Origin of the sequence: Brenneria sp. g21c3 (genome assembly GCF_040240345.1) — a bacterium.
Lineage (GTDB): Bacteria > Pseudomonadota > Gammaproteobacteria > Enterobacterales > Enterobacteriaceae > Brenneria.
This window is the reverse complement of record NZ_JBEIAB010000007.1, coordinates 115,344-229,047: the sequence shown is the minus strand read 5'-3', so window position 1 is coordinate 229,047 and position 113,704 is coordinate 115,344. Positions and strand designations below refer to the sequence as shown.

Annotated in this window: 98 protein-coding genes and 1 pseudogene (1 of these 99 running past the window's edge); 46 read left to right on the top strand and 53 right to left on the bottom strand. The window is 56.1% G+C overall.

Annotated elements, in window-relative coordinates; translation table 11 throughout:
• Nucleotides 1-220 precede the first annotated feature (220 nt).
• Nucleotides 221-490, top strand: coding sequence for a hypothetical protein (locus ABRZ28_RS13445; RefSeq protein WP_319606622.1), 270 nt, complete (start codon nt 221-223; stop codon nt 488-490).
• A 178-nt stretch (nt 491-668) separates the two neighbouring features.
• Here the strand turns inward: ABRZ28_RS13445 and ABRZ28_RS24305 are convergent, their stop codons facing one another.
• Nucleotides 669-869 (bottom strand): SymE family type I addiction module toxin, encoded by a 201-nt coding sequence (locus ABRZ28_RS24305; protein ID WP_442878694.1) that lies wholly within the window; start codon nt 867-869, stop codon nt 669-671.
• Nucleotides 870-996: 127 nt separating this feature from the next.
• Here ABRZ28_RS24305 and ABRZ28_RS24300 point away from each other — a divergent pair.
• From ABRZ28_RS24300 to ABRZ28_RS13425, 3 genes and pseudogenes are all read left to right on the top strand, one after another.
• Nucleotides 997-1,093, top strand: a pseudogene (locus ABRZ28_RS24300) (RHS repeat-associated core domain-containing protein); the annotation flags it as partial.
• 229 nt (nt 1,094-1,322) lie between these two features.
• Nucleotides 1,323-1,772 carry a competence protein ComJ gene (gene comJ / locus ABRZ28_RS13430; RefSeq protein ID WP_330520507.1) on the top strand — a complete coding sequence of 150 codons (450 nt, stop codon included), beginning with the start codon at nt 1,323-1,325 and terminating at the stop codon, nt 1,770-1,772.
• A 216-nt stretch (nt 1,773-1,988) separates the two neighbouring features.
• The gene (locus ABRZ28_RS13425; RefSeq protein WP_319606627.1) at nt 1,989-2,249 is read left to right on the top strand and encodes a hypothetical protein; all 261 of its coding nucleotides are present in this window, start codon (nt 1,989-1,991) and stop codon (nt 2,247-2,249) included.
• Nucleotides 2,250-2,305: 56 nt separating this feature from the next.
• Here ABRZ28_RS13425 and ABRZ28_RS13420 read toward each other — a convergent pair whose 3' ends face one another.
• Nucleotides 2,306-2,461: a SymE family type I addiction module toxin gene (locus ABRZ28_RS13420; protein ID WP_330520506.1), complete on the bottom strand. Its 156-nt coding sequence runs from the start codon at nt 2,459-2,461 to the stop codon at nt 2,306-2,308.
• Nucleotides 2,462-3,578: 1,117 nt separating this feature from the next.
• On the opposite strand from ABRZ28_RS13420, the gene ABRZ28_RS13415 reads away from it, so the two are divergent.
• Nucleotides 3,579-3,965: an immunity protein Tsi6 family protein gene (locus ABRZ28_RS13415; RefSeq protein WP_319604955.1), complete on the top strand. Its 387-nt coding sequence runs from the start codon at nt 3,579-3,581 to the stop codon at nt 3,963-3,965.
• A gap of 152 nt (nt 3,966-4,117) precedes the next feature.
• A complete protein-coding gene (gene tri1, locus ABRZ28_RS13410; protein WP_330520505.1) occupies nt 4,118-5,218 on the top strand; it encodes an ADP-ribosylarginine hydrolase Tri1 in 1,101 nt (366 codons plus the stop codon).
• Between the two features lie 125 nt (nt 5,219-5,343).
• Here tri1 and ABRZ28_RS13405 read toward each other — a convergent pair whose 3' ends face one another.
• Entirely contained in the window at nt 5,344-5,655 is a 312-nt protein-coding gene (locus ABRZ28_RS13405; protein WP_330520504.1) for a hypothetical protein, read from the bottom strand.
• A gap of 476 nt (nt 5,656-6,131) precedes the next feature.
• On the opposite strand from ABRZ28_RS13405, the gene ABRZ28_RS13400 reads away from it, so the two are divergent.
• The 7 genes from ABRZ28_RS13400 (at nt 6,132) to ABRZ28_RS13370 (ending at nt 13,049) form a co-directional block, all read left to right on the top strand.
• Complete coding sequence (locus ABRZ28_RS13400) at nt 6,132-6,794, top strand: DUF3313 domain-containing protein (RefSeq protein WP_330520503.1); 663 nt, start codon at nt 6,132-6,134, stop codon at nt 6,792-6,794.
• A gap of 258 nt (nt 6,795-7,052) precedes the next feature.
• Entirely contained in the window at nt 7,053-7,685 is a 633-nt protein-coding gene (locus tag ABRZ28_RS13395; protein ID WP_330520502.1) for a paraquat-inducible protein A, read from the top strand.
• Nucleotides 7,678-8,301, top strand: coding sequence for a paraquat-inducible protein A (locus ABRZ28_RS13390; protein WP_330520501.1), 624 nt, complete (start codon nt 7,678-7,680; stop codon nt 8,299-8,301). Before ABRZ28_RS13395 ends, ABRZ28_RS13390 begins: the two co-directional genes overlap by 8 nt.
• Nucleotides 8,298-9,965, top strand: a complete 1,668-nt coding sequence (locus ABRZ28_RS13385) for a PqiB family protein (protein WP_330520500.1) — start codon at nt 8,298-8,300, stop codon at nt 9,963-9,965. Before ABRZ28_RS13390 ends, ABRZ28_RS13385 begins: the two co-directional genes overlap by 4 nt.
• On the top strand, nt 9,962-10,570 hold the full coding sequence (locus ABRZ28_RS13380) for a PqiC family protein (RefSeq protein ID WP_330520499.1): 609 nt from the start codon (nt 9,962-9,964) through the stop codon (nt 10,568-10,570). The genes ABRZ28_RS13385 and ABRZ28_RS13380 overlap by 4 nt, the downstream gene beginning before the upstream one ends.
• Before the next feature lie 449 nt (nt 10,571-11,019).
• Entirely contained in the window at nt 11,020-11,253 is a 234-nt protein-coding gene (locus ABRZ28_RS13375) for a hypothetical protein (RefSeq protein WP_319604790.1), read from the top strand.
• Nucleotides 11,254-11,264: 11 nt separating this feature from the next.
• Nucleotides 11,265-13,049, top strand: coding sequence for a gamma-glutamyltransferase family protein (locus ABRZ28_RS13370; protein WP_330520498.1), 1,785 nt, complete (start codon nt 11,265-11,267; stop codon nt 13,047-13,049).
• Between the two features lie 235 nt (nt 13,050-13,284).
• Here the strand turns inward: ABRZ28_RS13370 and ABRZ28_RS13365 are convergent, their stop codons facing one another.
• A complete protein-coding gene (locus ABRZ28_RS13365; protein WP_330520497.1) occupies nt 13,285-13,851 on the bottom strand; it encodes an RBBP9/YdeN family alpha/beta hydrolase in 567 nt (188 codons plus the stop codon).
• A 221-nt stretch (nt 13,852-14,072) separates the two neighbouring features.
• Between ABRZ28_RS13365 and ABRZ28_RS13360 the strand changes: the two genes are divergently transcribed.
• Nucleotides 14,073-14,285 carry a hypothetical protein gene (locus tag ABRZ28_RS13360; protein ID WP_319604793.1) on the top strand — a complete coding sequence of 71 codons (213 nt, stop codon included), beginning with the start codon at nt 14,073-14,075 and terminating at the stop codon, nt 14,283-14,285.
• A 236-nt stretch (nt 14,286-14,521) separates the two neighbouring features.
• On the opposite strand, the gene ABRZ28_RS13355 is transcribed toward ABRZ28_RS13360, so the two are convergent.
• From ABRZ28_RS13355 to ABRZ28_RS13335, 5 genes are all read right to left on the bottom strand, one after another.
• The gene (locus ABRZ28_RS13355; protein ID WP_330520496.1) at nt 14,522-15,049 is read right to left on the bottom strand and encodes an L-2-amino-thiazoline-4-carboxylic acid hydrolase; all 528 of its coding nucleotides are present in this window, start codon (nt 15,047-15,049) and stop codon (nt 14,522-14,524) included.
• Nucleotides 15,050-15,277: 228 nt separating this feature from the next.
• The gene (locus ABRZ28_RS13350; protein WP_319604795.1) at nt 15,278-16,159 is read right to left on the bottom strand and encodes a transporter substrate-binding domain-containing protein; all 882 of its coding nucleotides are present in this window, start codon (nt 16,157-16,159) and stop codon (nt 15,278-15,280) included.
• 63 nt (nt 16,160-16,222) lie between these two features.
• Nucleotides 16,223-16,915, bottom strand: a complete 693-nt coding sequence (locus tag ABRZ28_RS13345) for an amino acid ABC transporter permease (RefSeq protein WP_330520494.1) — start codon at nt 16,913-16,915, stop codon at nt 16,223-16,225.
• Nucleotides 16,916-16,927: 12 nt separating this feature from the next.
• Nucleotides 16,928-17,623, bottom strand: coding sequence for an ABC transporter permease subunit (locus tag ABRZ28_RS13340; protein ID WP_319604797.1), 696 nt, complete (start codon nt 17,621-17,623; stop codon nt 16,928-16,930).
• A 35-nt stretch (nt 17,624-17,658) separates the two neighbouring features.
• Nucleotides 17,659-18,399 (bottom strand): amino acid ABC transporter ATP-binding protein, encoded by a 741-nt coding sequence (locus tag ABRZ28_RS13335; protein WP_330520493.1) that lies wholly within the window; start codon nt 18,397-18,399, stop codon nt 17,659-17,661.
• A gap of 289 nt (nt 18,400-18,688) precedes the next feature.
• Here ABRZ28_RS13335 and ABRZ28_RS13330 point away from each other — a divergent pair, with 289 nt between their 5' ends.
• From ABRZ28_RS13330 to ABRZ28_RS13320, 3 genes are all read left to right on the top strand, one after another.
• The gene (locus ABRZ28_RS13330) at nt 18,689-19,690 is read left to right on the top strand and encodes a uroporphyrinogen decarboxylase/cobalamine-independent methonine synthase family protein (protein WP_330520491.1); all 1,002 of its coding nucleotides are present in this window, start codon (nt 18,689-18,691) and stop codon (nt 19,688-19,690) included.
• Between the two features lie 329 nt (nt 19,691-20,019).
• Nucleotides 20,020-20,334, top strand: coding sequence for a hypothetical protein (locus tag ABRZ28_RS13325; protein ID WP_319604800.1), 315 nt, complete (start codon nt 20,020-20,022; stop codon nt 20,332-20,334).
• A gap of 4 nt (nt 20,335-20,338) precedes the next feature.
• Nucleotides 20,339-21,496 carry a M20 aminoacylase family protein gene (locus ABRZ28_RS13320; RefSeq protein ID WP_319604801.1) on the top strand — a complete coding sequence of 386 codons (1,158 nt, stop codon included), beginning with the start codon at nt 20,339-20,341 and terminating at the stop codon, nt 21,494-21,496.
• A 158-nt stretch (nt 21,497-21,654) separates the two neighbouring features.
• Here ABRZ28_RS13320 and argC read toward each other — a convergent pair whose 3' ends face one another.
• The 6 genes from argC to ABRZ28_RS13290 form a co-directional block, all read right to left on the bottom strand.
• A complete protein-coding gene (gene argC, locus ABRZ28_RS13315; protein ID WP_319604802.1) occupies nt 21,655-22,593 on the bottom strand; it encodes an N-acetyl-gamma-glutamyl-phosphate reductase in 939 nt (312 codons plus the stop codon).
• 144 nt (nt 22,594-22,737) lie between these two features.
• A complete protein-coding gene (locus ABRZ28_RS13310; protein WP_319604803.1) occupies nt 22,738-23,082 on the bottom strand; it encodes an ArsR/SmtB family transcription factor in 345 nt (114 codons plus the stop codon).
• A gap of 88 nt (nt 23,083-23,170) precedes the next feature.
• Nucleotides 23,171-24,250 carry a hypothetical protein gene (locus ABRZ28_RS13305; protein WP_319604804.1) on the bottom strand — a complete coding sequence of 360 codons (1,080 nt, stop codon included), beginning with the start codon at nt 24,248-24,250 and terminating at the stop codon, nt 23,171-23,173.
• 101 nt (nt 24,251-24,351) lie between these two features.
• A complete protein-coding gene (cutC, locus tag ABRZ28_RS13300) occupies nt 24,352-25,101 on the bottom strand; it encodes a copper homeostasis protein CutC (protein ID WP_319604805.1) in 750 nt (249 codons plus the stop codon).
• Nucleotides 25,102-25,230: 129 nt separating this feature from the next.
• The gene (locus ABRZ28_RS13295; protein WP_330520515.1) at nt 25,231-25,917 is read right to left on the bottom strand and encodes a response regulator; all 687 of its coding nucleotides are present in this window, start codon (nt 25,915-25,917) and stop codon (nt 25,231-25,233) included.
• A complete protein-coding gene (locus ABRZ28_RS13290) occupies nt 25,907-27,541 on the bottom strand; it encodes an ATP-binding protein (RefSeq protein ID WP_330520490.1) in 1,635 nt (544 codons plus the stop codon). The genes ABRZ28_RS13295 and ABRZ28_RS13290 overlap by 11 nt, the downstream gene beginning before the upstream one ends.
• A 359-nt stretch (nt 27,542-27,900) precedes the next feature.
• Between ABRZ28_RS13290 and ABRZ28_RS13285 the strand changes: the two genes are divergently transcribed.
• The 9 genes from ABRZ28_RS13285 to ABRZ28_RS13245 are packed head-to-tail and all read left to right on the top strand — an operon-like array spanning nt 27,901 to nt 36,017.
• Nucleotides 27,901-29,286: a 2-hydroxycarboxylate transporter family protein gene (locus ABRZ28_RS13285; protein WP_330520489.1), complete on the top strand. Its 1,386-nt coding sequence runs from the start codon at nt 27,901-27,903 to the stop codon at nt 29,284-29,286.
• Between the two features lie 37 nt (nt 29,287-29,323).
• Nucleotides 29,324-30,193: a fumarylacetoacetate hydrolase family protein gene (locus tag ABRZ28_RS13280; protein WP_330520488.1), complete on the top strand. Its 870-nt coding sequence runs from the start codon at nt 29,324-29,326 to the stop codon at nt 30,191-30,193.
• 57 nt (nt 30,194-30,250) lie between these two features.
• The gene (gene citC, locus ABRZ28_RS13275) at nt 30,251-31,297 is read left to right on the top strand and encodes a [citrate (pro-3S)-lyase] ligase (protein WP_319604809.1); all 1,047 of its coding nucleotides are present in this window, start codon (nt 30,251-30,253) and stop codon (nt 31,295-31,297) included.
• Nucleotides 31,298-31,338: 41 nt separating this feature from the next.
• On the top strand, nt 31,339-31,629 hold the full coding sequence (gene citD, locus ABRZ28_RS13270; protein WP_319604810.1) for a citrate lyase acyl carrier protein: 291 nt from the start codon (nt 31,339-31,341) through the stop codon (nt 31,627-31,629).
• Nucleotides 31,626-32,507 (top strand): citrate (pro-3S)-lyase subunit beta, encoded by an 882-nt coding sequence (citE, locus tag ABRZ28_RS13265; protein ID WP_319604811.1) that lies wholly within the window; start codon nt 31,626-31,628, stop codon nt 32,505-32,507. Before citD ends, citE begins: the two co-directional genes overlap by 4 nt.
• A 26-nt stretch (nt 32,508-32,533) precedes the next feature.
• Nucleotides 32,534-34,060: a citrate lyase subunit alpha gene (citF, locus tag ABRZ28_RS13260; protein ID WP_319604812.1), complete on the top strand. Its 1,527-nt coding sequence runs from the start codon at nt 32,534-32,536 to the stop codon at nt 34,058-34,060.
• Nucleotides 34,060-34,599, top strand: coding sequence for a citrate lyase holo-[acyl-carrier protein] synthase (citX, locus tag ABRZ28_RS13255; protein WP_330520487.1), 540 nt, complete (start codon nt 34,060-34,062; stop codon nt 34,597-34,599). The genes citF and citX overlap by 1 nt, the downstream gene beginning before the upstream one ends.
• On the top strand, nt 34,577-35,443 hold the full coding sequence (citG, locus tag ABRZ28_RS13250) for a triphosphoribosyl-dephospho-CoA synthase CitG (protein ID WP_330520486.1): 867 nt from the start codon (nt 34,577-34,579) through the stop codon (nt 35,441-35,443). Before citX ends, citG begins: the two co-directional genes overlap by 23 nt.
• 7 nt (nt 35,444-35,450) lie before the next feature.
• Nucleotides 35,451-36,017: an RBBP9/YdeN family alpha/beta hydrolase gene (locus ABRZ28_RS13245; protein ID WP_319604815.1), complete on the top strand. Its 567-nt coding sequence runs from the start codon at nt 35,451-35,453 to the stop codon at nt 36,015-36,017.
• Nucleotides 36,018-36,078: 61 nt separating this feature from the next.
• Here the strand turns inward: ABRZ28_RS13245 and ABRZ28_RS13240 are convergent, their stop codons facing one another.
• Genes ABRZ28_RS13240 through ABRZ28_RS13205 form a run of 8 tightly spaced genes read right to left on the bottom strand, consistent with a single transcriptional unit; the run spans nt 36,079 to nt 43,493 of the window.
• Nucleotides 36,079-37,791 carry an AMP-binding protein gene (locus tag ABRZ28_RS13240; RefSeq protein ID WP_330520485.1) on the bottom strand — a complete coding sequence of 571 codons (1,713 nt, stop codon included), beginning with the start codon at nt 37,789-37,791 and terminating at the stop codon, nt 36,079-36,081.
• Nucleotides 37,772-39,061: an MSMEG_0569 family flavin-dependent oxidoreductase gene (locus ABRZ28_RS13235; protein ID WP_330520483.1), complete on the bottom strand. Its 1,290-nt coding sequence runs from the start codon at nt 39,059-39,061 to the stop codon at nt 37,772-37,774. The genes ABRZ28_RS13240 and ABRZ28_RS13235 overlap by 20 nt, the downstream gene beginning before the upstream one ends.
• Before the next feature lie 17 nt (nt 39,062-39,078).
• Nucleotides 39,079-39,369 (bottom strand): MSMEG_0570 family nitrogen starvation response protein, encoded by a 291-nt coding sequence (locus tag ABRZ28_RS13230; protein WP_330520482.1) that lies wholly within the window; start codon nt 39,367-39,369, stop codon nt 39,079-39,081.
• Between the two features lie 16 nt (nt 39,370-39,385).
• Entirely contained in the window at nt 39,386-40,348 is a 963-nt protein-coding gene (locus tag ABRZ28_RS13225) for a sll0787 family AIR synthase-like protein (protein WP_330520480.1), read from the bottom strand.
• A complete protein-coding gene (locus ABRZ28_RS13220) occupies nt 40,348-40,908 on the bottom strand; it encodes an MSMEG_0567/Sll0786 family nitrogen starvation N-acetyltransferase (protein ID WP_319604820.1) in 561 nt (186 codons plus the stop codon). The genes ABRZ28_RS13225 and ABRZ28_RS13220 overlap by 1 nt, the downstream gene beginning before the upstream one ends.
• Nucleotides 40,909-40,920: 12 nt before the next feature.
• Nucleotides 40,921-42,030: an MSMEG_0568 family radical SAM protein gene (locus tag ABRZ28_RS13215; protein ID WP_442878695.1), complete on the bottom strand. Its 1,110-nt coding sequence runs from the start codon at nt 42,028-42,030 to the stop codon at nt 40,921-40,923.
• Nucleotides 41,990-42,997 (bottom strand): Nit6803 family nitrilase, encoded by a 1,008-nt coding sequence (locus ABRZ28_RS13210; protein ID WP_330520477.1) that lies wholly within the window; start codon nt 42,995-42,997, stop codon nt 41,990-41,992. The genes ABRZ28_RS13215 and ABRZ28_RS13210 overlap by 41 nt, the downstream gene beginning before the upstream one ends.
• Nucleotides 42,998-43,010: 13 nt before the next feature.
• Nucleotides 43,011-43,493: an MSMEG_0572/Sll0783 family nitrogen starvation response protein gene (locus ABRZ28_RS13205; protein WP_048638200.1), complete on the bottom strand. Its 483-nt coding sequence runs from the start codon at nt 43,491-43,493 to the stop codon at nt 43,011-43,013.
• A 1,041-nt stretch (nt 43,494-44,534) separates the two neighbouring features.
• Here ABRZ28_RS13205 and ABRZ28_RS13200 point away from each other — a divergent pair.
• Nucleotides 44,535-44,702: a hypothetical protein gene (locus ABRZ28_RS13200; RefSeq protein ID WP_330520476.1), complete on the top strand. Its 168-nt coding sequence runs from the start codon at nt 44,535-44,537 to the stop codon at nt 44,700-44,702.
• Nucleotides 44,703-44,730: 28 nt separating this feature from the next.
• Nucleotides 44,731-46,209 carry an aminotransferase-like domain-containing protein gene (locus ABRZ28_RS13195; protein ID WP_330520475.1) on the top strand — a complete coding sequence of 493 codons (1,479 nt, stop codon included), beginning with the start codon at nt 44,731-44,733 and terminating at the stop codon, nt 46,207-46,209.
• Between the two features lie 163 nt (nt 46,210-46,372).
• Here the strand turns inward: ABRZ28_RS13195 and ABRZ28_RS13190 are convergent, their stop codons facing one another.
• Together ABRZ28_RS13190 and ABRZ28_RS13185 are read right to left on the bottom strand one after the other, a co-directional pair.
• Nucleotides 46,373-46,915: a PadR family transcriptional regulator gene (locus ABRZ28_RS13190; RefSeq protein WP_442878692.1), complete on the bottom strand. Its 543-nt coding sequence runs from the start codon at nt 46,913-46,915 to the stop codon at nt 46,373-46,375.
• 99 nt (nt 46,916-47,014) lie between these two features.
• Nucleotides 47,015-47,746: a siderophore-interacting protein gene (locus tag ABRZ28_RS13185; protein ID WP_330520513.1), complete on the bottom strand. Its 732-nt coding sequence runs from the start codon at nt 47,744-47,746 to the stop codon at nt 47,015-47,017.
• A 253-nt stretch (nt 47,747-47,999) separates the two neighbouring features.
• Between ABRZ28_RS13185 and ABRZ28_RS13180 the strand changes: the two genes are divergently transcribed.
• Both ABRZ28_RS13180 and ABRZ28_RS13175 read left to right on the top strand, forming a co-directional pair.
• The gene (locus ABRZ28_RS13180; protein WP_330520512.1) at nt 48,000-48,959 is read left to right on the top strand and encodes a D-2-hydroxyacid dehydrogenase family protein; all 960 of its coding nucleotides are present in this window, start codon (nt 48,000-48,002) and stop codon (nt 48,957-48,959) included.
• A 307-nt stretch (nt 48,960-49,266) separates the two neighbouring features.
• The gene (locus ABRZ28_RS13175) at nt 49,267-50,190 is read left to right on the top strand and encodes a LysR family transcriptional regulator (protein WP_330520474.1); all 924 of its coding nucleotides are present in this window, start codon (nt 49,267-49,269) and stop codon (nt 50,188-50,190) included.
• Here ABRZ28_RS13175 and ABRZ28_RS13170 read toward each other — a convergent pair.
• The 13 genes from ABRZ28_RS13170 to ABRZ28_RS13110 all read right to left on the bottom strand — a co-directional run bounded on the left by ABRZ28_RS13170 (nt 50,187) and on the right by ABRZ28_RS13110 (nt 75,179).
• Nucleotides 50,187-50,996 (bottom strand): ATP-binding cassette domain-containing protein, encoded by an 810-nt coding sequence (locus ABRZ28_RS13170; RefSeq protein WP_330520473.1) that lies wholly within the window; start codon nt 50,994-50,996, stop codon nt 50,187-50,189. The two genes, ABRZ28_RS13175 and ABRZ28_RS13170, sit on opposite strands and share 4 nt — an antisense overlap.
• A complete protein-coding gene (locus ABRZ28_RS13165; RefSeq protein WP_330520472.1) occupies nt 50,996-51,976 on the bottom strand; it encodes an ABC transporter ATP-binding protein in 981 nt (326 codons plus the stop codon). The genes ABRZ28_RS13170 and ABRZ28_RS13165 overlap by 1 nt, the downstream gene beginning before the upstream one ends.
• Entirely contained in the window at nt 51,973-52,866 is an 894-nt protein-coding gene (locus tag ABRZ28_RS13160) for an ABC transporter permease (protein ID WP_330520471.1), read from the bottom strand. Before ABRZ28_RS13160 ends, ABRZ28_RS13165 begins: the two co-directional genes overlap by 4 nt.
• Nucleotides 52,866-53,783 carry an ABC transporter permease gene (locus ABRZ28_RS13155; RefSeq protein WP_330520470.1) on the bottom strand — a complete coding sequence of 306 codons (918 nt, stop codon included), beginning with the start codon at nt 53,781-53,783 and terminating at the stop codon, nt 52,866-52,868. Before ABRZ28_RS13155 ends, ABRZ28_RS13160 begins: the two co-directional genes overlap by 1 nt.
• 60 nt (nt 53,784-53,843) lie before the next feature.
• Nucleotides 53,844-55,367: an ABC transporter substrate-binding protein gene (locus ABRZ28_RS13150; protein ID WP_330520469.1), complete on the bottom strand. Its 1,524-nt coding sequence runs from the start codon at nt 55,365-55,367 to the stop codon at nt 53,844-53,846.
• Nucleotides 55,368-55,400: 33 nt separating this feature from the next.
• Nucleotides 55,401-56,033 carry an RraA family protein gene (locus ABRZ28_RS13145; protein ID WP_330520468.1) on the bottom strand — a complete coding sequence of 211 codons (633 nt, stop codon included), beginning with the start codon at nt 56,031-56,033 and terminating at the stop codon, nt 55,401-55,403.
• A gap of 26 nt (nt 56,034-56,059) precedes the next feature.
• Nucleotides 56,060-57,547: an aldehyde dehydrogenase gene (locus tag ABRZ28_RS13140; RefSeq protein ID WP_330520467.1), complete on the bottom strand. Its 1,488-nt coding sequence runs from the start codon at nt 57,545-57,547 to the stop codon at nt 56,060-56,062.
• Entirely contained in the window at nt 57,544-59,256 is a 1,713-nt protein-coding gene (locus ABRZ28_RS13135; RefSeq protein WP_330520466.1) for a thiamine pyrophosphate-binding protein, read from the bottom strand. The genes ABRZ28_RS13140 and ABRZ28_RS13135 overlap by 4 nt, the downstream gene beginning before the upstream one ends.
• Nucleotides 59,257-59,830: 574 nt before the next feature.
• A complete protein-coding gene (locus ABRZ28_RS13130; protein ID WP_330520465.1) occupies nt 59,831-61,078 on the bottom strand; it encodes a Zn-dependent hydrolase in 1,248 nt (415 codons plus the stop codon).
• Nucleotides 61,079-61,385: 307 nt separating this feature from the next.
• Complete coding sequence (locus ABRZ28_RS13125) at nt 61,386-69,968, bottom strand: glycoside hydrolase family 94 protein (protein ID WP_330520464.1); 8,583 nt, start codon at nt 69,966-69,968, stop codon at nt 61,386-61,388.
• 226 nt (nt 69,969-70,194) lie between these two features.
• Complete coding sequence (gene lpxL, locus ABRZ28_RS13120) at nt 70,195-71,118, bottom strand: LpxL/LpxP family Kdo(2)-lipid IV(A) lauroyl/palmitoleoyl acyltransferase (protein WP_319604826.1); 924 nt, start codon at nt 71,116-71,118, stop codon at nt 70,195-70,197.
• A gap of 401 nt (nt 71,119-71,519) precedes the next feature.
• On the bottom strand, nt 71,520-72,524 hold the full coding sequence (gene iolG, locus ABRZ28_RS13115) for an inositol 2-dehydrogenase (RefSeq protein ID WP_319604827.1): 1,005 nt from the start codon (nt 72,522-72,524) through the stop codon (nt 71,520-71,522).
• 726 nt (nt 72,525-73,250) lie between these two features.
• Nucleotides 73,251-75,179, bottom strand: a complete 1,929-nt coding sequence (locus tag ABRZ28_RS13110) for a bifunctional 5-dehydro-2-deoxygluconokinase/5-dehydro-2-deoxyphosphogluconate aldolase (RefSeq protein ID WP_330520463.1) — start codon at nt 75,177-75,179, stop codon at nt 73,251-73,253.
• Nucleotides 75,180-75,764: 585 nt separating this feature from the next.
• Here ABRZ28_RS13110 and ABRZ28_RS13105 point away from each other — a divergent pair.
• Complete coding sequence (locus tag ABRZ28_RS13105) at nt 75,765-77,276, top strand: CoA-acylating methylmalonate-semialdehyde dehydrogenase (RefSeq protein ID WP_330520462.1); 1,512 nt, start codon at nt 75,765-75,767, stop codon at nt 77,274-77,276.
• Nucleotides 77,277-77,931: 655 nt separating this feature from the next.
• On the top strand, nt 77,932-78,753 hold the full coding sequence (gene iolB, locus ABRZ28_RS13100; RefSeq protein ID WP_330520460.1) for a 5-deoxy-glucuronate isomerase: 822 nt from the start codon (nt 77,932-77,934) through the stop codon (nt 78,751-78,753).
• 138 nt (nt 78,754-78,891) lie between these two features.
• Here iolB and ABRZ28_RS13095 read toward each other — a convergent pair whose 3' ends face one another.
• Entirely contained in the window at nt 78,892-79,755 is an 864-nt protein-coding gene (locus tag ABRZ28_RS13095) for a MurR/RpiR family transcriptional regulator (protein ID WP_319604831.1), read from the bottom strand.
• Between the two features lie 658 nt (nt 79,756-80,413).
• Between ABRZ28_RS13095 and iolD the strand changes: the two genes are divergently transcribed.
• The 4 genes from iolD (at nt 80,414) to ABRZ28_RS13075 (ending at nt 86,347) form a co-directional block, all read left to right on the top strand.
• On the top strand, nt 80,414-82,354 hold the full coding sequence (gene iolD, locus ABRZ28_RS13090; RefSeq protein WP_330520459.1) for a 3D-(3,5/4)-trihydroxycyclohexane-1,2-dione acylhydrolase (decyclizing): 1,941 nt from the start codon (nt 80,414-80,416) through the stop codon (nt 82,352-82,354).
• Between the two features lie 711 nt (nt 82,355-83,065).
• Complete coding sequence (gene iolE, locus ABRZ28_RS13085; protein ID WP_319604833.1) at nt 83,066-83,962, top strand: myo-inosose-2 dehydratase; 897 nt, start codon at nt 83,066-83,068, stop codon at nt 83,960-83,962.
• Nucleotides 83,963-84,332: 370 nt separating this feature from the next.
• The gene (locus tag ABRZ28_RS13080; RefSeq protein ID WP_319604834.1) at nt 84,333-85,730 is read left to right on the top strand and encodes a sugar porter family MFS transporter; all 1,398 of its coding nucleotides are present in this window, start codon (nt 84,333-84,335) and stop codon (nt 85,728-85,730) included.
• Nucleotides 85,731-85,909: 179 nt separating this feature from the next.
• Entirely contained in the window at nt 85,910-86,347 is a 438-nt protein-coding gene (locus ABRZ28_RS13075) for a PTS mannitol transporter subunit IIA (protein WP_319604835.1), read from the top strand.
• Nucleotides 86,348-86,550: 203 nt separating this feature from the next.
• On the opposite strand, the gene ABRZ28_RS13070 is transcribed toward ABRZ28_RS13075, so the two are convergent.
• Nucleotides 86,551-87,324, bottom strand: a complete 774-nt coding sequence (locus ABRZ28_RS13070; protein ID WP_330520457.1) for a hypothetical protein — start codon at nt 87,322-87,324, stop codon at nt 86,551-86,553.
• Between the two features lie 238 nt (nt 87,325-87,562).
• Between ABRZ28_RS13070 and yfiR the strand changes: the two genes are divergently transcribed.
• Together yfiR and dgcN are read left to right on the top strand one after the other, a co-directional pair.
• Nucleotides 87,563-88,111: a regulatory sequestration protein YfiR gene (gene yfiR, locus ABRZ28_RS13065; protein ID WP_319604837.1), complete on the top strand. Its 549-nt coding sequence runs from the start codon at nt 87,563-87,565 to the stop codon at nt 88,109-88,111.
• Nucleotides 88,104-89,333 (top strand): diguanylate cyclase DgcN/YfiN, encoded by a 1,230-nt coding sequence (dgcN, locus tag ABRZ28_RS13060; RefSeq protein ID WP_319604838.1) that lies wholly within the window; start codon nt 88,104-88,106, stop codon nt 89,331-89,333. Before yfiR ends, dgcN begins: the two co-directional genes overlap by 8 nt.
• A 112-nt stretch (nt 89,334-89,445) precedes the next feature.
• On the opposite strand, the gene ABRZ28_RS13055 is transcribed toward dgcN, so the two are convergent.
• The 8 genes from ABRZ28_RS13055 to ABRZ28_RS13020 form a co-directional block, all read right to left on the bottom strand.
• Nucleotides 89,446-90,654 (bottom strand): MFS transporter, encoded by a 1,209-nt coding sequence (locus ABRZ28_RS13055; RefSeq protein WP_319604839.1) that lies wholly within the window; start codon nt 90,652-90,654, stop codon nt 89,446-89,448.
• Nucleotides 90,651-91,043: a GlcG/HbpS family heme-binding protein gene (locus ABRZ28_RS13050; RefSeq protein WP_319604840.1), complete on the bottom strand. Its 393-nt coding sequence runs from the start codon at nt 91,041-91,043 to the stop codon at nt 90,651-90,653. The genes ABRZ28_RS13055 and ABRZ28_RS13050 overlap by 4 nt, the downstream gene beginning before the upstream one ends.
• A 109-nt stretch (nt 91,044-91,152) precedes the next feature.
• Complete coding sequence (locus tag ABRZ28_RS13045; RefSeq protein ID WP_319604841.1) at nt 91,153-91,848, bottom strand: IclR family transcriptional regulator; 696 nt, start codon at nt 91,846-91,848, stop codon at nt 91,153-91,155.
• A gap of 141 nt (nt 91,849-91,989) precedes the next feature.
• Complete coding sequence (locus tag ABRZ28_RS13040; RefSeq protein WP_330520456.1) at nt 91,990-92,661, bottom strand: methionine ABC transporter permease; 672 nt, start codon at nt 92,659-92,661, stop codon at nt 91,990-91,992.
• On the bottom strand, nt 92,646-93,437 hold the full coding sequence (locus tag ABRZ28_RS13035; protein ID WP_330520455.1) for a methionine ABC transporter ATP-binding protein: 792 nt from the start codon (nt 93,435-93,437) through the stop codon (nt 92,646-92,648). Before ABRZ28_RS13035 ends, ABRZ28_RS13040 begins: the two co-directional genes overlap by 16 nt.
• The gene (locus ABRZ28_RS13030; RefSeq protein WP_319604844.1) at nt 93,437-94,246 is read right to left on the bottom strand and encodes a MetQ/NlpA family ABC transporter substrate-binding protein; all 810 of its coding nucleotides are present in this window, start codon (nt 94,244-94,246) and stop codon (nt 93,437-93,439) included. Before ABRZ28_RS13030 ends, ABRZ28_RS13035 begins: the two co-directional genes overlap by 1 nt.
• 17 nt (nt 94,247-94,263) lie before the next feature.
• Complete coding sequence (locus tag ABRZ28_RS13025) at nt 94,264-95,295, bottom strand: isopenicillin N synthase family dioxygenase (RefSeq protein WP_319604845.1); 1,032 nt, start codon at nt 95,293-95,295, stop codon at nt 94,264-94,266.
• Nucleotides 95,296-95,596: 301 nt separating this feature from the next.
• Nucleotides 95,597-96,490: a helix-turn-helix transcriptional regulator gene (locus ABRZ28_RS13020; RefSeq protein WP_330520454.1), complete on the bottom strand. Its 894-nt coding sequence runs from the start codon at nt 96,488-96,490 to the stop codon at nt 95,597-95,599.
• Between the two features lie 234 nt (nt 96,491-96,724).
• Between ABRZ28_RS13020 and ABRZ28_RS13015 the strand changes: the two genes are divergently transcribed.
• The 7 genes from ABRZ28_RS13015 (at nt 96,725) to ABRZ28_RS12985 (ending at nt 106,598) form a co-directional block, all read left to right on the top strand.
• Complete coding sequence (locus ABRZ28_RS13015; protein WP_330520453.1) at nt 96,725-98,524, top strand: ABC transporter ATP-binding protein; 1,800 nt, start codon at nt 96,725-96,727, stop codon at nt 98,522-98,524.
• On the top strand, nt 98,525-100,282 hold the full coding sequence (locus ABRZ28_RS13010) for an ABC transporter ATP-binding protein (protein WP_330520452.1): 1,758 nt from the start codon (nt 98,525-98,527) through the stop codon (nt 100,280-100,282).
• Nucleotides 100,283-100,452: 170 nt separating this feature from the next.
• A complete protein-coding gene (locus tag ABRZ28_RS13005; protein WP_330520451.1) occupies nt 100,453-101,820 on the top strand; it encodes a pyridoxal-phosphate dependent enzyme in 1,368 nt (455 codons plus the stop codon).
• A gap of 44 nt (nt 101,821-101,864) precedes the next feature.
• Nucleotides 101,865-103,025 carry a trans-sulfuration enzyme family protein gene (locus tag ABRZ28_RS13000; RefSeq protein ID WP_319604850.1) on the top strand — a complete coding sequence of 387 codons (1,161 nt, stop codon included), beginning with the start codon at nt 101,865-101,867 and terminating at the stop codon, nt 103,023-103,025.
• Between the two features lie 165 nt (nt 103,026-103,190).
• Nucleotides 103,191-103,928 (top strand): MerR family transcriptional regulator, encoded by a 738-nt coding sequence (locus ABRZ28_RS12995; protein WP_319604851.1) that lies wholly within the window; start codon nt 103,191-103,193, stop codon nt 103,926-103,928.
• A gap of 133 nt (nt 103,929-104,061) precedes the next feature.
• Nucleotides 104,062-105,573, top strand: a complete 1,512-nt coding sequence (locus ABRZ28_RS12990) for an FGGY-family carbohydrate kinase (RefSeq protein ID WP_330520450.1) — start codon at nt 104,062-104,064, stop codon at nt 105,571-105,573.
• Nucleotides 105,570-106,598 carry a 2-hydroxyacid dehydrogenase gene (locus tag ABRZ28_RS12985; protein ID WP_330520449.1) on the top strand — a complete coding sequence of 343 codons (1,029 nt, stop codon included), beginning with the start codon at nt 105,570-105,572 and terminating at the stop codon, nt 106,596-106,598. Before ABRZ28_RS12990 ends, ABRZ28_RS12985 begins: the two co-directional genes overlap by 4 nt.
• A gap of 909 nt (nt 106,599-107,507) precedes the next feature.
• Here ABRZ28_RS12985 and ABRZ28_RS12980 read toward each other — a convergent pair.
• Genes ABRZ28_RS12980 through ABRZ28_RS12960 form a run of 5 tightly spaced genes read right to left on the bottom strand, consistent with a single transcriptional unit; the run spans nt 107,508 to nt 113,007 of the window.
• Complete coding sequence (locus ABRZ28_RS12980; RefSeq protein WP_330520447.1) at nt 107,508-108,449, bottom strand: carbohydrate kinase family protein; 942 nt, start codon at nt 108,447-108,449, stop codon at nt 107,508-107,510.
• A gap of 40 nt (nt 108,450-108,489) precedes the next feature.
• Complete coding sequence (locus ABRZ28_RS12975; protein ID WP_319604961.1) at nt 108,490-109,476, bottom strand: ABC transporter permease; 987 nt, start codon at nt 109,474-109,476, stop codon at nt 108,490-108,492.
• 11 nt (nt 109,477-109,487) lie between these two features.
• Nucleotides 109,488-110,480 carry an ABC transporter permease gene (locus tag ABRZ28_RS12970; RefSeq protein ID WP_330520446.1) on the bottom strand — a complete coding sequence of 331 codons (993 nt, stop codon included), beginning with the start codon at nt 110,478-110,480 and terminating at the stop codon, nt 109,488-109,490.
• Nucleotides 110,477-112,024 (bottom strand): sugar ABC transporter ATP-binding protein, encoded by a 1,548-nt coding sequence (locus ABRZ28_RS12965; RefSeq protein WP_319604856.1) that lies wholly within the window; start codon nt 112,022-112,024, stop codon nt 110,477-110,479. The genes ABRZ28_RS12970 and ABRZ28_RS12965 overlap by 4 nt, the downstream gene beginning before the upstream one ends.
• Before the next feature lie 2 nt (nt 112,025-112,026).
• Nucleotides 112,027-113,007 carry a sugar ABC transporter substrate-binding protein gene (locus ABRZ28_RS12960; protein ID WP_413556260.1) on the bottom strand — a complete coding sequence of 327 codons (981 nt, stop codon included), beginning with the start codon at nt 113,005-113,007 and terminating at the stop codon, nt 112,027-112,029.
• Nucleotides 113,008-113,260: 253 nt separating this feature from the next.
• On the opposite strand from ABRZ28_RS12960, the gene ABRZ28_RS12955 reads away from it, so the two are divergent.
• Nucleotides 113,261-113,704, top strand: partial view of a 1,2-dihydroxy-3-keto-5-methylthiopentene dioxygenase gene (locus ABRZ28_RS12955; RefSeq protein ID WP_319604857.1) — the 5' portion only. The gene runs 78 nt beyond the window's last position; the window shows 444 of its 522 coding nt (coding positions 1-444); it begins with the start codon at nt 113,261-113,263; its stop codon lies off the right edge, out of view.

Below are 113,704 nucleotides of genomic sequence, written 5' to 3'. Positions count from 1 at the left end.
TGCTGGCGAAACTCCGGGGTATATTGATTACGGGATGTCTTCTTCACAGATTTTGCTTGCGTCATGGTTCACCTTGTTAACGATTTTACTCGCTTAACAGCGTGTCCACCATTCGTGGGTAGGATCACAGAGCAGCTCCGCAATTTAAATATAGCTCACAATTTAGTGGTGGTGAAGAGCAAATTTTTGTCCTGCAGCCTTGGAAATATGGAACTTTATTATGATTTCTTCTTTTGAATTATTATTGAATGACGCACTTAAGAAAGTAGCCGACGCTATTAGTCGGCATGAACGCAATGAGAAAGCACCTCTTTCTATCCAGGCATTGGCTCAGGTAAAAAAAGAGCTGGAAGAAATGATTAGGGTGATGGATCCAAAGGTTTATATGCCAGGATATCCGCGTTTTATCACAGATTGGCCAGGTGAAGATGTACTGATAAAAGAATTAGTTCATGTTGCCGCTCTATACGAAAAAATAAGGAAAAACTAAAAAAGGCCGGAAGCGATCTAAACGATCCTTCCGGCTTTTTTATTATCGGTCAGCCACTGCTCATAATCCCCGTCAGCTCCAGCCCGCCGGGAAAGCGGTTGAGCCAGTCGGCGGCGGCGCGTTCATCGAACGGCTCCCGGCTCAGTCCTTCCAAACAGCGCCACAGTTCACGAATATCCTACACGGTGATGACGATGCAACCCGGCATGATGCGCAGCTTGAGTGATTGCCCGGTGGTAAATCCTGCCTCGCCGAGCCACTTGCCGCTGAGGGTAATGGCGGGCGTAGAGGTGTCTCCCTTGTTGGGCCGGTAGCCGACACGCTGATAGCGCTCGTGCTGAGAGATTTTAAAAACAGGGGTATCTGGCGTAAAATGCATGTCCACCCTAAGCGACGGAGTATGGATGGGCGGTAGCGTGAAAGATTTCTTAAAGTATGATGACAAGATAAAGGTAATTTACAGCCGTAACCGATAGTACGACCAATCAGACGGAGCGATTGCTTGACAAGATCCGATAGGGCTGGCGGGTGGGTTGAATCTTTATCAGTACGCGCCGAACGCGTTGACATGGATCGATCCACTGGGGCTTAGCAAATGTGGGACTTTCACTAAGAATCCTGACGATATTCATTTCATGCAGAGTTCAATTAAAAATCAAACCGGAGAACATACCGTTCTTGATAATGCTGTTGCATTAAGAAATGGAACTCTTAAACCCACTGATTTACCAGCAATAAAGATATGACAAGATTCAAATGGTAAACTATGGACATTAGACCATAGACGACTTGCCACATTTAAATTATCTGGGCTGAAAGAAATACCTGTTCAGTGGTATCCCATAGCCAAATTCAAGTTCGCTCTAGACCATTTGATGAGGCATCAAGTCAGTGGCGGAAAATAGATCTTGAACAAGGTGCGATTATTTATAAAGACTATGTGGTTTTTGACCCCTTACCAGAAGGTTCTTTTGGTGCAAATGTTCATTTAATTTTAACAAAAAAATTTGAAATGAATGAAAATACTCAGCGTTGTATAGTTGTTCCATTTTATATTATAAATAAAAATGATGTGGAGATTGCTTCTGCATCAGAGAAGTTTAAAATAGAGTTGAGTTTTGAAATCGATTTGTATTCTCTTTATTATGAGGTCTGTGAAGGGGATGAGATATTTTATAAGTTAACATTCATTCCTTCTGAAACGCCAATAAATCCAATGTATTTACTGGATGATCCTTGGGGTGGGGGAAAAAATAAACCTCTTGTGATAGGGCAAGTATAGTATAGATAGCCAGAAATATTCTTCCTTGACTCTTTCTGGCCTTTTCATTTCAGCAACATTAACACTTACCGCGCTGGTACCACCCTCTGTAAGGATAGATAACAGAGGGGGACTGAAATGACTTTGAAAAGCCCTATTCTGAGGATTATCTAAACAAGCTGTAGTATCTAACTTGCCTAAATCATGGGTTATCAGAACGATGAAGGTTCCTTGGTTATGAATTTTAATAGTTTACTCTTATCTCTTGAAAAGATAATTACTGAGTTAAATAAAAATGGAAAAACTCAGTCAGCATCATTTTTCATTTCACGTTATGAAGAAATAAAAATGAAAGGTAGCCATGTATCTAGAGAAGTAATAAAGGAACTATCGACTTGTAGAGCAATGTCGCAATATGCTAATTTTTCTATTAAAGAGGAAAAACTTCTAGATAATGTTGTGGATGATGCAATAGAATTAAAAAGTATTATTCCTTAAATAAAAAAAGCCGGAAGCGATCGCAACGATCCTTCCGGCTTTTTATTATCCGTCGCCTAAAGGTTAATCCCGGTCTCAATCACTATCCTGCCCTGTTCGACGGTAATGGTTATTGGCATGCCGGTGATAAACCCCGACTCTTCAAGCCAGCGCCCTTTAAGGTTAATGGCTGACGGCGGGTTGGGCCTGCCGTTTTGCGGAGCGTATCCCACCGTGTAGTACGTTCTGTTTTAGCTGCTAAGCATATTCAGATAGTTTCTTTCTCTGTCAGCATAGTTGAGCTTTGTTAAACAAACCGAAAATTCTGCGGCAAACAGGATTAAAACACTCTTTACACTGATGGTATGGTTAGCGGAAGAGACTATATAATTACTGACATCTTTACTGGAGAAAGGCTATGAGACTATGAATAGTGTAAACAAAATCTTAACGATCCCTTAGGATTTCACACTTTATAAAACAAGTGAAGGTAAGTTCATTTTAGCTCCTATTAATAACTTATTAATTATGGAACATATATTTTAAAAACATGAAGACTTGTGAGTAAGTAAATATTTATTTTTATCTGGATTTTTCATATTTATTTAAAAGGAAATGAGTATGTTAATCGCTGTTGTTTTTTATAAAAAAGTCAGACCATAATCATTCGATATCATTTTAGGGTAACTCTATGAATAATTTAAAATTATTATAAATTAGCAATTTTTACTACAGTCTCTATCTAGTTGAAATAAATTTTGCCATCTCGGTAGTTTTTTTAATTCATACATTGATACTTCTGAAGAATTCTGGTTACTTGATGAGGATATGAAAAATTACCCTACATGTGGCAGTTTGAGTTTGTTAGCAGAAAAAATAAGAAACAATCATGATATTTACAAGAATCGAATTGTTCCTAAAACATAAGTGCTCTAATTGCGACTAAAAACACAAACCCTCTCTACCATAAACCTGAAGAAAATATATACGTATAAATAAGTGATTTGTTATATAAGTTAAAATAATCATCAACTCACTCCGATTCGTCGAGTGTTTTCATCGACTGCGCACTATTTGGCGAAGGGAGCGACGGGCAAAAATGCTCCATGCAGCTGGGTGGTCTTATCGGCGGTACTGCTGATGGGAAAGGAGGGATGAAGTTTGATGCATAGCGGAGTTCGCGCTCCACAGTATCGATGCCAAAAGATCGGTTCGCCGTGCAAAATCTGTATATAAAGAAGTGAAGCCATGCCAGCATTGGAACATGGTTTGTGCCAAATAGATTATTCCAGACAGAAGATGACGGGATATAATGGCTTACAACACAAAGAGATATATGGAGACCATTGGATGAATGAACCAACTAAACTTGACTATATTGATAAAGCATTATCTTTGGCAAAGAAACGACATAATGAGATAAAAAGTAATACTACAGCAGTAGCGCTAGAGCCTATGTATAATTCAATAGTGCAACAACTTATTTTTTTGAGAAAAATCATTCTTGGGCATGAAAAAAATAAAGCAAAACTGTGGGAATTAACATTTGGGGCTTATGCTGCAAAAGAGTTTGAAAACTCTGATGAAATATTTTTTGAAAGGCTCGCAAATGCTTATTTCATAGCAGACCAAATTCGTAACGGCTTGAAAGTTAAACTGCCTCATGAAGTCAATAATAACTACGAAAAAACTGAGCGACGTTTGGCTATGTTATATCCTGATGATTACAATGTTTGATAGGTAAGATCATCGTGTAAATTATAGGCGAGTGATATTTCCTAGGAGGAAAGTATTGTGATAAAAATAGTTTCAAAAAAATGACGTATATTTCAGGAGAATGAATAAGTAGAATAAAATGGAAAGATTGATCTTCATTACGAGGAAAGACCATGATTGACCTAAGAGAAGATGAATTCAAATTGTCTTTGTATGCAAAGCGTTATGCCCAACTTGCTCCAAAGCCATCACGTCAATTACAGTGTCGAAAGGAGTATAATACAACCCACCCAGAATGGGTGCAGGAAGATACAAAAATCGACGTAGGGAAACCTGACTGGCTGAGAAACCAACCCCAAGTAGTACCAGACTCGATAGCTCTCGATAAGGCTAAGGGTGCATTAGTTGGTTTGGCTATTGGTGATGCAGTAGGCACAACATTGGAATTTTCTTCACGCGATCATGTTTATATTAACGATATGGTGGGTGGTGGTCCATTCCAATTAAAAGCCGGAGAATGGACTGATGATACATCAATGGCACTCTGCCTAGCTGAAACCTATCTTGATGCAGGATGGCTGGATCTTGATCTTTTCAGGAAAAAACTAGTTCGCTGGTACCATTATGGTGAAAATAGCTCTAACGGTCGTTGCTTTGGCATAGGTAATACCACGCGTTACGCTTTGGATGCATACCTGAAAAATGGTAGTCAGTGGTTTGGAAATACAGGAGGTGAAACCGCTGGCAATGCTGCTATAATTCGACACGCACCTGTTGCTATATTTAGAAGAAAATCATTTCTTCGGATATGGACTGAGTCTAAAAGTCAAAGTATCGCTACACATGGTTCTGCTGAATCTATTAATAGCTGTCAGTTCTTAGGACTCATTCTACATTTTCTCCTTAATGGGCATAGTAAAGAAGTTACCTTTTCTCCTCATGTTTTTTCTAGCACATTGCGCGTGCTTCTTATTAACGCTGGCGAATACAAAGAAAAAAATCGTGATCAGATCCGCTCTAGTGGATACGTGATCGATACCCTAGAAGCCGCTATGTGGTCAGTTTGGAACACCGATAATTTCCGTGATGCTATTCTTTTGGCTGCAAATTTGGGGGATGATGCGGACAGCGTGGCTGCAACGACAGGACAAATCGCAGGTGCATTGTATGGTTATTCAGGTATCCCTTCGGAATGGCTCGCAAAATTAGTACAGCAAGAGCGTATAGCGTCAATAGCGGAAAATCTGTTTAAGCGAGCGCCTGTAGATGACTAATTTTCTAGAAAAAAAGGAAATATTGGACTTTTCTCTATGGAAAATGATTTGTGGTGCGACATAAGCCAGCTATCAATCCGACAATCTTCCCACCCCCTTTTTTAAAGCAAATAACCCATTCCTGCTTAACCAGGAAATTCCGCGTTACGAGAAAGCGGCCGCAGCGGCCCTTCCTGATGGGAATAGCCGCTGCAACTCAAAAAGAAGACGGGGACCGTCAGAAAAGAAGTTAGTCCACTGATGGCCTTGGTCGCCACCAGCGGTTTATCGCGCGTCACCGGCGCACTGGCGTTACGCTGCGTCGCCAGAACCCTAGCGATAACTAGATATGACTGCCGATAGATAGACAACCGGTCAGCAAAAACATCAGACTTATGCTGCTGGACAACCAAAATAACTTTTTCATAAAAATCCTCCGGGAACCGCGCCGCAGACAAAGGGCGCGCCCCTCGCGTTTATCAGAACAGGGAAACACATCCGGTCAGCAACAGGACGGAGACTAAACCACCCAGTAAAATCATGCCTTTCATATAACCTCCACTGCATTAAAAAACTCACGTAAAAACCGTACGGTTTAGTTTTATTTCATTTATATTTCGCCGTCAAGCATCCTTTTCTATTCCCGATACCTGCGCGCATTATCTGCAACAGGCCGGGTTATGCCCCGCTCCGGGGCCGGCGAACCTACATGTGAAAACATAAATAAACATTTTCTTGACACTAAAACATCCTCGATGCAAAACTGAACCGTACTGTTTTGTTATCGATGTTATGCACGCTGCCGAATGGGGATAGTCGATGAGTTCACAGGAAAGCGCGATAGATGAATTCATATTCGGAGTGAGGCTGGCATGACTGCCGAAGCAGGCGGTGATTCCATATTTGCGATATTTTCTTTTACAGGATATTTCATATGTTCACATTATCTGCGTTATCTCGCCCAGCCGTGCTAACCTTTGCTTTCCTGCTAGCCGGTTGTGCCGGAAACCCTCCCGTGCGTTATGCCGCGATAGACTCTGCGTCACAGTTGCAGCCGAATACCGGCGAGACGTCCGATCGGATCCCTTACCGTTATGCCACGCAGGTTGACTGGAAAAAATACACCGGCATTATCATTGACCCCGTGACTATTTATCAGGGCGCGGATAATCAGTTTGGCGACCTCCCGCAAGAGGATCGGCAGGCTCTGGCAAGCTATATGCAAACCACGTTCAACGACGTGCTGCGAAACCGTTTTAACGTGGTTTCCGCCCCAGCGCCCGATACGCTTAGACTTAAGCTGACTCTGACCGGCGCTGACACCACCACGCCCGTCGCCGGTACGGTGACTAAATTCGATTTGGCCGGCGGTCCTTACAACATTGTGCAATCCATCCGCGGAAAGGAAGGCATGCTGAGCGGTTCGGTGAACTACGCGGTCGAAATTTATGACGCTCCGACCAACCGTTTGCTTAACGCCTATGTCGCCAAACAGTATCCAAACGCCATGAACGTTTCGGCAAGCATCGGCGCGCTGAGCGCGGCGAAAGTCGGCATTGAGAAGGCGGCGGAAGAGTTGGCCGAACAATTGAAATAAAAGACGTCCGAAGGATGCGAAACCACACCAGAGAACGTTAAGGGGCTATGTCCCCTGGGTTGATGACAACCTTCCCTACCCCGTGATTCCCGCCTACGACCGCGGGAATGACTGGGCGTAGCGGAGGATGACTATGGCGTATTATAGGCTTTGTCATTAGTCTGAGGGGCAATGACCCTGGATAACCACCGCGGCGGGAAACAGATAGATGCCAATACTGTTTCCCGCCGCTTATTAAGAGCCTGTCACGGCGGCATTATGAAAGTATATCCTCATCTGGTGATCTGTCCGTACTGCGACAGCCTGTACCGATACCGGACGCTCGGCGCCGGAGAAAGCGCGAGCTGCGAACGTTGCCATGCAGTATTGTATCGCGCCGCACGGCTCAACATCGAACGCATGCTGGCGATGACGCTGACCGCCCTGATCGCCTTTTTCATCGCTAATATTTGTCCGGTCATGACGGCCAGCTTTCATGCGGTACAAAATAGCGCCACGCTCTGGCAGGCCTCCTGGGCGCTTGCCCAGGGGAGTACGCTGCCGATGGCGATCGGCATGCTTTTCCTGCTGATTATTATTCCATTCCTGCAAATTACGCTCTTTGGCTGGCTGCTCATCTATGCGCGTCTGGGTCTGCGGGCGCCCGGCTTCACCGGCGCCATGAAGTGGCTTTTATGGCTGCGTCCCTGGAATATGATTGAAGTCGGCATGCTGGGCTTTCTGGTTTCAGCGATCAAGCTTTCCAGCTTTGTGCAGATTATCCCCGGCGCAGGATGCTGGGCGATGGCGGTGCTCATGCTGCTTATTACCCTGCTGAACCACCAGGATATCCGCGCCCTGTGGACGCTAATCCCCTGGGCCACCGATGATGAGACCGCTAGCCATGAATAGGCCGCGTTATGCCCGCCGGATCAAGCTGCGCGCATGCCCGCTATGCGGATTGGTCTGCGAAACAGCGCATGAGAATAATATGACGCCCCGCTGCCCGCGCTGTCACACGCGGCTGTATTACCGACGCCCCGTCGGAGTCCAGCGCGCCTGGGCGTTGCTGATTGCCGCCATGATTTTTTATATTCCTGCGAATGTGCTGCCGGTGATGTATACCCGCTTTTTCGGCCAGGGAAGCGACAGCACCATTATGTCCGGCGTAATCGACTTCTGGCGCAGCGGCTCATACGGTATCGCGCTGCTTATTTTTACCGCCAGCGTGCTGATCCCCTGTATGAAATTCCTGGCGCTGGGGTTGCTGCTGATCACCGCACAGCGGCAAAGCGCTTGGGCCATGGCCGAACGAACGTCGCTCTACCGATTGACTGAATTTATCGGCTACTGGTCCATGCTCGATGTGGTGGTGGTGGCCGCTGTTTCGGCGCTGGTGCGGTTTCAGGCGCTCAGTGAAGCGGAACCGCGCAGCGGCATCCTGTTTTTCGGTCTGGTGGTGGTATTAACCATGCTGTCCGCCATGAGCTATGACCCGCGACTTATCTGGCAAGGTGACGATAAATGACCCACGAACACCAACAATACAGCGAACCCGCCGTCGCCCGCCGGCGCTGGCGGTTATCTCCCATCTGGCTGGTTCCGGGCATTGCCTTGCTGATCGGCGTCGCCATGCTGATCAATAGCTGGCTCTCAGCAGGACCGGAGCTCACCCTTTCCTTCCAGACGGCCGCCGGTCTGGAGGCGGGAAAAACCGCCGTCAAATATAAGGATGTGACGGTGGGAATAGTGAAAGATATCACGCTGAACGCCGACAGCTCACGGGTCATGGCGCGCGTACAGCTCGACAAAAACGCCGCGGATCTGGCCCGTGCGGATACCCGTTTCTGGGTGGTGCGGCCGCGCGTCGGTATTGGGGGCGTAACGGGGATCGATACCCTGCTGTCAGGCGCCTATATTGGCGCCGACAAAGGAAACTCGCCGCAATCAAGCCGGGATTTCGTCGGCCTTGAATCGCCGCCGGCCATTATCAACGGCGCGGCGGGCTCCCGTTTCATCGTACAGACCGACGATTTAGGATCGCTGGATATCGGTTCGCCGGTTTATTACCGCCGCGTGCAGGTCGGCCGCATTGCGTCGTATCAGTTGGACGAAGAGGGAGAGCACGTCAATCTACAGGTTTTTATTGAAGCGCCTTACGATCGTTTCGTTACGGCGGATTCGCGTTTCTGGAACGTAAGCGGGCTGGACCTTTCCGTGGGCGCCAACGGATTCCGCCTGCGCACGCAGACGGTGGCGGCCATCATGGCCGGCGGCATCGCCTTCGCTACGCCGGAAGCGGATAAAGCGGATAAACAGGTCGTTGCAACCCCGACGCCGCCCGCCAAAGCGTATGTATTGGCGAAAGATCAGGAGTCCGCCATGGCGCCGTCGGACGGCCCGGCCATTAGCTTTACTTTACGCTTTGAACGCTCGCTGCATGGTTTGTCGGTCGGCGCGCCGGTGGAGTTCTCCAGTATAAAAATCGGTAGGGTGACCGCGGTCGATCTCGATTACAGCGCGACAGGCTATCGTTTCCCGTCGGTCGTCGGTATCGAAGTCTACCCCAGCCGGCTCGGCAACGTACTGAATAAACTGCCCAAGCCCAAAGGGGAACTTGAGCGGGAAACCGCCGTATTTCTCCGCGATCTGGTGGCGCATGGTCTAAGAGCGCAGGTGTCGCCCAGTAACTTCCTGACCGGACAGCTCTATATTTCACTCGATTTTGTACCCAATGCCGCTAAAGTCCCGTTTGATATTCACGCCCAGCCGCTGGTTCTGCCGACGGTCAACGGCGGGTTTGACCGCTTACAGGAACAGATGGCGAGCATCATCAGCAAGGTCGATAAAATGCCGCTGGAGTCTATCGGACAAAATCTTAACGCTACGCTGGCCGGGCTGGATAAAACCCTGACCCAATTCAATGGGAAAACCTTGCCCGAAACAAACCAGTTAATCCGGCAAATGCGGCTGACGACCCGCAGCGCGCAGGATCTGCTGGCCGAGGATTCACCGCTGGCGATCGGTTTTTCCCAGACCTTGCAGGACGCTTCACGCACGCTGCGCGCCCTGCGTAATCTGGCCGACCAGCTTGACCGTCATCCTGAATCGCTGCTGCGGGGCCGCCCGACGGATCCCTCCCTGCGCAAGGCGGAGCAGATTAATTCATCCTTTAAAGGCGCGGAAAAATGATCTTAATATCGCGACTGTGCTTATTTACCCTGCTGGCCGCGCTGGCGGGCTGTTCCTCGCCGACGGTGCGTTACCACACGCTGGTCGCGCCGCCGACAGCGGCGCAAAACGCCGCGCCGCCGGCTTCTTTTGTGATTGAGGTTTTACCCGTCGGCGTGCCGGCGCAAATCGATCTGCCCCAGTTGGTGGTGCGTCAGGGAGAAAGCGACGCGCTGATTCTGGATAACGAACGCTGGCTGAGTCCGCTGGGCGATGAGTTCCGTTCAGCGCTGTCCGCCGGCCTGGCGGAGCGTCTGGGTACGCAGGATGTCGCCGGTCTGAACCGAACCGACGAAAAACCGGTGGTCAGAATACGGCTCCAGGTACGGCGGTTCGATATTTGGCCCGGTCGGTTCGTCAGACTGGAGTCGGACTGGAGTCTGAGCGCCCGAAATGGCGAAAACCGCACACAACTGGTCTGTCACAGCCGGTTAACGGAACGGGCCGAACAGGGAGATACGGCAATATTCGCGGCACAGCAGCAGGCGGTTGCCCGGCTGACCGACCAGATTGCCGGCACGCTTCATCGCTGGGCGGCTAACGGACAAGGCAGTTGTATTTTGTAGCGCGGCGTTGCCCCAGGAAGCATTCAATTAACGGATAACAGCGCGCTCTGGTGGTTAGGTCGCGGCGGGCGACGCTGCGTTAGCTAAACCGCAAGCGCCCTGCCCGCCGCACTGACCAACGCATGCGTTTTTCGACATATCTCCCCCGCTCGGCATATTCCCCTCTTATCAAGACGGCCATTCACGCCTTCATGTAGACAGCCATAACGGCTCGTACACACATAAAATAAAAGTATGACTAAGGTATCACGACATAAATCGCTGTAAAAAACGCACCGGCGACTGCCTTTGCACCATTTTTGGCAAAATTAACAATTCATTGATGTTAAAAGCATCAATATGCCAGTAATTTCGCTGAGTTGGCCGCGTTTTCCCTGCTTGGTTCGCCATGTTGACATCGTATTCGCATCATGGTTTTTATTGAATCAATTAAGAATTGGAATGAACCAATGAATAAGAACTCAGAGAAAATAACGGTAGAGAACGCCAATTACGCACTGGAACGGCTGCGGGAACTGTTAAACGAAGGCGTCATTGAACCAAACGGAAAACTACCTACGGAACGGGCGCTCTCGGCCGCAAGCCCGACAAAGGTGGCAGCCATGCCGCCAACCGCGTTAGCAGGCACCAATTTTATGGAAATCATAGAGGTCCGGCTGCGCATCGAGCCGTTTAACATATGAAGGATATGGTTATGCCTGCATTCACCACACGTCCCGAGATCCTCGGCACCTTCGGCGTCGTCGCCTCGACTCACTGGATGGCCTCGGCCGTCGGCATGAGCATACTGGAAAAAGGCGGCAACGCGTTTGACGCCGCGGTGGCGACCGGTTTTGCCTTGCAGGTGTTCGAACCCCACCTGAACGGCACCGGCGGCGATATGCCCGCCGTTATCTATTCGCGCAAGAAAGATAAGGTGGAAGTGATCTGCGCGCAGGGCGCCGCGCCGGCCGGCGCGACCATCGAACACTATCGCGCCGAAGGGCTGGATTTGATCCCCGGCGACGGCCTGCTCGCCACCGTGATCCCCGGCGCGTTCGACGGCTGGATGCTGATGCTGCGCGATTACGGCACAATGAGCGTGCGCGAAGTCCTGGAGCCGGCGATCCACTATCTGGAGAACGGCCATCCGCTGCTGCCGCGCGTCGCCGCGACCATCAACGACCTGGGCGAATTTTTCCGTCGGGAGTGGCCGACCTCCTATGAAACCTGGCTGCCGGGCGGCGTCGCGCCCACGGCGCTGTCGAACTTCAAAAACCCGGCGCTGGCCGCGACCTGGAAACGGATTATCGGCGAAGCCGAAGCCAGACCCGGCCGCGAGGCGGGCATTGACGCCGCGCGGGATGCCTTTTACCGCGGCTTTGTCGCCGACGCGATCGGCGAGTACCTGAAAACGGCGGAGGTCATGGACGCCAGCGGCACGCGCCACAAGGCCGTGCTGACCGCCGAAGATCTGGCGAACTGGCGCGCCACCGTCGAAGAGCCGGTCACCTATGACTATCACGGCTGGACTATCGCCAAGACCGGGCCATGGGGGCAAGGGCCGGTGCTGCTGCAAGCGCTGGCGCTGCTCAAGGGGGTCGATATCGGCGCGATGGATCCGAGCGGAGCGGATTTCGTTCACACCGTGGTGGAAGCCATGAAACTGGCCTACGCCGATCGCGAAGTCTATTACGGCGATCCCGCCTTTTCGCCGGTGCCGCTCGCCACATTGCTTTCGGAGGATTATAACCGGGAACGCCGCCGGCTGATTGGCGCGCAAGCGTCGCTGGAATTGCGCCCCGGCCGCTTACCCGGTTTTGAAGCGCAGCACGATCTCACCATGACGATGCTGGATGCCATGAGCGGCAGCGGCGCGGTCTACGAACCAACCATGTCGCACCTCAGTGAAAAACGCGGCGACACGGTTCATATTGACGTCATCGACCGCGAGGGCAATATGGTTTCGGTCACGCCGTCCGGCGGCTGGCTGCAATCATCCCCGATTATTCCGGGGCTTGGCTTCTGCCTCAACTCCCGCGCCCAGATGTTCTGGCTGAAACCCGGCCTGCCGACCTCGCTGGCGCCCGGCAAACGTCCGCGCACCACGCTGACGCCGTCGCTGGCGCTGTATCAGGGCAGGCCGACGCTGTCATTCGGCACGCCCGGCGGCGATCAGCAGGACCAGTGGCAGCTGGCGTTCTTTCTGCGCTACGCGCATTTCGGCATCAACCTGCAACAGGCCATCGACCTGCCGCTGTTCCATACCGCGCATTTTCCCGGTTCGTTCTATCCGCGTACCCGCCAGCCGGGCAATGTGATGATCGAAAGCAGTATCGGCGAAGCCACGCTGGCGGCGCTGAAGGCGCGCGGCCATGACATTTCCACCGCCGCCCCCTGGACCATCGGACGTTTGACCGCCGCGCGCCGCGATGCCGACGGCTTGCTGCGCGCAGCCGCCACGCCGCGCCTGATGCAAGCATACGCGATTGGCCGCTGATGGATTAGCCGACACCGGCCGCGTATCGAACCGGCGGGTTTTCCGCTGGTTCGATACGCCGCACGTTTGCACTAAAAACATTCAGCAAGATATCGAACGTACCCTGGTCAATCGCCTATGCGTGAACAACGAAAAGAGTGTAGAACACGGGGACGTCGTGCAACCGATACGGCAAGAAAGCGTCAACCCAAACGGCATGTTTTAAGCGACGGGCAATCGCATCATCGCGGCGTCATCATTTTAAATGATCGCGCAGTATATTGCGCAACGCCGGAAACTGGTGAAAACCGTCACAGTCCAGAAAATGGCCGCAGCCGTTAAAGCTGTAGAGTTCGGCATCCAGTTGCTCGCGCAGCTTTACCGTATAACGCGGCGCGACGATGGTATCGTTTGATGACAGGATGGTGATTCGATGTTTTATTACTTTGCGCAATAAATCGAAATCGATCGGCGTTGCGGTAAAATCGCTAAGCTCGGGATGCGTTTCAATCTGTTCCGCAAAGCCGGAGACCAGAATCACGCCCCCGACCTTCAACCGCTCATGTAAAGAAGACAAATAACGCAAAACGGTGATACAGCCTAAACTGTGTCCAATAAACCAGGTTTTTTCATTGGGCATATCAATCGTATTACGCAATTTCGCCAGCCATTTTTCCGGTCTGGGCGCTCGCGGCTTCGGCATTTGGGGGATTAACACGCGGATATCGGCGTCTTCACACTGCTGCCGTAGCCATTGAAACCAATGATGCCGCGGCGTCGATAAGAATCCATGTACTATGATGATATTATTGACATAGCTCATATATCCTCCTGCCGCCCAAGAAACAACGCGTCGATGATGATAAGCAAACAGCATCAACCATAACGCGTTTCTATGTCAGACTTGTGTCAGAACAGACAACCGACTCATAGAGTGATACCGTTGATTCATTGAAATGTAAACAATCTTTCATTTGAATGAAATAAAAATGGCGCATAGTTGAAACACAAGGATTATCCCCATACGTCATTGAAGGAGTCATTATGTCGTTAGTGCAGGCATTCACCTACTACGAGGCTGAAGAACTTATAAAAGCCGGCATTGTCAGAAAGATAAAATTGGCTTTTGATATCGGAAGCGATGATTTTTTCAAATTAGCCATGCTTTGTACGGACAGAGGCGGAAAGATATTTAAAAAAGATGACTACTTTATTATTTCAATGAAAAAAACAATCATCCCTGCAAACGTTTGTTAAAATAATAAAAAAATCGGGCGAAAAAAAATTAATCAAATTGGATTATCCCGATAGCCATGACATTGGCTATCACGGATGCTACACGCTTTAAAATAACAGCGGAAAACCATTTTTACCTTATCGCCGGCACTCCCTCTGCCCCATTACCGCAGACGGCGTATTACCCGCGGGGAAATGCCGGCGATAATCCTTCAGCGAAAATCCCTCACGCAGCCATCGTCGTCCGTTCGTCAATATCAAGAAGCGTGCGATCTTCTATAATGGATCTCACAAACTTGACCGCCTTTAGCGATCGTACTGCCCAATGCAAACTCCAGATTAGAAAATGCCGTCGCCAGCGCGCTATCGCCTTCCATACAAATATCGCATAAGTTCGCCAGCTCGGCCGTGGTTCTATTTTGCTGCAACCACTTGTTAACATACGGACAGTAATGAAAATGAACCTGAAACTCCTCCTCCGTCGCCTTGATCAACTCCATCTCATAAACGTTGGGTTCTAATCCAGAGGTGAATTTTTTTGCAAACTCAATAATATCATTGGGATCTTGCATCGATTGCGCCATATCGCGTCCATTGGCCGCACCATAATCATAAATAGCGGCGCGGGCGAAACCGTCGTCCAGACCTTGATTTCTCGCTTCGTCAATCATATTGGCAATGGTGGACGCCCTTTTTTCCGTCACGCCTCTTAGGGCAAGCGTCACCTCATCATTTATTGATGGCGTGTTATTTTTTCTGATTTTTTCCCGTAGTTTATTACTCATCACTGTAACCTATTTATTATTTTCGCTTTACCATCTACATCCTAAATAATTCGAGTTGCAGGAAGGCGGCAAGGGAAGGAATCCCGATGAGCTTACTCAGGTAAGTGATTCGGGTGAATGAGCGCAGCCAACGCATCCGCAGCTTGAAGTATGACGGATATATTTCAAACCAATCGCCATGTCCGGGTTAAGGGTGGACTAAATTGTCCATCCTTATTCAGGCATGCCTTAAAACTTGGTTGGCACCGTTATATCTTTTGCGCCGTCCAACGCATAAACATCTCCACCAAGCCACTTCACGGACAGCTTGGCCAACGTTCCGTCATTTTTAAGGTCGATTAATACTTTATCAATTTCTTTTAATAATTCAGCCGATTCCGGCGTTTTGCTATACAAAAACACATTCGGGAAAATGCCTACGGAATTGGATACTTTCAGATTCAAATCGATTTTTTTAGTCACGGCCAGGAATGCGCCGATGGGATAAATCGCGGCATCATACTCACCGGAAGCCACAGACTTGAATATATCGGCTGCGGTTTGTTCCCCTGTGGCCTTTAATACAATCTGATTATCGGGATTCGCCGCATTGTAGTCGGCAATAACCTCATAACGCGCATCGCTGACATGGATAGGCACAAGCCGTTTGCCCGACTTGGCGAAATCCGCCAGAGAGTTTATTTCGTTATCATCTTTCCTTACGATCAGTCTCAAATCACTTAAGCCTGTCGGCTCTTTTGAGTAATCGTATTTTTCAGCGCGTTCCTTATTAATATAGAAGTGGTTCGCCGCTAAATTATAAGTCCCTGTGGATAACCCGACCAACATTGCATCGCGGGATACCGCATTAAAGTGAAATGAATATTGCGGTAATTTTTCATCAATAATACCCAGTAGTTCGCCATCGTAACCCGAAAACTTACCGGCATCATCAACAAAAGAAAACGGAAAAGAGTTTTCATTAATGACGACTTCAACTTCTTTCACCTGGCCGTTTGCCGTCGTATTGCCGTCGCTCGCCGCGCTATTACCGGAATCTGACGCATTATCACATCCCGCGATACCCAGGGCCAGCGCTGCGACGACTGCATATAAATATTTTTTACTCATATTATTAATTAACTCCTGTGATAAATTATATACCGTCATCTTAAAACCTATAGGTATATTATTTTATTTATAACAACTCAGTTTGACTTCTAAACAACGTAATGATTTTGAAATAGCGAAACAGATAATCAAATAGATAACAAATGCAATCAGATAAGCATCAATATAGTGAAATCCTTTGGCCGCAACGAACGTCGCTTTCCCCATGATATCCATTACAGAGATGGTATAAACCAGAGAGGTATCCTTGATTAAATCAATCACCACGCTGGTATAGTTGGGCAAAGCCTGGGTAGTGGCCTGGGGAAAAATAATCCGGCGTAAATAACTATGGGCCGGCAAGCCCATCGACCATGCCGCCTCAAACTGCCCCTTGTCGACAGAATGGTATGCCGAACGAAATACTTCTGCAAAATAAACGCTGAATGTAATGGTAAATGTGATTATCGCCACCAGGTTAGGATTGAGTTTATTCGCCCCCAACGCCAGGGAATAATCTCCTTTTAGCGCCCCCACGAAATACGGAAACGCAAAATATAAGAAGTAAAGAACGGCCAAATTGGGAACAGAACGACTGAACGACATAAATACAGCCGCGATGGGATAAAGAACCGGTATACGTTTTATTTTTATAACGGCAAAAGCGAACCCCAGCAGCGTCGATAAGATAACTGATGCGAAAGCAATACCTAATGTTAACGGAACAGCTTGCAAAACGACTGGAAAGTTAACAATAAAAAAATCTAAGCTGAACACAATATATACCTTCTAATCTAATAGATAGCGATATTTCTTTTCTATAAATTTCATCGCGACATCAATTAATACGTTAATTATCCAATAAATAATAATTACTGATATAAAGGCCTCAAGTTGGTTTACGCCATAATTGCTGTTCGAGATTTTTTTGGCGCGTCCAAACACATCGACAATACCGATCAAACTGACTAACGAGGTAAGTTTAACAATGTTAATCATTAAGTTACCCAAGTTGGGGATAGCAATAATGGTGGCCTGAGGCAAAATAATACGAAAAAATCCGCCGAAAACGGGAATTGCCAAACTGTTTATCGCTTCAAGTTGCCCTTTATCTACGGCGTTATAGGCCGAACGCATCATTTCCGAGAAATAAGCGCTCATGCCCAGCGTAATCGCCAGGATGGCCAAAAAGCTGTCGCTGAATAATCGCTGGCTGACGCCGAGTTGCGACAGAAAAACTTTTGAGCCAAAAAAAACCAAAAAGATCAACAACAAAAGCGGCGTGCTGCGCATCACGTCAATGTAAATCAGCGCCGCTGATTTGATAACAATCCGCTGACTTCCCTGCATCACGGTCAACAACAGACCGAGCAATAAGCCGAATACCAGCGACGTTATCGAGATATACAAGGTGACGGATAAGTTCTCCAACAGCTTAGGGAATATTTCAATAATTTCAGATATATCAATAAATCTGCTTTCCATTATGACTATCTCATTTTGACCTGTTCAGAGCCGATTTATATCGTAAAGTTGATACGTTCCAAAAACTCTTTCGTACGCGCTTCTTTAGGATTACTGAATATTTCACGCGGAACGTTCTCTTCAACGATAAGGCCTTTTTCCATAAAGATGACATTGGAAGCCACTTCGTTGGCAAAGCTCATTTCATGGGTAACGATAATCATCGTCTGCCCTTCCTGAGCAATTTCCTTAATCAGCTTTAATATTTCGCCCACAATCTCTGGATCCAGAGCCGATGTCGGTTCATCCAGCAATAAAACTTCAGGATTCATCGCCAACGCCCTGGCTATCCCCACGCGCTGCTTTTGTCCGCCGGAAAGTTTACTGGGGTAAGTATCTTGCTTATACGCCAATCCCACTTTGCGCAGCAGGTTTTCAGCAATGTCTTTCGCTTCTTTTTTCGCCATGCCTTTGGCGTAAACCAACCCTTCCATCACATTTTCCAGTGCGGTTTTGTTATTAAACAGGTTGTATGACTGGAACACCATCGCGGTTTTCGCACGAATATTTTGAATGTCTTTTTTACTCGCTTTTTCACAATCCACTGAAACTGAATCGATGGTGATGCGGCCTTTATCCGCCTTTTCCAAAAAATTAATACACCTTAACAAGGTTGTTTTACCTGAACCGCTCGGCCCGATAAGGCAGACCACCTGACCTTTTTTTATCTCGATTGATGCGCCTTTCAAAACCTCTTCATCGTCAAAACGCTTATGAATATTTTCTAGCCTGATCATTAATATTTCCTATGTTACTTATCAAATTTGCACTGATAGGTAACGATGTCTTTGTTATGTTGTGAACAAAACGTTTCTTCGATGTTCTACCCTAATGATTCATAATGATATAATTGGAATCTTGATTTCGATACTATCATGGCAAAAATCATTATCATATAATATTACCGAATATATATATCCAACAAAATAATATAAGAACATATATTAACCTGTTGATATAAAATCAGAATGGCGAATATCCTATAAATAATATTTAACAGATACTTCAATCAAAAGGCGGCTCACGATGGCGAAAAGCAAACGGCAGATCTTTTTTGATTCATTGGATAGCAAAAACGAAACGGTTCTGGCCAGCGTTTGGCATCATTTTTTGGATAATGATGAACAAGTTTATGGCTTTCAAAATGATGCAATCATCAAAAAAAACATCCTTGCACAGCAACAATTTTATCAAAAAAATCAACCCGACTTCACTAAAATAATGAGCGATGCCTTTCTTCTTCATCCTTCCGTCCTCAATACGGAGATAAATAGCGTTCAGGATTTTAAAAAAATCACATCGCTAGGCGGAGAGCATGAATGGATCGCCAAACAGGTCGATGCGGTGAAACAAATTATTTCTTCCTACCATGGCGAAATCGCAGCGATATACAATATTTTCGCCCCGGCATATTATTTTCGATTAAAATTTGACATGATCGATAATGACAAAAATAAATTCCCACGTCTGGTTGAAGAAGATCCCTACTTATTCTCACTGGCTTTAGAGAAAATAGCCGATGATATTACGCTTCTAGTAGAAAAACTAATCAATGAGGCGCGCATTGATGGCATCTACCTGTGCGTGCAGAGCGTGCAAAGCCCGACATTTAGCGAGGAAAGCTACCGTAAATATATTGAACCCAGCCAGTTGCGAGTGTTAAACGCAGCTAATCAGTTAAGTCGTTATAATGTACTGCATATTTGCGGCTTCGAAGGGCGGGTCAATGATTTACGCCATTTTGCCCACTACCCTTTTAAAGCAGTCAATTGGGCAACCTGCGTAGAAAAAATTTCTCTGGAAGAAGGGAGAAAGCTATTTGTCGACAAAGCCATTCTGGGTGGTTTTGATAACACGCCGCAAGGCGCTTTATATAAAGGCATTCCCAGTGAAATTGAAAAAAAAACGCGAGATATTATTGCCCAAAACGGCAAAGCGGGATTGCTCTTAGGCGCCGATTGCAGCGTGCCGAAAGATATTGATTTCAAAAATATTCAGTTCGCCGCCCGCATAGCAAACGATATTTAACCTGTCGCCGCCAACGGCATGTTAATTAAAGGGAAGCATCGGCGATGAACGTCGTTCGCTTAAGAACCGCGATCCTCAGGTCGACCACCACCAAAGCATCCCGTCCGCGTTGGCGGCGGGAGCCTGCCGGAGAGGGCGTTATGTGACTTCTCCGGGGAAAGTCAATGTGATGAGTCTCGTTCGCACCTGCCGGTTAGGAATACGATATACGAAAATTTCATTTCCGATTTAGCCACGGCTTCGGCCAAAATCATGTTGCCAATCCGGAAGATAAAGCAACCGAGGTCAGGCCAATCAACACATCCAAATACTATCCGTTCATCCGCCCCATGCTGGAAACCGCGCAAGCGGATGAAGTAGCGAGTGACGATACCGTTTTTGTACCCGATGTCCCCGGTAATGACATCTTCTCCCCCCTGCTCGCAGGGAGTCGCAGCATACACGATGCCCATGAAGAAATTACCGCCGCAGTCATCGTAGCCATGCCGCTCAGCGATGAGACTGTTCGCATCGCCTACGGCCGCGGAAATGAACGTTCAGCGGGTATTGAAGTTTTACGTGCCGACGGCGAAATAACGCCCCTCTGGGTCAAAACCGCAGAGAAACCGCAGTCTGGCTTTAATTGTGGCGCTGGAGAGGAATAACCTGATGCCTATTGCACAACATTTAATCGCTGAAGCCACCGCATGGCGCCATGAGCTTCATTCCCATCCCGAATTAGGATACCAGGAACATGCCACCTCCAGGCGCGTGGCGGAATTGCTCACGTCATTCGGTCTTCAGGTGCATACCGGCCTGGGCGGCACCGGCATCGTGGCGACGCTGGAAAATGGTCAGGGACCAACGATTGGGCTGCGCGCGGATATGGATGCGCTGCCCATTACCGAGCTGAGCGATGTCAGCTATAAGTCGCATAATAACGGCGTGATGCACGCCTGCGGGCATGACGGGCATACCGCGATTTTGCTTGCCGCCGCCAAACACCTGAGTGAAACGCGCGACTTCAGCGGAACGGTACATTTCGTCTTTCAGCCTGCCGAAGAGAACCTCGGCGGCGCATACAAAATGGTCGCCGACGGATTATTCGAACAGTTTCCCATGGACGGTATTTACGCGCTGCATAACTGGCCCGGATTACCGGTCGGCCATATCGGTTTAAGCAGCGGCGTCATGATGGCGTCGCTGGACTCATTCGAAATTGTCCTTACCGGGAAAAGCTGTCATGCCGCAATGCCGGAAAACGGCGCCGACCCCATCGTCGCCGCCTCAGAATTGATACTGTCCCTGCAAACCATTCCCGCCCGCCGCCTCTCCCCTCAGTCCTCAGCCGTTATCAGCATTACGCAGATTTCCGGCGGCGAAGCGATTAACGTTATCCCGGAGAAAGTCACGCTGCGCGGCACCATGCGATGTTTGCAGAACGATGTGCGTATTAAGGTTAAAGAATTGATTAACGAATTTGTCAACGAGCTCCCCCGCGTTTTCGGCGTCACCGGCGAAATCCTCTACTATCCGGGCTATCCGGTAACCGTGAATCACGAGCAGGAAGCATTGAACGTGCGCGAAGCCATTGGCGCCGTATTGGGCGCAGCCAAAGTGCATTGGCAGATCAGCCCCTCGATGGCGTCCGAAGATTTTGCCTGCATGCTGGAAGCCTGCCCCGGCGCCTACTTCTGGCTCGGCTCCGATGGGGCTACGCCATCAAAACCGCTGCATAATGCTTATTACGATTTTAATGACGCATTAATTAAGCCTGGCGTCGAATCATGGACATCGCTGGTCGAGACGCTGTTGCCGAAATCCTGACGGTCATTCCTCAGCAAATACGCCCATGACCGGGATCTTCCAGCGGTCGGCTCGGCGCAACATCGGCCTCTACGATTCGCATACCGTCGGCTGGCGGCTTCTCGGCTAACGTCGGGAAGGGAAAACCACTCCCCAACGCGATGTTGCAGCGGGAATTATCATGAAGGCAGATTAACGCAGGTTTGTTCCGGCAATCCCAGCATGACGTTCAGGTTCTGAACCGCCGCGCCCGACGCCCCCTTACCTAAATTATCCAGCCGCGATACCAGCATGGTTTGCTTGTATTCAGGATGAGAAAAAACGAACAGTTCCAGCATATTGCTGTTGTTCAACGCTTCCGGCATCAGATAAGGCGCGCTCTCTTCCGGCACGGTGTTAAAGCGTTTCACCTTGATAAACTGTTCGCCGTCATAAAACGCATTCAACACCTGGTAGACGCGCTCGCCGTCCACATCCATATTCAGCGGGATAAACACCAGCATGCCCTGAGCGTAATCGCCTACCGCCGGCTGAAATATCGGCCGAACAGAGAGACCGCCCCACTTCTGGATCTCTTTCAGGTGTTTGTGATCGAATCCCAGACCGTAGGCGGCGTAACCGGCCGCATCATGCTGGTAACGTTCAATCATCGCCTTGCCGCCGCCGCTATAGCCGGAAATCGCATTAATCGACAGCGGCGTTTGCGCATTGATGACACCTTTGCGCACCAGCGGCGCCAGCAGCGTGATGGCGCCCGTCGCATAACAGCCGGGGTTGGAAACATGGCTGGCCTGACGGATTTTTTCGCGCTGATCGTCAGCCAGTTCCGGCATCCCGTAAACCCAGCCCGCTTCGGTGCGATGCGCCGAGCTGGCATCCAGTACGCGCGCGCCGACGGCATCGGCAAGCGTCACCGCTTCACGCGCGGCGGCATCCGGCAAACACAAAATAGTGATATCGGCGGCGGACATCATCTCCTGACGAGCTTCCGCCTCTTTACGTCTCTCCTCTTCAATGTTGAGGAGTTCGATATGAGGGTGGTTGACCAGACGTTGCTGTATCTGCAACCCGGTGGTGCCCGCCTGACCGTCAATAAATACACGATATTTGTTGCTCATAGACCTGTCTTTCCGAGTAGATAAAAAGCTATATACCCCCTAGCCTGTCAGCCCGTGGGATATAAACGGATTTGGCAAATAATATACTATTTGCGCATGAGCGAGGGATAGAAATGCGATTATTCGCATTGGTGACGCCGATAATCAGGCTGAGGGCAGATTTTTGGACGTCGATTCGGCGGTGACCGGATCCTGATAAAGCGCGTTCAGCAGCGAGTCGAGCAATCCCGGAAAGCGCGCGTCCAGATCGTCGCGACGCAGCGATAACAAATTTTCCCGTCCGTAAGGACGCTGCCAAATAACGCCGCTATCGCGCAACACGCGCCAGTGGTGCGTCAGCGTCGATTTCGGGATCCCCTGCAACACCGCGCTACAGGCGAACTCGCCGCCGTTGGCTAGCACGCGCACCACCGTCAGCCGCACAGGATTGCCCAGCGCGGTAAGCACATTTTCCAGTCGAATCTGATCGCGATCGGGATGATTTATCATCGTCGCAATGTATCCACTAGTACGCGGACAGTCAAACTATTTAAATTTCGGCATCATCCGCGCGCTGACGACGTAGGCTGGTCATGTGTTATAGGATGAACCATTCGACGGGGCGAGTTGGAGGCTCGTCCGCCGCCACCGTCGGCGGACGATCTGCAAGCTCGATACTGGTGATTCTATTCGACGACGATCTGGCTCGCAGCATCTTGGTGGCGGTATACCACTCATACGTACCGTAACCTTTATCGCTGGCGATATCATTGCTGTCGCGCCGTCCTAGCCGGTCAAACAGCGCATCAACCGGTTTTCCGATAAAAGTGTCGACCTGCGCGGAAACCGCGATCAAATCTTCATCCTCGGCGGCAATGTAATCACAACGATGGTAGGGAACAAACTTACGTACTCCTGCCTGAGGACGAGGCCGGATAGACATCAGTTCGTCAAAGAATTGTTGTAAGGTCAGTCGCCCGGCCTCGCCTGGATACAAGGCGATATCCTGCGCTGCCGGCAAGGACGCGCCGTACAACTCAAATTGCAGATAATGCTTTCGGTCACAGAGGTATAAACCACCCTGCGCAAGCTCGGCGATACCATAGCGTCCATCCGCAGAAAAGCGGATAGGCGAACCGGACCAGCTAATCACCTGTTTTTCCGGCAGCAGGCATTCATAGTCATAGCCTTGTCCGGTAATCCGCTCCTGCTCGACCAGCATGCGCACCTCCGTTTCCGATAGCGACATATCTCGCATAGTGGGACTGGTCAAGGTTGCATGCGTCCTGCGCAATATCGAACGGGATAAGGGGTTGAAAGTGCATGGATATGGCGATGGATATGGCGATGGAGATTCGTCAACAAGCATACCGAGCTTAATGTCCAAAAATGCGATACAAAAACAATGTAGGATAAGGGCCGCTACGCTGGCCAGCAGAGGTAAAATCCAGCCGGACAGCGTCAGGAACATGGCGCAACTCACCGCCAGAACAGCACTGTGTATCCAAGGGAGAATCAGATCATTCAACGGGTGCGAGCTGAACATACGCCACATCACCGCTCGAAATGCTGACAGTAAACACCAAAAAACCATGGCCCACGCCAGCGGTTGCGGTACAAAAAATACCGTAACCGGCAGCAACAGTAACTGGACCCATTCGTACAAAATGATGACCATACCGGCTATCTCCTTCCGAAATCCTATCGGTCAAACCTCATCGCCAAGCGCCATCAAGCGGGTTGCGCAAAAAGGGCGATAATCCTTATGCCACCGGCAGTCTAACCGGCCTGAATGAAATTCCGCATGATCGCCTTCATTTCTCTCACCGCCGCTTCGCTTACCGTGTCGATAAGATATTCATCGTTGCTTGCATGACTCATGCACACGTCGGGATTGCGATATTGCATTGCCGAAGCTATCCGCATGCCGGCGGAAGAGTGCAGCTCATTCAGACCGATAGCCAGAAAAGCGGCGAGATTGGCGGTTCTGACGCCGCAACCCGCCATAATGACCGGGCCGCGGCTGGCGTGATGAAGTTTTTCCAGCAGTTCGAGTCCGCGTTGCGCCGTGGACTGCTGACCGGAAGTAAGGATTCGTTTTATACCCAGATCCTCCAGCGCCTTCAGCGCGTCAAAAGGAGAACGGCACATATCGAAAGCGCGATGAAACGTCACCTCCATGCCGTCGCACTGTTTCAGCAGCCGTTCCATACGGGGAACATCCACCGCGCCGCGTTCGTCGAGCACGCCGAACACCGCGCCTTTAAAGCCGGCCTGACGAATAAACGTCAGATCGCGCTCCATGACATCCATATCGGCATCGCGATAGCAAAAATCGCCGCCTCGCGGACGGACAATCGGAAACACGGGAATGGAAAGGCGCTCGCGCGCCAGACAAAGCGCGGCGTAGGACGGCGTCAGCCCCCCTTCCCTGGGGGCGCTGCACAGTTCAATTCTGTCGGCGCCGGCGCGTTCCGCCTTGAGGGCGCTCTCCAGGCCATAACAGCAGACTTCCAATATCTTAGGCATGTTCATAGGGTCTCGATTTTCCATCAGCCGGACTGTATCGCCAAATTCTAGCGTTTTACGCCTGCCGGCATCCAGATAACCATAGCATTTAACGTCGTTCCCACGCGACGGGGGGGATTCGCGGCGGCATTATACCCGCCGGTACATCCGGCGCGGATGGCCGATTTTGCCGTACAGCATTTCAACCCGCAATCTTCCGCTTTGCACGCCATGTTCCAGATAGCGTCGCACCGTGGTTTTACTGAGGCCGGTTTTATCGGCGATCTCATCCACCGAATAGCAGCGCGCGGCATCCTGCGCGAAAATCTCTTCTATCAGCAGCAGCGTGTTTTCCTCAATGCCTTTATTCCCGGCCTTCGGCATAAAGTCTTTCGACTGTAGCTGGTAAAGACTGTCGACGTTTTGCTGATCCACCACCTTCCAGGAACGTTGCGTCTGGTTGAACTGAATAAAACGCTCCAGCGAATGTTTCAGGCGCGTCCAGGATATCGGTTTGAGAATATAGTCAAAAGCGCCGCAGCGAATGGCCTGACTACAGGTATCCATATCGCTGGCGGCGGTGATAAAAATCACCGAGCAATTCATTTTTTTAATCAAATCGCTCTCCATCAGCGAAATCCCCTGTCCGTCCGGCAGGTAATTGTCCAGCAGCAGCAACTGCGGGCGCTTCGCCTGAATCAGTTCACGGGCTTCACGCAGGGTCGAGGCGCCGCCCACCAGCCGCAGCCAGGGATGATTGTCGATCAATTCCGCATATAACTGAGACAGTTGGCTTTCATCTTCCACTATCATTACGTCAATGAGTTCAGCTTGCATCATCACGTTCTTCCGGGTTATCGGACAGCGCGGCGTTGTCCGGGATAAAGACAGAAAACACCGCGCCCGAAGGCGGGTTGTCGGACACTTCGATCATTCCGCCGGCATGGCTGACGTAGCTGGCGACCAGATGCAAACCCAGCCCATGATCGCCTTGCGTTTTTGACGTCATACCCAGCGCGAAAATACGTTCCCGCTGTTCCGGCGCAATGCCGACGCCGTGGTCGGCGACTTCAATCACCAGTTCTCCCACGCTGGAAACCAGATACACCTCCACCGGCGCAAGTTCGCCGCCCCGCAGCAGCGTAGCCTCTATCGCGTTATCCAGCAGATTGCCGATTATCGACATCAGTTCCGTTTCCGACAACGTCGCAGGCACATGCGTGAGCCGACAGGCCGGGTCGAACGCCAGCTCGACGCCCTTCTCCCGCGCCCTGGCGTATTTTCCCAGCAACAGGCCGCATATCCTCGGCGAACAGAAGCGCGCGGAGACGAAATCGAGCAGTTCCTGCGCGTGTTCCGATTGCGCCTCGATATAATGAATCGCCTCGTCGTAGCGGCCCATATGCAGCAAGCCCGCCAGCGTGGCGGTCCAGTTAAGCTGCTCATGACGCATGATCCGCAAGTTGTCGGCATAGCGTTGCACCTGACTGAGCCGGATGCTCAGTCGATCGATATCGCCGCAATCGCGAAAGGTGATCACCCAGCCCTGAAGCTGATCTTCCAGCATAATCCTCACCCGACTGGCAATCACCGTCAGGTGGTTAAACAGGCAGATTTCGTCGTGAATATCGCTTTCCAGCATCACCTGCGGCGTGAAAAAACTGACCGGCGCAATCACCTGCGCCAGCGGCTTGCCGCGTAACTCACGCGAAGGGGTATCCAACGCCAGCAGCGTTTTCGCCGCCTGATTAATCACCGCGATGCGGTAGCGATCGTCAATGGCGATCACCCCTTCATAAATGGACTCCATCAGCGCCTTTTGCTGACGCACCAACAGACCGATTTGCCGGGGTTCGAGAGAAAACATCTGTTTTTTAATCGAACGGGAAAAAAACCAGGAAAAGATAAACAGCGCCGCCAGCAGCACAACCGCCATCAGCAGGATACGGATGACTTTATCGGCGGTCAGATTATTGATATGGCTGATGAGATAGCCCACGGAAACAATGCCGATCACCTGGCCGGCGGAATTACGGATCGGCGCTTTGCTGCGCAGCGACAACCCAATCCCGCCCAGCCGAATGGTGGTGGCGCTTTCGCCGGCCAGCACGGCCTCGTTGTCGCCGCCGACCAGCTTTTCGCCTATCCGGTCAGGATCAATCGAATGGAAAAGATGAATAGCGCGGTTATCGCCAATGACGATATAACTGGCGTCGCTGCGTGCGGCGATATTATTCATTAATTTCTTAATTGCCGGAATATCATTATATTCCACTGCCGTAACCAGTGAAGGAATAAGCGCGACTTCTTCAGCCTGAACCCTCGCCCGCATGCCGATGTCATCATATAACTGGCGTTCAATATCATAATAATAGTAAACGCCCAGAATTGAGAACAGCAATAAGAATAAAGCCATAAGATAAACAAACAATTTTATCTGGAAGGACGGTCGGAAAGGCATCAACGTATTCATTTATCCAAGCACAATATATCCACTTTAACATTTCTTTTTTTTACCGTAAGCGGTTGTGATGAAACTTGTGATCGTCTCCGCAGCATAACAACGGCCACAGCCGCCGTCACATCAGGCCGCTCATTTCGGGCAACAAAAAAATCACCGCGAATTAACAGTAATTATATATCTGCAAATAACACCATAAAAACCACGGATGATATATTTATCGAAAGTTAAATTAATTAAATAAAACCATAAAAACCATTTACTCCTTTAAAATACCATTTTTAATTTGCGTCACTTCACACAATACCGGTTGTTGACTCCCATACACTCCCAGCACAAATTGACAAGGGGGAAACATCATGAGTTTAACTGACGACGCTTATTCCGTTTCCGCAGATGCCATACCTGCGAAACAACCTCTGCAAAAGAAAACAAGCTCTGCGAAAGAAAAATGGTGGCACATTCTCGACACCTGGAAAATCGGCATTATTCCGCTGCCGTTATTTGTATTGGCCGGCGTGTTGATTGCCATCGACTGTCTGGGCGGTAAACTGCCAAGCGATATCGTGGTGATGGTGGCGACGCTGGCGTTTTTCGGCTTCGCCTGCGGCGAATTCGGCAAGCGCCTGCCGTTTGTCGGCAAAATGGGCGCCGCCGCCATCTGCGCGACCTTTATTCCTTCCGCGCTGGTGTATTACGGCCTGCTGCCCGACGCCGTGGTTGAATCAACCACCAAATTCTATAAAAACACCAATATCCTTTACCTTTATATCTGCTGCATCATCGTCGGCAGCATCATGAGCATGGATCGTAAAACGCTGATCCAGGGCTTTATGCGCATTTTCTTCCCGATGCTGTGCGGCGAACTGGTCGGCATGGTGGTGGGCATGGGCGTCGGCCTGGCTCTGGGCATGGACCCCTTCCAGATCTTCTTCTTTCTGATCCTGCCGATTATGGCCGGCGGCGTGGGCGAAGGCGCCATCCCGCTGTCTATCGGCTACGCCGCCCTGCTGCATATGGATCAGGGCGTGGCGCTGGGCCGCATTCTGCCGATCGTGATGCTGGGCAGCCTGACCGCGATCGTTATCTCCGGCACGCTGAACCAGCTCGGCAAACGCTATCCGCATCTGACCGGCGAAGGCCGACTGATGCCGGCCGACCACGCGGAGGGGCAAAAACCCCATGCGCAGAGTAACGCATTCAGCGGCAAGACCGATGTCACCACCATGGCTTCCGGCGCGCTGCTGGCGGTACTGCTGTATATGGTCGGCATGCTGCTGCACAAACTCATCGGCCTGCCTGCCCCGGTCGGTATGCTGTTCGCCGCCGTCCTGTTGAAGCTGGCGCACGGCGTATCCCCGCGCATCCTCGAAGGTTCGCAGGTAGTGTACAAATTCTTCCAGACTTCCGTGACCTACCCGATTCTGTTCGCCGTCGGCGTGGCGATTACCCCGTGGCAGGAACTGGTGAACGCCTTTACCCTGTCGAACCTGCTGGTGATCGTCAGCACCGTGTGCGCGCTGGTGGCGACCGGCTTCTTCGTCGGCAAAAAGATCGGCATGCATCCGATTGACGTCGCCATCGTCTCCTGCTGCCAGAGCGGCCAGGGCGGCACCGGCGACGTCGCTATCCTGACGGCCGGCAACCGCATGATGCTGATGCCTTTCGCCCAGATCGCCACGCGTATCGGCGGCGCGATTAACGTGTCGGTTTCCTTGCTGATACTTGGCAACTTCCTCGTTTGATGTCGTTATTAATGCTATTCTAGCTCAGGACTTTTTTATGAAATTGGCAAGTTATCTTCACCAAGGACGCAAATCCTACGGGATTGCAGCAGAGGACGGCATGATCGATTTGGGACGCCACCTCGGGGACTCGTTCCCGGACCTGAAAGCCTTGCTGGCGGGAAACGCTCTCGCCCAGGCGCAAGAATTGTCGCATCTGCCAGCGGATTTGGCCTTCAATACGCTGACCTTCCTGCCGGTGATCGAACATCCGGAGAAAATTCTCTGCGTGGGAATGAACTACGCGGAGAAACGCAAAGAGTTCGACCAACACAACCCGGCGCCTACGCTATTTGTCCGCTTTGCCGATTCGCAAACCGGTCACGCCTCGCCCATCATCAAACCCAGCCATTCCGTCGAGTTTGACTATGAAGGCGAACTGGCCGTGATCATCGGCCGGGCGGGCGAAAATATTGCCCGCGACCAGGCCCTGTCCCATGTCGCCGGATATAGCTGCTATATGGACGGCTCCGCCCGTGACTGGCAGCACACCTGGTTCACCGCCGGTAAAAACTGGCGGCAGACCGGCGCCTTCGGCCCCTGGATGACCACCTCCGACGAAATTCCCGATCCCAATACGCTGGCGATCCGCACCTGGCTCAACGGGCGCAAGGTGCAGGATGATAATACCCGCAGTATGATCCACAACGTCGCGGAGCTCATCGAATATATCAGTACGTTTACCGCCCTCAGCGCCGGCGATGTGATCATCACCGGCTCGCCGGGCGGCGTCGGCAAAAAGCGAGTGCCGCCGCTATTTATGCAGCCGGGCGATCGCATTGAAGTGGAAATCGAAAAAATCGGCCATCTCAGCAATGTGATTGTCGCGGCGGGCAGTCAGGTCGGCCATGCCGCTGCCGTACATTAAATATCGCAGGGCGGTTCGCCGCCCGGTTATTCACCATCAGGACATCAGGAACGGTATATGTTCAACCATGACTCTCTCGACTTTCGCGTCATCTCGGTCAGTCAGCCGCCCAACGGCATGCTGGAGAAGATCCGCGAGCTGTTGCAGCAAAACCAATTGGGCATGGACGACGATATCGAGCTGTTCGTGGCGGCCTGCGCCGGCAACCGGCTGGCGGGATGCGCCGGACTGGTGAGCAATACCATCAAATGCGTGGCGGTGGCGGAAAACTGGCGCGGCGCCAACCTGAGCGCCCGTCTGCTGAGCGAAGTGGAGAATCTGGCGGTGAGCCGCGGGCATTTTCATCTGTTTCTGTATACCCGCCCCGCCAACCGCGAGCGTTTCCTCGGCTGCGGGTTCTATCCGCTGGCGCAGTGGGATAACGTCGCGGTGCTGATGGAAAACACCCCGGTCGGCATCCGCAACTACTGCCGTTCCCTGCATAGCCATTATCATAGCGGCCAGCGTATCGGCGCCGTGGTCATGAACGCCAATCCGTTTACCCTCGGCCATCGTTATCTGGCCGAGCAGGCCGCCGCCACCTGCGACTGGCTGCACCTGTTTGTGGTCAGCGAGGACGTCTCCTATTTTCCGTTTCAGGAACGTCTGGAGATGGTGCGGCAGGGCGTCGCCGACCTGCCGAATGTGACCGTCCATGCCGGTTCGGAGTATATGATCTCCCGCGCCACCTTCCCCGGTTACTTTCTCAAAGACGCCGGTCAGGTGAATCAGGCCTGGAGCGTGATGGATCTGCTGATTTTCCGCCAGTACATCGCGCCGGCGCTGGGCATCACCCACCGCTTTGTCGGCAGCGAACCGTTCTGTCCGGTCACCCATCAATATAACTGCGATATGCACGACTGGCTGGAAAACCCGGCGCGCTCGCCGGCGCCGCCGCTGAGCGTCATCGAGATCCCGAGAAAACGTCATGCCGGCGGTAAGGCGATTTCCGCATCGGAAGTGCGCGCGCTGCTGAAGGCGCAACAGTTGGCGCCCATTCGCGACATCGTACCGGCCAGCACATTCGCCCATCTGCAACGGCACTATCATGTGGATGTGGCCTAACGCATTATTGATTAAACTTTTTAAAATCAGGAAACAACCCAATGAAAATTGTGAAGGAGGCGCTGGCAGGCACGGTTGAGTCCAGCGATTTGCTGGTGAAAATCGCCCCGGCCAGCGAGCTGAGCGTGGAGATCAACAGTGAAGTCATTAAACAGTTCGGCGACCAAATCCGTCGGGTGGTAAACGAAACGCTGGAAGCGCTCGGCGTGACCGAAGGGCTGTTGATCATCGACGACAAAGGCGCGCTGGATTGCGTGATCCGCGCCCGCGTGCAAAGCGCGGTATTGCGCGCCGCGCAGGCAGAAGAGATTGAGTGGGAGAAATTACGATGAAAAAACTTCGCCGCAGTATGCTGTTTCTCCCCGGCTCCAGCGCAGCCATGCTGTCCACCGCCTTCATTTACCGGCCGGACTCGATCATGTTCGATCTGGAAGACGCGGTCTCCCTGCGTGAAAAAGACACGGCGCGCATTCTGGTCTTCCATGCCTTGCAACATCCGATGTACCGCAATAGCGGTATCGAAACCGTGGTTCGCATCAATCAGTTAAGTACGCCGTTCGGCCTGAAAGATCTGGAAGCGGTGGTTCGCGCCGGGGTGGATGTGGTTCGCCTGCCGAAAACCGATACCCCGGAAGATATCTTCGAGCTGGAAGCCCACATCGAGCGCATCGAAAAGGCGTGCGGCCGCGAAGTCGGCTCCACCAAGGTGATGGCGGCGATTGAATCGGCGATCGGGGTGATTAACGCCGTCGCCATCGCCCGTTGTTCGCCGCGATTGATCGGTATTGCGCTGGCGGCCTTCGACTACGTGATGGATATGCAGACCGAACGCGGAGACGGCACCGAGCTGTTTTACGCCCGCTGCGCGGTGCTGCACGCCGCGCGCGCCGCCGGTATCGATGCGTTCGACGTGGTCTATTCCGACATTAATGATGAGGCCGGTTTCCTGCGGGAAGTCGAGCTGATCCGCAAAATGGGGTTCAACGGCAAATCATTGATTAACCCTCGTCAGATAGAACTGCTGCATAACGCCTACGCGCCGACGCAGGAAGAAGTCGATTACGCCCACCGGGTGATCGCCGCCGCCGAAGAAGGCGAACGCAATGGTCTGGGCGTCATTTCCCTTAACGGCAAGATGATCGACGGCCCGATCATCAACCATGCGCAAGTGGTACTGGAGCGCGCCAGCGCTTCCGGCGTTCGCAAGTAACATGCTGACTAAACAGGATTATTTCAATGAGTCATTTAACTGAAACATTGCATAAGCAATACCGCCATTTGCAACATCTGACGCCGTTCGACCATGCTCACAGCGCTACGCCTTACCTGTCCGATCCGCAAGCCAAGCTGCACCGCAAACTGTGCGACTCCCTGGAACACGCCATCGAACGCAGCGGCCTGAAAGACGGCATGACCATTTCGTTCCACCATGCGTTTCGCGAAGGCGACCAGGTGATCAATCGGGTGGTCGATACGCTGGCGCGTCTGGGATTCAAAAACCTGACGCTGGCCTCCAGTTCCCTGATGTCTTGCAACGACGCGCTGATCGGCCCGATCCGCGACGGCGTCATCAGCCGCATCTATACCTCCGGGATGCGCGGCAAGCTGGCCGACGAAATCTCTCACGGTCTGATGGAAGAACCGGTGCAGATCCACTCGCACGGCGGACGCGTCAAACTCTTGCAGGATGGCGAGTTGTCTATCGACGTCGCTTTCCTGGGCGTGCCGAGCAGCGACGAATACGGCAACGCCAACGGCACCCACGGCAAATCCTGCTGCGGCTCGCTCGGCTATGCGATGGTCGATGCCCACTATGCCCGTACCGTGATCGTGCTGACCGAAGAGCTGGCGCCCTTCCCGAATATGCCCGCCAGCCTGATTCAGGATCAGGTGGATTACGTCGTGAAGGTCGATCAGGTCGGCAACCCGGCCAAAATCAGCGTCGGCGCGGCGCGCGTCACCAGTAATCCGCGCGAACTGATGATCGCCCGCACCGCCGCGGAAGTGATCGAACATTCCGGCTACTTCCGCAACGGTTTTTCCATGCAAACCGGTTCCGGCGCGGCGGCGACCGCCTGCACCCGTTTTATGGAAGAAAAGATGGAGCGCAATCAGATCACCGCCAGCTTCGCGCTGGGCGGCATCACCGGCAGTCTGGTTGATTTACATGAGAAAGGGTTGATCGAAAAGCTGCTGGATACCCAGTGCTTCGACGGTCAGGCCGCCGCCTCGCTCGGCCGCAATCCTAATCACGTGGAGATCTCCACCAACGTCTACGCCAATCCCGGCGCGAAAGCCGCCTGCTGCGACCGGCTGGATATCGTTATTCTCAGCGCGCTGGAAATCGACACCGATTTCAACGTCAACGTGATAACCGGTTCAGACGGCGTCATGCGCGGCGCGTCCGGCGGCCACTGCGACGTCGCCAGCGCCGCCAATCTGACCATCGTGGTGGCGCCGCTGCTGCGCAGCCGCATTCCGACGGTCGTGCGCCGGGTCACCACCCGCGTCACGCCGGGCGAAAGCATCGACGTACTGGTCACCGACCACGGCATTGCGGTCAACCCGGCCCGTCCGGAAATTCGTCAGCGCCTGCTGGAGGCCGGTCTGAAAGTCATGGACATTGAAGACCTCTACCAGCGCGCGATCTCCCTGACCGGCGAACCGAAACCTATCGAGTTTACCTCGCGCATCGTCGGCGTGATCCGCTATCGCGACGGCAGCGTGATCGATGTGGTTCATCAGGTAAAAGAGGACGCATAATGACCATGATGACGCCTGCCGGAGCAGGCGTCAGTCTGGAGGCATTGCTGGCGGCGAAGGAACGGCGCGCGCAGCGGCAATCCGCCTGGCTGACACAATTTTCGCAACCGCTGATCTCGCTCACGCTGGTCACGCCGGGGCCGATAAAGGACAGTCCGCGCTATCGTCTGGTGATGGATGAAGCCCTGCGATGCGCCGAAGCGATGCTGCGACGGCATGACTGGCCGGTATTGCGGCGGCAAACGTTCTGGCTGCCTACCGGCGCTGAAGCGTTCTGGTGCGTTCAGCATTCGGCGCCGGAAATCAAAGCGGCGGCCATCGAGCTGGAGCAGTCCCATCCGCTGGGGCGTCTGTGGGACGTCGATGTCATTTGCCCGCAGTCCGGCGTGATTGGCCGCCATTCTCTGGACCATGGCCGGCGCCGCTGTCTGATTTGCGATGGCCCCGCGCATGCCTGCGCCCGTTCGCGTCGGCACCCGCTGCCCGACGTTATCGCCAATGTGGAGGCGCTGATCGATGGCTGGACTGGCACTCACTGACGCGCTGGCGCAGACCGACTTCGCCGCGCTGGCGGAAGCCGCCTTACGGGAAGAAGTCTGGTTGACGCCGAAACCGGGTCTGGTCGATAGCGTCAACAACGGCGCGCACGACGATATGGATCTGCCGCTGTTTTTACGCAGCATCGAGGCGATAACGCCGTGGCTGCGCCAGTTCGTGCTGCTTGGCCGGCGTGACGCCGCTTACCCCGCCAGCGCCATGCTGATGCGCATTCGCCCCGCCGGTCTGGCCTGCGAACAGGCCATGTTCACCGCCACCGCCGGGGTGAACACCCATAAAGGCGGCATTTTTTCCTTCGGCTTATTGTGCGTCGCCGCCGGTCGTCTCGCCGGACGGCAACGGCCATTAACCGCCGGCGCGCTATGCGCCGAAGTCGCGGCGATGTGCCACGGACTGGTGGAACGGGAATTACAGCGCTGCCGACGCGCTTCCACCGCGGGCGAACGGCTGTTTCAGGCGCACGGACTGACCGGCGCGCGCGGCGAAGCCCAAAGCGGTTTTCTGACGCTGCGCCGCCATGTCTTGCCCCACTGGTTTAAACAGGCCGACCCGGAACGCCGCAAACTGGAAGCCCTGTTGCGTTTAATGGCTTATAATCCCGATACTAACCTGGTGTCTCGCGGCGGACTCGGCGGCCTGCATTATGTTCAGCGCTACGCCCGCCGACTGCTGGAAAAAGATTGGCGAAAAGAGGATTTACAGGAAATGGATCAGGCACTGACTTCCCGTCATCTCAGCCCCGGCGGCAGCGCGGATTTGCTGGCCGTCGCCACGGTACTGACCGCATTCCCGCTCAGCCCGATGCGCCCGCAACCTGAAAGATGACGGAGATATGAATATCGAGCAATGCTGGGCCGACCTTGCAAACCAGCTCGACGTCGTGCTGGTGCCGGGGCTGCGCGACAGCGAAGAAGACCACTGGCAAAGCCACTGGCACCGACGACTCCCTCACTGGCTGCGCATCAAACAGCGCGACTGGGCGCAGCCTGACCTTGAAGGCTGGATCGCGGCCATCCAGCGGGAACAGCAAAACGCGCAGCTGCCGCTGCTGCTGGTCGGCCACAGTTTCGGCGCGCTGGCCAGTCTGGTCTGGGCCAATCGTCACCCGCAACGCGTCGCGGGCGTGATCCTGGTCGCCCCCGCCGAGCCGCTGCGCTTCGAACTGGACGACATCGTGCTGCCGCAGCCGTTAGCCGTACCGGGCCTGCTGGTCGCCAGCCATACCGACCCTTTATTGACGTTCGATCGCGCGCAATATTGGGCGCGGAACTGGGCGTGCGAGCTGGTCGATATCGGCGAAGCCGGACATATCAATGTGGAATCGGGGTTCGGCGAATGGCCGTGGGGGCTGGAGCGATTAACCGAGTTTGCGCAAACGCTGGTCGATGAAGCGCCTTGACGGCTAAAAAACCTCGGCGTTGATTGCCGAGGGCGCCGACGTCGTGAAATGGCGTACCCGCTTAAACCGCCAATTGTTTTCTTATCACCTTACCGGAAAAGGTGCGCGGCAACTCGACGACAAAATAAATATGCCGGGGTAAGGCATGCCGACCGCAATCGTTAATCACCCGCCGTCGAATTTCCTGCTGCAATGCTCGCCGTTGGGCGCGCGTCCTGTACGGCGTGACGACATACAAACCGACCATTTGGCCCAGCAGACTGTGAGCCATCCCCACCGCCGCCGCTTCCGATACGCCGTCAATGACCATTATCGTCCGTTCAATCTCGACGGTTGACAGGCGTTTGCCGCCTACATTGATCACATCGTCCATTCTTCCCAACACGCAAATCGCCCCCTGGGGATTGCGAACCGCGCGATCGTGCGTGAAATAGAGCCAGCGATCGCCCTCTTGCCGCCAGTAGCGCTGGTCGTGTTCAACGTCATCCCGCCACACCGTTTGCATGCCGCCCGGCCCGAGGGTGTCGCGAATGACCAGCATGCCGGGGACATTATCGGCGCAGGGCGCGCCGCTGATATCGTCAAGCACCGTCACATCGCGCGGCAAGACCGGGCGGAGTTCGCCCGCGGCGCCGGCGAGGATCGGCCAGCCGGACTCCGTCTGCCAGTAGTGATCTTCCGCCTGAATACCGCTGAAATCGCTGACCCACTGGCGCGTCGGCGCATCCAGCGGTTCGCCGGCCAGATAGATGGCGCGCAAACTGCGAATATCGGCAGCCGTTTTCCGCTGCCGGCGGGCAAGGCGCATCGCGCCGGGAATGGTCAGCATCCGGGTAATTCCCAGTTGTTCGACCAGGCGCCACCAGCGCGCGCCGGGCTTGTTCAACCGGCTGGCCTCAACCAGTACCGTCGTAATGCCCGCCAGCAACGGCGCATAAATCCCGTAGCTGTGGCCGGTCACCCAGCCCACGTCGGCGCTGGTGAAAAATATCTCGTCATCGTCCAGATGAAAGATATGTTGCAATGACGCCAGCAGCGCCACGGCATAACCGCCGGTGTCGCGCACAATGCCCTTGGGCAAACCGGTGGTACCCGACGTATAAAGCAGATGAGACGGCGTTTCCGACGGCAGCCAGCGGCAAGGCAGCGGTTTTCCCCGCCGGCGCGCATAATCCTGCTGAAAACCGGCCGAACTGACGTCAATCACTGAACAGTGATGACCGCTGCGGCGCAGCGCTTGCATCAGTTGCTCATCGGTATGCCGATCGCGCGGCGCGCCGTATTTGACGATCGCCTTAGGCCGGCTGGCCTGAATGCGCTGGGCCAGGGGTTCGCTGGTCAGACCGGAATAAACCACCACATGCAGCGCGCCAAGACGACAACAGGCCAGCATCGCAATCGCCGCCAGCGGGATCATCGGCAAACAGATGAATATCCGATCGCCGACGCCGATGCTTTGTCGATGCAGGATCCACGCCATCGCCAGCACCTCCTGATGCAACTGCCGGTAGGTATATTTCGCGACCTTGCCGGCATAATCACAATGGATAAGCGCCGTTTTGTCCGCCTTTTCCGCCAGGTGACGATCCAGCGCGTTATGGCACAGATTAGTTTTTCCGCCGATAAACCAGCGGCTGCGCGGGCCGTTGTCCACGCGCTCAACCACCCGTTGAAACGGCGTATGCCAGTCAAGCAGCTCGGCCTGAGCGCGCCAGAAGGCTTCGCCAAACCGATCCGACGCCAGCTCGTAATTTTTATCGTAAGACATAGTCATGGTTCACCGCCTTTTCCTGCGGCGTTGCGCCGTCGCCACGCCCGGCGATACGCTCGGCCAGAGCCGCGGCAATATAGGCCGCATCCTCGCCCACGCCTTCGAAACGCCCCGATCCCCAGGTTCGCAGCCACGGCAGTCCGAGGAAGTAAAGCCCCGGCACGATTGAACAACCGCGCAGATGAAGCGGATAACCGCGGGCATCAAAGGCGGGCGCCGCGATCCAACTGAAATCGGTCTCGAACCCGACCGCCCAGATGATGGCGGCGATCTTCGATCTGTTCAGATCGATTGCCGTCGGCGGATTCTCCGGCCGCCATAGCGGTTGGTAGCGCGGCTCGACGGGCGCAACGATGCCCTGCTGCGCGATCCACTCATCAATACTGTCTTTGATTTTCTGCGACGCGGCGTCGGCGCCATCAAGATTGCGGGCCAGATCGTCGGCGGTGATCAGCCTGCCGTCACGGTAATCCACCAGCCGGCCGTAAAGTTGCATCCCCTGTAGCGCAAAGGCGCGCAGATCGATATCCCGCCCGCCGTCGCGCCCGGTGACATAATGGTTGGTCTTACGCCGGGCCTCCTCCCCCAGCGGATGATCGTCAACCGTCAGTTTGTAGTGTCCCATCTCCTCCAGCCAGGCGACCACATCGCGTCCGCGATAAAAACGCGCCACGCGCGGCGCGCTGCCGACGCAGAGATGCACCTTGCGTTCGTCGAGGTGTAAATCCTCGGCAATTTGCGCGCCGGACTGTCCGGAACCAATCACCAGCACCTCGCCTGGCGGCAACTGCCGCGCAGACTTGTAATCCGCCGAATGCACCTGGACGATATGCCGCGGCAAGCGCGCCGAAATCGCCGGAAAACGCGGGCGATGATAGTTGCCGACCGCCACCACCACCTGTCCGGCGTGGTAATCGCCGTCGCTGGTGGCAAGCAAATACCCTTCCCCGCGCTGACTGACGCGGCTGACATTGACCCCCTCGCGCAGCGGCGCATGGAAACTGTCCGCATAGCGCTGGATATAGTCAATAATCTGATCTTTCAGCATAAAACCGTCGGGGTCGTCGCCGTCATACGGAAAGCCCGGCAGCCTGCACTGCCAGTTGGGCGTCACCAGACAAAAGTTATCCCAGCGCTGCTCGCGCCACGCCCAGGCCAGCCGGTGCCGCTCAAGAATGACGTGCTCGATGCGGCGCTGCGTCAGATAATAGCTGATGGCCAGGCCCGCCTGACCGCCGCCGATAATCACCACCGGAAATTCGTTACGTTGCATGCTGCGCTCCACCTGATTTATTGGCCGATAACGGTAATTTCTTCCACCACCACCGGATCGGCGGCGGCAAACTGCCGGGCTTTTTGTTCAATGGCGTGAGACTGATCCAGCGCGCTGGAACAGGCGTAGCCGTATCTGGCCGCCACCCGGTCGCTGGCCTCGGACAGGGCGGTCTGCGCGGTGCGTACAAACGTCTCGACCGTATAGGGATAATTGACGATGAGGTGCTTTTCGATCGCCGTGGAAGGGGAATAGCACTTCTCTTTGCTGCCGTCCGGCCAGCGCACGACAAAATTCATTGCAGGCATGTTTACCTCCAGAACGTTACCGGCCCATGCCGGTTAATAACGTGGCGTTTAAATCCCAGAAACATTCGGACTCGCCGCCGCGGAACACGGTGAGGCGTTGCGAATCATCAAACCGGCCCGCCGCCGCCGCATCAATCCCTGCGGCGCCGAAGCGGGCTATGACAGCGTCAACCTGCCGCGACTCAACGGCCAGCAGAAAACCGAAGCTGGGGAAGGCGCACAACCAGGATCGCCAGTCGCACTCATCGGGTTTGGGGATCGCATCGAGATCGAGACTGGCGCCCAAGCGCGCGCTTTCCATCATCATCACCAGCGTACCCAGCAGACCGGCCTGGCTGATATCTTTTGCCGCCGTCACCTGCTGCGTTTCCGCCAGTTCCGGCAGGATGGCCAGCGCCTGACGCAACGCCGCGGGGTCGGCGCCGGTCGCCGCATCCCAATTTAAACCGGGGGGATGCCAGCGCCCCTGCAAATTGATGGCGACCACCAGCGTTAATCCGCTTTTTACCGCGAAACTGCTCAGCACCCGTCGGGCCTGACCGAGCACCGCCACCGCCAACTGCGATTGATTGCTGCGCAGATTGCTGTGTCCGCCGACAATCGGCACCTGATACGCCCTGGACGCCGCCGCCATCCCTTGTAAGATCAATTCCGCCTGCTCGTCCTGCGCGCTCCACAGCGCATTGACGATAGCCTGCGGGCGTCCGCCCATCGCGGCGATATCGCTGAGATTGACCATCACGCCGCACCAGCCGGCAAACCACGGCGCCTGTTCGACAAATTCATTGATAAACCCTTCCATCGCCAGCAGGCTAAAGCGCCCGTCGGCGTCGATCACCGCGCAGTCATCGCCGTTCGGGCGATCGTGCCGCGGCCAGGACTCGCGCAGCGCGTCGGCGACCCGCTGAATATCGCGCTTATGGGCGATCCCGCCGGACTGCCGCACCGTCTCAAGCAGCTCATGCAACGCAAGGTTCATCAGGCCACCCTCATCATCAACGGCGCCAGCTCCGCCGGTACGCGCGGCAAGCGGCCGCCGAGCACCATGCCGCTGAACGGATCGTGACACGGCGGGTAATAAGCCAGATCCGCCTGCATAAAGGCATGCGGAATACCGCGCAGCATCACCGTCTCCAGCGTTCGCCAGCGCATTCGTCTGAATAAGGGTTCGTTCTGCTGCTGCACATGAGCGTAAAACGCCTGGCAGCCCAGCGCATGCGCGCTGCTGACCGCCAGCCGGATCAACATCGGGCCGAGCTGCCCCTGACGGCGAAAGCGGTCGTCCACCGCCAGCCGGGAACCGAACCAGATGCCGGGCCGCGGTTGATGAATACGCACCGTTCCCACCACCTCTTCATGCCAACCCGCCAGCGTACCCAGCGCCACCAGCAATTTGGCCTGCGCGTCGATTTCGTCGAGATCGTGCCGTTCGAACAATCCCTGCTCCTGACAGAACACGCGCTGGCGCAGCGCGTAAGCCTGACGGCGCTCCCAGGGCAGGGTGACCCATTTGATGGTATATTCGGGGTAACCGGACATCCTGTACCTCCTTCAGGCGCTGGCCTGTTCATAACTGGACAACGACGAACACGCGCCGCAGCGGCCGCAACCGGCCTTGATATCCGCCGAACGCAGTTGCCCGGCGCGCAACATGCGGCCGAGCGGCTCCAGAATCGATGCCATAAACGCGCTGTCGGGCGCCGGGTGATGTTCCAGCGGGGTGCCGCCGATCGGCACGAACGGCACCACGAACGGATAGACGCCCAGCGCAATCAGCTTTTCAGCGATCGCCAGAATCGCGGCGGGCGTATCCCCCATGCCCGCCAGAATATAGGTGCTGACCTGACCGCGTCCGAACACCGCCACCGCCTGTTCGAAGGCAACCAGATACTGTTCGATCGTGACCTGCGCTTTACCGGGCATGATTCGGGCGCGCACTTCGGGCGTTACCGCCTCCAGATGCATGCCGAGCGCATCGATGCCCGCCTCTTTCATACGGGTAAACCAGCGCGGATCGCCCGGCGGTTCGCACTGCCCTTGCAGCGGCAGATCGACGGCGGCCTTGATCGCCAGCGCGCTTTCCACCAGAATGCGCGCCCCGCGATCGCTGCCGGACGGCGTGCCGGTGGTCATCACCATATGTTTTACGCCATCCAGCTCCACCGCGGCTTTCGCCACTTCGGCCAGTTGCTGCGGCGTCTTGCGGGCGATGGTGCGCCCGGCCGCCAGCGACTGGCCGATAGCGCAGAACTGGCAGGCTTTGCGCCGGTTTTCATAACGGATGCAGGTTTGCAGCACCGTGGTCGCCAGCACGTCGGTGCCGTGCAGGGTGGCGATATGGGAATAGGGCACGCCGTCCTGCGTCTGCAAATCGTAAAATTTCGGCTTGCGGGCAAAGGTAATATCCCGCACCGGAATGCTGTTTTTCAGTAACGTGGTTTTCCCCTGGCCGGCATGCTTAACCTGCCACGCCGAATCCCGCGCCGAACGGGTGTAGATCGGCACCATAACCGTGACCCCGTCGATGGTCACCGCCTGATGATCGGACGGGCCGGCCCCGCCGTGACGGTTGACATGCTGCGTCGACGGGTTCACCACGTTGACGCCCTGCGTCAACAGTTCAGTGATCAGTTGTTGTCTGGACAGGCTGGAGGTCGTCATCATTATCTCCTTCATGTTCACGAGCGGAATCGAGGTAGCCGGGCGTCGCGTAACGCGCCGGGCGATCGTCGAAACGCAGGCTCAGCAGTTCCGGCCGGGCGTAATGCCCTACCGAATCCATCATGCGTTTGCGCTTGGCGATGAGATGCATATCCAGATCGGCGATCAAAATGCCCTCGCCTTCGGTCAGCGGCGCAACCAGATGCCGCCCTTCGGGGGAGATGATGGCGGTGTTGCAACCGCCGCGCAGGCCTTGCTGCAAGTCGGGGTCGGGCGTGAGTTCCTCAATCTGCGCATCGCTGAGCCAGCCGGTGGCGTTAATCACGAAGCAGCCGGCTTCCAGCGCATGATGGCGAATGGTGACGTCCATCTGCTCGGCGAAAATCGGCCCGACCAGCGAACCGGGAAACTGGCTACAGTGAATTGCTTCGTGCTGCGTCATCAGGCTGTAACGCGCCAGCGGGTTGTAGTGCTCCCAGCAGGCCAGCGCTCCGACGCGCCCGACGGCGGTGTCGACCACTTTCAGCCCGGAACCGTCGCCCTGCCCCCAGATCATGCGTTCATGGTAAGTCGGGGTGATTTTACGCCGCTTCAGCGCCAGCTTGCCGCTGGCGTCGAAAATCAACTGCGTGTTGTACAGCGAGCCGCCGTCCCGCTCGTTGACGCCCAGCACCACCACCATCTCGCGCAGACGGGCGCGCTCCGCCACGGCCTGCGTGATCGGGCCGGGTACCTGCACCGACTCGTAATACAGCCGCAGGTGGGCGGCGCCCGCTTTCATCGCCGGGGTGATGAAAGAGAAATAGGGATAATAGGGTACGAAGGTTTCCGGAAAAACCACAATCTCCGCCCCTTTGGCCGCTGCCTGATCGATGGCGTCCAGAACCCGGGCCAGCGTTTTGCCGGCCTCGTGGAGATCTGGCGCGATCTGAACCGCAGCCGCACGTACCGTACGTGACTGAGTCATCTCGCGCCTCCGCTTACATGGTCCAGGTATCGATAATCAGCGCGTTGTCGCGCGTATGCAGCAGTTTAAGATCCAGCACGTCCAGCGGATTGATCGGCCGTATCCCTTCTATCAGCGAGGGTTCGCCGTGACCGTATAGCGCCTGTAGCGCGAAGCGGCAGGCGTACACCTTGCCGCCTTCCGCCATAAACTTGGTCAGCTGGTTGTTGTAATTCTGGTGACCGGGAAACGCTTCCGCGCCCAGCGTCGGAAAACCGCGCTGCACGCCAAGCGTCACGCCCGGGCCATAGAGCAATATCGAGGTTTCAAAGCCTTTGCGTTGTAAACGCGTGGCCTGCAACATATTGACGAAGCCGATCGAACCTTCAAACGCGACGGTGTGAAATGTCACCAGGGCTTTCTGTCCCGGCTCAGCCTTCACGTCTTCAAACACCTTCTCTTCGTAGTCGACCAGAAAATCACCGGTTTTATGGGCAGGTAAAGTCACTGTTGGCATGGTGTGCTCCGCATTGTCTCTGTTATGGATGGGGAAACCGGCGGCTTCCCGTTGCGATGTATCCCGCAGATAGCGCGACGCCATAACCAGAGCAAAGCCTGTGCCAGCACAAAAATCGGCGATGCAATCATTGCTAAATCATTCGCTCAAAATCTCGGCAAAAAAATTTACTTTCACCCATTGTAATTCACAAAACAGATACAAAACGCGAACAAATAACCCGATACACGCACCATCCTGATGCTTTAATGCACTATAAATGCACACATAAAAAATCAATATGCAATCAATGATGCAATCATTAATTCAATGATTGATCGCCGCTGGTTTTTCAGCCTAAAGTGGCGTCAGTCGGTTTGTCTGCCGATGGCGGTTTACGGTTTCAGCGGGCGATCCCCGCCTACTGCCGCGGGGATGACGTGGTAATAGCGAGGATAACGAGGTAGTGCCGGAGATAACGAGAGCGTAGATACCGATGGCGAGAGTACAGATCATCGCCTGCTCCCCGCCGTCATTCTCGCGTAGGCGGGAATCTGCCGATGGCGGTTTGCGGTTTCAGTGGGCGATCCCCGCTTACTGCCGCGGGGATGACGAGGTAATAACGGGGATAACGAGGTATTTTCTCCGCCGTCATTCTCGCGTAGGCGGGAATCTGCCGATGGCGGTTTATGGTTTCAGTAGGCGATCCCCGCCTACTGCCGCGGGGATGACGAGGTAATGGCGGAGATAACGAGGTATTTTCCCCGCCGTCATTCTCGCGTAGGCGGGAATCTGCCGATGGCGGTTTGCGGTTTCAGCGGGCGATCCCCGCCTACTGCCGCGGGGATGACGAGGTAATGGCGGAGATAATGAGAGCGTAGAGCAGATGCCGAGAGTACAGATCATCGCCTGCTCCCCGCCGACATTCCCGCAATTTTCTCCGCCGTCATTCTCGCGTAGGCGGGAATCTGCCGATGGCGGTTTATGGTTTCAGTGGGCGATCCCCGCCTACTGCCGCGGGGATGACGTGGTAATGGCGGAGATAATGAGAGCGTAGAGCAGATGCCGAGAGTACAGATCATCGCCTGCTCCCCGCCGACATTCCCGCAGTTTTCCCCGCCGTCATTCTCGCGTAAGCGGGAATCTGCCGATGGCGGTTTACGGTTTCAGTGGGCGATCCCCGCCTACTGCCGCGGGGATGACGTGGTAATGGCGGGGATGACGTGGTAATAGCGAGGATGACCAGGTAGTAGCGGGGATGACGAAAGCGTGGACGCGACAAAAGCGCGTCATGGCGCATACGTCGAAACATAATCAGGAGGCGAATAACACGATGATTGACGGTATTTACCAACGTTGGGCCGCTTGTCTGCGTCAGCAAACGCAACGGCCCGCCTATCTGCTGATCGCCGATCTGATTGCCGACGGCGTCAACAGCGGCGAATTGCAGGCGCGCGACCGCCTTCCTCCCCTGCGCGATTTGGCGGTGACCTTATCGCTGAACTACACCACGGTGACGCGAGGCTATGCGGAGGCCAAAAAACGCGGTTTGATCGACTCCCGGCCGGGGATGGGCAGTTTTATCCGGGGCAAAGTACCCGCCATCCCGCTGAGCAGCGGCAGCAGTTACGACATGACCATGAATTCGCCGATCGAACCGGAAGCGCCGGGCATCGCGGAGGCCATTCGTCAGGGCGCCCTCAATCTTTTCGCGCATAAGGATATATACAGCCTGCTGCGCTATCAGGACTTCGGCGGGACGATCGGCGATAAGGAAGCGGCGCTGATCTGGCTGGGTAAACGTCTGCCGCACGCGGCGATGGATGAGGTGCTGGTCTGTCCGGGGATCCACAGCGTACTGGTCGGACTCTCCACGCTGCTGGGGCGCAAAGGCGGCGTGATTTGCGTCGGCAACTTGGTTTATCCCGGCCTGAAAGCTATCGCCAGCCAATTGGCTATCCCGCTACAGGCGCTGGAGTGCGATGGCGACGGCCCGCTGCCCCGCGCCTTCGAAAATCAATGCCAGACTAATAACGTCGGCGCGCTGTACCTCAACCCGACGATCAACAACCCCACCACCATTACGGTACCGCTGCGACGTCGCGAATCGCTGGCCGATATCGCGCTGCGCTACAGCGTGCCGATTATTGAAGACGATGCCTACTCGGCCCTGCCTGAACACAGCATCGCTTCTTTCGCGGAACTGGTGCCGGAACTAACCTGGCATGTCACCGGATTATCAAAATGTTTTGGCGCCGGCCTGCGCATCGCCTATGTCAAAGGGCCGGGAAAACGCGCCACCCAGCTGCTGGCCGGCGCGCTCAGGGCGTTAACCGTGATGTCCAGTCCGATCACCAATGCGCTGGCGACCCAGTGGATAGGCGACGGCACCGCCGATAGCGTGCTGGCGGCGATCCGTCACGAGGCGCGTCTGCGCCAGCAGTTAGCGGCCAGATATTTGCACAAGTTCCACTATCAGGCCGATAAAGACGGCTTTCACCTGTGGCTCCACTTGCCCAAACACGGACACTGGAACCCTTCCGATGTGGCGATCAGACTGCGCGAGCAAGGGGTCAGCGCGGTATCCAGCGCGGCGTTCAGCACCGATAATAATCCGCCCGCCGCGCTGAGGCTGTGTCTTGGCGGCGCATACAGCCGCCAACTGTGCGAGGAAAATCTGGCGACCGTGGCCGATTTGATGGAATATCCGGAGCACTTTACCAGCGGCGCGTTGTGAAAATCGTTGCCGTACGCCGATGTCCGTTCTCTTCTGGCGGGTACCATTGCAGGCAGCGTATCGTCACGCATCAAGCCGCGATCGACCAGCGCTGAGCGCAAGAGAAATTAATACGTCGCGGCGAAAAAGCGATCCGGCTGCACCATGCCATACAAAGAACGAATCAGCTACGCTCTATTTTTTTAGCCGCTTCGTCCATCGCATCGATAATCGCATGCAGCGTTTGCCGGGAAAGATCCTTTTGGGCGAGACGGGCGTTCAGCGCGGTTTTCATATTATTAATCGCGCGCTCCACCTCAGGAATGCTGCGGTTGTTCACCAGAATCGTCAGCGACGTTAACCGTTCAATAATCGCGGTCAAATCAGCCTGCCGCTGTTGCAGCAACGTCCGGCCCGGCTCCGCCAGCGTATAGGCTTTACGCGTGGCCCGCTCGTCCAGCGCATGAATATATCCCGCCTCTTCCAGCAGGGTGAGGCTGGGATAAATAATCCCCGGACTCGGCGCATATTCTCCTTTGGAGAGTTCCTCAACGGATTTGATCAATTCATAGCCATGCGCCGCGTTTTGCGACAAAAAGTGCAGGATCAGTAATCGGATATCATGGGCGTCCAGCATTTTATCGCGACGTTTTCTGCGCATGCCGCCGTGCGCCGAACGCCGGTGCTCATCGGATTGCCGTGCAGGGGAAGATTGCGGATGTTTCATTGCCAGTCTGAGCCAAAAGTTAGAAGGGGTTGACCGTCGTCCGCCGTTCGGCGAAGCGCAACACGGCGGACGGCGTCCCGATAAATCAGGATGATAGCCTTATTTCTGGTGCCAGTAGGCGACCGCCCGAACGAAGTCGGCGTCGCGTTTGCGCTGCCCGATGAAATAGTCGCTCAACGCTTTTACCGATTCGCCTTCGCCGGTCAGCCAGATGAAATAGTCCTCATCGGGCAGCGAAATATCATCCAGCGCCGCGATCAGGTTCGTCAGGTTTTGCGGCTGCATATTGCCGCTGCCCAGCCAGTTGACCGTCACGCCGCTGAGATCGCCGAGATAATCGCGCCCGATGGCTTCATCGGTAAAGGCAAACAACTGAATAGCGTCAGCCTGAATATCCGGCAAACGACGCTTAAACGCCGGCAGACCGCTTTCATCGCAGACATAGAGCTGAAAAGCATAATCCGTCGGCACAACCAGCGAACCGCGCGGCCCGCCCGCCACCAGATTATCGCCCGGCTGAGCCTGCGTGGCCCAGTTGCTGGCGACGCCGCCCTGATGGATGAAAAAATCAATCGTCAGGCTCTTCTGCCGCGGGTCGAAATAGAGCGGCGTGTAATCACGAGCGGCTGGCCGCGCGCCCGCTTTCCAGGTCACGCCCTGCTCGCTCACCTCGGGCAGATGCAGCACCCCGGTGTCAGGATCGGGGAAAAAGACTTTGATATGGTCGTCGAAACCCAGCGAGATAAAGTCCGCCAGCGCTTCCCCGCCAAATTCAATGCGGTAAAAGCTGTCCGCGACCTTTTGCTTGCTGACCACTTCAATGGATCGCATGCTGAGTCCGTTATGCACGCGTTGTGGAATACGGCTGTTTTTGTCATTGCTGTTACGCAAAATCGTTCTCCTTGGTTCGGCTTGCAGGCGCCATGCTGGTTTGTCCTCTAAAATATATTCATGATATATCTTAAGCGCAAGCAATAAAAAAGCGATCCCGGCGTTTTCCCGCACTGTTGGATTGCCGACATTGATGCTATAACCCTTGTTCAGGTTTCCTCTGTTGTCGATAAGGTATTCCATGTCCGCCCCGATACCCTTGCAATGCCGCATTATTGATGATTACCAGAACGTCGCATTGTCGTTCGCCGATTGGTCGGCGCTGGCGCCCCAGGTGGAATGCCGCGCGCTGACGCGCCGCATTGACGATGAAGCTCAACTGGCCGCCGAACTGGCCGAGGCGGACATTATCGTGATTATGCGCGAACGTACGCCGTTTACCGCCGCGCTATTCGCCCGCCTGCCGCGATTAAAACTGCTGGTCACCTCCGGCATGCGTAACGCCGCCGTCGATCTGGCGGCGGCCAAGGCCCACGGCGTGACCGTGTGCGGTACGGACAGCGGATCGGCGGCGCCGGTGGAACTCGCCTGGGCGCAGATCCTCGGGCTGGCCCGGCATCTGATAAGCGAAAATCTGGCGCTACGCCGGAACGGCCCCTGGCAAAGCACCGTCGGCATCGGTCTGAGCGGCAAGCGACTGGGATTGCTGGGATTAGGCAAAACCGGCCGGCGCATGGCGCGCATTGCGCTGGCCTTTGGCATGGAGGTCAGCGCCTGGAGCCGGAATCTGACCGCAGAGGACGCCGCAAGTGTTGGGGTTACGCTTGCCGCCTCGAAGGAAGCGCTGCTGAGCGACAGCGACATCGTGTCGATTCATCTGGTGCTTAGCGAACGCACGCGCGGCCTGCTCGGCGCGGCGGAGCTGGCGCGGATGAAACCCTCGGCGCTGCTGATTAACACCTCGCGGGCGGCGATTGTCGATCAATCCGCCCTGCTGCACGCGCTGCGCGCGGGAAACATTGCCGGCGCCGGGCTGGACGTTTTCGACAGCGAGCCGTTGCCCGCCGATCACCCGTTGCGCACGCTGCCCAATGTGCTGGCGACGCCGCACCTCGGCTATGTCGCCGACGATAATTACCGCATCTATTTCACGCAGGCGGTGGAAGATATTCAGGCGTTTCTGGCGGGAACGCCGCTGCGCGCGCTGGAATAGGGGTTTATGTCAGTAACCGCTCATGTTATCCGTTGCGACACGCCATATCCGGCTGCCCTCTGCTGGTGCCAGCCCCGCACCATGATGGCCTGTTTTTTGCATCGCTTACGCCACCAGCAGACCGGAAAAAACGGGTAAACCGATAGATGCCGCCCGGGACAGCGCTTTTCGCTTAATCCTGGTCCGCACTGGCCTGATTCCTGCTTAACAGACCATAGCCCACGGGATAACGCGGCATGATGTCGCACCCGTCATGTTTTATGCTTTGCCCTATGACGCGACGGCAAAGCGCCACAGGAAAATGTTTATGTCCCATATTCACGACCGACTTGACTGGAATCTATTGCGTACTTTTCTTGCTATTGTGCAGGAAGGGAGCATCAGCCGCGCGGCCGCCCGCCTGCATCTGACGCAGCCGGCGGTTAGTCTGGCGCTAAAGAGGCTGGAGGATCGGCTCGATGAAAATCTGATCGTCCGCAACGGCGCCAATTTCAATCTGACCTCGGCCGGCGAACTGGTTTATCGCGAAGCTTTGGCGATTTACGGCAGTATCGCCCGACTGTCGATGGCGGTGCGCAACACGCCGCACGATCTTACCGGCGTGATACGTCTGGCGCTGGTTTCCGGCGTTAACAGCGACATTCTGGATAGCGTGATGTGCGAGTTTCATCAAAACCATCCGCGCGTCAATTTCGAGATTACCACCGGTTCAAGCGCGGATGTGCAGGATGCCCTGCTGCATTATCAGGCCGGTCTGGGGATTTGTTTAAAACATAAAAGCGTACAGGGACTCGCCGATACGCCGTTATTGCATCAAAACTATTTCCTCTACTGCGGAAAACATCACCCGCTGTTCGGACACCCGCATCTGAACATCAGCGACCTGCATAATGAGGACTTTGTGTCTTTTGCCAGTGAACAGCTGGACGGCGTACTGGCGCCGCTGGCCCTGTTTCGGGCGCAGCAGGCGCTGGAGGGCAGGATTATCGGCACCAGCGCCAGTCTCGACGAAGTCAGGCGCATGGTTCGTTGCGGGCTGGGGATCGGCGCGCTGCCCGGACACGTGGTGAAAATGGAAGAGGAAGCCGGCCATCTGTGGAAACTGCCCCCCTATGACGGCATCGCGCGCATCACGCTGCATCTGATGTGGAATCAGGAGCCCAAGTATAATCAGGCCGAAGAAGCCTTCTTCCACCGGCTGCGGGACGCGCTGCGTCTAACAGGCTATTAACGCGCCAGACGGGTATGACGTTGCGGCAGCAAGGTGGCCGCAAGCAGCTTGCGGGTATAGTCATGACGCGGGTTGGCGAAGGTTGACGCGCAGTCGCCCTGCTCCACCACCTTCCCTTGATACATCACGCAGACCCGATCCGACAAATGTTCCACCACCGCCAGGTTGTGACTGATAAACACCATCGCCAGATTAAACTCTCGCTTCAGCGCCAGCAGCAGGTTGATGATTTGCGCCTGAACGGAAACGTCCAGCGCGCTGGTCGGTTCGTCGCAGATCAGCGCCGACGGATTGAGGATCAGCGCCCTGGCAATCGCCACTCGCTGCCGCTGCCCGCCGGACAATTCGCCCGGATAGGCGTTGGCCAGCCGGCTGGGAAATCCTACGCGATCCAGCATCTCCAGCACCTCGCGCCGCCATTCGCCGCCGCGCCAGTGAATTTTCAACGGCTGCAACACCGTTTCATAAATGGTATAGGACGGATTCAGCGACGAATAGGGATCCTGAAATACCGGCTGCAACAGGCTGGCGCGCGCTAACCGTTCCATTTCACGGATAGGCTTGCCGGCAAGCAGCACCTCGCCGCTTTCCGGTCGATTCAGCCCCAGAATAATATTCGCCAGCGTACTTTTTCCGCAACCGGACTCGCCCACCAGCCCGAGCGTCTCACCCGCCTGCAAGGTCAGCGAGACGTTGTCCAGCGCCTGTATCCGTCTGGCGGGCTTCATCAAACCGCCGCCCAGCCTGAATGACTGGCTGACCCCGTTCACCTGTAACAGCGGGCCGTTTTCCGTTTCACGATTCATCACGGTTCCTCCCAGGATCGCACACACTCGTAACGATGTTCCGTTCCGCGCTGCTGGATCGGCAGCGTCCGCTGACAGATTGGCTGCCGCCAGGCGCAACGCCAGCGGAACGCGCATCCTTCCATCTCGCCCAGCAGTTCCGGCACCCGGCCGTCGATAACCGGCAGATCGGAACCGGGCGGCGTTTTCCCCGGAATCGGAATGCTGGCGATCAGCCCGCGGGTATAGGGATGCTGCGCCTGTTCCAGCAGCTCGCCGACCGGCGCGGACTCGACAATGCGCCCGGCGTACATCACGCTCACTTTATCCGCCATTGCCGCCACCACGCCGAAATCGTGGGTAATCAACAACAGAGCGAAATTCAGCTGCCGCGCCAATTCGCGAATCAGCGTCAAAATCTGCGCCTGGATCGTGACATCCAGCGCCGTGGTCGGCTCATCGGCAATCAACAGCGCCGGTTTTCCCATCAGCGCCATCGCAATGATGATGCGCTGCCGCTGACCGCCGGAAAATTGATGCGGGTACTGGCGAATACGCTCGGCCGGCTGGGGAATGCCGACCTGTTCCAGCAATTGTATCGCCCGCTGGCGCGCCCGCTCGCGGCTAAGCGACTCGTGCCGCATCACGCCCTCGATCATTTGTCTTTCAATGGAGAGCGTCGGGTTCAGGGTGGTCATCGGATCCTGAAAAATTATCGCTATATCACGGCCGCGAAGCTTGTTCAGTTCCCGCTGCGACAGCTTATCCAGCGCCTGTCCCCGGAACAACATCCGCCGCGCGCTGATTTTCGCTTTGCTGGTTTGCAGGCCGAGCAGCGACAGCGCGGTAATCGATTTGCCGCAGCCGGACTCCCCCACCAGACACAGGGTTTCCCCGGCGCACAGGTCGAAATCCACGCCGCGCACCACATGGAACGTTCCCTGCGCGGTAGGGATGGAAATCTGTAGATCGCGCACGGTCAGTATCGGTTCATTACTCATCGTTTAATTTCCGCTCCCATCACATCGCGCAGGCCGTCGCCGAACAGGTTAACCGCCAGCACCAGCAGACAGAGCGCGCCGCCCGGCAGCGCTATCAGCCAGGATTCAAATAAAATGTTATCGCGCCCTTCGGCGATCATTAATCCCCAGGAAGGCGTCGGCGGCCTGACGCCCAGACCGAGAAAGGAGAGCGCCGATTCCAGCAGAATCACATTGGCGACTTCCAGCGTCGCGATAACGATGATGGTATTGCGCAGATTCGGCAGAATTTCCCGCAGCATGATAAACAGGTGCGAGGCGCCGACGGCGCGCGCCGAACGCACAAACGCCTCGTTGCGCAGCGACTGGGTTCTGGCCCGGGTGACGATGGCGAACTGATCCCACACCAGCAGGCCCAAAATGGTCACCAGCGTCATAATGGAAGCGCCTTTCAACGCCACCGCCGCCAGGGCGACCAGCACGATGGGCAGCGACAGACGCGTGGTGATTAAAAAACTGATCAGCATATCGACGCGACCGCCGAAATAGCCGGCCAGCACCCCCAGCGAGGTACCGATAACGCCGGCGACAATCACCACGCCGATACCAATGCCCAGCGAGATACGGGCGCCGTAAATCAACCGCGACAAATAATCGCGCCCGAGCTGGTCGGTGCCTAACCAGTGGCCGGTGCTCTCGCTCGCCTGCCAGAATGGTACGATCAGACGCCGGTCGAGATCCTGAGCGATGGGATCGTAAGGCGCCAGCCACGGCGCCAGCAGCGCGATGGCGATCATCAGCAACAGAATGGCGCCGCCGACCAGGATCCCGGTTTTGCGAAAACGCTTCAGACTGCGGCGGACCGGCTTGTTTTCCGGCAGCGCCGGCGAAGAATCTAACGTTGACTTCATCAGGACTCCCTAATCCGCGGGTCAAGCCAGGCATTAATCAGGTCGGCCAGCGTGGTCAGCACGACATAAATCAACGACAGGATCAGAATGATCCCCTGCACGACCGGCAAATCGCTGCGCAGCAGAGACTCCCAAGCCAGACGCCCCAACCCGTTGAGGGCGAACACGCTTTCAATGACGATCGAACCGGACAGCAGGATGCCGAGCTGCACCGCCGCGACGGAAACCAGCGCCAGAATCGCATTGCGCATGGCGTGATGCAGGATGACGGCCGGCATACCGATGCCCTTGGAGCGCGCCGTGCGAATGTAATCGGCCTGCAAGACGTCAATCATGCTGGCGCGCATCAGCCGCATCAGCGCGGGCGTGGCGTAATAGCTCAGCACGATCACCGGCAGCAGATACCCCTGCCAGCTGTCGGCGCCGGAGATAGGCGCCACGCCCAGCCAGACGCCGAATATCACGATCAGAATCAGACCGAGCCAGAAGCTGGGAATGGCCTGCCCCGTCACCGCAACCAACAGCGCCAGCCGGTCGATAATGCCGCCGGGCTTCAGTGCGCCCAGCACCCCCAGTGGAATGGCGATAACCAGCGCCAGCAGAAACGCGCTGACGCCCAACATCAGCGTGACGGGAATACGTTCGCCGATAATCTGGCCGACCGGCATATTGAAGTAATAACTGTTGCCCAGATTGCCTTGCAGTACGCCGCCAATCCAATGCAGATACTGTTCCGGCAACGGGCGATCGAAACCGTAAAGGCGGCGCACCAGTTCGGCATCCTGGGCGCTGGCGCCGGAGCCGGCGATGGCGATAGCCGGATCGCCGGCCAGGTAAGCCAGCGCAAAGCTGATTGCCGAGACCGCCAGCGCGACCAGCGCGGCGACCGTCAATCTTTTTAATGCGAATATCAGCATGTCGATACGCTCATGACAGTGCAAAAATTGAAGCATGCCCGCCGCGGCGGGCAATAAGGATTACTTCCAGCTCGACAACCACCAGCGGGCGAACTCATCAGGCTGCGGCGTAAAGTTCAAATCTTTCGACAGACCGTAGTTGATATTGTAGTTATACAGCGGTATCCAATAGGCCTGGTCGGCGATCTTTTTCAGCGCCAGGCTGTAGTTTTGTTTACGCACCTCGCTATCCGGCGAGGTATCCGCCGTTTTCAGCCAGGCCGCCAACTGGGCGTCTTTGACCATATCGTCATCGCCGCCGCCGAAATAGTTAGACAGAATAAAGGCCACATCGCCGATGCCGTAGCTGCCCCAGTTGGACATCAGCGCGGGCAGCGTGCCGGCGCGCCACTTCTGCACCGCCGCCGCGAACTGGTTTTCATTTAATCTGACGCGAATACCCACTTTGGCAAGATCGGAGGAGACCGCTTCCGCCACCGGACGCGGGATAGCGGAAAACACCATTTCCAACTCGAAACCATTCGGATAACCGGCCTCTTTCAGCAAATCTTTCGCTTTTTGCGGATCGTAGCCATAGACGGCGACATCCTGCTCGCAGCCAAACTGCAACGGATTACAGGCGGAATTCAGCACCTGGGAAGACTCGCCGCCGAAAACCTTGGCGATTTGCTGGCGGTTTACCGCATGCAGCATGGCCTTGCGAACCAGCGGATGGGTAATCGGCGTATCCGCCGCGCTGCCCGTGGCCAGACTGACGTAGGCGATACGCATGATCGGCGCATTGATCATTGTCACCCGGCCCGCCAGCCTTTTAGCCTGGTCAGGGGGAACACGCCAGATCCAGTCCAGCTTGCCGGACATCAGTTCGGCGTATTGCGTGTTCATCTCCGGGATGGTGCGGATCACGATGCGTTTAATCGCCGGCTTTCCTTTCGGACTGCCGGCATAGTGATCGTCGAAACGCTCAAGCACATAGCGAACGCCCGGCGTCTGCTCGAGGAGCTTATACGGCCCGGTGCCGACCGGCTGCTCCGCCATGCCCGCCGAACCTTTTTCGGCGAAGTAGGCATGCGGGTAGATCGGCAGCGCGTCGGCCAGCATTTCCACCGCGCCGGCGAACGGCTTCGCCATGTGGATACGCACGGTATAGTCATCCACTTTTTCCACGCTGGCGATCCAATCCACGGAGATTTGAAAACGCGTGCCGTAGGCCGGTTTGATAACGGTGTTCAGCGTGGTGATAACGTCATCCGCGTTAAAGTCGGCGCCGTTATGAAATTTAACCCCTTTGCGCAGCGCAAATTCGAGAGTTTTGTCATCGGTGAATTTCCAGGATTCCGCCAGCGCCGGTTTGATCTCCCCGCTGCTCAGATCTTTGTATAACAGGCCGTCATAGATGTGACGGGCGATGATCAACCCCTGGCGGCCGGCGATTTTGTAAGAGTCCAGCGGTTCTGGCTCATCGGAAAACGCCACGTTCAGCGTATCATCGGCTTTCCCGGCCAGCGCCGGCGCGCTGTGCAGTGCGGAAAAAGCCAGCGTGGCGCCGAGCAGCGAGGCCAGCAGCGATTTTTTCAGTGTCATGTTCACGATCCCCATACAGCGTTAGTAAAAATGTCAGTTTTGATGGCGGTAAATCTCGGCCAGACTCAATCCCTGCCGCAGTTTCTCAATGATCAGCGGCTCTCGCTGCTGAATGCGGATCGCTTCCTCCACGTAGCGCGTAATTTGCGCGGCGGGCAATGCAATCACGCCGTTTTCATCGGCCAGCACGATATCGCCGGGGCAAACCGGTACGCCGCCGCAGATCACCGGTTGATTGACCGTACCGCCGTTTTTCCCCCGTTTGGTGGTCAGCGGCGATCGCCCTTTACACCAGACCGGAAAGTTCTCGGCGCGAATAGCGGACAAATCGGTGATGTAGCCATCCAGGATCACCGCGGCAATCCCGGCCTGCCGCGCGGCGGCCGTCATGACCGCCCCCCAGCAGGCATGCCGATCGTCATTGACGCGCTCGATGACCAAAACGTCTCCCGGACGCGCGGCCGCCAGCGCCAGCGGCAAACTGTAGCCGTCGTTCTCCGGCAGCGACGCGGTCAGCGCCGGACCGCAGCAGCGCACGCCCTCCGGCAGTACGCACTGTAGCTGGGGGTGCATGAACCCCTGATCCAGCAGATGGCCCAGCGTGGCGGTTTCCACCTGCAATAGCTGCGCGATCAGCGGGGCCAAAGCATTATGATGTAAAGACATCGTTCTTCTCCTCCGTCGGCATCCGCTCAGCGGGCAAGTTGAATCCAGGTCGATTTCGGGTCGGTGTATTTATCCAGCGCGTGGACCGACTTGTCGCGGCCGAACCCCGACTGCTTGCGACCGCCGAACGGCATGGTGATCGCGCCGTCGGCATAACAGTTAACCCAGACCATGCCGCTATTCAGACGCCGGGCGACGCGGTGAGCCTGGCTAAGATCGTCAGTCCAGATCCCGGCGCCCAGACCGTAGTCGGTGTCGTTGGCCAGCGCCAGCGCTTCTTCTTCGCCCTTGAACCTGCACACGCCCAGCACCGGACCAAAGATTTCACGCCGCATCGCAATATTGTCGTTGTCGCAGGCCAGAATGGTCGGATTCATAAACAGCCCGCCGGCCTGCGCCGGCAGAGGCGTCAGACAGCGCGCCCCGGCCTTCAGCGCCTCGTCGATGCCGTCCGTCACCCGCTGATGCTGCGCGCGATCGACCATCGCCCCGACTCGCGTTTGCGGATCAAGCGGATCGCCCGGCAGATAGCGCAGCGCCTCCTGCAACAACAGTTCCATGAAGGGCTCGTAAATAGCGTCTTCCACGTACAGCCGCGAACCGGCGATGCACACCTCGCCCTGATTGACGAAAATCGCCGCCGCCGCGACCGCCGCCGCCTGTTCCAGCCGCCGACAGTTGGCGAATACCAGATGCGGCGACTTGCCGCCGCATTCCAGCCAGACGCGCTTCAAATTGGAATCGGCCGCGTAACGCATAAAATGTTTACCCGTGGCGGTGGAGCCGGTGAAGGCCAGACAGTCCACCTCGTTATGCAAACCAAGCGCGCGACCGGTGACCGCGCCGCGACCGGTGACCACCTGCAACACCCCGTCGGGCAGCCCGGCCTGCTGAGCCAGTTCGGCCAGTTTCAAGATGCTGAGGCTGGACTGCTCCGCCGGTTTAACTATCACGCTGTTGCCCACCGCCAGCGCCGGCGCCAGTTTCCAGCAGCCGATCATCAGCGGAAAGTTCCAGGGTACCACCGCCGCCACCACGCCGACCGGCTCCCGCACCACCGTGGCCAGCACATCCTGCGGCGTAGGCAGCACCTCATCGGTAGCGGTTTCGATAGCGCCGGCATAAAACCGCAGGCAGCGGATGGATTCGGGAATATCAAACGCCATGCTGTCGCTGATGGGTTTCCCCATATCCAGCGTTTCCAGCAGGGCCAGCGTTTCACTGTTCTCTTCCATCAGTTGCGCCAGCCGCTCCAGCGTTTTACGCCGCTCGGCCGGGGCGCGGCGCGACCAGATGCCGCTGTCGAATGCCTGGCGGGCATGGCGTACCGCCCGATCCACATCGGCGGCGCCGCAATCGGCGATATCGACCAATTTTTCGCCCGTCGCCGGATTGACGCTGGGCAACACCGCGCCGTTTTCCGCATCGGCGTAACCCGCGCCAATCCAGGCGCGTCCTTCGTATTTCAGTTGTGCCGCGGCCTGCCGCCAGTACGTCAGGGAATAGTCGCTCATGCCTCTTCCTCCTGTTTTACTTTCGCCTGTTGCCGTATATCGCTGAGCAGCACGCCGGGCGCGATGCCGTCGCCGTCATAACACAGCTCAATGATGACCGGACGCCGTTTTTCCTCGGCAAACCGCAACGCCTGACGGAATACCGCCTCGAACGTGTCGGTTTCCTCAACCACCACGCCCCAGCCTTCATAGGCCTCCGCCAGGCGGGCAAACGCCGGATTGCTGAAGCGCAGCGCAATTTCCCGTTCAGGGAAATGGTGTTCCTGATGCGCGCGAATAGTGCCCCACATACCGTTGTTAAAGACCAACACCACCACGCCGAGCTGGTATTGCAGCGCGACGCCCAGTTCCTGCATGTTCATCTGGAAACAGCCGTCGCCGGCGAAACAAACCGCCGGACGTTGCGGGTGCTCCAGTTTGTAGGAGATGGCGGCCGGCAGCCCGTACCCCATCGCCCCGACCGTCGGCGCCAGCGAACTGCCCAGCCCGGCGAAAGGAACATAGCGATGCGGGTACAGCGCATAGTTGCCGGCGCCGACGGTGATGCAGCCCTGACCGTCCAACACCTCGCCGACGATATTCGCCACCCGGTCGAGGCTCAGCGCGCCGGGAGAGGATAAAGGCCTGAGGGTTGCCAGATAGGCGTCGCGCGCTTGCGCGCGCAGCGGTTTCCAAACCGGCTCGCTCTGCGGCGACAGCGCTTGCAGCGCGGCGGCAAAGGCATTGACGCTGGCATTGATCGCCAGCGCGGGACGATAAACATGCCCCAATTCTTCCGGGTCCGGATAGATGTGAATCAGCGTTTGTTGCGGCATCGGCGCGTCGATCCAGCTATAGCCTTCGCTGGTGGCCTCGCCGATACGCGTACCGACGGCGATGATCAGATCGCTCGTACGCAATTGCCGGCGCAGGGCGTCATGCATCGAGTAGCCCACATGGCCGACAAACTGCTCGTCGCGCTGGTCGTAGCACTCCAGGCGGCGCCAGGCGACGCCGACCGGTAAATCAAAACGGCGGGCGAACTGCTGTAACTGCCGCTGCGCCTGCGCGCTCCAGCCGCTGCCGCCCACCAGTAGAAAGGGACGCTGCGCCTGCTTCAATCGCGCTTCCAGTTCCGCCATCTGCGTAGCGCCGGGATAGGTATCCAACCGCGGGCGGGCTGGCACCACGGCGGCATCCGACGCGCCCCACAATACATCCTCCGGCAGCGCCAGCACCACCGGGCCGGGACGGCCGCTGGTGGCCACCGCGTAAGCCCGCGCCACGTATTCCGGAATCCGATCGGTACGGTCGATCTGCGCCACCCATTTCGCCATCTGACCGAACATGCGGCGGTAGTCGATCTCCTGAAATGCTTCGCGTTCAATGAAATCGTTCCCCACCTGCCCGACGAACAGAATCATCGGCGTCGAGTCCTGATAGGCGGTATGCACGCCGATCGAGGCATTCGTCGCGCCCGGCCCGCGCGTCACCATACAGATGCCCGGCTCGCCGGTCATTTTGCCGTAGGCCTCCGCCATGTAGGCCGCGCCGCCTTCCTGCCGGCAGACCACCGACTGAATGTGGTCGGTATGCTCGTTGAACGCATCAATACACGGAAGAAAGCTCTCGCCCGGCACCAGGAATATCCGTCGGGCGCCTTGCTCGCGCAGTTGCTCCAACAGGATCTGGCCGCCATTACGGGAAGGTTGAGAGGGGTTCTTCATCATTTGCTCCAAAGTGTTAAATAATCTTTTTCATACGCCACAAATAAAAACGACGACGCGGTCATACATGACGAATACAAAATACTTATTTCATCGATTACCTTGGGGCGGCGATGAAAAATGCTGACAATCTTCCCGTTCGATAAAAACGAATTAACATTAATTCTGCTAAAGCTTATGGATAATATAAACATTCCCTTGAAACCTATTCTTCCCCAACCACCATTTTTCGTCAATTTTATATATTTAATGCATCGTATAATCCTGATTTATATTATTTAACGCCATTAGGGTGCAATTATTTAATAAAATCGCCAGCAGGGTGCATAGTCTGCACCAACAAGTCACAACGAAATATTAAAACCTGACGATATCGCCAAATAAAAAAATAATGAGAATTAACCAGACGTAATAAAAACGCAGGGAAAAGATGATGTATTAATGATCACAGCAGAAAAGATACCGTGGGAAATATCATAGACCTGAAATAAAAAGCCATCGCGCCTTATCCGCACAACCGCGGCCGGCGGCAGGACGATAACTCGCCGCGCCGCCGGTCAGGATGGATCGAGCAGGGTTAATTGAATGAAGAGCGCGCTTTGCTCTGCGCCGCACGAATCAGCAGCGCATTCAACAGCACGTCGCCGCCTTTGGCCGCGTCCGCCGCGGATATCGCTTCGCGCTCATTGTGGCTAATACCGCCGGCGCAGGGAATAAAGATCATGGTCGTCGGACAATGTTTCGCCATATTGATCGCATCATGTCCCGCCCCGCTGATGATATTCCGCCAGGAATACCCCAATGCCTGTACTGCGGTACGTACGCTGGCGATACAGTTTTCGTCAAAATGCGTGGCGGGGCTTAACCAATGCCGCTCAATATGGAGCGTTAATCCTCGCGCCGCGGCAATCCCGCTTAACTGCTGACGCACGCTGCTTTCCATCGCCGCCAGAATCCGATCGTCGGGATTGCGCAAATCCACGGTAAATCGCACCTTGCTCGGAATGGTATTACGCGACGACCCCGGGATGGCCATCTGGCCGACGGTAAATAATCCGCCGGGAAAGCTATTGCTTAGCGATCGCTCCAGCGCGACCAACATTTCTCCCACCGCGAACAGAGGGTCGCGCCGGGATTTCATCGGCGTCGTACCGGCATGGGCGGCAACGCCGACCACATCGATATCCAACCAGCATATCCCCTGCCCGCCGGTCACCACGCCGATCGTGATGTCCTCATCTTCCAGCACCGGGCCTTGCTCTATATGCGCCTCATAGTAGGCATCAAAGGTGCGAGCCAACGGCGTATTCCCGGCATGGCCGATGTCGTTAAGCGACCGGCGGATGCTGACGCCGTCGCCATCGGTAATGTCTAATGCATTTTCCAGCGCCAACGCGCCGGTAAATACCGCGGACCCCAACATCGCCGGCGTGAATCTCGCCCCTTCCTCGTTAGTCCAGACGGCGATTTCCAGAGGTTGTTCGGTGATTTCGTTTTTATCGTTCAGGGTGCGTATCGCCTCCAGCCCCGCCAATACGCCGTAGATGCCGTCAAACCGACCGCCCTTCGGTTGCGTATCAAGGTGGCTGCCGATCACTATCGGATTAGCCTGCGGGTTTTTCCCTTCGCGGCGCGCGAACAGATTGCCAATAGCATCAAAATAGGTGCGCATGCCGGCATCCCGGCACCATTGCATAAACAGTTCACGCCCCTGTTTATCTTCCTGGGTTAATGCCAGACGCGTATTCCCACCCGCGGCCGTCGCGCCGATTTTCGCCATCTCCATCAGGCTTTGCCACAGACGTTCGCCATTCACTTGTAACATATTTATTTCCTCAGCCAATACGTTGTTATATTCGGCAATGAATATCCGCCGAAAAAAATATACCCAATGGATTTCGAGATGCGGACCAGGCGTTATCATTTTGAACATCGCAACGCGTTGGCCCTTTACACAAGCGCGGCGCATAGAGAGGCCGAATAATATGACCACCGCAGCGGCAACTTGAAAGATAACGGGTATGCCTTATTTAATTTTTATCGCTTTCTTCCGCCAGTGCGTCAATCCATTATTTTTAATGGCGGGCATTAATAAAATTAATGCCCCGCATTATCCATTTATCCGCCCATATTTATAACGTCAGCCTGATATGGTGATCGCCCTCTGCTAATTCAATTTGTACTTTTTCGTCGTTAATCAAGACGACTTTATCATCCAGCGTTGCCTGCGATATTCCCCGGCAGCGGTGATTTTCATTCACCACGCTGACCAGATAGCGGCATTCCCCCAGAACAATACTGGCCTCGAAACCCGGCCAATAGTCCGGAATACAGGGAGAAAGCAGCAATAGCTGACCTTCGCGCCTTATCCCCAGAATGCCCTCAATGCCCGAGCGGTACAGCCAGCCGGCCGAGCCGGTGTACCAGGTCCAGCCGCCCCGGCCGCTATGGGGCGCGACGGAATAGACATCGGCGGCGATGACGTAAGGCTCGACGCGGTAGCGGGCGATCTGCTCAGGCGTCGCGCCGTGATTGATCGGGTTAAGCAGGGAAAACAGCGCGCCGGCCTTGTTGCCCTGGCCCAATTGGGCAAACGCCAGCACCGACCAAATCGCGCCGTGGGTGTACTGTCCGCCGTTTTCCCGCAGACCGGGCGGATAACCTTTGATGTAACCGGGATCCTGCGCGGTGCGATCGAACGGCGGCGTGAACAGCAGCGCCAGACCATCATGCGGGCGAATCAAATGTTCTTCCAGAGAGGCCATCGCCGTCGCCGCGCGCGCGGGATCGCCGGCGCCGGAAAGCACCGCCCAGGATTGCGCAATCGCATCAATGGCGCACTCGTCATTGAGATGGCTGCCAAGCCAACTGCCGTCGTCGAAGGTCGCGCGCCGATACCAGGCGCCGTCCCAGGCCGACCGTTCAATGGCCTGGCGCACCGACTCGGCGTGACGGCGCCAGCGCGCGGCGCGCGCGGGGTCGCGCTCATCCGCCAGCGGCGCGAAGATAGCGATGGTGCGAATCAGCAGCCAGCCAAGCCAGACGCTCTCCCCTTTGCCGCCTTCGCCGACGCGGTTCATGCCATCGTTCCAGTCGCCCCCGCCGATAAGCGGTAAACCGTTGGCGCCGGTCAGCGACAGACACTGATCCAGGCCGCGCGCGCAGTGTTCGAACAACGAAGCCGATTCCTCTGACGGCATCGGTTGGAAGAACGCGTCATGTTCACCCGGCGCGACGGGCGGCCCCTCAAGAAAAGCTATGGGTTCATCAAGCACCGCGCGATCCTGACTGGTCTGCACATAGGTTGCGGCGGCGAATGCCAGCCAGACGCGGTCGTCGGAGATATGCGTTCTGACCCCGGCGCCGGTATGGGGCAGCCACCAGTGCTGCACGTCGCCCTCGGCAAACTGTCGTCCGGCGGCGCGCAGCAGATGACGGCGCGTCTCCTGCGGACGGGAAAAGGTTAACGCCATGCCGTCCTGGAGCTGGTCGCGGAAACCGTAGGCGCCGCTGGCCTGATAAAACCCGCAGCGAGCCTGAATACGGCATGACAATGTCTGATAAAGCAACCAGCCATTGAGCATGATGTCCATCGATCTGTCCGGCGTGGTGACCTGTACCGCGCCCGTCACCGCCGCCCAATGCGCTTCAACGCCGCTCAGCACCTGGTCAAGATCGATTTCCCGGTATTTTTCAATCAGATTGACGGCCAGCGCCGTAGAGGCTTCCTGACCGATAAACCAGACGATCTCCGCCTGTTCTCCGGGCGCGATGCTGATGTGCGTTTGCAATGCGCTACAGGGATCGCGTCCGGCCGCCGTCTCGCCGGACAGCCGGGTGTTCTCCACCAGCGCGGCCGGCGCCTGCATATCGCCGTTACGTCCCAGAAACTCGGTTCGATCGGTGGTAAACGACGACTGCCAGCCGGATAAATCGGCAAAACCGACCCGACCGGGGAAACCGCCCGACCAGGGATTATGGACCAGCATCGCCCCGGTTTGCGGCTCCACGCTGCTCAGCAGATAAGGCGCATTGGCGCTGCGCGACGCGCCCAGCACCCATTCGGCATAAGCGGTAATGGTCAATTGGCGCGCCTGCGTCGACCTATTATGCAGACGCAGACGCGATATCTTGATTGCGTCCGTCAGCGGGACGAACTGCAATAAATCCAGTTCAATGCCGTTGGCGTGATGGCTAAAGCGGCTATAGCCGAAGCCGTGGCGGGCTATGTAGCGCCCGCCGTCGTTGATCGGCCATGCGGTCGGCGTCCACAGCATGCCGCTGGCGTCGTCATGCACGTACAGCGCCTCGCCGCCGGGATCGATCACCGCGTCGTTTCCCCAGGGCGTGAGCTGATTTTCACGACTGTTTTCCGCCCAGGTATAGCCGCTGCCCTGCGCCGATACCTGAAACCCGAACGTCGGATTGGCGATAACATTGATCCACGGCGCGGGCGTGGCGCGTTCGGCATCAAGCACCGTGACATATTCGCGCCCCTGACGGGCGAATCCGCCGATACCGTTAAAAAACTCCAGTCCCTCGGGCAACGGCGTCCGGGCGGGAGCGCCCGCTTGCAACGCGCGAGACGGACGCGATAGCGGCGGCGAATAAGGGATTAATTCCAACTGACGCGCCAGCAGTCCGCGCCGGGCGGTGAGCGAAACCCGGGCGACCGATAACAGCAGCGCCCGCGCTGGCGCCGACATGAGATCGGCGCGCAACGCATAGACTTCGCCGCGCGTTGAGACGCCGCCCAGACGCGGCCTTGACTGACTGCTGCGGATCGCCGTTTCAATGGCGATCTGTAAATCCTGAATATAGGAAGATGCGCGTTCGTTAACGATCACCAGATCCACATTCAGCAGCTTCATACGCCAGTATTCATGCGCCCTCAGTAGCTGATGAACCTGCGCCATATCGCCGATATCATCGATGCGCAGCAGCACAATGGGCAGATCGCCCGAGATGGACATCGGCCACAGGCCGGATTGCACGCCCGCCCCTTCTACGATCAGTTCCGGCAAAGCGCGGAAACGCGGATCGGCATAGATCACCGCCGCCGCCAGACGCTGAAAGTCGGCGGCTTCTTCCGCCTTCACGCCCAGATGCCGCAACTGCACCTGCGCCTGCGTCCAGGCAAAGGTTTTATCACGTTCATAGGCGCTGCGATCGTAATGTTTATCTATCACGTCGATCAGCTCGTCACGCGACGCCGCCACCACGGTCCAAAAAGCCAGACGAAGGGTCTTGCCGGCAGGAACGCGCACCTGCTGACGCAGCGAGAAAATCGGATCAAGCACGGTTCCGGTGGTGCCGGACAACGGCTGACGGCCTGAAATCGCATCCGCGTTCATCACCGACTTGCCGCGACCGATAAAGCGCGCCCGGTCCGACTCATACTGCATTTTTCCGCCGACAGTGCCTTCCAGCACCACGAAATGCGCGGCCCACACCGGCTGCTCGCCCGGCGTTCTGGGGCGCCGGGTGGCGATCAGCGCGGAGAATTCATCCAGATATTCCGTTTGCACAAACAGCCGGGAGAACGCGGTGTGGGCGCTATCGGCGGCGGGCGTCGCCAGCACGATTTCCGCATAGGAGGTCAGCTCGATATCGCGCTGTCGCCGTCCGCTGTTGGTCAGGGTTACCCGTCGAACCTCGCCGTCGCTTTCGCCGGAGACCAGCACATCCATCTTGGTGGTCAGTGATTTTTCATGGCGGATAAAGGAAGCGCGGTCTTCGCCGAACACCACATCATAGCGGTGCATCGGCACGCCGATTTTGCTGCCGATGATACCGGACGGCACCGGTAAATTGCCCGGCGATTCGCTTAACTGACGTTGCTCGCCGGCAGACCAGATCCTGCCGCTGCGAACGTCCCGCAACAGCACGAAGCTCCCCCAGTTGTCGCGCGTCGCATCTTCCTGCCAGCGGGTAATCGCCAGCTCGCGCCAGCGGCTATAGCCGGAACCGGTGGTGGTCAGCATCACGGCGTAACGGCCGTTGGAAAGTAAATGAGTGATGGGCGCGCCGGACGGCGTGGCGGAAAAGCAGCGCAGCGTGGCGGCCTCATTGCGGTTTTCTCCTGCGCCGACTTTCACATCCTCAGGCTGCGGTTCGGCAATGGCGACATGCGCGGGCAGATTTTCCTGCAACAACAACTCGCAAGATTGAATCACCGGCTCGCGGTGAAAACGGCTGCGCATCTTGCCGTCGTGCAGGGTGTTGGCCAGGGCGACCAGCGTCATTCCCTGATGGTGCGCCATAAAGCTATAAACAATGACCTGCTTTTGATTCTCCGGCAGACGCGAAGGGGTGAAATCCAGCGCTTCATAAAAACCATAGCGGCCGCAAGCGCCCATAGCCGCCAGACGCTCATAGTTTCGACAGGCGGCCAGCGGATCCACCATCGCCGCCAGACCGGTGGCATAGGGCGCGATCACCAGATTATCGGCAAGACCGCGCTTTAGCCCAAGACCGGGTACGCCAAAATTGGAATACTGATAGGTAAAGTCTATATCACGGGCGTTATACGCCGACTCGGAAATGCCCCAGGGAACCGATAACGAGCGACCATATGCCTGCTGCTGAGCGACAATCAGACGCGTCGTCTGCTCCAGCAGACTACCCACCGGCGCGTGCATCACCAATGACGGCATCAGGTATTCGAACATCGAACCCGACCAGGACATCAACACCGAACCGCGCCCGGTCATCACCGACGCACGCCCCAGCCGGAACCAGTGACGCGTGCCGGCATCGCCTTTGGCGATGGCGAACAGGCTGGCTAAGCGTGCTTCAGAGGCCAGCAAATCATAACAACTGGCATCCAGTTGATTTTCCAGGGTTAAATAACCGATCGACAACAGCTTGCGCTCAGGATCGATCAGAAACGCGAAGTCCATTTCCATCGCCAGCGCGCGCGAACGAAACGCCAGATCCTGCAAACGCACCACCAGCGCATAGCGCGCGGCGGCGGAATCGTCGTACTCGCGCTGATGCGCCGTCAGCATATCGCGGGCGGCGTTCAGCCAGAAAAGCGGTTCGGCGGCGGCCTGATCGTCCGCCGGCGGCAACAGCGCCTGCGTCTGTCGCAACAGGTGGTCAAGTTGCAGCACCGATTCCGATAACAGGCGTTCCGGCGGCAGTTTACTTCCCAGCAAGGCGTCTATTTTGCCTAACCGCTGTCGTAGCGAAAGATCGCCCTGCGTTTCACGATGCAGTGCCATAGACTCGCGGATCAACTGGAGATGATCGGCCAGCGGCGTGCGAATATCCCTGACCCAGCTCTCCTCCTGCCATAGCTCGCAGCTATTCGCCAAAACAATCAGATTACCCGCCAGGTTGCCGCTATCCACAGAAGAGACATAGGCCGGCAACAGCGTCTGAAGATCCCGCGTGTCATACCAGTTAAAAAAATGGCCGCGGAAACGCGGCAAGCGATCCAGGGTATTTAACGTCGCTTCCAGCCGTTCGACCACATTCGCCATCGCGATCCAGCCGAAATCGCGCGCCGCCACGGTGGAAAGCAGATACAGACCGATATTGGTCGGCGAGGTGCGATGCGCGATAACCGGTTTCGGCTGTTCCTGAAAATTATCCGGCGGCAGGTAATGTTCGAGGGGGGTGACAAAGGTTTCAAAAAAACGCCAGGTTCGCCGTGCGGTTAATCGCAAGGCGCGTTTATCAACCTCGCCGATTTTTTCCTGACGCGTCATGGATGGTTGCCGGCTGACCCACAGCGCCAGCGCCGGCGCCGCCAGCCATAACAACGCCAACGGCAGCCAAAGCGGCCAGTTCGCCGGCGACAACGTCAGCGCACATCCCGCTACCGCCAGACTCAGCAACAAGCCGCCCGCCATTCGCCGGTAAAAACCCGTCAGCGTCAGCCGCGGATCGCGCCCCGACTGCGCCGCGGTGGTCCACTCCAGCAAATGCCGCCGGGTGATCGTCAAGCGAACCAACGTGCGAATCAACGCATCAAGCGCCCGCCAGCTATGATCGGCCAGAAACGCCAGAGAAAGAAAAATCTGCATTGCCGCCATCTTGAGATCGCTGAACAGGCGCCGCAAAGGACGACTTTGCTTAAACGGCTGCTGACGCGTTACGCCGCGCAGGCCGCGGGAAATGAAATCCCATAGCGCAGGCAGACAGGCGGGGAACGCCAGCACCAGCAGTACCAGCGCAAACCCTTTCCAGGCCAGCGTCAGCGGCAATACGCCGCAGAAAAACAACATCAACAGCAGGCTGGGCGCCAACAGCGAACGGCGTAAATTGTCGGTCATTTTCCAGCGGCCCAGCGCCGACAGATGCGCCACGTTGCCTGACGCCGTGCGCTTCAGTCCCAGGATCCACGGCAACAACTGCCAGTCGCCGCGCGTCCAGCGGTGTTGCCGCTTTACGATGACGTCATAGCGGGAGGGAAACGCCTCGACCAGTTCGACATCCGACGCCAGCCCCGAACGGGCATAGGTGCCTTCAAACAGATCGTGACTCAGCAGGCTGTTTTCCGGAATGCGGCCCTGTAGCGCGCGTTCGAAGGCATCGACATCGTAGATCCCTTTACCGGTGTAGGAACCGGCGCCGAACAGATCCTGATACACATCGGAGACCGACGCCTCATAGGGATTGATGCCGCCCGGCGAGGAGAAGATACGCTGATACAGCGAGCCTTCATGCCCGGCGGGCAGTGAGGGGGTAATGCGCGGTTGCAGAATGGCATAACCGGCGACGATATGTCGGCCGTCGTCATCCCAGCGAGGTCGATTGAGCGGGTGCGCCATTTTGCCGATCAATTTTAAGGCCGTATCTCTGGGTAAACGGGTATCGGCGTCCAGCGTAATCACATAGCGGACATCCGGCGGAACATGAACGGCCAGCCCGCCGACCGGGATAAAACTGGTATCGTCGGCGCCGCGCAACAGGCGGTTAAGCTCATGCAGCTTGCCCCGTTTGCGTTCCCAGCCCATCCACAGATTTTCACTGCGATTGAACAACCGTTTACGGTGCAACAGTAAAAAACGATCGCCGGCGCCGTAGCGGGCATTGAGCCGCTGTATCGCGCCGGACGCCTGCGTCAGCATCTGTTGGTCGCCGTCCAGCTGTTCGCTGTCGGCATCGACGCCATCGGTCAATAAGGCAAAGGTGATATCCCCCTGGCCGCTGGATAAGTAATGCACCTCCAGTTGTTCGACCTGTTGCAGAATATCCTGCTCGCTGGAAAGCAGCGTGGGTATCACCACCAGCGTTCGGCAATGCGTCGGGATGCCTTGCAGCAGTTCCAGCGCGGGCAGCGGAGACGCGCCGAATAGCCAGGCCGTCAGCCGGTTGACCCAGACGGTGGCGATTTCAGAAAATGGAATCAGACAGACGAAACCGATCCCTATCAGCCAGACGAGCGAAACGGCGGGAGACGACAAGACGACTAACGCGCCGGCGAGCAATAACGCGGTAAAAAAGCCGATGGCCGCCGCATAGCCGGCCATCCCCACGCGCAGTGAAAAACGGTTAACGTGCAGCAGCAGTTCGGGGCGAAAATCAATGACCTTTTCAAGCTGCGGACGCCCTTCCGCTATCAGGTAATAACCGGGTTCACGCCGCCGCCCTTCAGGATCGTCCGGCGATAACGAGGCGGGTACGCTCTGCGCCAGCAACAGCGCTTTTTCGGCAATATCCAGCTCGCTGCAAGGCGCCCGTCGGGCCAGTTGCTCAATGGCGCTGCGATATAAATTGCGCGAGGTGAAATCCATCTCGGCAAACGCGCTGCCGGCCCGCAAACGCGCATCCACCAGACTGACGCTTTCAAAAAACGTCGCCCAGTCGATATCGGAAATTAACCGCATGCTGGTAATGATATTGCGCACGGTGACATTCGACACGCCCAGACGCTGCTGCGCGTTTTGCACCACGTCGTCCATCGTACGCCCCTGCTGGCTCAGGCGCTGTTCCAGCCACCCCAGCGCCGGCGTGGTGCGCGGATCCTGATCGCGTAATCGCTTCACCAGTTGCGCCGCAAACGTCTCGGATAGCGGCGCATCATTATGACGCGCGATCTCCTTCGCCAATGCGGACTGTCCATCGCCCGCCAGCAGCAGACGGTTGGCGACCCGTTCGGCCTCGGCGCGAGCCTGACGCCCGACCGTCATCTGATCGGCCAGGCGACGCAAATTTTCTATCAGCACGATGCGCAGGGTAATGGCGACGGCCCAGAGTTCCCCGATGGTCAATGGCTGTACCCCCTGATACGCCATGATGAAACGGCGTAATGCTTCAGGATCGACATGGCTGTCGGTGTGGGCAATGAACGCCCAGACCAGACCGAAGACCCGCGGATAACCGGCAAATGGCCCCTGCGATAATTTCGGCAGTTGTTGGTAATAGCGCGGCGGAAGATCTTCTCGGATTTCACGGATCTGAGCCGACACCAGATGATAGTTATCCAGTAACCATTCCGCCGCCGGCACCACGCTGCCGCCCTTTTCCAGTTCAGCGGCGCTGGCGCGATACGCGGTCAGTAACACCTTGGCGTTATCGTCCAAACGATGGTGCAAAGACAGCACGGCGGGCGGCGAGAGCGTCACCGGCTGAGCCTCCGCCAGCGTGCGGCCGTGTTGTTCCAGGCGCTCCATGCCGAACAGCTCGCCTCTTACCGGTAAAATGTCATGCCAGGGCGATGGGGATCGACGCAAAAAATTCAGCACGCGGGGAAATATTGTCATAATCGCCTTTTCGCCTGAACGCAAAATCCGCGCAGGCGGTATTGAAGGTAACGTCCAGAAAGCTGGCAGACCTTATTGGCGCAGGAATGTCGGCGCTTATATCTTGGAAAAACACCCTTGTTGCGCCGGTCCGGCGCGGGTATCGGGAAAGGGAGAAGGCGGGAGGCCCAATCGGTTTTAAACCGATGGAGTTAAGTATAGTCGAGAAAAGGTAAACGCCCGCATATTAAATATACAGCGACGGTTCGCCTGCCGGACGAGTCTTGAAACGCCGATGCAGCCAAAGATACTGTTCGGGGGCTTTCATGATTTCCCGTTCGATAACCCGATTGATGTAGCCGGCGGCGGCCAGCGCGTCGTCATAAGGATAATTTTCCAGTTCCGGCGAGATAATCAGTTGATATCCCTGCGCGCCTGGCTTACGGATCACCACGGCGGTCACCAGGGCAGGTCTGGCCAGCCTGGCGATAATGAAGGTACCGTTGCTGGTCGCCGCCTGCTCCACGCCAAAAAAAGGCGCGAACAGGCTGCCTTTGGGACCATAGTCCTGATCCGGCGCAAACCAGACCACGCCGCCGCGTTTTAATTTATGCACCATGCCGACCAGTTTTTTCCGGCTGACCAGTTCGTTTCCCGAGCGAGAACGCCCCTTCTTTTGCACCCGCTCCATAATTTTGCTGTTATGAGGTCGGTACATCACGGTCATCGGTTTGCAGTGGCCCAACATGCGGAAATGGAGTTCGAGCGTCATAAAGTGTACGCCGATGACGATCACTCCGCGCTGCTGGTCTTCCGCTTTCTGCAAATTCTCCAGCCCGACGACGTCAATCCACTTTTTAATCCGCCGGTCGGGCCAGAACCACGCCATGCCCGTTTCCATCAGCCCAATACCGAGCGAGGTGAAATTATCGGTTAATTTTGCATCAATTTGCTGTGCGTCGTCGTCAGGAAAACAGAGTTCCAGATTACGTCTGGCGATTGCGACGCGTCGTTTTAAAAAACGCATCGACCGACGCCCCAACCAGCCGCCCAATTTAACCAGTATGGGATAAGGCAACTGAACCAGTAAAAACAATACCCCCAACCCAAACCACGATAACCAGTACCTGGGATGGGCATAGTGTAAAAATTTTTCCGGGGGAGTAAGCATATACAGTGTATCTCTAATTATTAGCAAGCGGTCTTTAACGGGGGATTATTCATAACACGCTTTTATTAAGGTGAGATTGCCATAACTTGCGCTGTCCCTGTCTGACGCAAGCTAAACTCGTTATCCGATCTGACGCAAGCTAACCTCTTTATCTGAGTAGGGTGCCGTCATTGAGTCTACGTTGGACTCCAGTATGCTGAGTTAATTCAAATTTAACTTTCGCAGCGTGATTATTTTCGGGTTAACACCCCGTCCGGGAAATGTTTAATTCACAATAGAAACCTCACCGGAACGATGAGGTTGTGGAGGATAGGAGAGATGATTCAGTCGGTAATCAGTCGCGGTATCAGAAACCGGCGCAGGTATAAAACAGCAATAGCCCTGTGGCGCGTCGGCTCATGCTAAACCCCGTCTAATGAGACATTAACGACTTTCTGCGTTCTCAGCGACTCGATCGCCGCCTCGGCAAGCATTAATGCTTTCAAACCGTCGCTGGCGGTGGAGGGAACCGGTGTTTTCGTCTTGACTGCGGTAATAAAGGCATCCCACTCTTCCCTGAAGGCATCGTGATAACGTTCCAGGAAAAAGTACAAGGGTTTCTGCGCCTGTACGCCGCCCTCTTCGGTAAGCTTAACCAGCGTCGTTGTGGGAACGTTCTCGACGCGCAAGGATCCCTTCTGACCATGGGCTTCGATTCGCTGGTCATATCCGTAACCTGACCGCCGGCTATTGTTGATCACCGCAATCTTTCCTGAGGCCGTTTGCAGGGTGACTACCGCCGTATCAATATCGCCGGCCGCTTTTACCGCAGGACTGATAAGCGCAGATGCGATTGCCGAGACGGAGACCGGCTCTTCGCCAAGCTGGAATCGCGCCATATCGAAATCATGAATGGTCATATCCCTGAACATACCGCCGGACGCCACAAGGTAATCATCAGGGACCGGGGACGGATCGCGGGAGCTGATTTGCAAATGTTCCAACTCACCGATTTCTCCCGCGCGCAAGGCGCGATGCAAATGTGCATGATTCGGATCGAAACGACGATTGAAACCGATCATGAAAGGCACGCCGAGGCGGTTGATTTCAGCCACACAGGCCTTCACACGATCAATATTCAAATCAATGGGCTTTTCACAGAAGATGGCTTTACCGGCTTTAGCCGCCAGCAAAGAGAACTCGGCATGGGTTTCCGTCGATGTCGCAACTAATACAATATCCACTTCGGGATGATTTATCGCTTCCTGGACGGAAAGCACCCTGGCCTGATATTGATCCGCCAAAGACCGGGCGGCATCCGCGCTAATATCTGAAACGGAGTACAGTATTGAATCAGGGTGTGCATGGATATTATTAGCATGGATCTTGGCGATACGTCCTGCCCCCAATAATGCAATTTTCAACATAATGATCCTCACGATAAAAAATTAATCACATAGAAGGGTGTGATTATTTTGCCCCCGCGATTTCATCGCTCCATATCCGCCAGACAATCAACAAATTGAGATAATCGCGGCTCATTGTTTTCGTTGGAACTTTCACCTTTAACGATAGGCATGCCGACTGCCCGAATGAATCATTCGACGCAACATCCAACGGCCCAAAACCCCGGAGCCGGACTGAAGCGCTGCCCCTATTGAAGTACTAATGAGTATATACGCATTAAAATTTCATAAAATTACTTTATGGAAAAATAATTTTATTTTGAGGGGAAGATCAAACTATTGCCAACCAGAGAGGCGTTTTTCACATGGCGCCTCGGCAAGCATTCCATCGATGCAGGCAAAGGCCCGTTTTACGCCGGTTTAGGGGATATCGACAACCGTGAGATAGCGATACCAGCCTATATACTCAGGCGGTGTCGCCCTGTCGACGGATATCGCGGTCATTGATAGCGAACCGCGCCTGTTATTGCGGTTAATCAGCCACCATCATATTTCGAATGAAATCGCGATAAAGGAAATTATTTTTTCATTATAAAAAATAAGAAAATATTAATTCATAAGCGTCGTTTTTATGCCTACGCCGCCATACGGCGGATAAATCATGCATTGGAGAGAAGAATCGATATCGCGGATGATTGCGCGGGACAAGGATTTCCCGCGCGAAAAGCTATGCCGTTGCGGCCATGTTCAGAGGGGGGCGGGACGATAAGTCCGCCAGTATCCGATCAGCCTGAGAAAATTCTGTTTCACGGCTTCCACCACCTGGCGATCGTCCAGTTCCCCCCTGAACCACTTAGCGGCCGGTTCGCCGAATATCGTTCTCCCCACGGCGAATCCTTTCACCCAGGGCGCATCCGCCGCCGCCGCAAAACCCGCTTTCAAGGAGGCTTCCGGCGCATCCAGCCCCAAAATCACCACCCCGCGACAGTGGCTGTCATGACGCTCGATGATCTGACTGATATCCCGCCAGCCAGTCGATGACAGCGGCGGCAGTTTCCACCAGTCCGGCTGAATGCCCAGAGAATAAAAGCGCGACAGGATCTCGCCATAGCGCTTTTCATCCCGATCCGGGTTATCATGCGGCAGGATCACTTCCAGCAACAGTTCGTGACCGGACTGGCAACAGGCATGATAGACCTCGGTGATTAACGCTTCCTGTTCCAGCCGCGTCGCCTCGCTATCCTTAGGGTGATAAAACACCAGGCATTTCACCACATGTTCCAGCGGCCACCCCACCAGTTGGGAACCGATGTCGCCATGCTCCAGACGCAGCGGCCGCGAGCCTGGCAACTCTATCGGGCGGCCAATCCACCATCCCTGGCCGGTGATGTCGTTAAGCGCCGCCTGACCGTATGTCGTGTCCGCCAGGATGCCGGCATTATTTTTCAATCCCGCCTCGGCGGCGGCGGCCCGCGCCCCTTGCAGCAACAGCAATTTCAACGGGGGGATATCGCTCTCGTCCCGCCCGGCGGCGTGGGCCATCTCCGCCAATTGCTTGCGGTGATCAAAGGCAAACACGCAGAGTTCAGGCCACTGCTGCTTGCGGGTGGTAACCCGATGCAGATGATTCAACCGGACATCTTTATCCGGCCGCGGTACCGATTGCTCCCGCGACAGATAGTCGTCCAGTTCAAGGCGGGTCGGCATCGCCGGCGCGCAACCGTGTCGCGACACCACCAGCGCGCCGCAGGCATTGGCGTAACGGCAGGCTTGTTCCCACCCTTCATCGTTGAGATAACCGCGCAACAGTCCGGACATAAAGGCGTCTCCCGCCCCCAGCACATTCAGAACGTCCACTCTGACGCCGCTGTAGAGCGCCACCTGGTCCCAACCGGTCGGGATCTCCGCTTCGAATACCGAGCATCCCTGCGCTCCCCGCTTGCAAACCAGGGTCGCCTGACTCACCCGACGGACATTACGCAGCGCCGTCAGCGTATCGGTGCTGCCGCCGGCAATATGGAATTCTTCTTCAGTCCCGACAATCAGGTCGAAATGGTGCAGCACGTCCTGTAATTCACGGGTAACACGCTCGGAAGGGATAAAACGGGTTTCGCCGTCGCCCAGGGTGGTTAGCCCCCAAAGTACCGGTCGGTAATCGATATCCAGCGCCCGGCGCAAGCCGTGGCGCTGCGCGAATTCCAGCGCTTTGAGCACCGCGGCTCGGGTATTGGGATGGGAAAGATGGGTGCCGGTAATCGCCACCGCCCGACTGGAAGCGATGTAGTCCTCGTCGATATCCTCGGGGCTCAACGCCATATCCGCGCAGTTATCACGGTAGAAAATTAACGGAAACGTCTCCTGATCTTTTACGCCTAAAATCACCAGCGCGGTCAATCGCTCTTTATCAGTAATGAGGTAACGGGTATCCACGCCGGCGCGCTGCAACTCCTCGCGCAGGAAACGACCCATATGCTCGTCGCCCACCCGCGCCAGCATGCCGGACTTCAGCCCCTGAACCGCCGTGCCATAAGCGACATTTCCCGACGATCCGCCCAAATATTTGGCAAAGGTGGTCATATCTTCCAATCGGGAACCGATTTGTTGTCCGTACAAATCGAGCGCGATGCGCCCGATGCAAATGACATCAAGCGTCTTTTGCTGCTGCGCTGTACCCATAATATGCAATCCCCCATGAATAAAAGCCTGCGAATATTATGAGGAATAAAAATTTCATTTTCAATCACATTAAAATAAACCGCTTCGAAAAACGTGTGCCGCTGATAACATTTATATGACCATTTAATTATAATTAAATGATTTTTATAGTTATTAACAATAATAAAAATAACGAATCTTAATATAATCAAATAGACTAAATAAAGCCAAGATAATGTTTAACATGATAATTTTATAAAGAAACGGGCTTTCCGCCTGTGCTGAAGCGCGACAAGGAATGTTAGTTTCATTTTTTGATCAATCTCCCATAAATGGAATTTTTATTCCAAAATAGACTTTTATAGAACATAACACGCCTATAATGTCGGCAGTAACGTGCTGTGTATTTCCCCGAACGCGGCGCCGTGTCGCGGGCGCGTCAAAGATTCTGAACATCCGGCACGAATGCATCCCCGAGCGGACAAAAAATAACGGAATGATGTTCAATTACGCAGCAGGACCGCAGGCAGCCAGGACATGAGCCGTTAAGCGCGACGATGCCTGACAAACGAAAGAGAGCTTGACTCAATGATGGAGTGAATAGATATGTCTACAGTACAAACGTTACAGTATTTGGTTGACGGCCGTTGGCTCGACTCCAAAACCACCCGCTTTATGGATGTGCATAACCCCAGCACCGGCGAAGTTATCGCCAAGGCTCCCTGCTGCACCGAGGATGAAGTGAAAAACGCCATCGCCGCCGCCCGTAAAGCGTTCCCGGCCTGGTCGAACACGCCGGCGATCAAACGTGCGCAGATCATGTTCCAGGTGCGCGAACTGCTGATCAAACATGAGGAGCGGCTGACGGAACTGGTCGCCAGGGAAAACGGCAAAGCCTGGGGCGATGCCCAGGGCGACGTTCTGAAGGCTAAGGAGGGAACCGAACTGGCCTGTTCCATTCCGACATTATTAGCCGGCGAAAGCCTGATGGACGCGTCGGCTGGCATTGATACCACCCTTTATCGTGAACCCATCGGGGTATTTGCCGGTATCGTGCCGTTCAATTTTCCCGCCATGATCCCGATGGGCTGGATGGCGCCGCTGTGTATCGCATCCGGCAATACCATCGTGATTAAGGCCGCCAGCATGACGCCGATAACCTGTATGGAGATCGCCAAACTTTACCAGGAAGCCGGCGTACCCGACGGCGTCATTAATATCGTGACCTGCTCGCGACACGAGGCCGACCTGTTCCTGACCCATCCCGACGTCAACGGCGTCTCTTTCGTCGGTTCGACCCCGGTGGGTCTGCATGTCTATTCCAAAGCGGCGGCGCACGGTAAACGCGTCCAGGCGCTGTGCGAAGCTAAAAACCATGCATTGGTGCTGGCCGACGCTCCCATCGCCCGTACTGCGGCGGGCATTATCAATGCCGCCTTCGGCTGTGCGGGAGAACGCTGTATGGCGTTGCCGGTAGTCGTGGTCCAGGAAGAGATCGCCGATCGGCTGATTGCGGCCGTATTGGAAAAAGCGCAAGCGCTGAAGGTTGGGCCGGGTTACCGCAAAGAGACGGATATGGGACCGGTTATCTCCGCCGAACATAAACAGTCGGTGGAAAACTGGATAACCAAAGGCATCGAACAAGGCGCCGAACTCGTGCTGGATGGCCGCAACTATAAAGTGGAGGGTTTTGAGAACGGTTATTACGTCGGCCCGACGCTGTTTGACCGCGTAACCGAGGACATGAGCATCGGTACCGAGGAAATTTTCGGACCGGTTCTCTGCTTCAAACGGGTAAAAGACTTTGAGGAAGGATTACGCATCATGAACCAGAACCCGCTCGCCAATGGTTCGGTGATCTTCACGCAGAACGGTCATTATGCGCGGGAATTTCAGAAACGGACCCACGGCGGCATGGTCGGCATCAATGTGGGCATTCCGGTACCGGTCGGCGTATTCCCCTTCTCTGGTCATAAAAACTCATTTTTCGGCGATCTGCATTGTCTGGGTAAAGACGGCATGCGCTTTTATACCGAAACCAAATGCGTCACCAGCCGCTGGTTTGACGAGGAAGAGCGTAAACGTGAAAAAGTGGATTCCTGGGACGGTACGATTTAATCGGCATTATTGATTTGAGTTTGACGACACCTGTGTGGTTTAACCCCGGCCCTCCCCTTCCCCGGCTGTCTCTTATACACAAATACGGGAGTGCTGACGGGGTTGGTTGTTACGCGGCGTAAAAAATTATGCAGCGGTGGACTTGGCCGCCGAGTGAGCCGCATGGATGCGGCGAAAGCCAGTGCCGCGTCGGGAACGCGTCACTGGCGGCTCGAATAGCGGTCAAGAACACCGATGGCACCGCGCAGCGGCATAATTTAGCCGCAAGCCCGGGTTCATAGGGGGCTGGCGCTTGGGCCCCCTATGTCGGGCGCGTGCTACGACGTAGCATGGAAATGGCGGCATTGTGGCGCACGAAACTGCCTCTGAGTCCGCATAAAAATGTGACTAAGAGACAGCCTTCCCCGGGGAGGGTGCAAAACACGCCGTTTTTTAATGCATTAGCGTCCCCCCGATAAGGGGTAGCCGGAATGGGTGATTAACTGTGCGGCTCATCTCATTAAATTAAAATTTCATAACAATAAAATTGAAATATTTATTCCACAAGAATAGGGTAATAAGGATTTCGCCGATGTTCGCCACGCCCTTCTCTCCCTTTAGCCGGGGCGTAACCAGTTGATAGGGGCGGCGATGTTGATTTGCACAGGAGGATTATGTGACCACGTTACTATCAAAGTCTCATGCCGGAGACGTCAGCGGGCGTATCCAGCACATTACTCCGGCCAATGCCGGCTGGCGTTATGTCGGTTTTGACGCCTACCTGCTTAAAAAAGGGCAGTCGTTGGATCTCGACAGCGGCGACCAGGAGCTTTGCCTGGTATTGGTGGCAGGCATCGCCACCATCGCCACCCGCCACGCCGAATTCAGCGATATCGGCAAACGTATGAGCCCTTTTGAGCGCATACCGCCTTATTCGGTTTACGTCCCCCATCACGACCAGGCGCATATCACCGCGCAAACCGATTTGGAACTCGCGGTTTGCCGGGCGCCCGGCAACGGCTATTTACCGGCGCGGCTTATCGCGCCGGCTGACGTCGGAGTAGAACAACGGGGCAAGGGCCGAAATAAGCGGCTGGTTCATAATATCCTGCCGGAAAACGACCCGGCGGACAGCCTGCTGGTGGTCGAGGTATTTACCGCGGAGGGAGATACCAGCTCTTATCCCAGCCATAAACATGATACGGAAAACTCGGCCGATGAAACCTATCTGGAAGAGACTTATTATCATCGTCTCGATCCAGCCCAAGGGTTTTGCCTGCAACGGGTTTACACCGATGACCGCTCGCTGGATGAATGTTTGCCGGTGTACGATCGCGATGTGGTAAAAGTTCCGCGCGGCTATCATCCGGTAGCGACTATCGCAGGTTACGACAGTTATTATCTTAATGTTATGGCCGGCCCGGTACGTAAATGGCAGTTCACCTGGGAAAAGGATCATGCCTGGATCAACTCGGCGGAATATCCCCGGCGTCCTTAGCGCCCTCAAGCGCCCTTCCCCCGTTATTCCCGCTGTCGTCGGCGGGAATCTCCTGCTGAAACCGCAAACAGCCATCGGCTGATTCCCGCCTGCGCGGGAATGACACAGGCGAGTGGCTTATTCATCCGGCATCCATAATTAGTCGGCTTGTCGACTATCGTTGGACGGATGGGTGGCGCTTTGCATCGCCAGGGACAGCATCAGCGTCTGGGACAGACACATGGAAGAAATCTGGGAACGAAACCCGTCGACCTGCGCTTCACGCACCACAAAGCAGACTTCGCTGAACGCGGCCAGCGGGCTGACCAGGCTATCGGTAATGGCAATTTGCTTGGCGCCGCTTTTAGCCCCCATGGAGACCAGTTCCACGACTTCCTGAGCGTATGGCGAATAGCTGATGGCAATCACCACATCGTCAGGCTGCACCATGCTCAGCTGTTCGGAAAACATGCCGCCCAGCCCGTCGATAAGAAAAGCGCGACGCTCCAGATGCCGCAAGGCATAGGTCAAATAGGAAGCGAGGCTGAAAGAGCGGCGTAGCCCAATGACATAAATATTGTTGGCATTCGCCAGGAGTTGCACCGCCCGGGACAAATCCTCTTCTTTGATCTGGCCCGGTAGTTGCTGTAACGCCAGGCTATTGACCATGCTGAACATGCTCAGTATTTCCATCGGCGTTTCCGGCACATCGGCCTCTTTACCGGCAACCTGGCGAAATAATCGGGCGCGTTCGGTATAGCTGACCGTATCTTCCATGATGTGTTGACGAAATACCTGTTTCATTTCATTGAAACCGTCAAACCCGAACGCGTTGGCGAAACGGATCAGCGTCGAGGGCGGAACATTGGCCTTTTCAGCGATGGATGCAATCGTATCGAAAGGGATACTGGTGCTATTATCCAGCATATAACGCGCCACCTGCTTCAATCGCTTACTGAGCGTGTCGTAGCGGTTACGTATATCATCCTGCAATGACGAGAGTTGGGAAGGAGAAGTTGTCATGAAAACAGCACACCGTGGATTTCAGCAAAAGCGCTGACATTGATTATTACGACTGAAAAATTCAAATCAACCTATTATTGAAAATATTTCGTCATTTTATTAAATATGCCGGTCATGCGTTCCCGGCCAGGATCGTTTGCTCCCCCCTTCAAGAAGCATCATCCCTCATTTTCTCTCGGCGCCGGAGAAGGCGGTTCCCCCCATCAATCAAGTCTTGCCCGGCCAGGCGCGCCAGAATGGCAATGAGCAAAACCCCCATGTATCGCGCAGACAGGGATATAAAATTTCACAAAATAGATAAATGGAAAATTTAATCCCTTTTAAGCATTAAAAAACAAAGCGCATTCCATTCCCATCGTTAACCCCATCCTCATGATAAACAATAAATATCCCCTATAATGGTTAAAGAAACACCGTCAAAGCCGCAGGACGCAGCCCTTCCTGTGGCCGAAAAATGAAATTTTCATTATTTGACCTTTCTCTCATAAATGAAATTAATATTTTATTTTTTATTTTTTTGAACAAGGGAATCCTTATAATGACGCTATGACTTCATCACCCGATTAATCATAACCCTACGTCTTTCTCAGATCGCTTTATGGGGCGGTTATCCTGACCGCCGGGTTTCCCCGCAGGCCAGAGGAAATGGAAGGAAAATATGAACAAAATCAGATTAACCACGGCACAAGCATTGGTCCGGTTTTTAGATAACCAATATGTCGAGGTTGACGGCGTCGAAACGAAATTCATCAAAGGAATTTTTGCCATCTTCGGCCATGGCAATGTTCTGGGGATCGGGCAGGCTTTGGAGCAGGATAGCGGGCAACTGCATATCCATCAGGGCCGAAACGAGCAAGGCATGGCCCATGCGGCCATCGGCTACGCCAAGCAGTCTTTGCGCCGGCAAATCTATGCTTGTACCTCTTCCGTCGGCCCCGGCGCCGCCAATATGATTACGGCGGCGGCCACCGCCACCGCCAACCGCATTCCTCTGCTGCTGTTGCCCGGTGATGTCTATGCCACCCGGCAGCCCGATCCGGTGCTGCAACAAATCGAACAGTCCTACGATCTCAGCATCAGCACCAACGACGCGTTTCGCGCCGTGAGCAAATACTGGGATCGGATCTCCCGCCCCGAACAATTGATGAGCGCCTGCATCAGCGCCCTGCGTGTGCTGACGGACCCGGCGGAAACCGGTGCGGTCACGCTGTCCCTGCCGCAGGATGTCCAGGGAGAGGCTTATGATTATCCTGATTATTTCTTTCAAAAACGGGTACACCGCATCGAGCGCCGTTCCCCCACTGCGGATATGCTGAACCAGGCAAGGGAATTATTGTTGCGTAAAAGCAAACCGTTGCTGATTTGCGGCGGCGGCGTTCAATACTCGGATGCCGGGCAGGCGCTGCGTGAGTTTGCCGAACGTTACCGCATTCCCTTCGCCGAAACTCAGGCCGGGAAAGGCGCATTGCTTTCCGACCATCCGCTGAATGTCGGCGGCATCGGCGAAACCGGCACCCTGGCCGCCAACCAACTGGCCCAAGACGCCGATTTGATTATTGGCGTCGGCACCCGGTATACCGACTTTACGACCTCCTCCAAATGGATTTTCCAGAATCCGGCGGTGTCGTTCCTGAACCTCAATATCAATCGCTTCGACGCCTACAAGCTCGATGGTCTCCAGGTCACCGCAGACGCACGTCAGACGCTGATTGCGCTCAATCAATACATGTTGTCGGAAGATTGGCGAGCGGACTGGGGGGATCGCGTCACCGAGGTGCGCAACCAATTGCAGGCGGAGCGGAAGCGCGTTTACGCCATTAATTACACCGGCGACGATTTTGCGCCCGAAATCAACGACGGCCTTGACCATAAATCCGTCTTTGACGAATTCAACCGTATCACCGGTTCGCTGTTGACCCAGAGCCGGGTATTAGGCATCGTCAATGCAACCATTCCGGAAGACGCGGTAATCGTCGCCGCTTCCGGCAGCCTTCCGGGGGATTTACAGCGTATCTGGCGAACAACCTCCCCCCAGAGTTATCACGTTGAATACGGCTACTCCTGTATGGGATACGAAGTCAATGCGGCGCTGGGCGTTAAAATGGCTGAGCCGCGCCGGGAGGTCTACGCGCTGGTGGGCGATGGCGCCTTTATGATGTCGCATTCCGAGCTGGTCACCAGCATTCAGGAAGGTAGCAAAATCAACGTATTGCTGTTCGATAATATGGCTAACGGTTGTATTAACAACCTACAGTTGGGACACGGTATGCAAAGTTTTTTCACCGAATTCCGTTTCCGGGATAAATCGCCATCCCGGCTTGACGGCGCTCTGGTGCCGGTGGATTTTGCCAAAATAGCCGAGGGCTACGGCTGTAAAAGCTATCGGGTCACCACGGTAGAGGAGTTGCATCATGCGCTGGAAGACGCCAGGCGGCAGCGTATCTCGACGCTGATCGATATCAAAGTGCTGCCGAAAACCATGATCCACGGTTATTTCAGCTGGTGGCGAGTCGGCGGCGCACAGGTCTCCGCCAGCGCTGATATACAGTCCGTCGCCGACCTATTGGCGGAAAATATCGACAAGGCCCGTCAATACTGAGTCGCCTTTGGTCCGCATCTTCGGTGGTTATTGTCAGTAAACGCCGGCGGTGCGGCGCCGGTCGGTTGCCGATCTGGCTAACCCAGCGCTTAACCGACCGACAAGCGGTGAATACTCTGTCAGAACGCAAGCCAACCGCAGGGGGAAACCGGGCGACGATGTGACAGCATCAACGAACGGCGAGCCGCCCGCGGCTTCAGATGGCGAAAATGCAAAATAAATATTTTGTATTATTTCAATATGGAATTTAATTTTTTAAAAATTTTGATAAAAAACGTATCGCGTTCATTATTCATCATCACTGCCGACCATTTTTATAACGCCCACACATCCAGGTCTTAATAAAAGCCCGGCAAACGCCATCACGTAACCTTATAAAAAATAGGTTTATTTATCATCGCGATCACAGTAAATACCGCCATAAAGTCAGTAGGCAAGCAGATTCAGACGAAATAAATGCCTTTTAATATATGATCCTTATCTCAAAATGGAATATTTTTTCTGCACTAAAGAAATATGAAAGATATATTCTTATGCAGGAAGACAGAACAGATACTCTGAATCGGTATGCATCACGATTACCTTTTCCAGTATGGCAATCGGGATACGCTGGTTTACGCGCCGAAATTAAGGCGTCATGTCCCTTGTGACACGCAATGAGCAACCATGAGGAAATTTCTCAATTACCGCTCTATTCGAGGTGTATTTATTATGGATAAAAATAAAGTCAAACTCGCCATAGCCCCCATCGGCTGGACCAATGACGACATGCCCGATTTAGGAAAGGAAAATACATTTCAGCAAACGGTCAGCGAAATGGCGCTGGCGGGTTTTACCGGCAGCGAAGTGGGCAGTAAATATCCGCGGGATCCCAAGGTTCTCAAACCGATGCTGGATATACGCGGCATTCAAATCTGCAATGCCTGGTTCAGTACGTTTTTTGCCGACGGACAAAAAGCCAAAACCCTTGATGAGTTTATCACTCACCGGGATTTTCTTCATGCCATGGGGGCAACCGTCATTGGTTGTTCCGAGCAGTCGCGCAGTACCCAGGGTACGCCAAAGCCGGTACTGGAAGGACGGCCTATCTTTACCGATGAAGAGTGGCGCTTAGTGGCCGACGGGTATAATGAATTGGCGGATCTCGCGGCTGAAAAAAATATGACCGTCGGCCTGCATCACCATATGGGTACCGGCATTCAGACTGCTGAGGAAATCGATCGTTTCATGGCGCTGGTGAATGATGATGTTTACCTGCTCTATGACACCGGCCACGCCTACTACTCGGAAGGTTCGCAGGAAGCCATGTTGCAAATCCTGCGCAAATACCTGCCGCGCATCAACCACGTTCATCTGAAAGATGTGCGCGACGAGATCGTCGCCGAGGTTCGCGCCCATAAATTAAGTTTCCTTGATGGCGTGAAAAAAGGAACCTTTACCGTACCGGGCGACGGGGTGATTGATTTCAGGCCGGTCTTTAAGTTACTGGAGGATTTTGGTTACCAGGGCTGGATCGTGGTCGAGGCCGAACAAGATCCCGCCAAAGCCAATCCTTTTGAATATGCCGTTAAAGCCAGGCGTTATATTCGCGAGGTCGCCGATATTTAATGACGATATATGACTCCCCGCAAGGCGCGTTTTGCCTTGCGGCTATGGAATAGCAAAGGGAATAAATGATGAATGACGAGTTTCTCAAGTGCTGGAGGCCATTACCGAATCAGCGAAGGAACGCCGATGGCGTTAAAACTTAAAGTAAGAAAACAATAAAATAGTAAGCAAGCGCAGAAAATAAAACCTTCGGTGGCAATCATATTAATAAAAATTTTATCAACTTTATTGATATAAAAATTTAGCCAAATAATCGTTCACAGAACCAAGAACCCTCACCGCCTTTTATTCATAAGGTGTAACAACCATTAACATGAATATATTAAGGGGTTTTTGGCATCACATGATTAACTGAATAAAAGGTAAAGATATGTCGCTAACTATGGTTCTCAATATACAACAGCGAAAACGATTGCATCAAATAACATTAGTCGCCACATTCGGAGGCCTACTCTTTGGTTATGACACGGGCGTAATTAACGGCGCCTTCCTTTCCCTGAAAGAAAATATGGCGCTCACGCCGACGACCGAAGGCCTCGTCATGAGCGTACTTTTAATCGGCGCCGCACTGGGTAGCGTCTGTGGCGGCAAACTGGCCGACTATATTGGTCGGCGAAAATATTTATTATATTTATCATTCCTTTTCTTGTTCGGCGCATTTATGTCTGCGCTGGCGCCCAATATCACCAACCTGTTGATTGCCCGATTTTTACTCGGCTATGCCGTGGGCGGCGCATCGGTTACGGCGCCTACATTTATATCTGAAGTCGCGCCAACGGAAATGCGAGGAAAGCTGACAGGATTAAATGAAGTGGCCATCGTCATCGGCCAATTATCCGCGTTTGCCGTTAACGCCGTTATTGGTTATGTCTGGGGACATCTCCCGGATGTTTGGCGATATATGTTAATGGTTCAGGCATTGCCCGCCATTGGATTGCTCATCGGCATGTGGCGTTCGCCGGAAAGCCCCCGATGGCTGGTTAGCAAAAATCGCGGAGAAGAAGCCTTAGCCATTTTAAAACAAATTCGGCCGGTAGAAAGAGCGGTTAAAGAATTTGAAGATATCGTGACGTTGATTAATATCGAAGCGGAAAAGAAGCTGCATACGAAAGGCTCGCTGTCGATCATTCTCAATACGCCCTGGATTTTCAAACTCATTCTGGTGGGCATGGTCTGGGCCGCCGCCCAACAAACCACCGGGGTTAACGTTATTATGTATTATGGTACGGAAATACTGCGTACCGCGGGTTTTTCAGAAAGAACATCCTTGATATGTAATGTGCTCAACGGCGTATTCTCCGTCGGCGGTATGTTGATCGGGGTGCTTTTCCTGGTTGACCGGTTTAAACGGAAAACGCTAATCGTCAGTGGGTTTGCTCTTATGGCAACCTTGCATCTGGTCATTGCCGCCGCTGACTACACCCTGACCGGCGATGTAAAAGCCACGGCGATCTGGCTATTGGGCGCATTATTCGTCGGTGTGATGCAATGTACCATGGGTTTCCTGACCTGGGTGGTGTTAGCTGAACTGTTCCCATTAAAAATCCGCGGACTATCCATGGGAATATCCGTATTTTTCATGTGGATTATGAATGCTATCGTCAGCTATTTATTCCCGGTGCTTCAGGCGGAACTCGGTTTAGGCCCCGTATTCCTGATACTGGCCGTCATCAACTATCTGGCTATTATCTTTGTCATATACGCCTTGCCGGAAACCTCGAATAAATCACTGGAGCAATTAGAGGAAGAGCTGTCCGCTGGACAATAGTCAACGCGATTCCATATGAAAACAAACAAGTTATATAGCAGGAAACAATTCGAGATGCGGGACAACAGATCGTCGTTTTGCTCATGACCCTTTACGGCGAGGCTCAGGGAGGGGCCGAGTCATGAAGCGAACGCACAGCAGCTTGAAATATGACGGTTATATAGCAGAGGGTACAGAACATGATAGATGATATTACAATCAATAATCTTCATTTAGGCTGTCAGGCAAAAAACAAAGCGGAAGTCCTATCCATGGTCGGTAAATCTTTTAAAGAAAAAGGCTATGTCAGCCAGGATTGCGTTGCCTTTCTCAATGAAAGAGAACAACAGGTCTCCACCTTTCTGGGAAATGGCATTACCTTGCCTCACCTGCCGAAATCGGCCACCAATATCATTGTAAAAAAAGGCGTTGAGATTTTTCAGTTTCCCGATGGCGTTATTTGGGATAGAAGCAACAGCAGCGTCATGTTTATCGCGATTGGCGTTATCGCTAAAGAGAAAGAGCATATTGATGTCCTAAAACAAGTCGCATCGATTTTTAGTGACGAAATCATTGCCAATGCACTCTCTCTTATTTCAAATAAACAGGATTTTCTCCGTATTCTTAATCGAGGATAGCCATCTACCCTGAATAATTCGAGAGGCAGGAGGACAACCGCCGAGTGATAAATCGTCAGGAGCAAATTTACGGTGAGAGACAGGAAGTCTCTCATTAATCCGCAGAAGCATACCCAAGTCAGTGACCGGCGCGACCGGTATGTCATGTTAACTCGGCCATGACGCGCTGATTTGTTGAGCAGACGCGGTGACGGCAAATGTATTCAGGTAGTCGCTCTCACCGAACGTCGCATGATTTCGGCCAGCAGCGTCGTCGCCAATATGGAAGCGGCGAAGGCTACGACAAATGTCGTCAATAACCCGACCTTAAGCAGCAGTTCCCCGATCGTCACATAGAAAATGATGACGCCCAACGCGCTGACCGCATTGCCACGCACCACTGCCGCCATTTCACCGCGACCGCCCTGAACATGGGCGAATACCGTTAACGGCCAGGCGATCACCGGCACCGGCGACAAAATGCCGCTGACATGCGGCCCGATGATGTGCGCCGAACCGGTAATAGCGAAAAGCATCGCGGTTGAAGTCAACATGCGCAAAGGGATATCCCAAAACGGCGCCGGCGATGTGACGGCTTTCCGCTCTACCCGACCGGTTAAGCGAACAATCATCGCAATCGCCGCCAGACTGATAATAATCGCCCCCAGCGGAGCAGCGGAAATCAGCAGCAGCAGAGAAATCGCGACAAAAAAGGCCAGCGCGGCGACGCAGGCCGCCGTCACAGCAAGCGAGCGGGCGATAACCAGGTAGAAAAGATAGGTCATCAGCACCGCCGCCAGCCCCGACAGCGATCCGGATGCAGCCTGGGTTGCAAATTGCGGCCCCTGTTCGATAGCCAGAAACAGCGCGACCGGGCCAGACGTCAACGGCATGCCTGAGAGTAAACCGCCGACAAACCCTCCCCACTTTCTTACCGCTAAGGAAACGACAAGCATCAGAATCGGCGTAACCACCAATTTAATTGCTAAAATATCCAAACGAGACTTCTCCCTGCGTATAGAAAATCGCAATCTCAACGGGCGGATCGCGTTTTTTGACTGTATCAGGAAGTCGGGATATGTAAATGCGAAAGTAAAGCCAGAGCGTGGCGCGTCAAAACGTTTTCTTCGCCGGCGCCGTCTCGGCGTAACTTAAAAAGCGCTGGCTAGAATAGCGGGGATTAAATATATTGCCCCCTATTCGAGCGAGTATTTTTTTACAAGGTTGAACCAAGGAATGATGAAAAAATGGCCCGTATTACTCCCATTTTTACTGTCCATCGCGATCGTTTCAGCCAGAGCGGCGTCCGGAATAGAATATGAGATGTCGCAGGTGCCGGCAGAGAGGGTTTATCAGACCGTAGCGGGCATCATCAGTTATTCACACTGGCCGGCGTCGGATAATCCCCCCACACTGTGCGTGTTTTCATCCGCCTACTTTCTGTCCGCCATAACCGCGCCGGCGGAGACGCAAAAGAGGCCGGTTTTTAATGCCGTGGTACTGAAAAATAGTCGTGATATGCCGCCATCTCGATGCGACGCCGTGTATTTTGGTCGAGAATCCGCAGCGGAACAGTTAATCATCACTGAACGCTATCAGGATCATCCATTATTGACCATTGCCGAACAAAACCAGGAATGCGGCAACGGCAGCGCATTTTGTCTGGTATTCGCCAATAAAACCGTCAGCTTTGCCGTTAATTGGGATGCATTGTTTCGAACGGGTATCAGGGTTACCCCTGAGGTTTTAATTCTCGCACGGCCACAGAATGAAGATCATGAATAATAAAGGCATGTTTACTTCCCGTCAGGCAAGGAAAATAACCTTCAGGTCTGCCTTGACCCGCATCAGCGCGGTAAGCATCTTTATTACGATGATGGTCTCGTGGATGTTGATTACCACCGCTTCGCTGGTTTCGCTTAAGCAATATACGGAAAAAAGCCTGCAAGTTCTGGCTTATACCCTGAGTCAAAGCGTGGAAGCCGCCGTGGTATTTCAGGACGGCCTGGCCACCAAAGAAATATTAGCCAATCTTGGTCAACAGGGGCAATTCAGCGTGGCCACCGTGACCGATGTTCAGGGGAGAAAACTGACCGAATGGCGGGCGACCGACAGCCTCACGCTGGATCATCAGGACAAAATAATCATCCGCTGGCTATTTCCGCACTCGGTTATTCAGCCTATTTATCATCGCGACAAGTTAGTGGGCTACATTGAAATCTCCGGTGCGGATGCGACGATAAAACAGTTCGTTTATTTCTCGTTAATCGCGCTGACCCTGTGCATTATTTTAGCCTCCGTCCTGGCTATTTTTATTTCCCGTCGTCTGCATAAGGGGCTGGTTTTCGATCTGCAAAATATTACCGCCGCGGTGCATGATATCAGGGAAAACCGTAATTTCTCCCGACGGGCGCCCGCGGGTAAAATAGTGGAAATTGATACATTGAGTAAAGACTTCAATAGCTTAATTGAAGAAATCGAACATTGGCAAAGCCAGATGTTGAAAGAAAACGACTCCCTGCTAAAACGTTCGCGCCGCGACTCGCTGACAGGGTTAGCCAACAGAGCGGCATTCTGTAGCACGCTGGAAAATTTGCTCAGAGATAAAAAAGGCAACGCCCAGATCGCTTTACTTTTTATCGATTGCAATCATTTCAAACCGGTTAACGATACCTATGGACATGCCGCCGGCGACGACGTTCTGGTCACCATCGCCAACCGTTTATTACAGTGCGTGGGTAAGGCGTCGCTGCCCGCGCGTCTGGGCGGCGACGAATTTGCCTTGTTTATCTGTTCCACGACGCAAGACAGGGATCTGATCGACGCCACAATACGGAAAATCAAAAATAAAATGAGCGAACCTATCTGTTTGCCCGATGGCATCACCATCAAAATGACGTTAAGTATCGGCGTCGCCATTGCGGATAAGCAGTCGACATTGAAATCATTAATGGAAGAAGCGGATAAAAATATGTATCTGGAAAAACAGAATCACCATAATCAGTAAAACAACCGCCATACCCTAATCATTCCGCACCCCAACACGCCGGCGACTCGCAGTATGGCGGCAGACATAACAAACGGGCGGGCGCTTTTCATCGCCCGCCCAGCTTAATTATTCAGCGGTTCGCATCGGCTCCGGATGAATAGGCCGCGAAGCGCCGGTTTTTCAACACCAGCCAGCCCAGAGGCAGTTGCGCCAGCGCCGCCAGCGCCACGCCCGCCCAGGGCGTCAGCGTCAGCCCGTCGCGGGCGACCATCATGCCGCCGACGCTCTCGCCCAACGTAATCCCTAAATTAAACGCCGAAATGTTCAACGCCGAGGCAAAGTCCACCGCTTGCGGCGTATAGCGTTCGGCGGTGTCCAGCATTCCCGCCTGAAATCCCGGCGATAAACCGAAAGCGAGCGCGCCCCAGACAAATAACACCACCATCATCGGCAACGGATAAGGCATCAGAAACGCCAGCGCAATGAGCGTCAACAGCAGCAAGAGCAACATTCGCTTCAGCGCAACCTGCCAGCCGAGCGCGGAAGCCAGACGCCCGCCGGCCAGATTGCCGATCAGGGTGGCGACACCGAATACCACCAGCAATAAACTGGCGCTGGAAGATGAAAACCCGGTAATCTCCGTCAAAATCGGCGTAACAAAGGTAAAAGCGGCGAAGCTGGCCCCGAATCCCAGGATAGTGACGCTCATCATCAACAGCAGCGCCGGCTGGGCCAACGCCGCCAACTGCGTCGCGACGCCGCCGGCAGGTTTCGCCGCCAGCGTCGGCACCCAGAATACCGTCGCCAGCCAGGCGATAGCGGCCAATAGCGCAACGGCGTAGAACGGCAGCCGCCAGCCGATACCGTTGCCAATCAGGCTGCCCAGCGGCACGCCGATCACCATCGCCAGGGTCAGCCCGGCGAACATAAGCGCAATGGCGCGACTCGCCTGCCCTGCCGGCGCCAGCCGCGCCGCCACCGTCGCGCCGATGGCGAAAAAGCTGCCGTGCGCGACCGCAGTCAGAATACGTCCGGCCAGCAGCATGGCGTAGTCGGCGGCCAGCGCCGATAATATATTGCCTGCAAGAAAAACCGCTATCAGTCCGAGCATCACCGGTTTACGCGGCAAGCGCGCCAGCGTCAATACGACAACGGGCGTCCCCACGGCCAGCGCCAACGCATAGATCCCGACCAGCCCGCCCGCCGTTGACAGCGGGACATTAAAATCCCGCGCAATGGCGGGCAATACGCCCACGACGATAAACTCCGCCACGCCGATGGCGAAGGCGGTAACGGCAAGCGCCCAGATACCGGGATGTACCTGCGTCGCTCGGCTCATACGCGCCCCGCCGCTTTCAGCGCGATAGCCTGATCGTCCTCTACCGTGGCGCCCGCCACGCCGACGGCGCCGATCGCCTTGCCCTGAGCGTCGTGCAATACAATGCCGCCGCCAAAGCTGATCAGCCCGCCGTTGGTGGCCTCCAGGGTATAGATTGCCCCGCCCGGCTGTGCGGCGGCGCCGATCTCGCCGCTATCGGTCCGAAACAGCGCCGCGGTACGCGCTTTCTTTAGCGAAACATCGATTGCGCCGGGAACGGCATCATCCATACGCAGAAACGCGCGCAACAGGCCGCTATCGTCCACCACGCTGATGCAAACGGCGAAACCCTGCTCACACGCCAGCGACCGGGCGCGTTCGATAACCTGTCGGGAAAGAGACTCAAACATACGAAAACTCCTGATAAAACCATTAGAGCGTTCGATAATGCCGATAAGGAAGGGATGGTGGGAATAGCATCGGACAAGTTGGCGGACAAAGTTCGATAATGCCGAACATTCAATACATCGCGGTGGTTGCCAAACGGCGCAGCACCGATTCGCGCAGTTTCCAGGCGGGTCCGGCGGCGCCGATTGCCGCCGCCACGCGCCCCTGCTGGCGTAAAGGCAACGCCAGACAATTCAGACCGGGTTCGGCCTCCTCCAGATCCAGCGCATAACCCTGCGCCTGAATCGTTTTCAGCTCTTTTTCCAGCGCGGGCGATACCAGCCCGGCACGACGCAAGCTACGCATCAGCTCAGGATCATAAGCCAGAAATATTTTGCCGATCGCCGAGGTGGTTAACCCCTCGCGCCGCCCGCGCGGACTGGGAACGCACAGACTGCCGTTGCCTTCCAGCGCGTCAATATAGAGATATTCGCGCGTGCCGCAGGGTACGGCCAGGTAGCAGGTTTCACCGCTGTGTTGCGCCATCGCCCGCAGCGCGCCGGAAAATGCGCGACGCAACGCGGCGTCCGCGTCGGCCAGCGGCTGAGCGATTTCCCTCAGGCGCAGCCCCAGCGCATAGCGGGTATCGCGGCGGGTGACATAGCCCATGGCGGACAAGGTATTCAGCAAGCCGTGCAGCGTGCTTTTATGCAGCCCCAGGTGCGTCGCCAGATCAACCAGCCGCGCTTCGCCGCCGGCCGCCGCCATCGCCTCCAGCAGGGACATTGCCCGTTCGACGGACTGAATAAGCCGGTTTTCATCAATCATGCGCGTTTCCTTTATCCCTCAGTCACAGGTCATCGCGCCCTGATCAGGCTGCACTCCATCCAGGGATAGGGAAATCGCCTCCGGGAAATGACCGACGGCACAAGATACCCCCCGGCAACGCCCTCTGACAATAGCGGCGGATTAACGACGATAGGCCAGCGAGCGCACAAGGCGGTCGCCGAAAGACTGCACCAGCTGCACCAGCACAATCAGGACGATAACCGTGCCGGCCATGATTTGATCGTTAAAGCGCTGGTAGCCATAGCGGATAGCCAGATCGCCCAAACCGCCGCCGCCGATAACCCCGGCCATGGAAGAAAAGCCGATCAGCATCACTATCGTCAGGGTTATTCCGGCCAGAATGGCGGGCAGCGCCTCCGGCAGCAGCACTTTACTGACGACATGCCAGGCGGTTCCCCCCATGGAAAGAATGGCTTCCACCCGCCCGCGATCGACTTCATCCAGCGCATTTTCCACCACGCGGGCGAAGAAAGGAAACGCGCCGATGGTGATCGGCACCACCGCCGCCGTGCTGCCCAGCGTGGTTCCCACGATGAGACGCGTAAACGGGATCAGCGCAATCAGCAGCACCACAAACGGCAGCGAACGCCCGATGTTGATGATGCCGCCCAGCACGCGGTTTACCCACGGCAACGGCAACACGCCGTTGTGACGGCTGATAAACAGCACGACGCCCACCGGCAACCCGATCAGCACCGTGAACAAGGCGGCCAACCCCACCATATACAGCGTTTCCAGCGTGGCGTTCAGCATCAGGGAATAAAACTCCTCCCAACTCAGGCGACTTTGCATAAGCGGATATCCTCCACCCCATGACGCTGTAAAAAAGCCCGTTCGGCGGCATAATCCGGCAGTAGCGCCTTACGCAAGCGCGAATCGGGATTGGAGAGCAGCGATCGCAGCGATCCGCTTTCCGCCACCTGCCCCGCTTCCAGCAGCGCGGCGTGATCGCAGATGGCCTTGACCACCGCCAGTTCATGCGTAATAAGGACGATGGTTAATCCTAACTGGCGATTAATATCCGCCAGCAGCGACAACACCGACTCCGTGGTTTCCGGGTCGAGAGCGCTGGTGGCTTCGTCACACAGCAAATACTGCGGCCGCGCCGCCAGCGCGCGGGCAATCCCGACCCGCTGTTTTTGTCCGCCGGAAAGCTGCGACGGATACGCCCGCGCCTTGTCGCTCAACCCCACCAGCGCCAGCAACTCCTCCACTCTGGCCGCCCGCTGCGGGCTGGCGACGCCGGCGATTTCCAGCGGAACCGCCACGTTATCCCGCACGTTGCGGGCATGCAGCAGATTGAAATGTTGGAAGATCATGCCGGTGCGCTGGCGATGCCGGCGCAGTTCCTGCGGCGACAGCGTGGTGATATCGCGATCGTCCATCAGAATACGGCCCGACGTGGGCCGTTCCAGCAGATTAAGACAGCGGATCAGGGTGCTTTTCCCCGCGCCGCTGCGGCCCAGAATGCCGTAAACCGACCCGTCGGGAATGGTTAACGACACATTATCCAGCGCCGGTCGGGCGCTTTCGGCGTAATGTTTACCAAGCCTGTCGATAACGATCATTACTTTTTCCCTGCAACCGGTATCACCGACCCGTTGTAACGGCTATTGATGAAATCCGCTATCTGGCTGGACTCCAGATCTTTCGCCAACTGCTTAATGCGCGGATCGTCCTTCAGCGCCGGCGTCGTCACCAGAATATTGGCATACGGGTTATCGGCGGCGTTTTCCAGCCCGAGGGAATCTTTCGCCGGCACCAGCCCCGCCTCCAGCGCATAGTTGCCGTTGATGACGGCCAGCGCCACATCATCCAGCGAACGGGGCAGTTGCGCCGCCTCAATTTCCGTAATCTTCAGATTTTTGGGATTTTCCGCAATATCCTTCGGCGTCGCCTGCGCGGTCGCCGGATCGTTATAGCCGCTCTTGAGCTTTATCAGTCCCTCGCTTTGCAGCAAATAGAGCGCGCGACTGAGGTTGGTCACGTTGTTCGGCACCGCCACCGTGGCGTTATTCGGCACCTCGTTCAGCGTTTTATACTTTCTGGAGTAGATCCCCAGCGGCTCGATATGCACCGTCGCGGCGACCACGAATTCCTTACCGAGCGCTTTTTCCTGATCGCGCAGGTAAGGCACATGTTGGAAATAGTTGGCATCCACATCGCCATGGGCTAATAGCTCGTTGGCGTTAACGCCGCTGGTCAGTTCCACGATGTTCAGATCCAGAGACGGATCGATTTTTTTCACCTGCGCCAGAATCTCGGCATGCGGCACCGGATCCGCCGCCACCCGCAGCGCTTGCGCCGCCTGGGCCGAAAACGCCAGACCGACGGATAACGCCAGCCCTGCCAAAGAGAAAATGACATGGTTTTTCATACGGATATTCCTTATTTTTAGATAGTTATCGTTTCTTTGGCTTGCAAAACATCACCGTAATATCGGGTCGCGACATCAGGATGGGAACGTAAGCGTCCCTTGAGATAATTCCACCCCACATCCCGCAACAGGGGATTCAGGGGATCGCTGGTCGGTCCCAGCGCCTGGACGGCAAGATGGTCCGGCAATTGATAAACCGGCACCACGCTATCCAACTGCGCCCCGAGGAAAAAAGCGATGGACAGACGCTCCCGTCCCGGCGGCGGAGAAACCACCCGATGAACCGTCGCCCGCAGATAACCGTTGGTCGCCAGCTCCAGCAGTTCGCCGATATTGACGACAAAAGAACCGGCCAGCGGCAACGCATCGATCCAACGCCCCGGTTCGACTTCCACCTGAAGGCCTTGCTGATTATCCTGGAGTAAAAAACTGAGAAAACCGGAGTCCTTGTGCGCGCCGACGCCCTGCTGACCGCCGTCATGCGGCCGGCCGGGATAGCGGATCAATTTGATGTGTTCGTTGGGTTTTGCGCCGTACAGCGCATCAAACGCGGTGACGGGCAGCTCCAGCGCTTCGGCGAACGCCCGCAGCAGGCGCAACGCCATGCGCGTCATCTCTTGCTGCCAGTGCAACAGGGTGGTTTTCAACTCAGGCAGCGCCGCAGGCCAGAGGTTCGGCCCCTGCAACCGACGCCAGGCGGGATCGTGGGCCAACAGATGCAACGCGGGACGTTCGGCGCCGATATCAAATTGCTCGCGCCAGTCCGGCTGGCTGCGCGTTAACTCGGCGCCGGCCCGGTTATAACCACGAAAATGGGGGGAATGAATCATGGCGACACGCTGTTTTTCCGCCTCCGACAAAGCAAAAAACGCTTTCGCCAGTTGCTGCACGCGCTGTAGCTGCGCGGTATCGATGCCATGATGAACTAAATAGAAGAAACCGACGTCCCGGGCGGCCCGGTTCAGTTTGGCCAGAAAATTCGCCCGCTGTTCCGTATTACCGTCAAGCTGTGACAAGTCCAGAATGGGTAGAGATGTGATATTGCTCATGGCAGACTCCGGTCATTAGCCAATAAAAATCGCTTAAACAAAATGTGGAGTCGCTACAACAACGATAATGGGTCATGATTAATCCTCTCTCTATTATATTTATATTCAACCGGTCAAGATAATCTGACGTCATTTGATAAGGTAATACGCGTCTTAGCCGCCGGCGCTGCTTCCTCCCGAGTATTAATCCTGATTTACGTCATCAGGTAAAATACCAATAATGAAAAACCTTAGCCAAATAATGGCTATATCGCTAAGCGGCTAATCGCCGGGTTGATTTTTTCGCTGGATGCCGAATGCGTTACAGGCACCACCGCCTCGCGTCCTTCGGCAGTACGCCGAATTGTTTGCGAAACGCGGCGCTGAAATGAGAGGGATTGCTGTAGCCCAGCAGCGCGGCGGTTTCCGTTACGCCATGGCGCGCCAACAGGTCTCGCGCATACTCCATGCGTTTACGCTGGAACAGCGCATAAGGGGTAACGCCGAACTGTTGCTTGAATCCGCGTTTAATCTTCTGTTGATTTAGCCCGCTCCGGCGCGCCAATTGTGCGATGGTCGGCGGTTTACTTAAATCCTTGAGCAGCAGTTCTCGCGCCAGTTGCAGCCGCCGCCGCTCACGGCCGCAGATTGTCTCGTCATGCGGCCTTACGGCGCGGACGGACATCAAATTCCAGGCCAGAAATTCCAGTGCGGCCGAATGCGCCAGCAGTACCGAAGGATGATCGCTCATCAGCAAACGACTGAGACGTTCGGCCGAATCGATAATGCGCTGACCGCAGGCGTGGCAAAGCAGACCGTCTTGCTCGCGATAATCGTCGTACCCGCCTGCATAATCATCGCCCGCCAGCGCCATGAGCAACGGCGGAGAGATCCTCAGTTCGATGTTTCTCCAGTCGGGACTGCACTGCACCCGGAACAGGCCATCGGGAATAAAGGTCGTCAGCGCCCGACCGCGCGCCAGTTCCAGACGCTGCTCGCGGCAGGCAATTCGCGTCTGACCGCTGAGCTGACAATTAAAATGAATCCGGGCGGTCTGTCCCGCGCCTTCCGTCACCGCCGACAGCGTCTGGGCGGTACGGGAGGTGACGAGGGACAACTCCATGCCGGGATAGAGTTCCAGCGTTTTTACCTTCATGCCTGGCGGACAGAGAAACCCCGAGGTGGTCGGTAACGCGCCTGACTTCATATCTTGCATACTGTTTCCTTTGCGTTGCACCGCATTTATAACCCCATTGTATAACCAGGCTTAACGCAAGACACGCCATTGCAAACAATTCTTGTTTTCAAATAAAAAGCAAGACCCGCGCCGGTCGCGCATAAATAAATCCTTATCGGGGGGGAAATCGTACCGAATCGGGTAGCTCGACGCCGGGGCCGCCGCCATCATGATCGTCATCCCATTTTTCACATGAAACCAAGGATGCGCGTTATGAAGCATCGAACGGGAAGCCGTCCGACCGATCTGACCCCCAGGGGATTTTTACACTTAATCACGCTTGCGCCCTACCCGCTCGGCGGCGCCATTATTACCGCCATTGCGTCGGCCGCGCTGAGCGTGGCGCCGTTCTGGATCATCTATCTCATCACGGTACAGCTTTTCTCCGCCCAGCCTGATATGAGCGCGGTCTGGCGACTGATCGGCTGGGCAGTGGCGGTGTTGGCGCTGCGCTGGGCCTGTATGGCGATCAGCCATATTCTGGCCCACATCGGCGCTTTTCATATTCAGTATCGATTAAAAATCGGCATGGCGAAACGGCTGGGGGAAGTACCGCTCTCCTTCTTCGCCCGGCGTGGAACCGGCAGCCTGCGACGCGTGCTGAATGACGACGTCAATAGTCTTGAGGGCTTCTTCGCCCATATGTTGCCCGATGCGGCCGCCGCCGCGGCGATCCCCGTCGCGGCCTTAATCCTGTTGTTCGCCGCCGACTGGCCGCTGACGCTGGCCGCGCTGATACCGCTGCCGCTGGCGATGCTGGCTCAGTGGTGGATGATACGGCGCTCACGCACGCAGATTCGGGAATGGAACGAACTGCAAAAGCGCATCGCCAATCAGGTCGGCGAATATATCCGCGGGGTACACGTCATCAAGAGTTTCGGGCTGACGTCGCGCTCGTTCGGCGATCTCGCCGACGCCATTCACCGCGCCGTCGACTGGGTTCAGACTTACGCCAAAAACAGCACCGGCGGTTGGGTGCTGTTTACCACGCTGCTATCCGTTAACCTGCTGGTCGTCGCCCCGCTCGGCGCCTGGATGCTGGCGCGCGGCGAACTGGATCGCCCGACGTTCGTCATGTTTCTGCTGGTGGCGCCGGCGGTCTTATCCCCGCTGCTGCGCCTGACCTTTGCGATGGGCGAACAGATGCAGCGCATGGCGGCGCTGGAACGCATCAACGACATTCTCGCCGTTCCCCCCTTGCCGAATCAGGCCGGCGCGCCCGTCCCCGACGGCGCGCTCGATATCCAATTTACCGATCTCTGTCAGCGGTACGACGCGCAACTGGCGTTGAACGGCGTCAGTTTTCAGGCCCGAGCCGGTCAATTGACCGCGCTGGTCGGCGCCAGCGGTTCAGGCAAAAGCACGCTGGTTAAATTGGTGGCGCGTCTTTACGAATTTGAATCCGGCAGTCTGACCATCGGCGGCGTGGACATCCGCCAATGGCCGCTGGATGCCCTGCTGGCCCGTCTGGGCATTGTCTTTCAGGAGGTCTTTCTGCTGCACGGCACCGTACGCGACAACCTGGCATTGGCTCGCCCGGACGCCAGCGATGCGGAGATCGAGGCCGCGGCGCGGGCCGCTCAGGCGCATGATTTCATCTGCGCGCTGCCGCAGGGTTACGCAACCATGCTGGGCGAACGCGGCGCCAGCTTGTCCGGCGGCGAGCGCCAGCGCTTGTCCATCGCCCGCGCGTTGCTTAAAAACGCGCCCATCCTGTTGCTTGACGAGGTCACGGCCAGTATCGACGCGGAAAACGAAAAGCTGATACAGCAGGCGCTGAGCCGCCTCTGCGCGGGAAGAACGGTATTAATGATCGCCCACCGTCTTGGCACCATTATGCATGCCGACAATATCGTGGTGCTGGAAAAAGGCCGGGTGGCGGGACAGGGAACCCATGACGCGCTGCTGGCAACCTGCCCGGCCTATCAGCGGCTGTGGCACGATTATATCCAGGCTGAATCCTGGTCGCTCGGTAAACCGGCGGACAAGACTTGCGCCGGGGAGGAAAAATAAATGATTCGTGAATTGGTACAGTCCGGCTTTCGCTTATCCGGCGTCCGCGACCCGCGATTAGTGCGCGGCCTGATGTGGTGCGTGGCGGAAGGATTTTTTTCCGCGCTCTTCTACATGGCGCTCTATGGTCTGCTGCGCGAGGTTTTCGCCGGCGTCAACACCCCGGCGCAATCGATCGAATATGGTCTGGCGATGCTTGCCAGCGTGGCGTTGCGCATCGTCGCCGGCTATTGCGGCATGCCGCTGATCTTCAGCGGCGCTTACGCCATGATGGGCGAAGCGCGGCTGCGTGTCGCCGACCATCTGGGGCGACTGCCGATGGGTTGGTTCAACCGGCAACGCGGCGGCGATCTGTCCGCGCGTCTGACGTCGGACCTTGAATTGATCGAGCACCTCTGGTCGCATTTTTTAGGCGTGTTCGTGTCCGGTCTGGCGATGCCGATATTTCTCATGCTGTTCCTGCTGTGGGTAGATTGGCATCTGGCGCTATTAACCTGCGCCGGCATTCCGCTGGCGCTGCTGATGCTGAGCTGGAGTCAACGCATGGCGGCGCGTCCCGGCGACCAGATGATCGCCTCCGGCATGGCCGCGCAGTCCGCGCTGCTGGAATACGTACAAGGCATTGCGGTCATCCGCAGCTTCGGGCGCTTTGGTCAGGCCTGGCGACGTCTGGCGTCAATTCTGACCGAACACCATGACGCCGCGCTGGCCGTGGAGTCCAAACCCGCGCCCTGGCTGGCCGGTTACGGATTTATGCTGGAAATGGGCTATATCAGTCTGGTGCTGGCCGGCGTCTGGTGGCTGGGCGACCATACCCTGTCCCCGGACGTACTGATCCTGTTCCTGATACTGGCGCTGCCGGTATACCGCCAGCTATTCGACGTTGGTTTGTCTACGCTGATGCTGCGCTTCGCCCGTCGATCGCTGATGCGCATTGAATCCCTGCTGGCGGAAAAAGCGCTGCCGGAACCCGCTTCGCCATTGCCTCCGCAGGGAGAGGAGATCATTTTCGAACATGTCGACTTCGCCTATGACGATCGCAACGATTCGTCGCAGACGCTTAACGATATCTCCTGCGCGATCCCCGCCAACCGCTTTACCGCTATCGTCGGCCCCAGCGGCGCCGGTAAAAGCACGCTGGCGCATCTGATCGCCCGTTTATGGGACGTGCGCGCCGGCCGGATCCGTCTCGGCGGCGTCGATCTGCGCGATATCGGCACCGACCAGCTTCATCAACATGTGGCGATGGTCTTCCAGGATGTGCTGCTGTTCTCTGGTTCGGTTCTGGACAATCTGCGCATCGGCAGACCGGACGCCAGCCGGGAAGAAGCGATTGAGGCGGCGCAACGCGCACAGGCGCACCGCTTCATTGAGGCATTGCCGCAGGGATACGACACGTTATTGGACGAAGGCGGCGGCTCGCTATCCGGCGGGGAGCGCCAGCGGATTTCCATCGCCAGGGCGCTGCTGAAAAATGCGCCGATACTGTTGCTGGATGAAGCCACCGCCAGCGTCGACCCTTCCGCGGAAGCCGAGATTCAGCAGGCGATGACCGAGCTGGCGCAGGGGCGCACCGTCGTCGCGATCGCTCATCGGCTAAAAAACATTCGCCATGCCGACCTGATCCTGGTGCTGGATAACGGGCGGTTGGTGGAACAGGGAAACCATCAGGAACTGATTGCGCGGGCGGGGTTGTATTCACGCCTGTGGGAACGGCAGCAGGAGGCGCAGGGCTGGAAATTGCAGGTATCGGCATAGCCATCATGCGGAAGCATATACGTCTAAACTGCTGAGCAGCCACACATCCATACGGCCAAACAGGATTTTATATTACACATATGCATATCTATTGGTGATTTATTTCGTTCGTCCTGATTTATCGCGGATCTAATATGGCGGCACGCGGTTTATTTCTGGACGGACAACACATGGCAATCTCTACTTCAGTACTTGATTTCATTGGCCGCACGCCGTTACTTGAACTGACGAATTTCGACACCGGGCCGTGCCGGCTGTTTGTCAAACTGGAAAATCAGAACCCCGGCGGTTCGATTAAAGACCGGGTCGCCTTGTCGATGATTGAGCATGCGGAACAGCAAGGCTGGCTGAAACCGGGCGGCACCATCATTGAGGCCACGGCGGGCAATACCGGTCTGGGGCTGGCGCTGGTGGCGGCGCTGAAAGGCTACCGTCTGGTGCTGGTGGTGCCGGACAAAATGAGTCGGGAAAAGATCTTCCATCTGCGGGCGCTGGGAACGGAGGTGCTGTTGACGCGCTCCGACGTCGCCAAAGGGCATCCCGCCTATTATCAGGATTATGCCCGCCGACTGGCGACCGAGATACCCGGCGCATATTACATCGATCAGTTCAATAACCCGGCCAACCCGGCCGCGCACTACCGCACCACCGGCCCGGAACTCTGGCGGCAGTTGGAACAGCATGTCGACGCGGTGGTGGTGGGCGTGGGCTCCGGCGGCACGCTGGGCGGCCTCAGCCGCTACTTTGCAGAGGTATCGCCGGACACCGAATTCGTCCTGGCCGACCCGGAAGGCTCCATCCTTACCGATTACCTGAAATACGGCACGCTGGGGGAGGCGGGAAGCTGGCGGGTGGAAGGCATCGGCGAAGACTTTATCCCCGAGCTGGCCGATTTCAGCCAGGTCACGCAGGCCTATGCCATCAGCGACGCCGAGTCCTTAACGACCGCGCGCGAGCTGTTGCGAAAAGAAGGCGTGCTGGCGGGATCGTCCAGCGGCACGCTGCTGGCCGCCGCGCTGCGCTATTGCCGCGCGCAGACCGAACCCAGGCGCGTGGTCACCCTGATCTGCGACAGCGGCAATAAATACCTCTCCAAGATGTTCAACGACTACTGGATGATCGAGCAGGGCTTGATTCAGCGCCCGCCGCACGGCGATCTGCGCGATCTGATCACCTACCGGCACGATGAAGGCGCCACGGTGTCGGTTTCCCCCGACGACACGCTGGCGCTGGTGCATGCCCGCATGCGTCTGTATGACATTTCCCAGTTGCCGGTGCTGGAGAACGATCGCGTGGTGGGCATTATTGATGAATGGGATCTGCTCAACAGCCTGAAAAAAGACGCGCAGCATTTCTCGCTCACCGCCCGCGACGCCATGTCCGACGAGGTCAATACGCTGGATAAATCCGCATCCCATGAGGAACTGCTCGCGACTTTCGATCGGGGACACGTCGCCATCATTCTCGACGGCGAACGTTTTCTCGGCCTGATTACCCGCACCGATGTGCTGAACCACTGGCGACAAGCGCTACGCTAAATGCGCGTTTGGCCCCGCTCGCTTTCTGATACAAGGAATATGTTATGAGTCGTTTTGATACCCGAACCGTCCACGCCGGCTACACGCCCGACAGCACCGGCGCGGTAATGCCCGCGATTTACGCCACCTCGACCTTTGCGCAACCCGCGCCGGGAGAACATACCGGCTACGAGTATTCGCGCAGCGGCAATCCGACCCGCAGCGCGCTGGAAGCCGCCATCGCGGAACTGGAGGGCGGAAGCCGGGGATTCGCTTTCGCCTCCGGCCTGGCCGCCAGCGCGACCATTCTCGAACTGCTCGATCACGACAGCCACGTGGTGGCGGTGGACGATCTTTACGGCGGCACCTGGCGGCTGTTGGAAAACGTACGCAAGCGCAGCGCCGGGCTACAGGTGACCTATGTCGATCCGGCCGATCTTCAGGCGCTGGAACAGGCCATCACCCCGAAGACCCGTATGATTTGGGTGGAAACGCCCACCAATCCGCTGCTGAAGCTGGCGGATCTGGCGGCGATAGCCGCCATCGCCCGTCGCCATGATCTGATCAGCGTGGCGGACAACACCTTCGCCTCGCCGGCCCTGCAACGGCCGCTGGAGCTGGGATTCGATATCGTGGTGCATTCCGCCACCAAATATCTGAACGGCCACTCGGATGTGATCGCCGGGCTCGCCGTGGTGGGCGACAACAGCGATCTGGCCACGCGGCTCGGCTATCTGCAAAACGCGGTGGGCGGCATCCTCGATCCGTTCAGCAGCTTCCTGACCATCCGCGGCATTCGCACGCTGTCGCTGCGTATTGCGCGCCACAGTGAAAACGCCCTGCTGCTCGCCCGCTGGCTGGAACAACAGCCGCAGGTGGAGCAGGTCTATTATCCGGGACTGCCCAGCCACCCGCAGCATGAGCTGGCGCAGCGCCAGATGTCCGCCGCAGGCGGCATGATCTCGGTGCGTTTGCAGGGCGACGAAGGCTATGCCCGCGCGGTTATCCAGCGAACCCGGCTTTTCACGCTGGCGGAAAGTCTGGGCGGCGTCGAAAGCCTGATCAGTCAGCCCTTTGCCATGACCCACGCCTCCGTGCCGCTGGAAAAACGGCTGCTGAAAGGCATCACGCCGCAGTTGCTGCGCCTGTCCGTCGGCATTGAAAACCCGCAGGATCTGATAGAGGATCTGCGCCAGGCGCTCAATACGCAGGAAAATAACCTCTGATCGATGGCGTTGTTTTCCGCCGGCCTATCGCCATTCTGAAGCCGCGCCACCGCACGCGCCCGACGCCGGGCGCGTCAAGGTTGTACAAGATAAAACATTTGTATAACTTTGCGCCCGGCGTTACCTTCTGACTATCCCTACATAACAATGGCTTCGTAAGCATTTATGGCAGTCTATACCATCGGCGAATTCGTTGAACAATGCGGCATCACGCCGGCTACGCTGCGCGCCTGGCAGCGCCGTTACGGTTTGTTGCAGCCGCAGCGCACGCCGGGAGGCCACCGGCTCTATAATGATGAAGACCTCAAGCAGGTGCAGCGCATCCTGGTCTGGCTGAAAAAAGGCGTCTCGATCGGTCAGGTCAAACCGCTGCTGGCCGACGGCGCGCACGGCTATGCGCCGGAAGATAACTGGCGCCGCTTGCAGGATAAAATGCTGGCGCATTTGCAACAGGGCCAGGTGTCCGCGCTGCGCCATCTTCTTTATGAAACGGGGCGCGAATATCCGCGCGCCGCGCTGGTGGATAACGTATTGCGCCCGCTGCGGATGCGGCTGAGCAGTAACCATGCCGCGGTACGCACGCTGCGCGCCGTGCTCGACGGTCAGATCGTCGGATACAGCGCGTTTTGTCTGGCAAGCAACCGCCGCCGTCGCGGACAGGAGGCCTTTCTGGCCGGCTGGCATTTACGCGATCACACGGAAGTATGGCTGGAAGCGCTGAAACGCTCTACCGCCGCGTTCCATTTCGACGTGCTGGGCGCCGCGCTTGACGACATCACGCCGGAAGTGCAGCCGGACAAGCTCTGGGTGCTGGTTACCGCAGGCCCGCTGACCCAGGCGCTCCAACATCAGCTCGACGCATGGCTGACCAGCGGATTGCAGGTGGTGGTGGTCGCCCCCTGAGCGTCGCGAAAACCGCGTTCCCCGCCCACGGGTTATTTCTCCCCTGATGATTTGCTTTGCCGATATCGGCATATAGCGCCGTCGGATTTTCCATTACCCTGATTTCGCCCGCAATACAGAAGGTGAATGACGGATGGATTACTACATAGGCATTGATATCGGCACCTCGAAAGTGAAGTCGGTGCTGTTCGATTCCGCGTTCAATGAACATCAGATCGCCTCAGCCGCCAACGCCACCGAGACGCCCTTGCCGGGTTATGCGGAACAGGATATGGCCGGCTTATGGCAAGGCGTGCTGACGACTCTGACCACGCTGGCGCGCTCCCCCCTGCTGCGGCATGGACGACTGAAGGCCATCGGGCTGGCGGGTCAGGGGGAAGGCGTCTGGCTGAGCGACCGTCAGGGAGAACCGGTGCGTCGCGCCATCCTGTGGAGCGATACCCGCACGGCGCAACGCGTCGCGCAGTTGAAACAGGATCCGGCGCTTGAGGCCGCGTTTTTCGCCGCCACCGGCTCCCCGCTGTTGCCTTGCAACAGCAGCCTGATCCTGCATTGGCTGGCGCGGCATCAGCCCCAGTCGCTGAGCGCGGCCGACTACTTCTTTTTCGCCAAAGACTGGGTGCGTTTTCGCCTGACCGGCAGGGCCAACCTTGAATTAACCGATGCCGGCACCTCGCTGCTGGATCTGCGCAGCGAAACCTTGTCGGATACCGTCTTGGATACGCTGGAGCTGGGCGCGTTCCGTCCTCTGTTTCCGCCGCTGCTGCAACCGCAGGCGATCGCCGGCGCGCTGAGCGACGACATCGCCGCCCTCACCGGCCTGCCGGTTAACACCCCGATCGGCGCAGGCGCGCTGGACGTCTCCGCCGCGGCGCTGGGCATCGGCGCGGTGCGCGACGGGGATATTTTCACCATTCTCGGCACCACCTGCTGTACCGGGATTGTCTGTCGCGGACTGGCGCGCGTCAGCGCCAAAACGCGCTTTGTCGCTCATGCCTGGCCGGGACATTACCTTAACCTGTTCGCCATGCAGTCCGGCACGCCGAATATTGACTGGGCGCTGGCGCATCTGGCGGATACCGCCGACTTCGAGGAGCTTGGCGAGCGAATCAGCCGCATTGCGCCGGGCAGCGACGGCGTGTTTTATCAGCCTTATCTGAACGGCGAACGCGCGCCGTTTTACAATCAGTCGGCGCGAGCGGGATTTTTCGGCATCGGTCAGCACACCACCAATGCGCACCTGTTGCGGGCGGTATTCGAAGGGCTGGCCTATGCTATCAAGGACTCGCTGACCGATTACCCTGACGGCGGCGATCTCTATATCGCCGGCGGCGGCGCGGCCTCGCCCTACTGGCTGCAAATCATCGCCGACTGCACCGGACGCAAGGTGATCGCCAGCCCGGCGAAAGAGCTCAGCGCTCGCGGCGCGGCGATGTTGGCCGCGCTGGCCGTCGGCGAAAAAATCGTACCGTCCGATCTGGCGGGCAACCAGGGTCGGCAGACGTTTGCGCCCAATCCGCGCGCGCATCGCCATTACCAGACGCTGTTTCCGGTCTTTCGCCAGTTGCGCGACCAGTTGCAACCCCTGTGGCAGGCCCGCGAACAGGCGCTGAACCAGCTTGCAGAAGGCACATTTCCATCATGAAAATCATTTTTACCGCCGAATATGCCGGCGACCTCGATCGGTTTCGTCGTTTGGGCGAGTTGGTTTTAGACGGTTGGGCCGTCGGCAAGCCCAAACTCAGCGCCGCGGCGCTGATTGCGCTGGCGCGGGACGCGGAGATCCTCATCACCAGCTATGACGATATCACCGCCGAGGTGATTGCCGCCTGCCCGCGTCTGCGGCTGATTGCCTGTACCCGCGCCAACCCGGTGAATATCGACGTCGCCGCCGCCCGCGATCGCGCCATTCCGGTGATCTACACGCCGGGGCGCAACGCCGACGCCGCCGCGGAACTGACGCTGGCGCTGATGCTCAACGTCGCGCGCCATATTCCGCAGGCGCACGCGGCGTTAAAACGCGGCGAGTTCACCCGCGACGATCGGCAAAACAGCGCTACGCAGGCCGGTCTGCGGCAGGATGTGGTTTGGGACGTCACCAAAGAGAGCCCTTACGAGGTGTTTAAGGGCAGCGAGCTGCGCAACAAGGCGCTGGGGATCGTCGGCTACGGCAGCATCGGCAAACGGGTGGGCCGGCTGGCGCGGGCGTTCGGCATGCAATTGCTGATCGCCGATCCCTATGTTGCGGCGGAAGAAATAGACGAGCCCGGCGTGCGCAAAACCACGCTGGAGACGCTGTTCGCCGAGTCTGATTTCGTCAGTCTGCACCTGAACAGCACCCCGCAGACCAGAGACCTGGTTAACGCCGCGCTGCTCAACCGCATGCAGCCGCACGCCTACCTGATCAACACTTCGCGCGCGGCGGTAATACGGGAAGCGGATCTGATCGCCGCCTTGCGCGACCAACGGCTGGCCGGCGCCGCGCTGGACGTCTACGACAGCGAACCGCTGTGGCGGCATCATCCGTTCGTCACCGAATTCGACAACGTGGTGATCACCCCGCACATCGCCGGCGCCACGCGGGAAACCCTGAGCAAACACACCGCCATGATCGCCGCCGAGCTGGAGCGCTTTGTCAGCGGCGAACCGCTGTTGTATGCGTGGAAGTAGGTTGAGCGTTGACCCCCTCCTTGCCTCCCCCTTGATACAGTCTCTTATACACAAATGCAGGAGCGCTGACGGAGGTGGCTGTTACGCGGCGTAAAAAATTATGCTGAGGAGATAGCAGGCTTAGGATGAGCCGCATGGATGCGGCGAAAGCTTGCGCCACGTCGGGAACGTGTCGCAAGCGGTCCGTTAAGCCTGATACCGACGAAGGCACCGCGCAGCGGCATAATTTAGCCACAAGCCCGGGTTCATAGGGGGCTGGCGCTTGAGCCCCCTATGTCGGGCGCGTGCTACGACGTAGCATGGAAATGGCGGCATTGTGGCGCACGAAACTGCCTCTGAGTCCGCATAAAAATGTGACTAAGAGACAGCCCTTGATAGGGGGAGGAGCAAAACTCCCTCCCCTGCGAAGGGGAGGGTCGGGGTGGGGTCAATCAATTGACTGACGACGCCTGCCGCTACCTCCTCCCGGCCTCCCCCTTGACACTGTCTCTTAGTCACATATTTACCGATAACGGTATATGTAGGCTCAGTGTTATTTCGTGCGCGAGAAGGCCGTCATTTCTATGCTATGTCGCAGCACGCGCCCGACGCAGGGTGGTTCAAGCGCCACCACCCTACGAACCCGGGCTTGTGGCTAAATTATGCCGCTGCGCGGTGCCTTCGTCGGTATCAGGCTTAACGGACCGCTTGCGACACGTTCCCGACGTGGCGCAAGCTTTCGCCGCATCCATGCGGCTCATCCTAAGCCTGCTATCTCCTCAGCATAATTTTTTACGCCGCGTAACAACCAACCCCGTCAACGCTCCCGCATTTGTGTATAAGAAAGAGCTGCTTGCGCAGGGGGATAGTCAACTCCCTCCCCTGCGAAGGGGAGGGTTGGGGTGGGGTAATCCCATAAACAGCGACAGGTCACAACGTCTTCGTTTGCGCCATAAATCGCTGGGTATGCTCCCAGTCGACGACGCCGGCGTCGGAACCCAATCCGGTCGCCACCAGCGCCGAGACCGCCGAGCCGAGGCGGCAGGCGCGCTCAAGATCCCAGCCGCGCGCCAGCCCGGCGATAAACCCGCCGCAGTAACTGTCGCCGCAGCCGGTGGTGTCGGCCACCGCCACCTGATAAGCCGGAATATGCAAAGAGAAGTCCTGACCAAAGACGTAAGACCCCTCGGCGCCGGATTTGAAGATACAGACGCCGACGCCGCGCTCAAGAAAGAACGCCGCGCTGTCGGCCAGATTATCCCTGCCCGACAAAAAGATCGCTTCCTGACGCGACGGCATAAAATAGTCGACATAGGGCAACAGCGGCGTCAATAGCGACAGCGTCGCGCTATCCGGCGCAATCAAATCCAGACTGGTGGTGACCCCGCGCGCTTTGGCATGGCGCAGCAGTCGGGCGCTCTGCCCCTGATCCATCCTCGCCAGCAGGCCGGTGCCGCCATGATGCAAAAAGCGCGTATCGCACACCGCGTCGAAATCCTGTTCCTCGATAAACAACCGATCGGACGCGCCGCGGTAATGCAACGCCGAACGCTCGCCGTCCGGGCGGATCGCCAGAATGGTGGCCGAGGTCTCCGCCTCGCGGGTACGCTGCACCAGCGAACAATCGATCCCCAGCCGCTGGTAGACGCCAAGAATAAAATCGCCCTTTTCATCTTCCCCCAGACAGGCGGCGGTGGCGGTGCGGATCCCCAACTTGGCGGCGTTCATCGCCGCGCCGCTGGCGGTGCCGGCCGGGTTCAGGCGGATCTGTTCGATGAAGCGCACATCGCCGCCGGCAGGCAGCTCGCTGACCGAACGACCGGCGACGTCCAGAATGGTTAATCCGACAAAAACCGCATCAAACTGACTCACATTGACTCCTTGATACCCATATAGATTCTGCCGACGCCGCTCACAGGCGCTGACGCAGACGCCCTTGCAGGAACGACAGCGCCAGCGCGACAACCAGAATAATGCCGGTCAGGGCGTCTTTTAGCATGAAATTTAATCCCATCAGATTCAGACCGTTGGCGATCATGCCGAGGAACAGGACGCCGATCAGCGTACCCGGCACGTTCGGCCGCCCATGCGCGTGAAACGCCGTACCGATAAATACCGCCGCAATGGCGTCCATCAGATAGGCCTGTCCCGCCAGCGGGGTGAACTGCCGCAGATTGGCGGATAAAATAACGCCGCCGACGGCGCAGGTTACGGAGGCGGCAATCAACAGCCAGAACAGCGACCGACGCACATTAACGCCGGCGATCAGCGCCGCCGGGGTGTTCAGCCCAATCGCGTGCAGGCGCTTACCGACGACGGCGCGCTCAAACAACAGGTAGTAAATGATTAATAGCGCCAGCACGATAAGGATCGGCTGCGGGATCCCCCACAGATCGCCGACCGCCAGTTGGTGATACTCCGGCGCCATGCGGCGATAGGCTATCGGGCCGCCGCCGTCGGTATAAATACGCTCGATGCTGCTGCCGATAAACCAGGTGCCCAGCGTGGCCAGAAAAGGTTTTATCCGGCAATAAATAATCAGCAATGCGTTCAGCAGACCGACCAGCGCGCCGCCGATTAGCGCCGCCAGCACCGCCGCCGGCCACGGCAGTTGATAAACCTTAAGCGCGATCAGCGCGAAGGCGGCGCCGAAATCCAGCGCCACCCCGACCGACAAATCAATCCCGCCGGCGGCGACCACCAACGTCATCGCCAGCGCCACGATCAGCAGCACCGCGCTGCCCTGCACCAGATTGGCCCAGTTGCCGAACGTCAGAAACAGCGGATTACTCAGCGCAAAGAACAGCAAAAACGCCAGCAGAATCAGCAGAAAACCGTAGCGGACAAACAGCGTCAGCAGCGGATTGCCTTGCCGGAATAGGGCCGGGAAAGAAGGCATCACGTTCAGCTTCACGATCCGTTCCTCCGTTGCTGCAACGAGCCCGCGCCGAGCACCAGCAAAATCAACACACCCTTGATGGCGCCTACCCAGAAGATATCCACCCGCAACAGCGCCAGACCGTTTGATAACGCATTCACCAACAGCGCCCCCAACAACGCGCCCCAGATAGTGACCACCCGGCGGCGGGAAAACGACGCGCCGATAAAGGTCGCCAGCACCATTTCCAGCAGCAGCGGCTCCGCCGTGCCGGGCGAACTGCCGGAGCCTTGCGCCAGCAGGGTTAACGAGGCCAGCGCCGCCGCCAATGCCGCCAGCAGATAGGAGCCGGTCACCAGCCCGCGGACGGACAGACCGGACATCTGCGCCGTTTCCGGATTGCCGCCGACCACCTGTAAATGTTGACCCCAGCGGCTATGGTGGACAATAAATTGAAACAGGATAAACACCAGCAGCATGAACCATACCGCCAGCGGCAAACCCAGCAGACTGTTATCGCGAAACGCCACGATAGCAGGATCAATGACGCTGATACGGCGTTGCCGGGTCAGCAGATTGGTCAGGCCGGTAAGCGCCACGGAACACGCCAGCGTCGCCAATAGCGGCGGCAGACGCACCAGCACCACCAGCAGCGCATTCAGCCCGCCCGCCAGCAGCGTGGCCGACACCGCCAGCAGCGTCAGCCATAGATAGCCGTCGCCGCCGTTGGTCAGCCCGTGGCTGACGATCGCCACCGCCAGCACCGCAATGGCCGGCAGCGACAGATCGATGCCGCCCGCCACCACATCATCGCCGCCGCCGGCGATCACGCACACCAGCCCGAAGCACAGGATCGCCAGCGGCGCCGTCTGACGCAGAATAATGGCGATGTTCTGCCAGGAGAGAAAGTACGGCGCCTGTACGCACAGGAACAGCAACAGCGCGGCAAATAACAGCAGCGGGATTTTATCGAGCAGCGCCGACGGACGGGCGTCGGCCGACGGCAAACCGGCATCGCGTATCATATCGCTTCCTTTTCCCGGCCGCCGCTGGTCAGCGCCAGCAGCGTATCCAGCGAGAGTTGCTCGGTACCGACATCGGCGATCAGTTCGCCGCGCCACATCACCAGAATACGGTCGCACAGCCCCAGCAGTTCGCCGGCGTCGCTGGAAGAAACCATCACGCTGCGCCCCTGCTCCGCCAGTCGGCGGGTGAGCTGGTAGATTTCCGCTTTGGCGCCGATATCCACGCCCAGCGTCGGCTCATCAAGGATAAACAGCGAGGCGTCCGTGCTCAGCCAGCGGGCCAGAATCACTTTCTGCTGATTGCCGCCGCTCAGATAACGCACCGGCCGCTCCACCTCGCGCGGCCGGATATCCAGCTTATCGGCCAGTTGCCGCGCCCGCAGTTTCGCCTTTGCGCGCCGCAGCCAGCCGTGACGCGCCACCGCGGGCAGCGACGAGAGATTGATATTATCCGCCACCGACCAGGGCAAAATCAGCCCCAGGTGGCGGCGATCGCGCGGAACCAGCGCCATCCCCAGCGCGATGGCCTGTACCGGGGAGCGAATACGGCGCGCCACGCCGTTAATCAACAGGCGTCCGCCGCGCGCCGGCGTTAATCCATACAGCGCATCAATCACCGCCTCGCGCCCCGATCCGAGCAGCCCCGCGATGCCGACGATTTCACCATGCGCCACCGAAAAATTGACGGGCCGAAAATAGCGCCCGTCGGTAAGGCGATCCGCCTGCAAAAAGGGACGCCCGTCGGCAACGGCGCGTTGCGGCGGCGCGAACAGAGTGTTGATGTCGCGTCCCACCATCAGATGGATCATTCCGTCGATATTTTGCGCCGCCTGCGCCTCCAGCGTCGCGACCTTGCGACCGTTGCGCAATACCGTGACACGGTCGCAAATATCAGCTATCTCATTGAGATAATGGGAAATATAGATAATAGCGATGCCGCGCTGCTTCAACGCCAGAATAGTCTGTAGCAATTGACCGGCTTCCCGCGCCTCCAGCGGCGCCGTCGGTTCGTCAAACACCACCAGCCTGGCGTCGCCGTCGATCAGCGCCCGCGCAATCTGCACCAGCTTGCGTTCAGCCAGACTTAAATCGCGAATTAACCGGTCGGCATCCATCGGCAGATTCAGCGTCTGCCGAAAGAAACGCTCGGCCTCACGGCGCATCGCCCGTCGGTCCAGCCCCAGCCAGCGGTGACGGCGCTCCTGACCGATAAACACCGATTCCGCGACGGTGAAATGCGGGATCAGATGTAATTCCTGATGAATCACCCGTACGCCGTGAGCATGCACGACGGCGGGCGTCACAGGATGCACCGGCTGACCGTCGAACAGGATGGAACCGCTATCCGGGGCATACACTCCGGCCAGGATCTTGATCAGGGTGGATTTTCCGGCGCCGTTTTCGCCAATCAGGCCGTGGATCTCGCCCGGCGCGGCATGCAGCGAAACATCCTCCAACGCGGCAACGCCGGCGAAGCGCTTGTTAATCCGCGTCATCACCAGCCCCGCGGAGGCCGGCTCCGACGCGCCTGCATTCGCCGTCATGATTACTTCAGTTCGCCGTAGCCGAGTTGCTTATAGGCCGCTTTCGCCTCGGCTTCGCCTTTCACCGGCAAGACCGGCACAAAGGTTTGCGGCAACAGCGTTTCGCCGGCAAAGTAATGCGCCACGTTCTTCGCCGACAGCGAGCCAATCAAATGCGGCTGCTGCGCGACGTTGGCGACAAACGGACTGCCCTGCTCCGCCATGATTTCCAGCGTTTCCGGGCCGGCGTCGATCGCCGTCACCTTCACGTCCTTGTCGCGTCCGGTCTCTTCCAGCGCCTGCACCACGCCGATGGCCGGCTGATCCCAGCAGGCGACGTGAATCGCATCCAGCGTGCCTTTCGGATGCTGGCTCAGCAGCTCAAGGGTTTTCTTACGCGCATCTTCCGGCGAATTGGAGTATTGCTCCGCCAGCTCCGGCTGAATAATTTTGATGCCGGGATAGTCCTGCAACACGTACTTCCACAGATCGTAACGAATGCCGCAAATGCGCAGCGAGTTGGAGAACGCATTGAACACCGCGACATTGCCCTTGCCGCCCAGCACATCCGCCGTGTAGCGGCCGATGGTCGAACCGATGGCGTAGTTGTCGGAGGTGGTGTTGTTGATGGAGTACGGCGAAACGTGATCGACGGTAAAGACCGGGATGCCCGCGTCGCGCAGCGCCTTGAACTTGGGCTCTACCGCGCTGTCCCCCAGAATGCTGATGACCGCATCCACCTTGCGCGCCAGCAAAATATCGTGGTTATTGGCATGCACCTGGTTGTCGCGTCCGCCGTCCACGCCCACCACGCTGCCGCCCAGTTTTTCTATCTCCGCCGTGGCTCCTTTATAAGCCTCGCGATCCCAAAAATGCTGTGTTCCCACCACAGCCACGCCGATGGTTTTTCCCTTGAGTGAAAGCGCCTCATCCGCTGCCTGCGCGCTGCCGGCCAGACCAAGCAGTAACGCCAGCGATCCCAAACGACGAAAATGAACGATCATGGTTTTCATCCTGATTTTTATACAGTTAATAGCGGTAAATGATGCTAACAGTAGAAAAATTTAAATCTAAATAACAAAAGTGATAATCGCTATTAACTAATCGGGATTGGTGTTAACGAGTGGTTGAAAATATTAACATATTCGTTTTTTTTCTTGGAAAATGCTGGAATAAGATATAAATAAAGCGTCTTGTTTTTTACCCCTATAAAGATGATGGTTAACGGATTCTTGCTAATGGCCTGAGGTAACAACCATGACCACACTCTCTATTTTTCAGCGTCCGCAAACAGCCCAACCGGTTCAACAGTTGACCCGCTTCGACGAGATCGCCGCGCTGCTTGCCGGCGCCGGCATTCAACTGGAGCGCTGGCCGACCGACGGCATCAGCCATGACGCCGACAGCGAAGCGCTGCTGGCGCATTTCCGCGCGGATATCGAACGACTCAAACAACAGGAAGGCTATACCTCGTCGGATGTGATCAGCCTGACGCCGGACCACCCGCAACGTCAGGAACTCCGGGAGAAATTTCTGCATGAGCACACCCACAGCGAAGATGAAGTGCGCTTTTTCGTCCACGGCAGCGGCACCTTTTTTGTGCCGATTAACGACCGCGTTTTCCGCCTGACCTGCGAAGCCGGCGATCTGCTGCGCGTGCCGGCCAATACGCCGCACTGGTTCGACAGCGGCGAATACCCG

Bases quoted from the DNA above. Each gene is read 5' to 3' on its own strand.
- ABRZ28_RS13445 (WP_319606622.1), top strand. From the start codon at position 221: ATGATTTCTTCTTTTGAATTATTATTGAATGACGCACTTAAGAAAGTA.
- ABRZ28_RS24305 (WP_442878694.1), bottom strand. From the start codon at position 869: ATGCATTTTACGCCAGATACCCCTGTTTTTAAAATCTCTCAGCACGAG.
- ABRZ28_RS13425 (WP_319606627.1), top strand. From the start codon at position 1,989: ATGAATTTTAATAGTTTACTCTTATCTCTTGAAAAGATAATTACTGAG.
- ABRZ28_RS13415 (WP_319604955.1), top strand. From the start codon at position 3,579: ATGAATGAACCAACTAAACTTGACTATATTGATAAAGCATTATCTTTG.
- tri1 (WP_330520505.1), top strand. From the start codon at position 4,118: ATGATTGACCTAAGAGAAGATGAATTCAAATTGTCTTTGTATGCAAAG.
- ABRZ28_RS13400 (WP_330520503.1), top strand. From the start codon at position 6,132: ATGTTCACATTATCTGCGTTATCTCGCCCAGCCGTGCTAACCTTTGCT.
- ABRZ28_RS13395 (WP_330520502.1), top strand. From the start codon at position 7,053: ATGAAAGTATATCCTCATCTGGTGATCTGTCCGTACTGCGACAGCCTG.
- ABRZ28_RS13390 (WP_330520501.1), top strand. From the start codon at position 7,678: ATGAATAGGCCGCGTTATGCCCGCCGGATCAAGCTGCGCGCATGCCCG.
- ABRZ28_RS13385 (WP_330520500.1), top strand. From the start codon at position 8,298: ATGACCCACGAACACCAACAATACAGCGAACCCGCCGTCGCCCGCCGG.
- ABRZ28_RS13380 (WP_330520499.1), top strand. From the start codon at position 9,962: ATGATCTTAATATCGCGACTGTGCTTATTTACCCTGCTGGCCGCGCTG.
- ABRZ28_RS13375 (WP_319604790.1), top strand. From the start codon at position 11,020: ATGAATAAGAACTCAGAGAAAATAACGGTAGAGAACGCCAATTACGCA.
- ABRZ28_RS13370 (WP_330520498.1), top strand. From the start codon at position 11,265: ATGCCTGCATTCACCACACGTCCCGAGATCCTCGGCACCTTCGGCGTC.
- ABRZ28_RS13365 (WP_330520497.1), bottom strand. From the start codon at position 13,851: ATGAGCTATGTCAATAATATCATCATAGTACATGGATTCTTATCGACG.
- ABRZ28_RS13360 (WP_319604793.1), top strand. From the start codon at position 14,073: ATGTCGTTAGTGCAGGCATTCACCTACTACGAGGCTGAAGAACTTATA.
- ABRZ28_RS13355 (WP_330520496.1), bottom strand. From the start codon at position 15,049: ATGAGTAATAAACTACGGGAAAAAATCAGAAAAAATAACACGCCATCA.
- ABRZ28_RS13350 (WP_319604795.1), bottom strand. From the start codon at position 16,159: ATGAGTAAAAAATATTTATATGCAGTCGTCGCAGCGCTGGCCCTGGGT.
- ABRZ28_RS13340 (WP_319604797.1), bottom strand. From the start codon at position 17,623: ATGGAAAGCAGATTTATTGATATATCTGAAATTATTGAAATATTCCCT.
- ABRZ28_RS13335 (WP_330520493.1), bottom strand. From the start codon at position 18,399: ATGATCAGGCTAGAAAATATTCATAAGCGTTTTGACGATGAAGAGGTT.
- ABRZ28_RS13330 (WP_330520491.1), top strand. From the start codon at position 18,689: ATGGCGAAAAGCAAACGGCAGATCTTTTTTGATTCATTGGATAGCAAA.
- ABRZ28_RS13325 (WP_319604800.1), top strand. From the start codon at position 20,020: ATGCTGGAAACCGCGCAAGCGGATGAAGTAGCGAGTGACGATACCGTT.
- ABRZ28_RS13320 (WP_319604801.1), top strand. From the start codon at position 20,339: ATGCCTATTGCACAACATTTAATCGCTGAAGCCACCGCATGGCGCCAT.
- argC (WP_319604802.1), bottom strand. From the start codon at position 22,593: ATGAGCAACAAATATCGTGTATTTATTGACGGTCAGGCGGGCACCACC.
- ABRZ28_RS13310 (WP_319604803.1), bottom strand. From the start codon at position 23,082: ATGATAAATCATCCCGATCGCGATCAGATTCGACTGGAAAATGTGCTT.
- ABRZ28_RS13305 (WP_319604804.1), bottom strand. From the start codon at position 24,250: ATGGTCATCATTTTGTACGAATGGGTCCAGTTACTGTTGCTGCCGGTT.
- cutC (WP_319604805.1), bottom strand. From the start codon at position 25,101: ATGCCTAAGATATTGGAAGTCTGCTGTTATGGCCTGGAGAGCGCCCTC.
- ABRZ28_RS13295 (WP_330520515.1), bottom strand. From the start codon at position 25,917: ATGCAAGCTGAACTCATTGACGTAATGATAGTGGAAGATGAAAGCCAA.
- ABRZ28_RS13290 (WP_330520490.1), bottom strand. From the start codon at position 27,541: ATGCCTTTCCGACCGTCCTTCCAGATAAAATTGTTTGTTTATCTTATG.
- ABRZ28_RS13285 (WP_330520489.1), top strand. From the start codon at position 27,901: ATGAGTTTAACTGACGACGCTTATTCCGTTTCCGCAGATGCCATACCT.
- ABRZ28_RS13280 (WP_330520488.1), top strand. From the start codon at position 29,324: ATGAAATTGGCAAGTTATCTTCACCAAGGACGCAAATCCTACGGGATT.
- citC (WP_319604809.1), top strand. From the start codon at position 30,251: ATGTTCAACCATGACTCTCTCGACTTTCGCGTCATCTCGGTCAGTCAG.
- citD (WP_319604810.1), top strand. From the start codon at position 31,339: ATGAAAATTGTGAAGGAGGCGCTGGCAGGCACGGTTGAGTCCAGCGAT.
- citE (WP_319604811.1), top strand. From the start codon at position 31,626: ATGAAAAAACTTCGCCGCAGTATGCTGTTTCTCCCCGGCTCCAGCGCA.
- citF (WP_319604812.1), top strand. From the start codon at position 32,534: ATGAGTCATTTAACTGAAACATTGCATAAGCAATACCGCCATTTGCAA.
- citX (WP_330520487.1), top strand. From the start codon at position 34,060: ATGACCATGATGACGCCTGCCGGAGCAGGCGTCAGTCTGGAGGCATTG.
- citG (WP_330520486.1), top strand. From the start codon at position 34,577: ATGGCTGGACTGGCACTCACTGACGCGCTGGCGCAGACCGACTTCGCC.
- ABRZ28_RS13245 (WP_319604815.1), top strand. From the start codon at position 35,451: ATGAATATCGAGCAATGCTGGGCCGACCTTGCAAACCAGCTCGACGTC.
- ABRZ28_RS13240 (WP_330520485.1), bottom strand. From the start codon at position 37,791: ATGACTATGTCTTACGATAAAAATTACGAGCTGGCGTCGGATCGGTTT.
- ABRZ28_RS13235 (WP_330520483.1), bottom strand. From the start codon at position 39,061: ATGCAACGTAACGAATTTCCGGTGGTGATTATCGGCGGCGGTCAGGCG.
- ABRZ28_RS13230 (WP_330520482.1), bottom strand. From the start codon at position 39,369: ATGCCTGCAATGAATTTTGTCGTGCGCTGGCCGGACGGCAGCAAAGAG.
- ABRZ28_RS13225 (WP_330520480.1), bottom strand. From the start codon at position 40,348: ATGAACCTTGCGTTGCATGAGCTGCTTGAGACGGTGCGGCAGTCCGGC.
- ABRZ28_RS13220 (WP_319604820.1), bottom strand. From the start codon at position 40,908: ATGTCCGGTTACCCCGAATATACCATCAAATGGGTCACCCTGCCCTGG.
- ABRZ28_RS13215 (WP_442878695.1), bottom strand. From the start codon at position 42,030: ATGACGACCTCCAGCCTGTCCAGACAACAACTGATCACTGAACTGTTG.
- ABRZ28_RS13210 (WP_330520477.1), bottom strand. From the start codon at position 42,997: ATGACTCAGTCACGTACGGTACGTGCGGCTGCGGTTCAGATCGCGCCA.
- ABRZ28_RS13205 (WP_048638200.1), bottom strand. From the start codon at position 43,493: ATGCCAACAGTGACTTTACCTGCCCATAAAACCGGTGATTTTCTGGTC.
- ABRZ28_RS13200 (WP_330520476.1), top strand. From the start codon at position 44,535: ATGCCGAGAGTACAGATCATCGCCTGCTCCCCGCCGACATTCCCGCAG.
- ABRZ28_RS13195 (WP_330520475.1), top strand. From the start codon at position 44,731: ATGACGAAAGCGTGGACGCGACAAAAGCGCGTCATGGCGCATACGTCG.
- ABRZ28_RS13190 (WP_442878692.1), bottom strand. From the start codon at position 46,915: ATGAAACATCCGCAATCTTCCCCTGCACGGCAATCCGATGAGCACCGG.
- ABRZ28_RS13185 (WP_330520513.1), bottom strand. From the start codon at position 47,746: ATGCGATCCATTGAAGTGGTCAGCAAGCAAAAGGTCGCGGACAGCTTT.
- ABRZ28_RS13175 (WP_330520474.1), top strand. From the start codon at position 49,267: ATGTCCCATATTCACGACCGACTTGACTGGAATCTATTGCGTACTTTT.
- ABRZ28_RS13170 (WP_330520473.1), bottom strand. From the start codon at position 50,996: ATGAATCGTGAAACGGAAAACGGCCCGCTGTTACAGGTGAACGGGGTC.
- ABRZ28_RS13165 (WP_330520472.1), bottom strand. From the start codon at position 51,976: ATGAGTAATGAACCGATACTGACCGTGCGCGATCTACAGATTTCCATC.
- ABRZ28_RS13160 (WP_330520471.1), bottom strand. From the start codon at position 52,866: ATGAAGTCAACGTTAGATTCTTCGCCGGCGCTGCCGGAAAACAAGCCG.
- ABRZ28_RS13155 (WP_330520470.1), bottom strand. From the start codon at position 53,783: ATGCTGATATTCGCATTAAAAAGATTGACGGTCGCCGCGCTGGTCGCG.
- ABRZ28_RS13150 (WP_330520469.1), bottom strand. From the start codon at position 55,367: ATGACACTGAAAAAATCGCTGCTGGCCTCGCTGCTCGGCGCCACGCTG.
- ABRZ28_RS13145 (WP_330520468.1), bottom strand. From the start codon at position 56,033: ATGTCTTTACATCATAATGCTTTGGCCCCGCTGATCGCGCAGCTATTG.
- ABRZ28_RS13140 (WP_330520467.1), bottom strand. From the start codon at position 57,547: ATGAGCGACTATTCCCTGACGTACTGGCGGCAGGCCGCGGCACAACTG.
- ABRZ28_RS13135 (WP_330520466.1), bottom strand. From the start codon at position 59,256: ATGATGAAGAACCCCTCTCAACCTTCCCGTAATGGCGGCCAGATCCTG.
- ABRZ28_RS13130 (WP_330520465.1), bottom strand. From the start codon at position 61,078: ATGTTACAAGTGAATGGCGAACGTCTGTGGCAAAGCCTGATGGAGATG.
- ABRZ28_RS13125 (WP_330520464.1), bottom strand. From the start codon at position 69,968: ATGACAATATTTCCCCGCGTGCTGAATTTTTTGCGTCGATCCCCATCG.
- lpxL (WP_319604826.1), bottom strand. From the start codon at position 71,118: ATGCTTACTCCCCCGGAAAAATTTTTACACTATGCCCATCCCAGGTAC.
- iolG (WP_319604827.1), bottom strand. From the start codon at position 72,524: ATGTTGAAAATTGCATTATTGGGGGCAGGACGTATCGCCAAGATCCAT.
- ABRZ28_RS13110 (WP_330520463.1), bottom strand. From the start codon at position 75,179: ATGGGTACAGCGCAGCAGCAAAAGACGCTTGATGTCATTTGCATCGGG.
- ABRZ28_RS13105 (WP_330520462.1), top strand. From the start codon at position 75,765: ATGTCTACAGTACAAACGTTACAGTATTTGGTTGACGGCCGTTGGCTC.
- ABRZ28_RS13095 (WP_319604831.1), bottom strand. From the start codon at position 79,755: ATGACAACTTCTCCTTCCCAACTCTCGTCATTGCAGGATGATATACGT.
- iolD (WP_330520459.1), top strand. From the start codon at position 80,414: ATGAACAAAATCAGATTAACCACGGCACAAGCATTGGTCCGGTTTTTA.
- iolE (WP_319604833.1), top strand. From the start codon at position 83,066: ATGGATAAAAATAAAGTCAAACTCGCCATAGCCCCCATCGGCTGGACC.
- ABRZ28_RS13080 (WP_319604834.1), top strand. From the start codon at position 84,333: ATGTCGCTAACTATGGTTCTCAATATACAACAGCGAAAACGATTGCAT.
- ABRZ28_RS13075 (WP_319604835.1), top strand. From the start codon at position 85,910: ATGATAGATGATATTACAATCAATAATCTTCATTTAGGCTGTCAGGCA.
- yfiR (WP_319604837.1), top strand. From the start codon at position 87,563: ATGATGAAAAAATGGCCCGTATTACTCCCATTTTTACTGTCCATCGCG.
- dgcN (WP_319604838.1), top strand. From the start codon at position 88,104: ATGAATAATAAAGGCATGTTTACTTCCCGTCAGGCAAGGAAAATAACC.
- ABRZ28_RS13055 (WP_319604839.1), bottom strand. From the start codon at position 90,654: ATGAGCCGAGCGACGCAGGTACATCCCGGTATCTGGGCGCTTGCCGTT.
- ABRZ28_RS13050 (WP_319604840.1), bottom strand. From the start codon at position 91,043: ATGTTTGAGTCTCTTTCCCGACAGGTTATCGAACGCGCCCGGTCGCTG.
- ABRZ28_RS13045 (WP_319604841.1), bottom strand. From the start codon at position 91,848: ATGATTGATGAAAACCGGCTTATTCAGTCCGTCGAACGGGCAATGTCC.
- ABRZ28_RS13040 (WP_330520456.1), bottom strand. From the start codon at position 92,661: ATGCAAAGTCGCCTGAGTTGGGAGGAGTTTTATTCCCTGATGCTGAAC.
- ABRZ28_RS13035 (WP_330520455.1), bottom strand. From the start codon at position 93,437: ATGATCGTTATCGACAGGCTTGGTAAACATTACGCCGAAAGCGCCCGA.
- ABRZ28_RS13030 (WP_319604844.1), bottom strand. From the start codon at position 94,246: ATGAAAAACCATGTCATTTTCTCTTTGGCAGGGCTGGCGTTATCCGTC.
- ABRZ28_RS13025 (WP_319604845.1), bottom strand. From the start codon at position 95,295: ATGAGCAATATCACATCTCTACCCATTCTGGACTTGTCACAGCTTGAC.
- ABRZ28_RS13020 (WP_330520454.1), bottom strand. From the start codon at position 96,490: ATGCAAGATATGAAGTCAGGCGCGTTACCGACCACCTCGGGGTTTCTC.
- ABRZ28_RS13015 (WP_330520453.1), top strand. From the start codon at position 96,725: ATGAAGCATCGAACGGGAAGCCGTCCGACCGATCTGACCCCCAGGGGA.
- ABRZ28_RS13010 (WP_330520452.1), top strand. From the start codon at position 98,525: ATGATTCGTGAATTGGTACAGTCCGGCTTTCGCTTATCCGGCGTCCGC.
- ABRZ28_RS13005 (WP_330520451.1), top strand. From the start codon at position 100,453: ATGGCAATCTCTACTTCAGTACTTGATTTCATTGGCCGCACGCCGTTA.
- ABRZ28_RS13000 (WP_319604850.1), top strand. From the start codon at position 101,865: ATGAGTCGTTTTGATACCCGAACCGTCCACGCCGGCTACACGCCCGAC.
- ABRZ28_RS12995 (WP_319604851.1), top strand. From the start codon at position 103,191: ATGGCAGTCTATACCATCGGCGAATTCGTTGAACAATGCGGCATCACG.
- ABRZ28_RS12990 (WP_330520450.1), top strand. From the start codon at position 104,062: ATGGATTACTACATAGGCATTGATATCGGCACCTCGAAAGTGAAGTCG.
- ABRZ28_RS12985 (WP_330520449.1), top strand. From the start codon at position 105,570: ATGAAAATCATTTTTACCGCCGAATATGCCGGCGACCTCGATCGGTTT.
- ABRZ28_RS12975 (WP_319604961.1), bottom strand. From the start codon at position 109,476: ATGCCTTCTTTCCCGGCCCTATTCCGGCAAGGCAATCCGCTGCTGACG.
- ABRZ28_RS12970 (WP_330520446.1), bottom strand. From the start codon at position 110,480: ATGATACGCGATGCCGGTTTGCCGTCGGCCGACGCCCGTCCGTCGGCG.
- ABRZ28_RS12965 (WP_319604856.1), bottom strand. From the start codon at position 112,024: ATGACGGCGAATGCAGGCGCGTCGGAGCCGGCCTCCGCGGGGCTGGTG.
- ABRZ28_RS12960 (WP_413556260.1), bottom strand. From the start codon at position 113,007: ATGATCGTTCATTTTCGTCGTTTGGGATCGCTGGCGTTACTGCTTGGT.